The organism is Serratia sp. SM04, from assembly GCF_040280225.1.
Classification (GTDB): Bacteria; Pseudomonadota; Gammaproteobacteria; order Enterobacterales; family Enterobacteriaceae; genus Serratia; species Serratia sarumanii.
The window spans coordinates 1-109812 of the sequence record NZ_JBEOQT010000021.1 but is presented as its reverse complement, the minus strand read 5'-3'; the positions used below and the strand labels follow the sequence as shown (position 1 = coordinate 109812).

The 109812-nt window shown below is 58.9% G+C and carries 117 protein-coding genes, 2 rRNA genes, 1 other RNA gene and 2 pseudogenes (1 of these 122 only partly in view); 53 read left to right on the top strand and 69 right to left on the bottom strand.

Going from position 1 to position 109812, the window contains the following annotated elements; translation table 11 throughout:
* The 3 genes in view from rseB to rpoE are tightly spaced (at most 30 nt apart) and all read right to left on the bottom strand, a layout consistent with a single transcriptional unit that may run on beyond the window.
* Window positions 1-202, bottom strand: partial view of a sigma-E factor regulatory protein RseB gene (rseB, locus tag ABTW55_RS15015; RefSeq protein ID WP_033635628.1) — the beginning only. The gene continues 758 nt to the left of window position 1, outside the view; 202 of the gene's 960 nt are visible here — the first part of the coding sequence; the start codon lies at window positions 200-202; the stop codon falls past the left edge of the window.
* Window positions 202-855, bottom strand: a complete 654-nt coding sequence (gene rseA / locus ABTW55_RS15010) for an anti-sigma-E factor RseA (protein ID WP_016929795.1) — start codon at window positions 853-855, stop codon at window positions 202-204. Before rseA ends, rseB begins: the two co-directional genes overlap by 1 nt.
* A 30-nt stretch (window positions 856-885) precedes the next feature.
* Window positions 886-1461 (bottom strand): RNA polymerase sigma factor RpoE, encoded by a 576-nt coding sequence (gene rpoE, locus ABTW55_RS15005; protein WP_004929136.1) that lies wholly within the window; start codon window positions 1459-1461, stop codon window positions 886-888.
* Window positions 1462-1675: 214 nt separating this feature from the next.
* Here rpoE and nadB point away from each other — a divergent pair, with 214 nt between their 5' ends.
* Window positions 1676-3277 (top strand): L-aspartate oxidase, encoded by a 1602-nt coding sequence (gene nadB, locus ABTW55_RS15000; protein ID WP_181423066.1) that lies wholly within the window; start codon window positions 1676-1678, stop codon window positions 3275-3277.
* A 38-nt stretch (window positions 3278-3315) separates the two neighbouring features.
* Here nadB and ABTW55_RS14995 read toward each other — a convergent pair whose 3' ends face one another.
* Window positions 3316-4095 carry a tRNA1(Val) (adenine(37)-N6)-methyltransferase gene (locus ABTW55_RS14995; protein WP_060423226.1) on the bottom strand — a complete coding sequence of 260 codons (780 nt, stop codon included), beginning with the start codon at window positions 4093-4095 and terminating at the stop codon, window positions 3316-3318.
* Window positions 4096-4194: 99 nt separating this feature from the next.
* On the opposite strand from ABTW55_RS14995, the gene srmB reads away from it, so the two are divergent.
* Window positions 4195-5517: an ATP-dependent RNA helicase SrmB gene (srmB, locus tag ABTW55_RS14990; protein WP_025303951.1), complete on the top strand. Its 1323-nt coding sequence runs from the start codon at window positions 4195-4197 to the stop codon at window positions 5515-5517.
* 52 nt (window positions 5518-5569) lie between these two features.
* On the opposite strand, the gene ABTW55_RS14985 is transcribed toward srmB, so the two are convergent.
* The 3 genes from ABTW55_RS14985 to grcA all read right to left on the bottom strand — a co-directional run bounded on the left by ABTW55_RS14985 (window position 5570) and on the right by grcA (window position 7847).
* Entirely contained in the window at window positions 5570-6325 is a 756-nt protein-coding gene (locus ABTW55_RS14985; protein WP_060423228.1) for an ankyrin repeat domain-containing protein, read from the bottom strand.
* A complete protein-coding gene (locus ABTW55_RS14980) occupies window positions 6318-7280 on the bottom strand; it encodes a DUF2974 domain-containing protein (RefSeq protein WP_033648946.1) in 963 nt (320 codons plus the stop codon). The genes ABTW55_RS14985 and ABTW55_RS14980 overlap by 8 nt, the downstream gene beginning before the upstream one ends.
* A gap of 183 nt (window positions 7281-7463) precedes the next feature.
* Window positions 7464-7847 carry an autonomous glycyl radical cofactor GrcA gene (grcA, locus tag ABTW55_RS14975; protein WP_004929114.1) on the bottom strand — a complete coding sequence of 128 codons (384 nt, stop codon included), beginning with the start codon at window positions 7845-7847 and terminating at the stop codon, window positions 7464-7466.
* A gap of 346 nt (window positions 7848-8193) precedes the next feature.
* Between grcA and ung the strand changes: the two genes are divergently transcribed.
* A complete protein-coding gene (gene ung / locus ABTW55_RS14970; RefSeq protein WP_060423230.1) occupies window positions 8194-8877 on the top strand; it encodes a uracil-DNA glycosylase in 684 nt (227 codons plus the stop codon).
* 56 nt (window positions 8878-8933) lie between these two features.
* On the opposite strand, the gene grpE is transcribed toward ung, so the two are convergent.
* Window positions 8934-9518, bottom strand: a complete 585-nt coding sequence (gene grpE / locus ABTW55_RS14965) for a nucleotide exchange factor GrpE (protein WP_060423233.1) — start codon at window positions 9516-9518, stop codon at window positions 8934-8936.
* 125 nt (window positions 9519-9643) lie between these two features.
* On the opposite strand from grpE, the gene nadK reads away from it, so the two are divergent.
* From nadK to bamE, 3 genes are all read left to right on the top strand, one after another.
* The gene (nadK, locus tag ABTW55_RS14960; RefSeq protein WP_019452304.1) at window positions 9644-10522 is read left to right on the top strand and encodes an NAD(+) kinase; all 879 of its coding nucleotides are present in this window, start codon (window positions 9644-9646) and stop codon (window positions 10520-10522) included.
* 86 nt (window positions 10523-10608) lie between these two features.
* Window positions 10609-12270 carry a DNA repair protein RecN gene (gene recN, locus ABTW55_RS14955; RefSeq protein WP_033635637.1) on the top strand — a complete coding sequence of 554 codons (1662 nt, stop codon included), beginning with the start codon at window positions 10609-10611 and terminating at the stop codon, window positions 12268-12270.
* 240 nt (window positions 12271-12510) lie between these two features.
* Complete coding sequence (gene bamE / locus ABTW55_RS14950) at window positions 12511-12849, top strand: outer membrane protein assembly factor BamE (protein WP_004929101.1); 339 nt, start codon at window positions 12511-12513, stop codon at window positions 12847-12849.
* A 117-nt stretch (window positions 12850-12966) separates the two neighbouring features.
* Here bamE and ABTW55_RS14945 read toward each other — a convergent pair whose 3' ends face one another.
* Window positions 12967-13251, bottom strand: coding sequence for an RnfH family protein (locus ABTW55_RS14945; protein ID WP_004929098.1), 285 nt, complete (start codon window positions 13249-13251; stop codon window positions 12967-12969).
* Complete coding sequence (locus ABTW55_RS14940) at window positions 13244-13678, bottom strand: type II toxin-antitoxin system RatA family toxin (protein ID WP_033648948.1); 435 nt, start codon at window positions 13676-13678, stop codon at window positions 13244-13246. The genes ABTW55_RS14945 and ABTW55_RS14940 overlap by 8 nt, the downstream gene beginning before the upstream one ends.
* Window positions 13679-13839: 161 nt before the next feature.
* Between ABTW55_RS14940 and smpB the strand changes: the two genes are divergently transcribed.
* The 4 genes from smpB to ABTW55_RS14920 all read left to right on the top strand — a co-directional run bounded on the left by smpB (window position 13840) and on the right by ABTW55_RS14920 (window position 16312).
* Window positions 13840-14322: an SsrA-binding protein SmpB gene (gene smpB / locus ABTW55_RS14935; protein ID WP_033654311.1), complete on the top strand. Its 483-nt coding sequence runs from the start codon at window positions 13840-13842 to the stop codon at window positions 14320-14322.
* Between the two features lie 49 nt (window positions 14323-14371).
* Window positions 14372-14735, top strand: a transfer-messenger RNA (tmRNA) gene (ssrA, locus tag ABTW55_RS14930).
* Window positions 14736-14827: 92 nt separating this feature from the next.
* Window positions 14828-15655 carry an abortive infection family protein gene (locus ABTW55_RS14925; protein ID WP_072265055.1) on the top strand — a complete coding sequence of 276 codons (828 nt, stop codon included), beginning with the start codon at window positions 14828-14830 and terminating at the stop codon, window positions 15653-15655.
* 12 nt (window positions 15656-15667) lie between these two features.
* A complete protein-coding gene (locus ABTW55_RS14920) occupies window positions 15668-16312 on the top strand; it encodes a hypothetical protein (RefSeq protein WP_060423239.1) in 645 nt (214 codons plus the stop codon).
* 639 nt (window positions 16313-16951) lie between these two features.
* Here the strand turns inward: ABTW55_RS14920 and ABTW55_RS14915 are convergent.
* The 24 genes and pseudogenes from ABTW55_RS14915 to ABTW55_RS14805 form a co-directional block, all read right to left on the bottom strand.
* A complete protein-coding gene (locus tag ABTW55_RS14915) occupies window positions 16952-17998 on the bottom strand; it encodes a DUF2971 domain-containing protein (RefSeq protein WP_072265052.1) in 1047 nt (348 codons plus the stop codon).
* A gap of 164 nt (window positions 17999-18162) precedes the next feature.
* Window positions 18163-19839: a hypothetical protein gene (locus ABTW55_RS14910; protein ID WP_060423242.1), complete on the bottom strand. Its 1677-nt coding sequence runs from the start codon at window positions 19837-19839 to the stop codon at window positions 18163-18165.
* A complete protein-coding gene (locus ABTW55_RS14905) occupies window positions 19836-20396 on the bottom strand; it encodes a hypothetical protein (protein ID WP_060423245.1) in 561 nt (186 codons plus the stop codon). Before ABTW55_RS14905 ends, ABTW55_RS14910 begins: the two co-directional genes overlap by 4 nt.
* Window positions 20371-21069, bottom strand: a complete 699-nt coding sequence (locus ABTW55_RS14900; RefSeq protein ID WP_230199961.1) for a hypothetical protein — start codon at window positions 21067-21069, stop codon at window positions 20371-20373. The genes ABTW55_RS14905 and ABTW55_RS14900 overlap by 26 nt, the downstream gene beginning before the upstream one ends.
* A gap of 13 nt (window positions 21070-21082) precedes the next feature.
* On the bottom strand, window positions 21083-21511 hold the full coding sequence (locus ABTW55_RS14895) for a tail fiber assembly protein (protein WP_060423251.1): 429 nt from the start codon (window positions 21509-21511) through the stop codon (window positions 21083-21085).
* A 2-nt stretch (window positions 21512-21513) separates the two neighbouring features.
* Window positions 21514-23688 (bottom strand): tail fiber protein, encoded by a 2175-nt coding sequence (locus ABTW55_RS14890; RefSeq protein WP_230199963.1) that lies wholly within the window; start codon window positions 23686-23688, stop codon window positions 21514-21516.
* 57 nt (window positions 23689-23745) lie between these two features.
* Window positions 23746-24702, bottom strand: a pseudogene (locus ABTW55_RS14885) (phage tail protein); the annotation flags it as partial.
* A 5-nt stretch (window positions 24703-24707) separates the two neighbouring features.
* Window positions 24708-25313 (bottom strand): phage tail protein, encoded by a 606-nt coding sequence (locus ABTW55_RS14880; protein WP_060423254.1) that lies wholly within the window; start codon window positions 25311-25313, stop codon window positions 24708-24710.
* Complete coding sequence (locus ABTW55_RS14875; RefSeq protein WP_060423256.1) at window positions 25306-26490, bottom strand: baseplate J/gp47 family protein; 1185 nt, start codon at window positions 26488-26490, stop codon at window positions 25306-25308. The genes ABTW55_RS14880 and ABTW55_RS14875 overlap by 8 nt, the downstream gene beginning before the upstream one ends.
* Window positions 26468-26815, bottom strand: a complete 348-nt coding sequence (locus ABTW55_RS14870; RefSeq protein WP_060423259.1) for a DUF2590 family protein — start codon at window positions 26813-26815, stop codon at window positions 26468-26470. The genes ABTW55_RS14875 and ABTW55_RS14870 overlap by 23 nt, the downstream gene beginning before the upstream one ends.
* On the bottom strand, window positions 26815-29346 hold the full coding sequence (locus ABTW55_RS14865) for a phage tail tape measure protein (RefSeq protein WP_060423262.1): 2532 nt from the start codon (window positions 29344-29346) through the stop codon (window positions 26815-26817). The genes ABTW55_RS14870 and ABTW55_RS14865 overlap by 1 nt, the downstream gene beginning before the upstream one ends.
* Window positions 29346-29483: a DUF6890 family protein gene (locus ABTW55_RS25190; RefSeq protein WP_370878274.1), complete on the bottom strand. Its 138-nt coding sequence runs from the start codon at window positions 29481-29483 to the stop codon at window positions 29346-29348. The genes ABTW55_RS14865 and ABTW55_RS25190 overlap by 1 nt, the downstream gene beginning before the upstream one ends.
* A 50-nt stretch (window positions 29484-29533) precedes the next feature.
* Window positions 29534-29803: a putative phage tail assembly chaperone gene (locus ABTW55_RS14860; protein WP_047730043.1), complete on the bottom strand. Its 270-nt coding sequence runs from the start codon at window positions 29801-29803 to the stop codon at window positions 29534-29536.
* A 147-nt stretch (window positions 29804-29950) separates the two neighbouring features.
* On the bottom strand, window positions 29951-30295 hold the full coding sequence (locus ABTW55_RS14855) for a hypothetical protein (RefSeq protein ID WP_047730041.1): 345 nt from the start codon (window positions 30293-30295) through the stop codon (window positions 29951-29953).
* Window positions 30295-30636, bottom strand: coding sequence for a M15 family metallopeptidase (locus ABTW55_RS14850; RefSeq protein WP_060423265.1), 342 nt, complete (start codon window positions 30634-30636; stop codon window positions 30295-30297). Before ABTW55_RS14850 ends, ABTW55_RS14855 begins: the two co-directional genes overlap by 1 nt.
* On the bottom strand, window positions 30623-30925 hold the full coding sequence (locus tag ABTW55_RS14845) for a phage holin family protein (protein WP_047730039.1): 303 nt from the start codon (window positions 30923-30925) through the stop codon (window positions 30623-30625). Before ABTW55_RS14845 ends, ABTW55_RS14850 begins: the two co-directional genes overlap by 14 nt.
* Window positions 30926-30934: 9 nt before the next feature.
* On the bottom strand, window positions 30935-31390 hold the full coding sequence (locus ABTW55_RS14840) for a DUF2597 family protein (protein ID WP_047730038.1): 456 nt from the start codon (window positions 31388-31390) through the stop codon (window positions 30935-30937).
* Entirely contained in the window at window positions 31387-32511 is a 1125-nt protein-coding gene (locus tag ABTW55_RS14835) for a DUF2586 domain-containing protein (RefSeq protein WP_060423268.1), read from the bottom strand. Before ABTW55_RS14835 ends, ABTW55_RS14840 begins: the two co-directional genes overlap by 4 nt.
* Entirely contained in the window at window positions 32508-33218 is a 711-nt protein-coding gene (locus ABTW55_RS14830; protein ID WP_047730036.1) for a hypothetical protein, read from the bottom strand. The genes ABTW55_RS14835 and ABTW55_RS14830 overlap by 4 nt, the downstream gene beginning before the upstream one ends.
* Complete coding sequence (locus ABTW55_RS14825) at window positions 33215-33718, bottom strand: phage tail protein (protein ID WP_060423271.1); 504 nt, start codon at window positions 33716-33718, stop codon at window positions 33215-33217. Before ABTW55_RS14825 ends, ABTW55_RS14830 begins: the two co-directional genes overlap by 4 nt.
* Entirely contained in the window at window positions 33715-34167 is a 453-nt protein-coding gene (locus ABTW55_RS14820; protein WP_060423275.1) for a head completion/stabilization protein, read from the bottom strand. The genes ABTW55_RS14825 and ABTW55_RS14820 overlap by 4 nt, the downstream gene beginning before the upstream one ends.
* 96 nt (window positions 34168-34263) lie before the next feature.
* Window positions 34264-34965, bottom strand: a complete 702-nt coding sequence (gpM, locus tag ABTW55_RS14815) for a phage terminase small subunit (protein WP_060423277.1) — start codon at window positions 34963-34965, stop codon at window positions 34264-34266.
* Window positions 34966-34968: 3 nt separating this feature from the next.
* Window positions 34969-35991, bottom strand: coding sequence for a phage major capsid protein, P2 family (locus ABTW55_RS14810; protein ID WP_047730032.1), 1023 nt, complete (start codon window positions 35989-35991; stop codon window positions 34969-34971).
* A gap of 55 nt (window positions 35992-36046) precedes the next feature.
* Window positions 36047-36844 carry a GPO family capsid scaffolding protein gene (locus ABTW55_RS14805; RefSeq protein ID WP_060423280.1) on the bottom strand — a complete coding sequence of 266 codons (798 nt, stop codon included), beginning with the start codon at window positions 36842-36844 and terminating at the stop codon, window positions 36047-36049.
* A 159-nt stretch (window positions 36845-37003) separates the two neighbouring features.
* Here ABTW55_RS14805 and ABTW55_RS14800 point away from each other — a divergent pair, with 159 nt between their 5' ends.
* Genes ABTW55_RS14800 through ABTW55_RS14790 form a run of 3 tightly spaced genes read left to right on the top strand, consistent with a single transcriptional unit; the run spans window position 37004 to window position 40148 of the window.
* Complete coding sequence (locus tag ABTW55_RS14800) at window positions 37004-38776, top strand: terminase large subunit domain-containing protein (RefSeq protein WP_060423283.1); 1773 nt, start codon at window positions 37004-37006, stop codon at window positions 38774-38776.
* The gene (locus ABTW55_RS14795) at window positions 38773-39825 is read left to right on the top strand and encodes a phage portal protein (protein ID WP_060423286.1); all 1053 of its coding nucleotides are present in this window, start codon (window positions 38773-38775) and stop codon (window positions 39823-39825) included. Before ABTW55_RS14800 ends, ABTW55_RS14795 begins: the two co-directional genes overlap by 4 nt.
* The gene (locus tag ABTW55_RS14790; RefSeq protein ID WP_060437276.1) at window positions 39822-40148 is read left to right on the top strand and encodes an ogr/Delta-like zinc finger family protein; all 327 of its coding nucleotides are present in this window, start codon (window positions 39822-39824) and stop codon (window positions 40146-40148) included. The genes ABTW55_RS14795 and ABTW55_RS14790 overlap by 4 nt, the downstream gene beginning before the upstream one ends.
* Before the next feature lie 279 nt (window positions 40149-40427).
* On the opposite strand, the gene ABTW55_RS14785 is transcribed toward ABTW55_RS14790, so the two are convergent.
* The 7 genes from ABTW55_RS14785 to ABTW55_RS14755 all read right to left on the bottom strand — a co-directional run bounded on the left by ABTW55_RS14785 (window position 40428) and on the right by ABTW55_RS14755 (window position 44688).
* The gene (locus ABTW55_RS14785) at window positions 40428-42452 is read right to left on the bottom strand and encodes a replication endonuclease (protein ID WP_060423289.1); all 2025 of its coding nucleotides are present in this window, start codon (window positions 42450-42452) and stop codon (window positions 40428-40430) included.
* A gap of 97 nt (window positions 42453-42549) precedes the next feature.
* On the bottom strand, window positions 42550-42789 hold the full coding sequence (locus tag ABTW55_RS14780) for a DUF2732 family protein (protein WP_060423292.1): 240 nt from the start codon (window positions 42787-42789) through the stop codon (window positions 42550-42552).
* A 75-nt stretch (window positions 42790-42864) separates the two neighbouring features.
* On the bottom strand, window positions 42865-43272 hold the full coding sequence (locus ABTW55_RS14775; RefSeq protein ID WP_060423295.1) for a hypothetical protein: 408 nt from the start codon (window positions 43270-43272) through the stop codon (window positions 42865-42867).
* A gap of 8 nt (window positions 43273-43280) precedes the next feature.
* On the bottom strand, window positions 43281-43544 hold the full coding sequence (locus tag ABTW55_RS14770) for a hypothetical protein (protein WP_060431774.1): 264 nt from the start codon (window positions 43542-43544) through the stop codon (window positions 43281-43283).
* A 128-nt stretch (window positions 43545-43672) separates the two neighbouring features.
* Window positions 43673-43876, bottom strand: coding sequence for a phage filamentation protein Fil family protein (locus tag ABTW55_RS14765; protein WP_072265053.1), 204 nt, complete (start codon window positions 43874-43876; stop codon window positions 43673-43675).
* Window positions 43877-43885: 9 nt separating this feature from the next.
* A complete protein-coding gene (locus ABTW55_RS14760; protein WP_047730023.1) occupies window positions 43886-44395 on the bottom strand; it encodes a phage regulatory CII family protein in 510 nt (169 codons plus the stop codon).
* A gap of 32 nt (window positions 44396-44427) precedes the next feature.
* Complete coding sequence (locus ABTW55_RS14755) at window positions 44428-44688, bottom strand: hypothetical protein (protein WP_047730856.1); 261 nt, start codon at window positions 44686-44688, stop codon at window positions 44428-44430.
* A 156-nt stretch (window positions 44689-44844) separates the two neighbouring features.
* Here ABTW55_RS14755 and ABTW55_RS14750 point away from each other — a divergent pair, with 156 nt between their 5' ends.
* Window positions 44845-45408: a phage repressor protein CI gene (locus ABTW55_RS14750; protein ID WP_047730022.1), complete on the top strand. Its 564-nt coding sequence runs from the start codon at window positions 44845-44847 to the stop codon at window positions 45406-45408.
* Window positions 45409-45411: 3 nt separating this feature from the next.
* Entirely contained in the window at window positions 45412-46479 is a 1068-nt protein-coding gene (locus ABTW55_RS14745; protein WP_060423300.1) for a site-specific integrase, read from the top strand.
* 648 nt (window positions 46480-47127) lie between these two features.
* Here ABTW55_RS14745 and ABTW55_RS14740 read toward each other — a convergent pair.
* Entirely contained in the window at window positions 47128-47775 is a 648-nt protein-coding gene (locus ABTW55_RS14740) for a TetR family transcriptional regulator (protein WP_060423303.1), read from the bottom strand.
* A 504-nt stretch (window positions 47776-48279) separates the two neighbouring features.
* On the opposite strand from ABTW55_RS14740, the gene ABTW55_RS14735 reads away from it, so the two are divergent.
* The 6 genes and pseudogenes from ABTW55_RS14735 to ABTW55_RS14710 all read left to right on the top strand — a co-directional run.
* A complete protein-coding gene (locus tag ABTW55_RS14735; RefSeq protein ID WP_049232537.1) occupies window positions 48280-48939 on the top strand; it encodes an O-methyltransferase in 660 nt (219 codons plus the stop codon).
* Window positions 48940-48967: 28 nt separating this feature from the next.
* A complete protein-coding gene (locus ABTW55_RS14730; protein WP_060423306.1) occupies window positions 48968-49834 on the top strand; it encodes an SDR family oxidoreductase in 867 nt (288 codons plus the stop codon).
* A gap of 29 nt (window positions 49835-49863) precedes the next feature.
* On the top strand, window positions 49864-52206 hold the full coding sequence (locus ABTW55_RS14725) for an arabinose transporter (RefSeq protein ID WP_200761775.1): 2343 nt from the start codon (window positions 49864-49866) through the stop codon (window positions 52204-52206).
* Window positions 52203-55292, top strand: a complete 3090-nt coding sequence (locus tag ABTW55_RS14720; protein ID WP_060423308.1) for an efflux RND transporter permease subunit — start codon at window positions 52203-52205, stop codon at window positions 55290-55292. The genes ABTW55_RS14725 and ABTW55_RS14720 overlap by 4 nt, the downstream gene beginning before the upstream one ends.
* Entirely contained in the window at window positions 55282-56706 is a 1425-nt protein-coding gene (locus ABTW55_RS14715; protein WP_060423311.1) for an efflux transporter outer membrane subunit, read from the top strand. Before ABTW55_RS14720 ends, ABTW55_RS14715 begins: the two co-directional genes overlap by 11 nt.
* An 84-nt stretch (window positions 56707-56790) precedes the next feature.
* Window positions 56791-56919: pseudogene (locus tag ABTW55_RS14710) on the top strand (LysR family transcriptional regulator); the annotation flags it as partial.
* 11 nt (window positions 56920-56930) lie between these two features.
* Here ABTW55_RS14710 and ABTW55_RS14705 read toward each other — a convergent pair.
* From ABTW55_RS14705 to ABTW55_RS14695, 3 genes are read right to left on the bottom strand one after another with little or no spacing between them, the layout of a single operon-like run.
* Window positions 56931-58067 (bottom strand): HlyD family secretion protein, encoded by a 1137-nt coding sequence (locus tag ABTW55_RS14705; protein ID WP_060425384.1) that lies wholly within the window; start codon window positions 58065-58067, stop codon window positions 56931-56933.
* A 9-nt stretch (window positions 58068-58076) separates the two neighbouring features.
* Window positions 58077-58421, bottom strand: coding sequence for a DUF3302 domain-containing protein (locus ABTW55_RS14700; RefSeq protein ID WP_060423316.1), 345 nt, complete (start codon window positions 58419-58421; stop codon window positions 58077-58079).
* Window positions 58422-58459: 38 nt separating this feature from the next.
* Complete coding sequence (locus ABTW55_RS14695) at window positions 58460-59113, bottom strand: DUF3313 domain-containing protein (protein ID WP_041036393.1); 654 nt, start codon at window positions 59111-59113, stop codon at window positions 58460-58462.
* Between the two features lie 135 nt (window positions 59114-59248).
* Here ABTW55_RS14695 and ABTW55_RS14690 point away from each other — a divergent pair, with 135 nt between their 5' ends.
* Complete coding sequence (locus tag ABTW55_RS14690) at window positions 59249-60184, top strand: LysR family transcriptional regulator (RefSeq protein ID WP_060423319.1); 936 nt, start codon at window positions 59249-59251, stop codon at window positions 60182-60184.
* A 54-nt stretch (window positions 60185-60238) separates the two neighbouring features.
* On the opposite strand, the gene ABTW55_RS14685 is transcribed toward ABTW55_RS14690, so the two are convergent.
* From ABTW55_RS14685 to ABTW55_RS14675, 3 genes are all read right to left on the bottom strand, one after another.
* Complete coding sequence (locus ABTW55_RS14685; protein ID WP_060423321.1) at window positions 60239-61900, bottom strand: DUF2534 family protein; 1662 nt, start codon at window positions 61898-61900, stop codon at window positions 60239-60241.
* A 71-nt stretch (window positions 61901-61971) separates the two neighbouring features.
* A complete protein-coding gene (locus tag ABTW55_RS14680; protein ID WP_208496108.1) occupies window positions 61972-62388 on the bottom strand; it encodes a DUF2946 domain-containing protein in 417 nt (138 codons plus the stop codon).
* A gap of 117 nt (window positions 62389-62505) precedes the next feature.
* Window positions 62506-62958: a GNAT family N-acetyltransferase gene (locus ABTW55_RS14675; RefSeq protein ID WP_080431166.1), complete on the bottom strand. Its 453-nt coding sequence runs from the start codon at window positions 62956-62958 to the stop codon at window positions 62506-62508.
* A 98-nt stretch (window positions 62959-63056) separates the two neighbouring features.
* Here ABTW55_RS14675 and ABTW55_RS14670 point away from each other — a divergent pair, with 98 nt between their 5' ends.
* Window positions 63057-63791 carry a bifunctional 2-polyprenyl-6-hydroxyphenol methylase/3-demethylubiquinol 3-O-methyltransferase UbiG gene (locus ABTW55_RS14670; RefSeq protein ID WP_033654321.1) on the top strand — a complete coding sequence of 245 codons (735 nt, stop codon included), beginning with the start codon at window positions 63057-63059 and terminating at the stop codon, window positions 63789-63791.
* A gap of 62 nt (window positions 63792-63853) precedes the next feature.
* On the opposite strand, the gene ABTW55_RS14665 is transcribed toward ABTW55_RS14670, so the two are convergent.
* Entirely contained in the window at window positions 63854-64351 is a 498-nt protein-coding gene (locus ABTW55_RS14665) for a GNAT family N-acetyltransferase (protein WP_060423329.1), read from the bottom strand.
* Window positions 64352-64436: 85 nt separating this feature from the next.
* On the opposite strand from ABTW55_RS14665, the gene ABTW55_RS14660 reads away from it, so the two are divergent.
* Entirely contained in the window at window positions 64437-65363 is a 927-nt protein-coding gene (locus tag ABTW55_RS14660; RefSeq protein ID WP_033635666.1) for a LysR substrate-binding domain-containing protein, read from the top strand.
* On the opposite strand, the gene ABTW55_RS14655 is transcribed toward ABTW55_RS14660, so the two are convergent.
* On the bottom strand, window positions 65358-65873 hold the full coding sequence (locus ABTW55_RS14655; RefSeq protein ID WP_033649790.1) for a DUF1543 domain-containing protein: 516 nt from the start codon (window positions 65871-65873) through the stop codon (window positions 65358-65360). The two genes, ABTW55_RS14660 and ABTW55_RS14655, sit on opposite strands and share 6 nt — an antisense overlap.
* Window positions 65874-65993: 120 nt before the next feature.
* Here ABTW55_RS14655 and ABTW55_RS14650 point away from each other — a divergent pair, with 120 nt between their 5' ends.
* Entirely contained in the window at window positions 65994-66176 is a 183-nt protein-coding gene (locus tag ABTW55_RS14650; RefSeq protein WP_025303973.1) for a YodC family protein, read from the top strand.
* Window positions 66177-66208: 32 nt separating this feature from the next.
* Here ABTW55_RS14650 and ABTW55_RS14645 read toward each other — a convergent pair whose 3' ends face one another.
* Window positions 66209-66487 (bottom strand): GNAT family N-acetyltransferase, encoded by a 279-nt coding sequence (locus ABTW55_RS14645; protein ID WP_025303974.1) that lies wholly within the window; start codon window positions 66485-66487, stop codon window positions 66209-66211.
* A gap of 1 nt (window position 66488) precedes the next feature.
* Complete coding sequence (locus tag ABTW55_RS14640; RefSeq protein WP_039568635.1) at window positions 66489-66719, bottom strand: (4Fe-4S)-binding protein; 231 nt, start codon at window positions 66717-66719, stop codon at window positions 66489-66491.
* A gap of 192 nt (window positions 66720-66911) precedes the next feature.
* On the opposite strand from ABTW55_RS14640, the gene ABTW55_RS14635 reads away from it, so the two are divergent.
* Window positions 66912-67325 (top strand): DoxX family protein, encoded by a 414-nt coding sequence (locus tag ABTW55_RS14635; RefSeq protein ID WP_033635670.1) that lies wholly within the window; start codon window positions 66912-66914, stop codon window positions 67323-67325.
* A 50-nt stretch (window positions 67326-67375) separates the two neighbouring features.
* On the opposite strand, the gene smrA is transcribed toward ABTW55_RS14635, so the two are convergent.
* Entirely contained in the window at window positions 67376-67948 is a 573-nt protein-coding gene (gene smrA, locus ABTW55_RS14630; protein WP_033654327.1) for a DNA endonuclease SmrA, read from the bottom strand.
* Window positions 67949-68132: 184 nt separating this feature from the next.
* On the opposite strand from smrA, the gene ABTW55_RS14625 reads away from it, so the two are divergent.
* Both ABTW55_RS14625 and ABTW55_RS14620 read left to right on the top strand, forming a co-directional pair.
* Window positions 68133-68468, top strand: a complete 336-nt coding sequence (locus ABTW55_RS14625; protein WP_033635672.1) for an MbeD/MobD family mobilization/exclusion protein — start codon at window positions 68133-68135, stop codon at window positions 68466-68468.
* A 67-nt stretch (window positions 68469-68535) separates the two neighbouring features.
* Window positions 68536-68982 (top strand): DUF1198 family protein, encoded by a 447-nt coding sequence (locus tag ABTW55_RS14620; RefSeq protein ID WP_060423332.1) that lies wholly within the window; start codon window positions 68536-68538, stop codon window positions 68980-68982.
* A 25-nt stretch (window positions 68983-69007) separates the two neighbouring features.
* On the opposite strand, the gene ABTW55_RS14615 is transcribed toward ABTW55_RS14620, so the two are convergent.
* The 3 genes from ABTW55_RS14615 to ABTW55_RS14605 form a co-directional block, all read right to left on the bottom strand.
* Complete coding sequence (locus ABTW55_RS14615; RefSeq protein ID WP_016929830.1) at window positions 69008-69346, bottom strand: DUF2002 family protein; 339 nt, start codon at window positions 69344-69346, stop codon at window positions 69008-69010.
* Window positions 69347-69437: 91 nt separating this feature from the next.
* Window positions 69438-70619 carry an MFS transporter gene (locus tag ABTW55_RS14610; RefSeq protein ID WP_033635673.1) on the bottom strand — a complete coding sequence of 394 codons (1182 nt, stop codon included), beginning with the start codon at window positions 70617-70619 and terminating at the stop codon, window positions 69438-69440.
* Window positions 70620-70718: 99 nt separating this feature from the next.
* The gene (locus tag ABTW55_RS14605; protein ID WP_033654328.1) at window positions 70719-71615 is read right to left on the bottom strand and encodes a LysR family transcriptional regulator; all 897 of its coding nucleotides are present in this window, start codon (window positions 71613-71615) and stop codon (window positions 70719-70721) included.
* Window positions 71616-71720: 105 nt separating this feature from the next.
* Between ABTW55_RS14605 and ABTW55_RS14600 the strand changes: the two genes are divergently transcribed.
* Both ABTW55_RS14600 and ABTW55_RS14595 read left to right on the top strand, forming a co-directional pair.
* Window positions 71721-73103: an MFS transporter gene (locus tag ABTW55_RS14600; protein WP_060423335.1), complete on the top strand. Its 1383-nt coding sequence runs from the start codon at window positions 71721-71723 to the stop codon at window positions 73101-73103.
* Complete coding sequence (locus tag ABTW55_RS14595; protein ID WP_060423337.1) at window positions 73100-73480, top strand: DUF4440 domain-containing protein; 381 nt, start codon at window positions 73100-73102, stop codon at window positions 73478-73480. The genes ABTW55_RS14600 and ABTW55_RS14595 overlap by 4 nt, the downstream gene beginning before the upstream one ends.
* 195 nt (window positions 73481-73675) lie before the next feature.
* Here ABTW55_RS14595 and asr read toward each other — a convergent pair whose 3' ends face one another.
* The gene (asr, locus tag ABTW55_RS14590; protein ID WP_060423340.1) at window positions 73676-74026 is read right to left on the bottom strand and encodes an acid resistance repetitive basic protein Asr; all 351 of its coding nucleotides are present in this window, start codon (window positions 74024-74026) and stop codon (window positions 73676-73678) included.
* Window positions 74027-74256: 230 nt separating this feature from the next.
* Here asr and ABTW55_RS14585 point away from each other — a divergent pair, with 230 nt between their 5' ends.
* Window positions 74257-74565 (top strand): YqjD family protein, encoded by a 309-nt coding sequence (locus ABTW55_RS14585; protein WP_004928950.1) that lies wholly within the window; start codon window positions 74257-74259, stop codon window positions 74563-74565.
* Window positions 74566-74626: 61 nt separating this feature from the next.
* On the opposite strand, the gene ABTW55_RS14580 is transcribed toward ABTW55_RS14585, so the two are convergent.
* The gene (locus ABTW55_RS14580; protein ID WP_060423343.1) at window positions 74627-76060 is read right to left on the bottom strand and encodes a PLP-dependent aminotransferase family protein; all 1434 of its coding nucleotides are present in this window, start codon (window positions 76058-76060) and stop codon (window positions 74627-74629) included.
* Window positions 76061-76155: 95 nt separating this feature from the next.
* On the opposite strand from ABTW55_RS14580, the gene ABTW55_RS14575 reads away from it, so the two are divergent.
* The 5 genes from ABTW55_RS14575 (at window position 76156) to nrdF (ending at window position 80611) form a co-directional block, all read left to right on the top strand.
* Window positions 76156-76587 (top strand): carboxymuconolactone decarboxylase family protein, encoded by a 432-nt coding sequence (locus ABTW55_RS14575; protein WP_041036428.1) that lies wholly within the window; start codon window positions 76156-76158, stop codon window positions 76585-76587.
* 273 nt (window positions 76588-76860) lie between these two features.
* Window positions 76861-77091 carry a glutaredoxin-like protein NrdH gene (nrdH, locus tag ABTW55_RS14570; RefSeq protein ID WP_033635681.1) on the top strand — a complete coding sequence of 77 codons (231 nt, stop codon included), beginning with the start codon at window positions 76861-76863 and terminating at the stop codon, window positions 77089-77091.
* Window positions 77092-77100: 9 nt separating this feature from the next.
* Entirely contained in the window at window positions 77101-77505 is a 405-nt protein-coding gene (nrdI, locus tag ABTW55_RS14565; RefSeq protein ID WP_060423345.1) for a class Ib ribonucleoside-diphosphate reductase assembly flavoprotein NrdI, read from the top strand.
* Window positions 77487-79631, top strand: a complete 2145-nt coding sequence (nrdE, locus tag ABTW55_RS14560) for a class 1b ribonucleoside-diphosphate reductase subunit alpha (protein WP_049232496.1) — start codon at window positions 77487-77489, stop codon at window positions 79629-79631. Before nrdI ends, nrdE begins: the two co-directional genes overlap by 19 nt.
* A gap of 8 nt (window positions 79632-79639) precedes the next feature.
* Window positions 79640-80611 (top strand): class 1b ribonucleoside-diphosphate reductase subunit beta, encoded by a 972-nt coding sequence (gene nrdF / locus ABTW55_RS14555; protein WP_060423348.1) that lies wholly within the window; start codon window positions 79640-79642, stop codon window positions 80609-80611.
* A gap of 43 nt (window positions 80612-80654) precedes the next feature.
* Here the strand turns inward: nrdF and ABTW55_RS14550 are convergent, their stop codons facing one another.
* The 5 genes from ABTW55_RS14550 to ABTW55_RS14530 form a co-directional block, all read right to left on the bottom strand.
* Window positions 80655-80942: a type II toxin-antitoxin system RelE/ParE family toxin gene (locus tag ABTW55_RS14550; protein ID WP_033639548.1), complete on the bottom strand. Its 288-nt coding sequence runs from the start codon at window positions 80940-80942 to the stop codon at window positions 80655-80657.
* Window positions 80942-81229 carry a ribbon-helix-helix protein, CopG family gene (locus ABTW55_RS14545; RefSeq protein WP_039568721.1) on the bottom strand — a complete coding sequence of 96 codons (288 nt, stop codon included), beginning with the start codon at window positions 81227-81229 and terminating at the stop codon, window positions 80942-80944. Before ABTW55_RS14545 ends, ABTW55_RS14550 begins: the two co-directional genes overlap by 1 nt.
* A gap of 77 nt (window positions 81230-81306) precedes the next feature.
* Window positions 81307-81501 (bottom strand): DUF1289 domain-containing protein, encoded by a 195-nt coding sequence (locus ABTW55_RS14540; protein ID WP_060423351.1) that lies wholly within the window; start codon window positions 81499-81501, stop codon window positions 81307-81309.
* 64 nt (window positions 81502-81565) lie between these two features.
* Window positions 81566-82306 (bottom strand): SDR family oxidoreductase, encoded by a 741-nt coding sequence (locus ABTW55_RS14535; RefSeq protein ID WP_041036432.1) that lies wholly within the window; start codon window positions 82304-82306, stop codon window positions 81566-81568.
* A 151-nt stretch (window positions 82307-82457) separates the two neighbouring features.
* The gene (locus ABTW55_RS14530; protein WP_060423354.1) at window positions 82458-83402 is read right to left on the bottom strand and encodes an MBL fold metallo-hydrolase; all 945 of its coding nucleotides are present in this window, start codon (window positions 83400-83402) and stop codon (window positions 82458-82460) included.
* Between the two features lie 206 nt (window positions 83403-83608).
* On the opposite strand from ABTW55_RS14530, the gene ABTW55_RS14525 reads away from it, so the two are divergent.
* Window positions 83609-84580, top strand: coding sequence for a patatin-like phospholipase family protein (locus tag ABTW55_RS14525; RefSeq protein WP_033649775.1), 972 nt, complete (start codon window positions 83609-83611; stop codon window positions 84578-84580).
* Window positions 84581-84680: 100 nt separating this feature from the next.
* On the opposite strand, the gene ABTW55_RS14520 is transcribed toward ABTW55_RS14525, so the two are convergent.
* The gene (locus tag ABTW55_RS14520) at window positions 84681-86036 is read right to left on the bottom strand and encodes a 2-hydroxycarboxylate transporter family protein (RefSeq protein WP_033635692.1); all 1356 of its coding nucleotides are present in this window, start codon (window positions 86034-86036) and stop codon (window positions 84681-84683) included.
* A gap of 326 nt (window positions 86037-86362) precedes the next feature.
* Here ABTW55_RS14520 and ABTW55_RS14515 point away from each other — a divergent pair, with 326 nt between their 5' ends.
* From ABTW55_RS14515 to proX, 5 genes are all read left to right on the top strand, one after another.
* Window positions 86363-87955 carry a sensor histidine kinase gene (locus ABTW55_RS14515; RefSeq protein ID WP_041036439.1) on the top strand — a complete coding sequence of 531 codons (1593 nt, stop codon included), beginning with the start codon at window positions 86363-86365 and terminating at the stop codon, window positions 87953-87955.
* Window positions 87956-87987: 32 nt separating this feature from the next.
* On the top strand, window positions 87988-88674 hold the full coding sequence (locus ABTW55_RS14510; protein WP_033635694.1) for a response regulator: 687 nt from the start codon (window positions 87988-87990) through the stop codon (window positions 88672-88674).
* A gap of 407 nt (window positions 88675-89081) precedes the next feature.
* Window positions 89082-90284 carry a glycine betaine/L-proline ABC transporter ATP-binding protein ProV gene (gene proV / locus ABTW55_RS14505; protein ID WP_033635695.1) on the top strand — a complete coding sequence of 401 codons (1203 nt, stop codon included), beginning with the start codon at window positions 89082-89084 and terminating at the stop codon, window positions 90282-90284.
* On the top strand, window positions 90277-91383 hold the full coding sequence (gene proW / locus ABTW55_RS14500; protein ID WP_033649771.1) for a glycine betaine/L-proline ABC transporter permease ProW: 1107 nt from the start codon (window positions 90277-90279) through the stop codon (window positions 91381-91383). Before proV ends, proW begins: the two co-directional genes overlap by 8 nt.
* Window positions 91384-91453: 70 nt before the next feature.
* Window positions 91454-92455 carry a glycine betaine/L-proline ABC transporter substrate-binding protein ProX gene (gene proX, locus ABTW55_RS14495; protein ID WP_033635697.1) on the top strand — a complete coding sequence of 334 codons (1002 nt, stop codon included), beginning with the start codon at window positions 91454-91456 and terminating at the stop codon, window positions 92453-92455.
* A gap of 29 nt (window positions 92456-92484) precedes the next feature.
* Here proX and ABTW55_RS14490 read toward each other — a convergent pair whose 3' ends face one another.
* On the bottom strand, window positions 92485-93363 hold the full coding sequence (locus ABTW55_RS14490; protein ID WP_033649770.1) for a LysR family transcriptional regulator: 879 nt from the start codon (window positions 93361-93363) through the stop codon (window positions 92485-92487).
* A 105-nt stretch (window positions 93364-93468) separates the two neighbouring features.
* Here ABTW55_RS14490 and ABTW55_RS14485 point away from each other — a divergent pair, with 105 nt between their 5' ends.
* From ABTW55_RS14485 to emrB, 7 genes are all read left to right on the top strand, one after another.
* Window positions 93469-94668 (top strand): MFS transporter, encoded by a 1200-nt coding sequence (locus tag ABTW55_RS14485; RefSeq protein WP_033635700.1) that lies wholly within the window; start codon window positions 93469-93471, stop codon window positions 94666-94668.
* A 121-nt stretch (window positions 94669-94789) separates the two neighbouring features.
* The gene (locus ABTW55_RS14480; protein ID WP_060423357.1) at window positions 94790-95536 is read left to right on the top strand and encodes an AzlC family ABC transporter permease; all 747 of its coding nucleotides are present in this window, start codon (window positions 94790-94792) and stop codon (window positions 95534-95536) included.
* Complete coding sequence (gene ygaH / locus ABTW55_RS14475; RefSeq protein WP_033649768.1) at window positions 95526-95873, top strand: L-valine transporter subunit YgaH; 348 nt, start codon at window positions 95526-95528, stop codon at window positions 95871-95873. The genes ABTW55_RS14480 and ygaH overlap by 11 nt, the downstream gene beginning before the upstream one ends.
* A gap of 161 nt (window positions 95874-96034) precedes the next feature.
* Entirely contained in the window at window positions 96035-96553 is a 519-nt protein-coding gene (gene mprA / locus ABTW55_RS14470) for a transcriptional repressor MprA (RefSeq protein ID WP_004928879.1), read from the top strand.
* A gap of 27 nt (window positions 96554-96580) precedes the next feature.
* Entirely contained in the window at window positions 96581-98032 is a 1452-nt protein-coding gene (locus tag ABTW55_RS14465; protein ID WP_060423359.1) for an efflux transporter outer membrane subunit, read from the top strand.
* A 23-nt stretch (window positions 98033-98055) separates the two neighbouring features.
* Complete coding sequence (emrA, locus tag ABTW55_RS14460; protein ID WP_033649764.1) at window positions 98056-99228, top strand: multidrug efflux MFS transporter periplasmic adaptor subunit EmrA; 1173 nt, start codon at window positions 98056-98058, stop codon at window positions 99226-99228.
* A gap of 17 nt (window positions 99229-99245) precedes the next feature.
* On the top strand, window positions 99246-100784 hold the full coding sequence (gene emrB, locus ABTW55_RS14455; RefSeq protein ID WP_033654339.1) for a multidrug efflux MFS transporter permease subunit EmrB: 1539 nt from the start codon (window positions 99246-99248) through the stop codon (window positions 100782-100784).
* 58 nt (window positions 100785-100842) lie between these two features.
* Here the strand turns inward: emrB and ABTW55_RS14450 are convergent, their stop codons facing one another.
* Window positions 100843-101931: a tRNA/rRNA methyltransferase gene (locus ABTW55_RS14450; RefSeq protein ID WP_004928870.1), complete on the bottom strand. Its 1089-nt coding sequence runs from the start codon at window positions 101929-101931 to the stop codon at window positions 100843-100845.
* 207 nt (window positions 101932-102138) lie between these two features.
* Between ABTW55_RS14450 and trxC the strand changes: the two genes are divergently transcribed.
* The 4 genes from trxC (at window position 102139) to pssA (ending at window position 107568) form a co-directional block, all read left to right on the top strand.
* Window positions 102139-102558: a thioredoxin TrxC gene (gene trxC, locus ABTW55_RS14445; RefSeq protein ID WP_004928868.1), complete on the top strand. Its 420-nt coding sequence runs from the start codon at window positions 102139-102141 to the stop codon at window positions 102556-102558.
* A 115-nt stretch (window positions 102559-102673) separates the two neighbouring features.
* Window positions 102674-103363 carry a tRNA-uridine aminocarboxypropyltransferase gene (locus tag ABTW55_RS14440; RefSeq protein WP_033635710.1) on the top strand — a complete coding sequence of 230 codons (690 nt, stop codon included), beginning with the start codon at window positions 102674-102676 and terminating at the stop codon, window positions 103361-103363.
* A 48-nt stretch (window positions 103364-103411) separates the two neighbouring features.
* Window positions 103412-106060, top strand: coding sequence for a bifunctional acetate--CoA ligase family protein/GNAT family N-acetyltransferase (locus ABTW55_RS14435; RefSeq protein ID WP_350429268.1), 2649 nt, complete (start codon window positions 103412-103414; stop codon window positions 106058-106060).
* Between the two features lie 152 nt (window positions 106061-106212).
* Complete coding sequence (pssA, locus tag ABTW55_RS14430; RefSeq protein ID WP_060423367.1) at window positions 106213-107568, top strand: CDP-diacylglycerol--serine O-phosphatidyltransferase; 1356 nt, start codon at window positions 106213-106215, stop codon at window positions 107566-107568.
* A 36-nt stretch (window positions 107569-107604) separates the two neighbouring features.
* Here the strand turns inward: pssA and ABTW55_RS14425 are convergent, their stop codons facing one another.
* The 3 genes from ABTW55_RS14425 to ABTW55_RS14415 all read right to left on the bottom strand — a co-directional run.
* On the bottom strand, window positions 107605-108915 hold the full coding sequence (locus tag ABTW55_RS14425) for an MFS family transporter (RefSeq protein WP_033654343.1): 1311 nt from the start codon (window positions 108913-108915) through the stop codon (window positions 107605-107607).
* Between the two features lie 439 nt (window positions 108916-109354).
* Window positions 109355-109470, bottom strand: a 5S ribosomal RNA gene (gene rrf, locus ABTW55_RS14420).
* Between the two features lie 104 nt (window positions 109471-109574).
* A 23S ribosomal RNA gene (locus ABTW55_RS14415) occupies window positions 109575-109812 on the bottom strand; the annotation flags it as partial.

The window sequence follows — 109812 nt, the reverse complement described above, 5'->3', positions numbered from 1 at the left end:
TGCCGATCACCGCATGGCGATAGCGCAACGACTCGATTCCCTGCTTGCTGATGCTGATGTAGGCGAGCTCGTAATTGAGAGAACGGCTGGCGCTGCTCATCTGTTGCAATAACGCCCCGGACGCAGTTGGCTGCGCCGGGGCGATGCTGGAATAGAGCAGGCTGCCCGTCAATAAACAAACGGAGAACCAGATTTGCTTCATTACTGCTGTTGCATTCCTAAAGACTGAGTTCCGGGAACCTGAATGGCGGCCTGTTGCGGGTTGCCTTGCTCAAGCTGCAGCTGATCCGAATGCAGGCGACGTTGCAGTTCATAGTCCTGCAGCATGGCGTTGATACGCTTGCGCTGTTCCTGCACCTGCTGCTGTTGGCCGCTGCCGGTGGAGAAACTGTCGGCCGGGACGCCCAGGCTGACCGGCGAGGCCTGGCCCATGATCGGTAGCGTGGTGAAGGCCGGCGATTCGGACGCGTTCGAGGGCGCAGAAGGCTGGTTGTACTGCTGCACGCCGACGATCACCGCCAGCGACACGCAGGCCGCCATACCGATTTGCGTAATCTGGCTCGCCCAGGGACGCACTTTGTCCCAGAACGGCATTTTCTGCCAGGTGTGAGGCTGCGGCTGAGATTCCTGAACGGCGGAAGGCACCAGCCGGGCGGGTTCTTTCTCAAGTGCAGCGGCTACGCGATCGGCGATGTCGAGATGCATCACTTGCCCGACATCACCTCGCAGTGTGTCACGTATCAGGTGATAGCTCTGCCAGCTTTGTTGAAGCGTTCGATCTTGCGACAGAGAACTCAACAGCTCGCTGTCGAACGATTCACCATCCATCAGAGCGGAAAGCTTTTCTTTCTGCATGCCTAAGTACCCTTCCTGTGCCCGCCATTGCTAACGCTGGATCAGCGGTTGAACTTTATTATCGATAGCTTCCCGGGCGCGGAAAATACGCGAACGTACGGTTCCGACCGGGCAATCCATGATGGCGGCTATCTCTTCGTAGCTTAGACCATCCAACTCCCGCAGGGTAATCGCCATGCGAAGATCCTCAGGGAGCGACTCAATGGTACGGAAAACTATCTGTCTCAGCTCTTCTGACAACATTAAGTTCTCAGGGTTCGAAATTTCTTTCAGTGCGCCCGCACTTTCGTAATTTTCCGCATCGTTGGCGTCCACATCACTGGATGGCGGACGGCGCCCCTGAGCAACCAGATAATTCTTTGCCGTGTTCACGGCGATTCGATACAACCAGGTATAAAAAGCGCTGTCGCCACGGAACGATTCCAGTGCGCGATAGGCCTTGATAAACGACTCCTGCACCACATCGGGCACATCGCCCTGCGGCACATAGCGGGAAACGAGACTCGCCACCTTATGCTGATAGCGCACTACCAGTAGGTTAAACGATTTCTGATCGCCCTTTTGGACCCGCTCGACCAGAACTTGATCCGTTAACTGCTCGCTCATCCGAGGTAAACTCTCCCCAAATCCGTCTCCACGCGTAAAATTGTACTGCCAGCCATACATTATTTTCCTGAGCAAGCACTCGCTTGGAGTTCATATAGAACACGAAGTTCCATATCGCCATTGTTTTTTCTGTTGATGTCACCCTATCCGTGGCTTTTGCCCGGACAGTTAGGCTAACATGAAATTCACTCTTCTTCTGCACACATCATACGTTATGCAACCATCATCTGAACATGTAAGCGATGTACTGATCGTCGGCAGCGGCGCTGCGGGCCTGTCACTGGCGCTGCGCCTGGCGCAGCATTGCAAGGTTACCGTTCTCAGCAAGGGGCCGCTCAGCGAGGGGGCCACCTTTTACGCCCAGGGCGGGATCGCCGCGGTGTTCGATGAGACGGACAGCATTGCCTCACACGTTGATGACACTTTGATTGCCGGCGCCGGCCTGTGCGACAAAGAGGCCGTCGAATTCATCGCCGGCAACGCGCGCCATTGCGTGCAGTGGCTGATCGATCAGGGCGTGCTGTTCGACACCGAGGTCAACGCGCAGGGCGAGGAGCATTATCACCTCACGCGCGAAGGCGGCCACAGCCATCGCCGCATCCTGCACGCCGCGGACGCGACCGGTAAGGAAGTAGAGACCACGCTGGTGGGGAAAGCAAGCGCTCACCCCAATATTTGCGTGATGGAGCGCCGCAACGCGGTTGACCTTATCACCTCGAACAAAATCGGCCTGCCGGGCACCCGCCGAGTGGTGGGCGCGTACGTCTGGAACCGCGAGCTGGAGCGGGTGGAAACCTACCGCGCCAAAACGGTGGTGCTGGCGACCGGCGGCGCGGCCAAGGTATACCAATACACCACCAACCCGGACATCTCCTCCGGCGACGGCATCGCCATGGCCTGGCGCGCCGGCTGCCGGGTCGCCAACCTGGAGTTCAACCAGTTCCACCCGACCTGCCTGTTCCATCCGCAGGCGCGCAACTTCCTGCTAACCGAAGCGCTGCGCGGCGAAGGGGCTTACCTGAAGCGCCCGGACGGCAGCCGCTTTATGCCGGATTTCGACCCGCGCGGCGAACTGGCTCCGCGCGATATCGTCGCCCGCGCCATCGACCATGAAATGAAGCGTCTGGGCGCCGACTGCATGTACCTGGACATCAGCCACAAGCCGGCGGAGTTCATCACCCAGCACTTCCCGATGATCCACGAGAAGCTGCTGACGCTGGGCTTCGATCTGACCCGGCAGCCGATCCCGATCGTCCCGGCGGCTCACTACACCTGCGGCGGCGTGATGGTCGATCAGCACGGCCGCACCGATCTCGACGGGCTGTACGCCATCGGCGAGGTCAGCTATACCGGCCTGCACGGCGCCAACCGCATGGCGTCGAATTCGCTGCTGGAGTGCCTGGTGTACGGTTGGTCGGCGGCGGAAGACATTCTGCAGCGCCTGCCGTTCATTCAGCAGGCCAAACAGTTGCCGCAATGGGATGAAAGCCGGGTGGACGATGCGGACGAACGGGTGGTGATTCAGCACAACTGGCACGAGCTGCGGCTGTTCATGTGGGATTACGTCGGCATCGTGCGCACCACCAAGCGGTTGGAGCGCGCCCTGCGCCGCATCAACACCCTGCAGGCGGAAATCGACGAGTACTACGCTCACTTCCGCATCTCCAACAACCTGCTGGAGCTGCGCAATCTGGTGCAGGTGGCAGAGCTTATCGTGCGCAGCGCCATGGCGCGTAAAGAGAGCCGCGGCCTGCACTACACGCTGGACTACCCGGATTTGCTGCCGGAAGCGCTGCCGACCATATTGCAGCCTTAAACTCTGCGACAGGGCGCCTAATCGGCGCCCTTTTCTTTTTAGTAGAAAAGATAGAAGTCAGCGATCAAATGGCGGAAATCGTCGGTGTAGCTGCCGTCGGCCTGCTTGATCGCCAGCGCCTGCTCCCGCAGCGGCGTTTCCCGCCGCGTCAGCGCCAGCAGCACCCGGTGCAGCGGCGTATCGGCCCGATCGCTGACGTTCACTTTCACCGCCGTGTGCCAGCCGCTTTGCTGCGCCAGGCGTTCGAATTCGGCGCCGATATCGTGCGGCAGCACCACGCAGAACGTCCCCTGCGCCGCCAGCAGCTGTGCCGCACAGGCCAACAGCGCCTCGTGCGTCAGGGTTTCGGTGTAGCGCGCGTTGTGGCGCGCCTGGTCGCGGCAGGCCACCGCCGGCTCGAAATACGGCGGATTGCTGACGATCAGATCATACTCAGCAGCATGCCGCTGCGCATAATGGTGAATATCCTGCGCATGCACGCGGATGCGCTGCGGCCACGGCGATGCCGCCGCGTTTTCGCGCGCCTGGCCGGCGGCGGCTTCGTCCAGCTCCACCGCGTCAATGGTCACTTCGTCGCCGCTGCGCTGCGCCAGCATCAGCGCGATCAGCCCGCTGCCGCTGCCAATGTCCAGCACCCGGCGCGCCTGCCCCAGCGGCGCCCAGGCGCCGAGCAACACCCCGTCGGTGCCCACTTTCATGGCGCAACGATCGTGGGCGACAAAGAATTGTTTAAAGGTAAAACCCCCGCGGCGCGGGGTAAAATCGGCTTTCGATCGCTTGCTCACACTCACCACCTGGCTATAAAACTGGCGTAGCATAAGGCAATCTGATCGGCGGGAAAAGAGCGGCTTTCCGCTTAAATAGGTGAAGATCGCGGCCAACCCGTCTATAATCGGCGCCCCAAGTAGAGGTAGACCATGACAGCAACCACTTTTTCCGAACTCGAACTCGATGATCGCCTGATCGACGCGCTGCGCGACAAAGGCTACGATCGCCCCACCGCCATTCAGGCCGCTGCGATCCCGCCGGCGATGGACGGGCGCGACGTCTTAGGTTCGGCTCCGACCGGCACCGGCAAAACCGCCGCCTTCCTGCTGCCCGTTTTGCAGCACCTGCTGGACTTCCCGCGCAAGAAATCCGGCCCGCCGCGCGTATTGATCCTGACGCCAACGCGTGAACTGGCGATGCAGGTCGCCGATCAGGCGCGTGAATTGGCTGCTCATACCTCGCTGGATATCGCCACCATCACCGGCGGCGTCGCTTACATGAACCACGCGGAAGTGTTCAGCGAAAATCAGGACGTGGTGGTCGCCACCACCGGCCGTTTGCTGCAATACATTAAAGAAGAGAACTTCGACTGCCGCGCGGTGGAAACCCTGATCCTCGACGAAGCCGACCGCATGCTCGATATGGGCTTCGCGCAGGACATCGAAACCATCTCCGCCGAAACCCGCTGGCGCAACCAGACGCTGCTGTTCTCCGCCACGCTGGAAGGCGAAGCTATCCGCGAATTCGCCGAGCGCATCCTGAAAGAGCCGGTGGAAGTGGAAGCCGATCCGTCGCGCCGCGAACGCAAAAAGATCCTGCAGTGGTACTACCGCGCCGATGACGTGCAGCACAAAACCGCGCTGCTGATCCACCTGCTGCAACAGCCGGACGTGCAGAAATCGGTGATCTTCGTGCGCAAACGCGAGCGCGTGCACGAGCTGGCCACCTGGCTGCGCGAAGCGGGCATCAACACCTGCTATCTCGAAGGCGAAATGGTGCAGGCCAAACGCAACGAAGCGGTCAAACGCATGATGGATGGCCGGGTTAACGTGCTGGTCGCCACCGACGTTGCCGCACGCGGTCTGGATATCCTCGATATCACCCATGTGTTCAACTTCGACATGCCGCGCACGGCGGACACCTACCTACACCGCATCGGCCGTACCGGCCGCGCCGGGCGTAAAGGCACCGCCATTTCGTTGGTGGAAGCGCACGACCATCTGCTGCTGGGCAAAGTGGGCCGTTACCTGAACGAGCCGCTGAAAGCACGCGTGATCGACGAACTGCGGCCGAAAACCAAGGTGCCGAACGAGAAGAGCAACGGCAAGCCATCGAAGAAAGTACTGGCCAAACGCGCGGAAGATAAAGCGAAGAACAAAGAAAAGGCCAAGGTGAAAGTGCGCCACCGCGACGCCAAAAACGTCGGCAAACGCCGTCAGGCGAAGGCCAAACCGGCCGGCGACGCGGAATAACCCCCGCTGCCTAAGAAAAAACCGCCTTTACAGGCGGTTTTTTTATGGGCGTTTACGGCTGCCCGTAGTGCGTGGCCAGGCGGTGCCCCTGCAGCCATTTATCCAGTTCGCGGAACTGCGCCTTCAGCTCGTCATTCTGCAAATGCACCGGCGTTTGCGAGAAATAAAACTGGAACGCAAAGCCCTGCTGGTTGCGCGCCCGGGCATCGGCCCCGGCCTGCAACAACAGCAGCGCCAGGTGCGGCGCGTTAATCTTCGCCGCCAGATGCAGCGGGGTATCCCCCAGCCGATCGCTCAAGGTGGTGTCCGCCCCGGCCGCCAGCAACAGCCGCAGCTGCTCTTCGCGCCCGGCCAGCACCGCCGCCGCGAGCGGCGTGGCGCCGGTAACGGCATTGCGCACGTTCACCGGTGCCCCTTCGGTCAGCAGCAACCGCAGGTACTGCGCGTCTTGCAACATCGCCGCGGTGTGCAGCGCGCTGTTGCCGTCCAGCCCCGCCGCCGCCGGGTCGGCCCCGAGATCCAGCAACGCCTGCACGCTACCCGGCTGCTGCGAAAGCACCGCCCACTGCAACAGCGTGACCTGCCGATCGCCCCGCTCGCGCAAACGATCCTGCGTGGCCTGCGCACGGATGCCCTGCGTATCGCCGCGCGCCACCGCCTGAGCCAGCGCCAGATTGCTGTGGCCGTCAAACGGCGAAATCTCCTGCCCCATCTGTTGCTCCTTAGCCATCATCAGTAAACCGGTCACCGCGACCAGCGCCAGTAAGGCTATCGCCAGCGCCCACCGCAAGCGACGCCCTTCAGGCATTGGCCTTCGCCTCCCACGGCTTTTGTTCCGCCATCGAGCTTATCACCTTGTCGATGCCGTGCGCCGTCAGGCTGCGATCCAGATGCTTGCTCGGCCGCCAGTCATCGATGCCGGTCAGGGTATCGTTGTTGGCCAGGGTGATGTTGTGGCCGATGGCGTCCGGGATCAGCGAGGTCGATTCCTGGGTGCTGGTCAGCATGTCATATTGCTCGCTGTAGCGGCGAATGCTGCCGGCTTCGGCATCTTTCTTCGCCGCCGCCGGATCGATACCCAGGCGATTCAGGGTGTAATCCGAGACCCCGGCCGCGTTGAAGGTGACCGCGACGGTGCCGGTCGCCAGCGCGGCCGTGGCCGCCAGGCCGCCGCCAAGCGAATGGCCGGCGATCACCAGCGCATCGCCGAAGGCCGCCTTGGCGCTTTTGGCAGCGGCAACCGCCTGATTGTACTGCACATCGTCATAGCCCGTCGCCTGCCGCACGTTGCTCAGCCAGTCGCGCCAGTCGTTGGTACCGGCGAACGCCAACACATACTGCTTGTCGTTGCTGTAAATCCCGGCCTGGAAACCGCTGCCCGCGTCGTGCAGGCTGGCGGGATCGATGCCGAAACCGAGCAGCGCGCTGTCGCTCAGGCGGTTGAACCCGGCGGCACCCTGGCCATTGAGTGAATAAACGTCCTTGGCCAACAGCGCCAATGCATAATCCCCCTCCTGCGATTGCTGCCCCCGCGTCACGCCCGGCGCTGCCGCCGCCGTCGGCGCCGCCGCTGAGATATCGCCGACCAGCGTATTCAACAGATTCTGCGCATTGAGCGTGTTCTGAGAGGGAGAGGCCACCGGCGCCGGATTTGCCGGCGTTGCCGCGGGCAGCGCCGCCGTCGCCGTCTCGGCAGCGGCGCGAGGTGTAGGGATCGCGGCCACCGGGGATACTGCAGAGGTAAAACTTAAAGGCATACTCATGCCGACTCCTTGTCGATAGACTTTTTATTGAGCACCTGAATAGGTGCTGATTTAGCTATCGGCAGGTCGGATGAGTTCTGTATTAGAAATGCTTATCTTTGTGCAGAATGTGATCCGCGTTCGATTTTCGGCCGTCAAACGCAGAAAAGGGAGCCGAAGCTCCCTGATTGACTGCGCCGCAAATTACAGGCTTTCGGTAAAGGTGCGGGCGATAACGTCGCGCTGCTGTTCCGGCGTCAGGGAGTTGAAGCGCACCGCATAGCCGGACACGCGGATGGTCAGCTGCGGGTATTTTTCCGGGTGCTTGACCGCGTCTTCCAGGGTTTCGCGACGCAGCACGTTGACGTTCAGGTGCTGGCCGCCTTCCACGCGCACGGTCGGCTGCATTTCCAGCGGCACTTCACGGTATTCGATCTGGCCCAGGTCGCTCACCGCGACAACCTGATCTTCCGCGTAGTTGGCCTTGGCGCACACGCAGCGAGCTTCCGCTTTTTCATCGTCCAGCAGCCAGAAAGAATTCACCAGCGCCTGGTCGTTCGCTTTGGTAATTTGAATACCGGTAATCATTATGTTGCCTCCGTACAAGGGCGTAAAAATTCACGTCGTGAGAAAACCCAATTCTGGTTTCGGCCATTTGGTAAAACCATTGTTGTCTTGTTGTTCTGTATACCAGCCTGACCAAGCCAGTTCCTTGATTAAAGTCAATTTTTACCGGGTAGGCACAAGGCGTGAAGGGGCAAATTTATGTTTTATATCAATTTTCCCACTGCGGCAAAAACCAATTATTTTTGTAAATTTTCAAAATTAATTGCATAAGACGCAGCGGCAAGAAATGAAAAGCGGGTTTCGCTGCGCGAGCCGACACGGTAAGCTATAGCCCATGAATTGCTAAAGAAAACAAAGGAGAGCGTTTATGGCCACCTCCCTCACCTGGCATGACGTGATCGGCAAAGAGAAAGAGCAACCCTATTTTGTTGAAACGCTCGCCTTTGTTGCCGCTGAACGCCAGGCCGGTAAGACCATTTATCCACCGCAGAAGGACGTGTTCAACGCTTTCCGCTATACCGAGCTGGCGGACGTCAAAGTCGTCATCCTCGGCCAGGATCCCTACCACGGCCCCAATCAGGCGCACGGCCTCTCTTTCTCGGTGCGCCCCGGCGTGCCGGCGCCGCCGTCGCTGGTGAACATGTATAAAGAGCTGGCGACTGATATTCCCGGTTTCGAACGCCCGGATCATGGCTATCTGCAAAGCTGGGCCGAACAGGGGGTGCTGCTGCTCAACACCGTGCTGACGGTGGAAGGCGGCCGCGCGCACTCGCACGCCAACCTGGGCTGGGAAACCTTTACCGATAAAGTGATCGCCGCCCTGAACGAGAACCGCCAAGGCGTGGTGTTCCTGCTGTGGGGCTCGCACGCGCAGAAGAAAGGCAACTTTATCGACCGCAACCGCCACCATGTGCTGAAGGCACCGCACCCGTCGCCGCTCTCCGCCCACCGCGGCTTCCTCGGCTGCCGCCACTTCTCGCAGGCCAATCAGCTGCTGGAGCAGCAAGGGCTCACGCCGATCGACTGGATGCCGCGCCTGCCGCAGGCGTAGTCCAGAGACAAAAAAGGCACCCTCGGGTGCCTTTCTTTATGCCGTTGCCGGGGCGATTACTCCTTGGCTTTGGAGACCGCAACCATCGCAGGGCGCAGCAGGCGGCCGTTCAGCGTATAGCCTTTCTGCATCACCATCATCACGTGGTTCGGCTGATGATCGGCGGATTCCATCATGCTCATCGCCTGATGCACTTCCGGGTTGAACGGCACGTTGACGTCGCCGACGATCTCGATGCCGTACTTACGCACCACGTCCAGCAGCGATTTCAGCGTCAGCTCGATGCCTTCGATCATCGCGGCCAGTTCCGGATTGTTTTTATCCGCCAGATCCAGCGCGCGCTCCAGGTTGTCGATCACCGGCAGCAGATCGCCGGAGAATTTCTCCAGGGCGAACTTGTGCGCTTTCTCGACGTCCAGTTCGGCGCGGCGGCGGATGTTCTCCGCTTCGGCTTTGGCGCGCAGCAGGCTGTCGCGCTCGTGCTGCTGAGCTTCCGCCAGTTGGGCTTCCAGTTCGGCGATACGCGCATCGCGCAGATCGACGCCTTCCGCCGCTTCCGGCAGCGTATCCTCGTGGTGAGCGTGTTGTTCCATTTCTTCCGAGACTTGCTCGTTTGGCGTCTTCTGTTCTTTACTACTCATGAATATCTCCGCGTTTTAGCATTAATCTCGCAACTTGGCTTATTATGGGGATCAAAACCGGGGTTTCAAGTCAACCGGTCACAATGTGGGGCATAAACGGCTCCCGGTGAGGAAAATCACAACAAATGAATAAAAAATTCGCCTGTATTGGCATTGTTGGCCACCCGCGTCACCCTTCAGCGCTGGCAACCCACGAGATGCTGTTCCACTGGCTGGTCGCCCGCGGCTATTCGGTGATGGTCGAACGCCAGATCGCCCATGATTTAGGGCTGAAAGACGCCGTGACCGGCAGCCTGGCGGATATCGGCCAGCGCGCCGACCTGGCGGTGGTGGTCGGCGGCGACGGCAACATGCTCGGCGCCGCGCGCGTGCTGGCGCGCTACGACATCAAGGTGATCGGGGTCAACCGCGGCAACCTCGGCTTCCTCACCGATCTCGATCCCGACAACGCCCTGCAGCAGCTGGCGGACGTGCTGGAAGGCGAGTACATCGACGAACAGCGTTTCCTGCTGGAAACCATCGTGCATAAAGAGCACCAGCAGTGCCGCATCAGCACCGCCATCAACGAAGTGGTGCTACACCCCGGCAAAGTGGCGCACATGATCGAATTCGAGGTGTACATCGACGATCGCTTCGCCTTCTCGCAGCGTTCCGACGGCCTGATCATCGCCACGCCGACCGGCTCCACCGCCTACTCGCTCTCCGCCGGCGGGCCGATCCTCACCCCGTCGCTGGAGGCGATCGCGCTGGTGCCGATGTTCCCGCATACCCTCTCCGCCCGGCCGCTGGTGATCAACGGCGACAGCACCATCCGCCTGAAGTTTTCGCAGATCGGCAGCGATCTGGAGATCAGCTGCGACAGCCAGATCGCGCTGCCGATCCAGGAAGGCGAAGAAGTGCTGATCCGCCGCAGCGATTTCCACCTGAACCTGATTCACCCAAAGGACTACAGCTATTTCAACACGTTAAGCACCAAACTGGGCTGGTCGAAAAAATTGTTCTAAAATCTGCGCCGGCCACTTTACTGTATATAAAACCAGTTTATACTGTATGAAACTACAGTTATGTGTTTATACACAGGAAGGTTCCCATGCTGGCGCAATTAACCATCAGCAACTTTGCTATCGTTCGTGAGTTGGAAATCGATTTTCAACCGGGTATGACGGCGATCACCGGTGAAACCGGCGCCGGCAAATCCATCGCCATCGATGCGCTGGGGCTGTGCCTCGGCAACCGCGCCGACGGCAACGTGGTGCGCCTGGGAGCCGCCCGCGCCGACATCTGCGCCCGTTTCTCGCTGGCGGACACCCCGTCCGCGCGCGAGTGGCTGGAACAGAACCAGCTGGACGACAGCAACGAATGCCTGCTGCGCCGGGTGATCAACGCCGACGGCCGTTCGCGCGGCTTTATCAACGGCACCGCCGTGCCGCTGTCGCAGCTGCGCGAGCTGGGGCAGCGCCTGATCCAAATCCACGGCCAACACGCCCATCAGCTGCTGCTAAAACCGGAGCACCAAAAAGCGCTGCTCGACGCCTACGCCGACGAACCCGCCCTGCTGGCGGCGATGAGCCAGGCCTACCAACGCTGGCACCAGAGCTGTCGCGAGCTGGCGCATCATCAGCAGCAGTCCATCGAGCGCGAAGCGCGCAAGCAGCTGCTGCAATACCAATTGAAAGAGCTGAACGAATTCGCGCCGCAGGCCGGCGAGTTCGAACAGACCGACGCCGAGTACAAGCGCCTGGCCAACAGCGGCCAGCTGCTGACCCTCAGCCAGCAGGCGCTGCAGCTGCTGGCCGACAGCGACGAGAACAACATGCTCAGCCAGCTATACAGCGCCAAGCACCTGCTGCTCGAGCTGGCCGGGCTGGACGACAAACTCAGCGGCCTGCTGGACATGCTGGAAGAGGCCTCTATCCAGATCAGCGAAGCCAGCGACGAGCTGCGCCACTACGCCGATCGCATGGATCTCGATCCCAACCGCCTGCACGAGCTGGAACAGCGCCTGTCGCGCCAAATCAGCCTGGCGCGCAAACACCAGGTTGCGCCGGAAGAGCTGCCGCAGCTGCATCAGCAGTTGCTGGATGAACAGCAGCTGCTGTCGCAGCAGGAAAGCGACCATGAGCACCTGAACGAGGCGGTCACCCTGCATCACCAGCAGGCGCTGGCGCTGGCGGAACAGCTGCACCAGAAACGCCTGCATTACGCCGCCGAGCTAACCACGCTCATCACCGACAGCATGCAGGCGCTCTCCATGCCGCACGGCAAGTTCAACATCGACGTGCGTTTCGAGCCGCAGCATCTGAGCGCTGAAGGAGCCAGCCGCACCGAGTTCTGCGTCTCCACCAACCCGGGGCAGCCGCTGCAGCCACTGGCGAAAGTCGCCTCCGGCGGTGAGCTGTCACGCATCGCGCTGGCGATTCAGGTGATCACCGCCCGCAAGATGGAAACCCCGGCGCTGATCTTCGATGAGGTGGACGTGGGTATCAGCGGCCCGACCGCCGCCATCGTCGGCCGCCTGCTGCGCCAGCTCGGCGAATCCACCCAGGTGATGTGCGTGACCCACCTGCCGCAGGTGGCCGGATGCGGGCATCAACACCTGTTCGTCAGCAAGCAGACCGACGGCACGGTCACCGAAACCCAGATGGCGCCGCTGGATAAACGCGCCCGGCTGCAGGAGCTGGCGCGCCTGCTCGGCGGCAGTGAAGTCACCCGCAATACGTTGGCGAACGCCAAAGAACTGCTGGCGGCATAAAAAAGCTCAACTTTTTCACTTTCCTGCGGTCTGACAGTGACGCTGTTGACCCGAAAGATATCTAAAGTGCGGCGCGGCGGCGATCCTAAGCCTCCTCAACGGCCTGAAACAGGCCAAGCGCTTGAGGTGCTGAAAGAAAGCCAACGCGTCGCAACTTGAAAGATGAAGGGTATAAAGGTTTCCAACTGCCGCAAGGTCTATTATCATCGGCATCCTATGCCCTAAAGGAATGTGATTACTATGCGCTGTAAAACGCTGACTGCCGCCGCTGTAGTTCTTGTGATGCTGACTGCAGGCTGTTCTACTTTTGAAAAGGTGGTTTATCGTCCTGACATCAACCAGGGGAACTACCTGACGTCGACCGACGTGGCGAAAATTCAGAAAGGGATGACCCAGCAACAGGTCGCTTACACATTGGGCACCCCAATGCTGCAAGACCCGTTCGGGACTCAGACGTGGTTCTATGTGTTCCGCCAGCAGCCTGGCCATGAAGACATCACCCAGCAGACGCTGACGCTGACCTTCGACAGCGCAGGCGTGTTGACCGACATCCAGAACAAACCGGCGCTGACCAAGTAATCGTCGCCGCCCGCTCTTCCGGCCCATGAGGGGGCATGGTGTTCCTCATGACAGTCACAGGCTGCAACGCGGAAGAGAAAATCAGTTTCAGATAAAAAATAAGGCGCTTATAGCGCCTTATTTTTTTGCCTTTTCTGCCCGTTGCCGGCGCAGCTCTTTCGGATCGGCTATCAGCGGCCGGTAGATCTCCACCCGGTCGCCGTCGTTCAGCGTATCGCCCAGCTTGGCCGGGCGGCTGTAGATGCCGATTTTGTTGCTCTTGAGATCGATATCCTGGCGCAGCTCCAGCAGGCCCGAAGCCTGGATCGCTTGCTCAACGCTGCTGCCCTCGGCCAGCTTCACTTTGCGCAGGTACTGGCGCTCCGGCAAGGCGTACACCACCTCGACCTGGATGTCAGACACTGTAGACCTCTTTCGCCCGCTGGGTGAATGCCTGCACCATGTTGCCCGCCAGCTCTTTGAACACCTTGCCGAACGCCAGCTCAATCAGTTTGTTGGTGAACTCGAAGTCCAGGTGCAGCTCCACCTTGCAGGCCTCTTCGCTCAGCGGCGTGAACTGCCAACCGCCCATCAGCTTGCGGAACGGGCCATCGACCAGCTGCATATTGATGCTCTGGTTATCCAGCAGCGTATTGCGCGTGGTGAAGGTCTTGCTGATACCGGCCTTGGCGACGTCCACCGCGGCGGTCATTTCGTTAGAGGTAGCGTTAAGCACCCGGCTGCCGGTGCAACCTGGCAGAAAATCGGGATAAGAATGAACATCGTTAACCAACTGATACATCTGCTCGGCGCTGAAGGGCACTAATGCAGACCGACTGATCTGGGGCATATCATTTCCTGTGAGACATAAAACGTACAGATAATACCATTTATCTGGCGGCAAACAAAAAATCTGCTAAGGGATGGGGGCGCCAAAAATGCGAAAAATTGCGCAGGTGCTGAACGGGAAAGGATTTCTTTCGCTGAAGCATCCAGTATAATGAACACACTATGACAAAGAAAAAAGCACACAAACCCGGTTCCGCCACCATTGCTCAAAACAAGCGCGCACGTTTCGAATACTTCATTGAAGAAGAGTTCGAGGCGGGCCTGTCGCTGCAAGGGTGGGAAGTTAAATCGCTGCGTGCAGGCAAAGCCAACCTCAGCGACAGCTACGTGACGTTCCGTGACGGTGAAGCCTATCTGTTTGGCGCCACCATCACCCCGCTCAACGTGGCTTCGTCGCATGTGGTGTGCGATCCGACGCGTACCCGTAAACTGCTGCTGAAACGACGCGAGCTGGATACCCTGCTCGGCCGCGTCAACCGCGACGGTTACACGGTGGTGGCCTTGTCCCTGTATTGGAAAAATGCCTGGAGCAAGATCAAGATCGGCGTAGCCAAAGGCAAGAAAGAGCACGACAAACGCGATGACATCAAAGATCGCGAATGGCAGACGGCGAAAGCCCGTATCATGAAGCACGCCAATCGTTAAGCCGCTGGCTTATCGAAGTAAACTTCTGGTATACTGCACAAAGTTACTTGGGGCTGATTCTGGATTCGACGGGATTTGCGAAGCCCTAGGAGCATGCCGAGGGGCGGTTGGCCTCGTAAAAAGCCGCAAAAAAATAGTCGCAAACGACGAAAACTACGCTTTAGCAGCTTAATACCCTGCTTAGAGCCCTCTCTCCCTAGCCTCCGCTCTTAGGACGGGGATCAAGAGAGGTCAAACCCAAAAGAGATCGCGTGGATGTCCTGCCTGGGGCTGAAGCGTTAAACTCAATCAGGCTAGTCTGTCAGTAGCGTGTCCATCCGCAGCTGGCCGGCGAATGTAAAGATTGGACTAAGCATGTAGTGCCGACGGTGTAGTAATTTCGGACGGGGGTTCAAATCCCCCCAGCTCCACCAAATAAAACAAGGGGTTACGTGAAAGCGTGGCCCCTTTTTTTTACAAGTGGCGGCAAAATGGCGACAAACAGTTAAACCTGATGGGGGGTCATATGGAAAAGCAAATTCCTCAGCCAATCATTTCTGTAGTAGCTGAGTACATTTCTGATAAAGAAACTCATGCGACTTTGGACAGTCTATTTGCTTACGCTGACGCTCCAGGTGAACCACCTGATGGCTCGAAAGCAGCCAAATCACTCGCATGGCTAAGACGTATCAATAAAGAGAGTGACAAGCCTTTGCAGATTTTAGGAAAGCTTCTTGAAGGTTATATGGAGGCTGAATTAAAACCCAATCCTTATTATGATTGGGATAAGGCTCCGGCAATTTTTGTAGAAAAGATGAATACTTTATTAGGGAAATATGGCCTCAGGTATTTAACTGGTGGGCATATTACTGATGGATCATCTATTACATCCATTTCCCTGCAAGAAGCTATTAAGAAGAGAAATCTTCCTGCTGTAGAAATGGAGTTTTCAAGAGCACTAGAAAACTTACATTCCAATCCGCGCGAGGCCGTTTCTGCTGCTTGTAACATAATTGAATCCACTTTTAAAATTTATATTGCGGACGAAGGTTTAAATCCACCGGCTAAACAAGATTTGCAAGGGTTATGGAAGGTTGTCCGTGACTCATTAGGTATGGATGCAAAATCAATAGAAGATGAAGATCTAAAGAGAATATTAAGTGGCCTGTACTCAATAACTGATGGCATAGGAGCGTTAAGAACACATGCAAGCTCGGCGCATGGCGCAGGTCGTAAAATTTACACTTTGAAACCGCGACATGCTAGATTAGCGATAAACTCTGCTCATACATTGACTATGTTTATAATTGAGTCATGGGAAGAAAAGAAATCCACATGTCATAAACCTGAATAAGAACGAAAAGTGATGAAAGAGAAAGCAAAAATTATTATCAAAGTAATAATAATAATATTAATCTCATCTATTATTTTCCTGAGTGGTTATGCAGCTTATAAAGATACTAATGCTAGCAACATAGCCACACTAATTGGTGCACTAGTTGCTCTGCTAACCCACGAAAAGTGGCCATTTTTTAACAGACCAAAGACGGCAGAAAAATTTATTAGTAGTCGAGAGGAAGTTCACGACAAGAAAATAATATTAGAGATAATGCAAATGCTCCCGTTAGAGGACACAAAATATTGCCTTGAGTACGCACATACTAATGGCGCTCCTCTCGAATTTCTAAGAAAACTTGATAGAATTGAAAGCGCATACCTTTCTGTGGAAAAGAAAATATACAACCCGGCAGTTGAAGAAAAAAAGAAAATTTTCATCTCTGCGGTGAAGGATTTTAATATTCAAGCTGCACATTTTCTAGGGTTGCAGGAAAATCCTGGCGGTAACGTATGTTTGCCTCCTTACCATTGGAAGAATTACAAAGGCGAATCAGAGGATCGTTACTACTCTTTGCAAGAAAAAGTACGTGACTCTGCTTATAACGCCGTTGATAGATATACGGAATTTTTAGATTCTGTACATACCTCAAAAATTCTGCTCGCGACAGATTGAGCATTTCAGTTTCAGCAAAGCGGTTGTATAGCCACCAAACCCTTGCCGGGCCTGGCCCGGCACGTTCTTGCGACTTTTCCGCGCGATCCATTCCAAACGATCCGCGATCCACGTAATTCATATTTATTTCATATTTTTCAATGCATTGCACTTTACACCCATAGCGCAGCGTGATCCGAAAACTGAAAAACACTGAAATTCTTTTCAATCTTTTCAGTTTGGGATTGCTCATAAAGCCCCAGGCGTGGCGCGGCCCGGCGGGGTGTTTTGTAGAAAATCAGAACTGAAAAAATTTCCTGATCCAAATTGCGCAGGCGGGTGCGGTGTAGTGCCCTTTTCGTGGGCAAGATGTTTATTTCGTGGGGTTTCTGCCGCACTGGCGGCACGCTGCTGCGGTGATCGAATTTATTCGCGTGGGATTGTCGCCGGGCTGGAAAGCGGCTCAGAATGGCGCACAGGCGGCCAGATTGCGGGCATGAAAAAGCCCGCGTGGGCGGGCTGGTATTTCCTGGTGTTGGCTTTCTTGTTTGTTTAGTTTCTACACGATTACGTGTTCAAATGATAATTGGTTGTGTAGATCAATTATCTGCTTTTGATCGAGTGGAGCGATCAATAAATAATATTGTCCAAATATCAAATTTAAGCTAAGTCTGTAACCTCAACCATTCCATAAATATTGTGTTTGGCTACGCGAATTTTCAAGTGAGATAAGCCAGGATTTTTCCCAACCAACTCCAAAACAGTAGCCTTGTCATTCTCGCTTATAGCATACCCTAACACTATAGATTCAAATGCATCAAATGGTATCCTTTTTAAATTCACCTCAAAATAACTTCCGAAAACATTTGATTGTTCATCAGGCAATTCAGATGCAAACTCCGGTTGAATTAGCGGCCCACGACTCTCTTCACAAAAAATTAAAGGACAGAGAATTCTAGCTTCATCTTCATAGTCCCATTTTTCATCTTTAGAGTATAATAGTCGCTCTGTAAAATCCTCAATATCAATACCATTCCCATTGAGGGTTTGCATCAAACCAATTGGATCATTAAAATTTTCTGCATAGAATTTTTTTAGTGGGGCACCATTCATCCTCATCATACCTTTGTAATATGTAAGAGATGCCCTTTTATCTTTAGAATAGCTAACTTCTTTGGCTGGAAACTGCTTAAAAAAATGATGTTCTTCATTAAAAGTTACTGCTAGTCCCTGCCCATTCGAAGCATAATGTGTCCACATAAGCTCATTTACATCAGACTTTGATAAAGATAGAACCCCTAGATGACAGCTCAATGCCTCAACCAGAAACGCATTAACTTTTTCTGCAACCATAGTCAATTGAGCAAGGTCATATTCATCCATTGATTTGAAGCCTTCTAGATGTAACATATGCGGAAAAGTTTCACCATATCTTAAGCCGCATGGTTTCAAGAAGATATTTTCCAACTCTTCAATTGACGGGACATAGGAAGGATTAATTTGAACTTTATCATGTTCTTTCTTTGCCCATGCATAATCAGCTGGTGAAAACCTATTAAAATATGGCCATAACCTAGCCTCGCTCCCTTGGTCATTTAGGTATTTAGGCTGAGTTATTCTAAATAAACCATTTGATATAAAATCAACTCTTGGTGAAAAACGCTGCATTTTTTCATTAAAAAACAAGCCATAATACTTTACCAGCATCGCCCCTCCAAAAGATGAACATAGACACAACCAATTAAATCCCTTACTATTTTCACATAACTATAAATTAAAAAATCGTTATGCATGAAAACTTTAGTTTTCGCCATTAAGTTTAGCTTACCCCCGAAAGAATGATAGGCCAAGAGGAGTTCAGTTAAGCTAAGCTAAGCTATTTTGTGTTTAGTTAGTCCAATCACGGGCGCGTATTTGTCTTTCAGCTGGCTAGACTTCGTGCCGGCGGCGCTGATTGCCTGCGCGTTCTGCGGTGCCCCGGTGTTGCTGTGGGTATGGGCGGCAGTCTGCTGCGCCAGCTCCTGCACCACCTCTAGCGTTTCCAGCATCAAGGCCATCACGTTGATTTGCTGGCTCCCCACCCATACCACCGGGGCGATCACTTCCTGGCGCGCTGCCGCTATGCTGCTGCGGATTTTGCCGATTTTCTCCATCAGGCTTCCGGCCACCGCCGTGGTGGCATCGCCGCCCACGCTGGCCACTGCGTTGGCCTGCGTCGCTACGCTGTAATCGCCCTCTGCGATGTGCTGCACCGCACCGGCCAACAAGGTGGATGTGCCTAGCACCGTGGTTTTATCGTTAGCCTGCACGGTTGTGCCCCTGGCCACCACGGTGCGCGTTTCCTCATCGGCCTGGATTTCCCTGGTCATGGAATTTTCACGGATCGCCTGGTCGGTTTTCCGCTCCCAATCCCCCGCCTGGGTAACCCGTTGGGAAACTTCCTCCCGCTGCTGCTGTAGCTGCTCGCCGGGCTTCACATCCGGCAGCGTGTTGCCCTGGGCCAGCGTCTGCCGGATAAACGGCTTATCAGGCCGCCCATCAGTAAAAGCCACCTCAACCAGCGTTCCCACCGGCGGAAACTGGAACATCCCCGAATCCTGGCCCGCCATAGGCACCGGCAGCGGCACCGCCGGATAAATAGGCGTGTTTTTTGCCGGCTGGCCGTCGGCGTCCAACAGCTGCAAATCCACGGCGTAGCGGGGCCGGAACGGATCGGCCAGGTCACCACTGGTCACCGCCTCCGCGTGGGCTTCTACCCTGGCGAATTTTGGCAGATGCAGCCCCGCCGACAACTCCGGGTAAGCCGCATCAATCTGGCGCTGCGCCGGCGTCATGGCCACGGCCTTGCCCGTCAGCGGGTTTACCGCCAGCCAGGTGATCGTGGTGTCGTCGTTTTCCAGGCGAACACTCGACAGCCGGCGGCCATTGACGACCACACCAGGGCGCAGCGCCTGCACCATTGGCAATGTCATGCTGTTGCCGCCGGCGCGCGCCTGGCTAAACTCGGCGGGAATATCCACCGGCTTGCCGGCAAACATGGAATGCGCCCAGCTCCCCAGAAACACGCCGCCATCCGGCAACGGTTGCCAAACGTAATCAGGCACGCCAAACGCGGCCCCCAGATTGGCCAACAGCTGATAACCTGTCCCGCTATGGGTGAAATGGGGGATCGGCGTGTCCAGGTAATCCGCCTGCGTCGGCAGCGCGATCGTAATTCCGCTGTTTTCCTCCAACCAGCTGGCCACCTGGCGCAACGTCGGGTGCTGGAACGAACACGGCCACAACCTTTCGAACACGCCCGCCAGCTCTCGCACAAACAACCGCTGAAAACCGTTCTCTGCCGGCTGCGCGCGCTCCACATACCCGGTGAACCAACGCAAAATGCTATCCGTATAGCCGGCATCTAGGCGCACCAGCTTGCCTGTATAGTCCGTTTCGGTCTGCGCGGTGATAAACCCGCGCCCGCAGCCGTTCAACTCCAGCACCAGGTTAAGATCAACCAGCGGCACCGCATCCCCGGACAACATCAGACGCTTAATCGGTTTCATTCGCCCCCCACCACGCCGGCCAACGCATCATCCGCCGGCTTCAAAACGCGGCGCTCAAACCAACTCAATTTCTGTTCGTCCTCTGCCGCTGCGCCCTTCCCGTTTACCTGGCCATTCGCGCCAGGCGCCTGTTTTTTGGCGGCGGTTTTGCTGCCCTCCCGCGCGTCTTTCTTTTCCGGCACGCTCAAATGCTCGCGCATCGTGAATGTCACCAGCCAGGCTTGCTTGCCGTCCTGTTTCGGCGCGTCAATCGAACCGGTGAACGTCGCCAGCCTAAAGTTAATGGCCTGGGCGGTATGGTTGGCCACACGGTAGCGTTTCAACTTGCCGCCCTCCGTGGCCTCCGCCAGGGCAAACAGGCGCGTTAACACCTTGGCTTCACTGAACGGGATCATGCCGGAAATGCGCAGTTCCTTGGGCTTTATGCCCTGCTCGGCGTTCGCCGTGCTCGAGGTCTGCCCGGATTGGTCTTTATCCTGAAACTGCATCATCGGCGTCACCATGATCCCTTTAAGCGGGATAGCTTCACCATTAAGCGCCAGCGTGACTATCGTCATGGATCATCGCCTCCAACTGCTCTAAATCCTTGCCTACGAACAACACCGCCAGGGTAAAAACTGCATCCTGGCGAGGAACATCCTTTTTCATCGCCGCGCCTACGCTGGCGGCGGCCCCCTTCGCCGTAAACACCCACGCCGGCGCGCTTTTTCCCTGTAATGCCGTCATGGCATCGCTCACCATCGCCAGGGCGGATTGGCGAGCCTCGGCAAAGCCGGCCAAAGCCGACTTCAAACCGCCAATACTCGCCCCAAGCGCCGCGCCCGCCTTGGCTTCTGCGATACGCTGCGCATTCAGCGCCAGGCGGTGCGCACTGGTCGAAAGCACCGCCGCCGCCGGCAAGCCGCCGCCCATATTCCCAGGCAGTTGCATTCGGGTAACGGCCTGCGTGGCCGCCGTCTGCGCCATGCGCTGTACCTGGTTTAACGCCGGCAGCGGCAGCACCCCCGACAACGACGCAACCAACGGCATAAACTCGGCGTGTGAGTTGGCGCAGATCATAAACACGGTGGCGGTGATTTCGGCCCCCTGGCCGGCCAGCTTGCCCGCCAGGTAATCCACGGCATTGGTCGGGCTGAGGTAACTACCAGATGCCTCTTGCCGCCCTACGCCATAAACCCACGGATGCGCCGGCACCATCGAGCACGTCAGCGCCTGCATATCACCAGGCATCCGCAAAACAGCCTTACGCCACACTCGGCACCTCCGGCCAGGTGATTTTGTCCGCGTGTTCCACATCGATGCGATTGAGCAAAACCCGATATTTCTTCCAGGCCAGCAACGCCGCTTTCTCTGCTTCTGACGCAATCCCCAAATCATCCGCATCCTGTAAGGGGGCGATCGCCTTGCCTGCCTTTTCCAGTAGCAGCCCTTTTTTCCAGTTGGCTGCTGCGGTCTGCGTTTCCTTTGCTGGAGCGGGAATATCAACCCAGCACGGCAAGCCGCGCTTATTTGCGCCGCGCTCTTTTCCTTCCGGGCCTTGCATACAATATTTTTCCCACACCTGATCGCTAACGGGCTTTACATCCTCCGGCCAATTACCGTTTGCCTCATAGCTTTCTTTATCTTCGTAAACATAGAAAGCCTTGGTCGTTGCGCTAAATCCATAGCTCATCGTTACACCCCCACCGATTGCCAAAACACGACCTGTTCTTGACCATCCATCATTGCATTAAACCCGTTGTTATCCAGATCCCGCCCCTGGATATTGACCCGACTATCGCCGAACCAATTCCCGTTGGAACTGGCCAACGTCAGTTGCACACCGAAGCACTCCCGCGCATAAGCGCGTGGGAAACCGACACGGTTTACATAGTCCACTCGGTTAACCACCCCGCCTTGAATAATGAACCCCGTCACCTCATCCTTGTACCACCAGGCATTGCGGCCGCCGGCAACAGCTGAACGGCTGTTTACATAGTCAATAGTTGCCCTGGCCCCAACATCACGGTTGTACGTCCCCCAATCAACGCGGCCGTTAAAGTTCTGGTTCAACCAGTTGCTGAGATAACCGCCCCAGATAGAGCCACTGATATTGCCATCAACCTGATAGGCGGCTCCGCCTGCATACAAATTACCGGGGGCCACAAACTGCTTAGTGTTCGGATCAAACCGCCAGATAGCCTCTGCGTTGTTATCCCCCCGCACATGAATGCAGGGCTTAGCAAAGCTGCCTGCCCCATCCATCAGATAGCCAAAACTTACAGCTGTTGGGTAACCCTGCCCCTTTCGGGTGCTTTTGCCTTTGACCAACGGGACATAGCGGCCACCCTCGACAACATCCCAATTGTAATTTTCCTGATAGAAAGGGGCTTTGGTGTCGAGTTGCGAGGAAAACGCGCCGCTCCCTTCTGGAGGTGCGCCCGTTGGCGTTGACAGATATTTCGCCGTAATTTCGGCACTGCTCGTCAACGTTCCCGAAAGCTGGCCGCCTTTCCTGGTTAGATAGCTTTCCCAGCCGGTGAATCCGCCGTTCACATCCGTTGCAACATAGAACTTGTTCGCGCTGCCGTGGGCGATAAACAGATAGTGGATAAATTTCCCGTTACCGGAGGCCGTGCTTAAATTGGTGCCGTTGGTAGTCACATACAGCGTTCCCCACGCAACAGGCGTCCACGAGCTATTTTCCACGCTCCATACGCCTGGAGACGTCGGCTTTTCTGCCCCGGTAAGCACACGGGCAACCCCCATCCGCGCAGCAAAGTTATTGCTGTGGTCGGCGGCCTTCACATCGCTAATGGTCGGTTTGTAGTCCGTGGTGTACACCCGCGCCCACTCAGTAGAGCCAGGGCTATCTTTCCGCATGGATCGCAGGTAGAAAGAGCGGTCACCCGACCCCACCAAAAATTGCACGTTGCGAAACTCGTTTGCCTTGCCGGTAAACAAAACTCCCATGCCACCCGGCACCGGATACCCCTTATGGGTGGACTCGGCCAACGATTCAACGGTGAACCCGTTTGCGCGATTCACATCGCCATCCGCATTCCCCGTAGACCCATCGGGAAACACAATGCGCGGCACCGTCAGCGGCCCGATCATGGTGTCGCCGGCCTGTTTCACAAAACGCCCGTCTGCCTCGGTCTTGTTCCAGGCGTTCACATCCGACGCCAACAAGTTAACGTCACCGGTCAGCGGCTTACCGTTCACACGGATAGAGCGCAGGGCATATTTCTGCGCCGCCTGGGCATCGGTCAGCGCGCCAACATCCGCCGCCGTGGGCTTATTCGCCGGCGAGTAAACGCGGGCGTTACCATCCCACACGGATGCGCCAGTGATCCGCCCCTTGGCCGAGAATGACCCAGTGCGCACGTTCAAAAACGCCGTGCGCCCCTGGATCCCTTCCCCTTTGCAGGCGTTGAAAAAGCCCAGGCCATACCAACTTTTCACATCCACATTGCAGGTTTCATAGCTGGCCCCATCCCCGTTCCCAGGGAAAAGCCCGCCCGGCTTAGAACTCCAGCTATTTGCCACCGTCACGCCGCCGGATGCCTGGATTTCCTTCTTGAACTCGCCGCCCTGCGTGGCCGATACCGCGTCCACATCCTGCGCTTTGGGCTTAAATTTCGTGGTGTAAACCTGATACCAATCAACCCCGTTAGCCGGGATGTTTGAACTACCAAAAAAAGCGTTACCGTTATTTTGCACAGCCAGGTAACCCCCTGACGGGCCACCGTCGCACGGCAGACTCAAGACGCCATAAACCTGATTACCGGGGGCGTTTTTCGAGGCGTTGTTTAGCCGGTAGATTTCGCCCTGGTTACAGTAAGCATCATCACGATGCCGGGCGCCCATACCCAGACCAAACGCCCCGACCTCCATCACATTGCCACCCTCCACGCCCACGTTGCGCGTGGCAGCGGTGCCCAGGCCCAAACTCCCCCGGCTTTTCGCCTTATCCTTGAGGGAGGCCAAGTTATCATCCTTGCGCAAGTAGGCATCATTGCCGGCCTGGTCTGACAGGGAACCTTGCGGGCGTAGGTCGGTAATGTTGCCGGCGGCGTCGATACTGGCCACCGCAAACACATAGTGCTTAAAGCCGGCGTTATCCGTGTAATCCGCCGCAGTCGCCGCAACGGTAAATTTCACCGCCGCCGCCCACTGGCTTACCACGTTGCCCTGTAAACTCACATCGGCCCACACCTTGATAGGCTTGGCCGTCACGGTAATATTTTGGTTGGCCGCCAGCACCGCGCGCAACCCGCCCACATAGCCGGTGCCCGCCGTCACGAAATACTGCGCGCCGGCCTTGGCCACCAGGAACCCATTGCCAAAGAACGCGCCGGCACCGTAGTGATCGCGGTTAATCAGGCGCTGCATCTCATCGATACCGCCCAGGCGCGCGGTAAAGTCGATCTGCCAGGTTTCCGCCGGCGTAGTGATCGCCGTCTCGCTGGCCGCGCCGTCATACTCCATCACAAAGGAGCGGGTGATCGCGTTGCCCTGCTGGCCGGCATGGTTGGCCACCTTGCGTTGCGTCGGCGCATGAACAATCATCGCCACCGTATTGCTGGCTTTGTTCACCAGGCCAATCCAGTTGAAGTCAAAATCGCCAGATTCGGGTACATCGGTGCCCAGGGTGACCGAATACACCACGGCGTTGTTGTTCACGACGCCGGTTTTGTTCACTGCCTGGCGGTGCACAATCTGGCCCGCCGGCGGCATCCCTTCTTTACGGTCGATCGGCTTGCCAGCATCAAGGCCCGGCACGTTGGCGAAAACGAACTCGTCCAGCACCACGCGGGAACCGTTCACGGCTTCTTTTGCTTTCCATTGCTCAAAGGCAAAGGTGATCGCGGATTGTGACATGTTGATTATCCTTTCAGTGTTGCGCTCGCCACGGTGGCGGAATGTTGGTTATTGATACTGGCCACCGCGCTGGCGGCGCTGTAAGTCACGTATTCACATCCCGCCCAGCCAGCGCGTAATTGCAGGACAGAATTGTTAATCACTTCAAATCGATAGCGGCGACAGGTGCGGCCATACTGCCGAATAACCTGCATCAGCAGATCGGGATTACTGGCCACCTGGCCATCAGTCACGCGGACGCTGATCACGTCCCAATCTATGCCCGGCTGGCGCTCCAGGATTTCCACATAACCCACGCCCAGGCGCTCAAAAATGGCGATAAAGCCAGCCACCGATCCCGCATCGCGGGCGTTGATAAAGGCGTACTGCACGCGCTTGCGGAACAGCTCCAGCGGTTCCCCGTTGAAGCGGGTAATGTCGCGCTGGTACGCCAGCACCTGGAGCAACGGCACCGCACAGGTGGCCGCATCCAGCTGTTTCAGCGGCCAGGTCAGCCAGCCATACACCCACAACCAGAAATGGCGGCTGGCGCGCAGCAGCTTGGCCGGCTCCCCGCGATTCATCCAAGACGGCAACAGCATCCCCGCCAGGCGTTCTTTAAAATCAGGCATCGGCAACCTCCAGTTTCAAGGTTTTCAAACGCGGCACGTTCAGCTCGCTAACAATATCGCCCAGGGAAAACGCGATAGATTCCAGCTCGGGGAAAGCGCGGTGTAACTCCCTGGCCAGGTTCGAAAACGAGAAGCGCGCATAAGGCCAGGTTTTCTTTACGTCGTACTCGGCGTTTTGCCGGAACGCGCAGCGGATCAGGGTTTCGCTGTTTCGCGTCAGCGCGGCCAACGCATCCGCCGTAAAGTTGGCTTTGTTCTCCACAAACAGCGTCACTGCCAGATTGTGTTGGGTTTCAGGCATGGCGAAACACTGCATATCATCGCCGTGGCCGTGATTCCCCTTGTTGGTGATGTAGTCATTGACCGCGTTAATAAACGGCTGCGAGGCCACGCCGGAATCCAGCAGCAGATAGGCATTTGCCGTTCCTGGCCCGCGCGGGGCGTCGTGCTGGAAAAAAATTCGGTCGATACTCAGCCCGGCGACGCTGGCGATCATGCTGCGGTAAACCGCATCCGTGTGATAGTTGCCCGCCAGGTTGTATTGGTTGCGCGCCCTGTCCCGTAAATCGTCGTCGGATTCCTGGTCAGCGCCGGGGGCCAGTAACCAACCCTCCTCATTTTCCACCCGCACAATGCCCGGCACCGCCTGGGGCAAAATCCGGTAGTAACCGGGGGCCAGGTTATGCGCGCCGCCTGGCTCGGTCGCTTTCACCGGCACCAGCCCGCCGGCGGTGCCGGCGGCCAACGTGGTTTCCTTCACCACCGCCACGCTGTAAACATGGCCATTAAGCCGCTCGGTTTGCACCACCGTGCCGGCGGGGATCGTGACCATGACACTGGCGTTTTCCTTGTCGAACCGAAAAACGCCCTCGGCTGCCGTCGCCGGCTTGCGCTTCACGTTGACGCCCCAGGCGAACATTTCCAGCCAGGTGCCGCCGGCGGTGGCCAAATACATGTTGGCCATGACGACCGACACCAGAACATCCTTTAACCAAATCACCGGGGCGGTAATAATCGCCTGGATAAGTCGCCAAAACGGTGACATTTTGGACGTATTGGTAATTAACCCTTCGGCGGTCACCAGCTCGTTAAATTTGGAATTAACTTGCTCCGTGGTAATGGGCATTCCGCTTTCTGTTAAGGCTTTCTCGTAATCAACCTGCGGTTTCATTGTCATAATTAACGCTGGCCTCCACTTTGCCGAAATCATAAGTTTCTGCGGTCACCCAAAGCCGTTTTAACGTTTCCTCGTTAATCACGACCGTGCCCGGAATAATTCGTGTATCGTCTTCCAGCAACAACACCATTTGCATAATGACGTCAGCGCGAAGCGTTGGACTTCTTTCCGCCACTAATTGCGTGACCAATCCACTTTCTAAAATGGCATGGACACAATCTTGCCCAATGCTTACCCGGTTATGACATAACACCGGCTCCCGGCCTGTATTTAGCGAGAAATCGCCATTTTCAATTAGCAGGTCTATATAAAGGGGTTCGCTCATTAACTTAATTCCTGCCATTCCATTAGCTGCTCGGGCGTCATACCCTGCTTAACGTTAATATGGACATTCTCAATATTTTTGCGGTTGTCGGTAATGGTTCGGGAATTATTGTTAATTTCCTTATTAATCCCACCGGGGCCAATTCCTTTTAACCTGCCGCCGCTTAGCAACTTATCCGACGCGGGCGGTGGCGGCGCGCTTTTCTCGGTCTGCACCTGGGCCAGCACCTGCACCTGCTGCGCCGGGGGCTGCGGCACCTTCACCACCGGCACCGCCGGCGCGGGCGTCGCCGCCGTTCCCTGCATCGCCCTGGGCACCACGATAGGATCGCTCACATCCTCAATCAGCGTTTTGCGTGCCCCCGCCGCCGGCATCAGCGCCGGCGCAGGTTGTGGCACAGCCACCGGGGCCACTGCCGCAGCCTGGGCCGCTGCCGGCAATGCGCTGCTACCCTCCAACGTAGCCAGGCCAGTGGGCAACGCGCCCGCATCAATCGCCGGCACCGTCACCGGCGGCATGTTTACCATTCCCTGGGGTTCAGTCACCGTCGGCACCACATCCACATGCATGGGGTCAATACTGACGCCCGGCAACATGTTGATTTTGTCGATGATCCAGTTGTAGGTGTCGGCAAACGCAGACCGGAACACGCCCCACAGCTTGGTAAATACGCCCGATACCACACGGCCAATCGTCATAAATGATTCAATCGGCGAGGACGGATCAAACGCGGCCACCACGTCCAGCCAGCCTTGCTTAACGATGCCGAACGCATCGAACAAGTGCCCGACCGTCTTGATCACCAGCTCAATCGGCGACAGCAGCAAGCCGATCGCGCCGGCAACGATCTGGCCACACAGCTGGCCGGCCGTGGTGACGGCTTGCAGCTCCGCCGCCGTGCTCTGGACAGGGGTTAGCAGGTTAACGAACCAGCCAAACAGCGTCTTAATCGCATCCCATACCCCAGCCGCCGCCCGCTTCACCAGGTCAAACGCGCCGGCAAAGGGTGACAGCGCGCCGGCGGCCTCTTTAAAGCCGGCAATAAACCCGGACACAAACGCCTTAATCGGCTTCCAGAACATCCACACCGCCGCCACCACGGCACCGATAGCGGCCACCAACAGCGCGATCGGCCAGCTCATCAGCAGGAACGACACCGCACCGGTGCGGGCGGCAATCGACGCCGCCAGCAGGCCCGCACGCAGCATCACCAGACCACGGTTAAACACCGCCGTGGCCGCGCCGCCGGCCAGCATGGCCAGGCGATTGAGGCCCAGCAATTTGGCCACCGGCCCCAGCAGGTTGCGTAACCCCAGCATCAGGAACATGTGGACGCCGATCGCCAGGTTAGCTATCGCCCCCGCCGCCGCCAGGCTCAGGAACGCCAGCACCGCCAGGCCAATGGCCCGCGCCAGGTTGGGGAACAGCTTCAACCAGCGCACCAGGGTTTGCCCCGCGTCCGCCATTTTGTTAATCAGCGGATAGAGCACCGGCAACAGCGTTAACCCCATCGCCGCCCGGATGGAATACCAGATCGCGGTAAGCCGTTCCCACGGATTGGCCATGCGCTCCGCCATTTCCGTGGCGCGCTTCATCCCGTCATTGCTGCCCAGCTCGGTAATGTGCCGTTTCAGCAGATCCACATTGCCGTAAAGCTGCTTAATCAGTACCGACGAATCGCCAAAAGCATCATCCAGCGCGGCTTGCGCCTTGAGGTTCCCCTCTATGCTTTTGCCGTAGCGCGCCTGTAATTTCTCCAGCATTTCCGGCAAGCTGGCCATGCCGCCCGCCGCGTTAACAAAGCTCATCCCCAGCTTTTTGGCCCCGTCCTGGGCCGTCTGGTAAAACGACTCGTAAACGCTGCTGGCTTCCGATCCTAACGTGCGCTCAAGTTGCCCCATCACGGCTAACTGCTCATCAATGCCGACGCCGTAATTTGCCCCCACGCCCCTGGCGCCCTCCATCAGGTCAGAGATCGCCCCCATGTTGGTGCCAAAGGCTTTGACCATGTAGGCCGTTTTGCCGGCGAGTTGCTCGGCGAAATTCACGCGGCCCATCTTCTCGGCGTAGCTGCTGAATTTGTTGTACATGCTGCCCATGTACTCCGCCGCCTCTGCGCCGCTGGCTTTCGTGGCCGCTGCCAGGGTGTTGGTTGCCACGGCAAACGCCGGCAACTCCTGGTTGGTCAGCAATCCCACCTGGCTGCGGATCGCTTCGGTAGACGTGATAAAGTCCACCGACGACTTGCCATATTTGGCGGCAAAGGCCAGCGCATCGCCCGCCACCTTCTGCAAGGTGCTCTCATCAATCCCTTTCGTGGCCGCCGCGTTCAGCGCGTCGGTGATCTCGATAGCTGGGCCTAACGCGCCCTTAATCGACAACCCAACGCCGACCAACCCGGCACCACCCACGGCAATCTTGCCAAAGGCCGCTTGCGATTTTTCCGCGAAACCGGTAACCGATGCCTGGGCCTGTTTCAGGGGCCGCGTCAGTTTGTCGATCAGGCTCAGGGTAAAATCTAGCTGTTTCATTATTCGCCTTTAAATGCCAAAGAAATGCCGTTTGCGGTGGCCACGCGCATATTTTCCCAATGCCGGTTATCCAGCCAAATGGCGCGGGCTAAGTTCTCAGAGCTATCATTTTCAGCCGGCAAGTAATAACGCCGCAGCGTTAGCGCTTGTTCAATGAAATTGTTATCAATAGCCCGCAGCCGGTTGGTTAGTTTTTTACTTCAATTTCCAGTTTCGGCGCATATTTCGCATTCACCGCTTCCGCGATTTGCAATGGTGCACCCGGCAGTTTAAGCAGATCGTCCAGGTCGGTTTTACTTTCCGCCGCAACGATACGGCGCAAATAGGTCACATGCGGGGCGACTTTATTATCCATCGCCATATCGTTAATCAGGCTGTTATAGGCCGTGGTGTTTGGCTCAAAAGCCACGTCTTTGCCCTGGATAGTCAAAGTAATTTTATTTTCTGCTTTGCTCATTGCTGTAATTCCTTACGTTGATTTATTTCGTCTACTAATTGGTTATGCCGCGCGGCGCACAGCGGATAAATATCTAAATAGGTTAATAACGGCTCGCTAACGTCTTTACCGGTTACCCCGTTTATCCTGGGTAATTGCTCCGGGCATTTAACGAGCAAACTTTCCTGAAATGGCACGTTCGGCTTTATCTGCGGCCTCGTTGTACATCCTGACAAGCTCATCAGACACACAAACGCGGGTAAATACCGGCTTAACCACTTCGGTGCGGATCTCTTTCGGTTGAGCATCGCGCAACGCCTCCAGCTTGCTTTCCAACTGCCGGGCCGAACGGCTGGCCACGTCCTCCGATGCCTGGCGGGATTCCTCCCCAGCCCGCTGCGCGGCCCGGTTTACGGCCAACTCCAGGCTATCCCGATGCCAGCCATTGGCCTGCCAGCCGCCGGCAAAGCTGGCCACCAGGGCCAGCAGGCCCAACCATGCCCCCTTGGCCATCAGCGCCGCCCATCGTGCGCCAGGCTAAAATGGTTGCCGTCCGGACGGTCTTTGAAGCGGCCACCCCAGGCACCGCCCAGGCTTTCCCAATACTCGCCGAGCGGTGTATATGCCTCGGTTTGGGTCTGGTACACGCCGTTAATAAACAGGTTAAAATCCACCGCCAGGCGCTGCGTATGCAGACTATTGGCGATGCCTGCGCCGGTCTTGGTGTTACGCGCGGCCTGCTCAGACGTGCGGTAGGCTTCGCCGAACGTCAGCCGGTAGCCATGATCGCCAGCCCAGGTGATCAGCTGGCCGATCAAGGCGGTAAACAGCTGCTGTTTTTCACTCAGAGTCATATTTTCCTTTCCCTTTCAAAAGATTACTTCCCTTACGGCGCAACCACAGCTCAACAGCCTGGTGGCCGGCGATGCCCAGCGCGGCCCCTAATCCCACTATCGCCAGCGGCGACAGCCCCGGCACCCAGATAAGCGCGGCTCCTGCCGCCATCGAGGTGGCCGATCCCAACACGATGCGCCCGACAAACAACCGCAGGGTAATGGGTTCCTCGCTGCTCAGGACTTGCCCCACGGCGATCACCGCCCCCAACATCAACAACCAGAGAATATTTTTCTCATGCTCCTGCATCTCTATCCCTTACCCGATCAGGTTCTGCGTCACTTCCGCTTCCAGGTAAGGAATGCCGCCCAGGCGCACAAAATCCGCGTCCGTCACCACAAACTTAATCTTGTGCGTCATAATGCTGCCGCCCTTCGGATCAACATCCAGAATGTCACTCAAAATCAGCTTGCAGCCGAACGCCTCCACTTTCAGCTCCTCCCCGCCGGCCTTGGCGTACCACATCAGATCAATCGGCGGGATGCCGCGCCAGCTGCCGGCGGCACGCGCCTTGGCGGTCACTTGCGCCAGGGATTTGGTGCTTAGCTCCATTTCTCCCTCGGCGGCCACGTCGCCGGAAACCCAGCCATCGGGCACGCCGCCCGTTTGGGCTGCGGCGGTGTTGTCGGTAATGCTCAGGCTCACTTTTTCCGCATGGACTAAATCACCGTCCATGTTGAAATCAACCGACTGGCCAGAAATTCGTTTTGTCATGCCGCGCCCTCCAGCGAGTTATCCAACATCAGGCTAACCGTGATGCCTTTCGGGCATTCGTAGGTACGGATCACCAGGTAAATTTCCACCTTGGTGGAGGTGCGCCAGGTAATTTGCACATCTCCCTCCAGCGGCGCTTTGACTTCGCCGGGGAACGTCACGCCGTTAATCTGCGTACTGCGCGCCATTTCTCGCAACGTCTTGGCAAAATACTGTTGGTGCGCCGCAATGCTGGTTGGCGTGCTGTTCAGTGACCGATCGGCAATCTTAGGAATTGCCAGCAGTCGCACACGGCGCGCCGCCTTATCCACTACGCGCAGGCTTTCCACTGCCTGGAAATCTCCGCCCTCCACATCCAGGGTGCGCCCGTCAGACCAGTAAAGGCCGTCGTAATCGGGATACCACATCGGCACGCTAAAGCGGTTTGCCTCCAACGCCTGGAGCGTCGCCAGCTCCAACACTTCCCCGGAACCGTCCACCGGTGTGGACGTGCTGCCCATTTCGACCAGCGTCCCAGTAGCCACACGGGCCGGGCTATCGGCGATCGTCACAGCGCGGTTACACAGTCGGCCCGCCAAAACGCCCGGCTCATTGCCCCACAGACGCGGCGCCAACTGGATCGCCGGCTCGGCAACGCCTTTTTGCAGGTCGTTGATGCGGCCCACATACTCGGCCCAACCTTCGCCCTTTTGCAGCGATTCCACCGACAGAATGAACCACTGCCAGCGGCCAAACTTGGCGATAATCTCCGCCCGCAGGCTCTGCGCCTGCTTCACTACATCGAGCGTTGCCGGCACCAGGTTAACGATGCCCTCCACACTCGCCACACGCTGCGCGCTCAGTACCGCCGCCGGCCAGTTCTTGGCGGCGTCGGCTTCCGCCAGCACATGCACATACGCGAACCAGTTTTGCCCGGCGTTCAGCTTGGCGGCCTGGAGGTTGCTTTTCAGCACCGAATCCCCCACGCCCAACAGCACATCCAGATCGGTTTGCGTGTTCACCGGCAGCGTTTTGCCGATATTGGTTTTACCGGCCCCGACAAACAGCAATACCCGCTCGATCTCTTTGGTTTCGCCCTGGTGCCGGTTTACCTGGTTAACCTGAATCGTTGGCCAACTCATTGTTTCCCCTTAATGTCTTGCGCTTTCACATTCCAGCCAAACCCAATTGCCTGGAGTTGACGCGCTAACGCTTTGTTAAAATCCGCGTCACTCATGCCCAGGAACGGGCGGGACGGTAAATCGACCGTCCAGGCCGTTTTGGCCGCCTTGCCGCTCAACTTACGGATCAGCAAGCCGGCCTGCGCGAATGACATATTTCCCACAATTTCCTTGAGCGGCGGCTTTCGCCAGCGCTTCCCGCGCCTCACCTGATAACCCAGCTGGCGCAGCTTCTTAGCCTGGCGCAGCGTGGCTTGCCGCTCGGTGTCGGCTTTCCTGCCGGCTACCTGTTCCCGCTTAATGGAAACTCGCATACCTGCCGATTGCGAAAACCCCACCACGCCCGCCGGCACGGCCTTATTGCCGTTGCGGTATCCACCGCCCTGGAGGTAAAGCCTTACGGCCTCCCGCTCTGGCATGTCGCGGATATGCAGCAAATTGGGCATGTTGCGCAGCATCTTGCCGCGTCGCCGGGTCTTCCTCCCTTCCCAGGGCGTGCCGTCCGGTTGCTGCTGGTTGCGCACGTTGCGCTTAGCCGCGGCTATCACCCCGTATTTGGCCATGCGCCATAGCAGGCGCTGGCGTTTGGCCTGGGGCATTTCCAGCTTGGCCAATTCTTTGCGCAGCTCCCGCAGCTGCGGGCGGCTCAGCTCACCGTTGATAATCACGGCGTTTCACCGATCGGCGCGCCGGTGCTGCCCACGCCATACACGCGCCCTTCCAAGGCCCACCAAATTTCCGGATCGGCCAATCGCCATCGCTTCCCGTCGAAAGGGATTAGCCCTTCTTCGTCCTGGGTCAGCGTCAGCGGCTCGGCCATCTTGAGCGCGATTTCCACCAACGCGGTTTTATCGTCCGTGACCACGATCGCCAGCTCCGGCAACACCGGTTCAAACCCTTGCTCAATCAGCCCCTGATCGGCGTTCTCAATCAGCCAGGCCAGCAACAGCGCGCACAGGTTGCGCGGGTCAAATTGGCGATACGGGAAGCGCCCCCAGGACAAAACCGCCTCGTACTCCATCACCGCCATTTGGTATTGGTTAAGCCCCAAATCCTTCTGCGCGTTGATAAAACTCACTTCTTCCATGTCGCTGTTAAATTCCAGGTTGGCCACGCGCGCCGGCAAATTGGCCTGGAGGAACGCGGTTAGCGTCTCTAACTTGCTCATACCTTTTTCACCGTTGCCCGCTTCAACCCTTTCATGCGGCGGATCACTACAGACGCCTCCGCCAACAATCCCGCGCGGGTTTCCGTGCTTTCCTGCCCAGGGTGGCTATCACGACGCCCAATCGTGGCGAACTCCCCCAACAGATCGGCTTTCGCCCTGGCGAATACTGCTTTTAGGTACTGCGCGCACAGGCCGTTAAGGTCGCCCAGGCTTACCCCTGGAACATCAGCCGCCGCCAGATAACCTTTCACCCTCCATCGCGCCTCTACAGTTTCCAGCTCCGCGTTAACTTCCGTCACTGCCGCCAGCAGCGCTTGCGCGATAGTGTTGGCGTCAATATCGGGCGGTAATGACCGCTGCGCCTGGAAATCTTTCAGGTTCAAGTCCGGCCAAAATCCGGCGTTTTTGAGCGGCTCATCCTGGTAATCAATCGGCTTTCCGCTAAACATAAATTCCCCGTAAAAGGGCGGGCTGACCGGTTTCCACGGCGCAGATTCACTTTCGTGGCCTGCCCTCCACCGCGCCCGCCTGGCTTGCGGTAGTCTTTAACCCTGCGTCAGTTTTCGCATCCGCGCCGCAATGTTCTGCCGCGCAGTCCTGACGCCGATTTTGTAGTAATGCGATTCAGCGGTAGCCAGCAGCTGATCGGCTTTTTCCAGCGTTTGAACATCATCCACACCCGACGCCGTTTTTTGCCCGCCGTCACCACGCAGCATTTCCAGCCCCGCGAACTTGTACCATTTCGCCGTTACTTGCTCATGCAAGCGCCAGGTGTTCGCCACGCGCTCAAACGTTCGAGAGAAATACGGCTCAACACTTTCCCCGCGCCCCGCCGACTCTTGCGCCCATGCCAGCATGGTGTCCGCCACAAACGTGGGGAAATTGCTACGCAACTGCTCCGGCGTGGCCTGGTGCTGCCCGATCGCAATGTCAGCCAGATCCAACGCCTTATCCAGCTCGCCCACATCGAATAACCAGATCACGCACCACGCCAAAACAGGGTTTGCATAAACCTGGCCACTGGCCAAATAGGCTTCCACCGTTGGCATCCAACGCGGCAACAGCACGTCGCGCTTGAACTCAACACGATCGGCAATCAAAGGCAGGCTTCGAACATGCTCAACATCGGCTTCCAACGCCCTGATCATCAGGTGCAGGCTTTCCGTGCTTTCAAGCGCCTGGCTCTGCTTTAGCTTTTGCTCCATCTCAATGCGCTGGTTATGGCGCTGGGCGGGAGAAAGTGCCATTTATCAGCCCTCCAGAGGTTCGTTAACCTTGCCGATCGTTACAGCGGATTCATCGATAGCCGCGTACAGCTCCGGCACTTCCACCGCATAACCTTCATTACGCAAGTATTTGCTTTCGAACTGTTTACGGTCTTCCACAAACTCCGCTTTGCGCATACGGGTGTTGCGCTGGGTATAGATATGCAGGTTTTTCAGCGGCGTAACGACCATGCGCTTACCCGGCATAAATGGCGGAATAATGGCCGTGCGTCCGGCGATGGTTGAACCCAGCATCTGAGCGGCGATTTTTTCGGTTGGGCGATCGGCGGCCTGGTACAGGCGGTACTGTTCAGCAGCGACCAAATCGGCACCGACAAGCACAACTAAGCGCGGGTCATTGCGGTATTGCTCCGGGATCTTGGCGTTAATCAAATCTTGCGCCATTGAATCCAAGGACTTGTAATCGCCGGCCGCATCCAGCACCACTGGATCAGTCATGATTTGTCTACCGCCCAGCATCGATTTCATGCGCTCATGCCAACCGATGTTTACGTCTTCCCCGTTCGGGTTCTTTTCCGGGTCGGTAGTCTTGGCGCGGGTTTTACCGTTAAAACCAATGCGCAGCATATCCAGCGCGAAAGCCTGGGTAGAAAACGTCTGTACGAGGTTAAAGAACTCGTTTTCTTCCTGGCCGGCGTTGGCCCAAACAGAGAGCAGATCCCAGCGCAGATCCGCGCTGCTGTCGGTTTCAACCAGATCGTAGGTATTACCGTCTACGCCAACACGCTTGTGAAAACGCCCGTTCTCACTGCGGCCCGTATGCAACCCGGAAGCACCCACTGAAATCACTTGGCCACTCAGTTGGTCAACGTCCATGCAGCTAAGCATGTTCAGGAATTCGACAGACTCCAGCATCGCCAGGCGTAGCGCAATTTCCTGCGGGTTATTCATGGAGAAATAACGGGAGGTATCGCGGGCACCATAATGCGCCGCCATACCAGCCGAATATTTATCCAGTAAATCCCGTGCTTCATTATTAAGATACATAAAACTCCCTCGCAGCAATGCGATTAATTAATAGCTCGTTATATGTTTGCGAGAATTACAGGTAATTGAACTTGCCAGCTTTAGACGGAAGTTTACGGCCTGGATTACGTTTACCGCCATTACCCAGGGAATTGAAACGGTTAACAATTTCTTTCGCGTTATCGCGAATAGCTGAAAACTCTTCCGTGTCTACCACTTCTGTAATGGTGTCCACGTCTTCCTTCACGGAATTAAGCTGATTTTCAATGGTGGCTACACGCGCCTCCAGATCGTTTAACGCATTTGCCAACGCCTGCAATTTATCGTCGTTTTGCGCCGAATCGTCTTGTGGGGTTTCTTCCTCAAACTTCGGTTTAATACCAAACAGCTTTTGCCAATTCTTCATCTTTCCTTCCTGCTTAATTTTGCCATCATGGGAAATTACATAACTGTAATATCCCTTCTTAGTTAAATTGCGCCGACTAAAACGCAGGCGTGTGGTGCCAATACTGGCTGGGGTATCCGTTACAGCCAGCCCCTTGAGGTAAGTACGTTCCCCACCGCGCCAGTTAAGTTCTGGCTCAATAGAGAAATAAAGTAATTGCCCTTCCTCATTCGCATAAAGCAAACGTCTATTTGGGCAGATACTGACAAATAGCCGGGCTAAACCATCATCCCCATCCTGCCAAAACGCATCCAGGACTTCGCCAAAATTACCGGCGTCACACTCATGCTCAGGCCAGATCAGTGCGGCATAGTGGTTTATGTCGTAGGTTTCCCCCATATCGACAATCCATTGTCTTTCTAATATCCGCCCATCAACGGTATCCCCTTCGGTAGCAACACACAGCCAGTCAGTTTTTAAATGAGACATATCCCTCCTGATTCCCCCCTGACGCTGCAAATCAATTATTGCCAATTAAACACACCGGCGCACCCTGCATTATTCTGGATAATTCGGTTATAGCCCTTTATCGAACATTCACGAATCTGCGCCGTCATTTTTTATTACAGCCACGGCATAATTAACCGCATGGCTAAATACTCTGAAGAATTAAAAGGCGTTGCGCGCGCTCTTTACCTGCGCCGCTATACGCCTAAGGAAATTGCATCCGAATTAAATCTGCCTAATGGGCGGATCGTTTACTATTGGGCTGAAAAATATGGCTGGCCGGATCTGCTGAGTGTTGAGAGCACAGAAGACGCGATCGAAAGGCGCTATCAGCTACTTGCCGGGCGTGATAATAAAAGCGATCTCGACCTGAAAGAAATGGACTTGCTTATCGCCCATGCCACAAAGCTACGGGCACAGCGCAATAAGCATAAAGAGAAGATGGCAGGCAGCCAGGGCGGAGAACCGGCAGGCGAACACGCAAACGACGAGGAAGGACGCAAAGGCAAACGGAAATATAAGAAAAATGATATTTCTACGCTGACGCAGGAAGATTTCGATACCTGGGCAGAAGAACACCTTTTCGCCTACCAAAAGCACCTGCGCCAGAATATTGGCCAGCAGGTGCGAAACATCCTTAAAAGCCGGCAGATCGGGGCAACCTGGTATTTCGCGTATGAGGCGTTTGAAAATGCAGTAATGACGGGCGATCCGCAAATATTCCTTTCCGCGTCAAAGGCGCAGGCGGAGGTATTTCGGTCTTATATCGTCAACATTGCAGAGCAATATTTCGGCATCACCCTGACCGGGAACCCTATCCGACTGAGCAACGGCGCAGAGCTGCGTTTCCTCTCAACAAACAAGAACACGGCGCAGTCATACAGCGGGCACCTGTATTGCGACGAGTATTTTTGGGTGCCGAACTTCACCCACCTTAACGAGGTGGCCAGCGCAATGGCCACCCATGACAAATGGCGCACAACCTACTTTTCTACACCATCGGCCAAAACGCACCAGGCATACCCATTTTGGATGGGGGACGAATGGAAACAGGGCAGCAAAAAGCGCACGGCGGTTAAATTCCCTGATTTCGATGAACTGCGCGACGGTGGCCGGGTGTGCCCTGATGGCCAATGGCGCTACATCATTACGATGGAAGACGCGATCGCCGGCGGCTTCAACCTGGCCAATATTGAAAAACTGCGCAACCGCTACAACACGGCCACATTCAACATGCTCTATATGTGCGTCTTTGTTGATAGCAAGGACTCCGTTTTTAGCTTCGCCGACCTGGAAGCCTGCGGCGTTGAGGTGGACACCTGGCAAGATCACAACCCGGACGCCTTGCGCCCATTTGGCGATCGCCCCGTTTGGGGAGGTTTTGACCCCGCCCGCAGCGGTGATTTGTCGTGCTTTGTGATTGTCGCTCCCCCCATGTTTGCCGTGGAGAAATTCCGCGTATTGAAGGTGATTTACTGGAAGGGCATCAATTTCCGTTACCAGGCAAGGCAGATTGAGCAGCTGTTTAAAAAATACAACTTCACCTACCTGGGGGTAGACGTTACCGGCATTGGGAGCGGTGTATTCGACAACATCCAGCACTTTGCCATGCGTGTGGCGGTGCCTATCCGTTATGACGTGAACACGAAAAATCAGCTGGTTTTAAAAGCGGCTGACGTGGTGGAAAGCCAGCGCATCGAATGGGACAAAAACCTGAAAGAGATCGCCGCCAGCTTTATGGCGGTGCGCCGTACAACCACCCAAAGCGGTAATGCAATGACGTTTGTTGCTGACCGTAGCCAAGACACTGGCCACGCCGAGGCGTTTTGGGCGATCACGCACGCCCTACATAACGAACCCCTTAACTACGAGAACAAACCCAAATCCCGATGGGGAGTGAAAAAAGCAGCATGACGAAAAAGAAAAAGTATGTGAAACGCGAGCACCGCGGCCCACAGTCAAAAAAAATGAGCATCATCTCATTTGATAAGCCCGAACCAGTTTTAACCACGGGGACGGATTACCGGAATATCTGGTATGACAAAGCCGCCGATCACTACACGCAGCCAATCGACCGGTTGGCCCTGGCGCAACTTATCAATCTCAACGGCCAGCATGGCGGCATTATTCACGCCCGCAAAAACATGGTGTTGTCTGATTACCAGGGCGGCGGCCTTACCTATGACCAGATGGAGGCGGCAATTTTTGATTATTTGACCTTCGGCGATATTGCGTTAGCCAAAGTGCGCAACGGATGGGGGGATGTAATTGGGCTTGAACCCCTGCCCGGCCTCTACTTGCGCCGGCGCAGAACTCAGGAGGATGGGCACGATATTCCTGGCGATTATGTCGTACTGCAAGAAGGGGAACCGCAGGTGTACCCCGAGGAAGATATTATCTTCATCAAGATGTATGACCCGCAGCAGCATATTTACGGATTGCCCGATTACATCGGTGGTGTTCACTCGGCGTTGCTTAACAGTGAAGCGGTCATTTTTCGCCGCCGTTATTACCATAATGGGGCGCATACCGGTGGCATTCTTTACACCCGAGATCCCAGCATGACGGATGAAATGGAGGAAGAAATCGAACGGCAGTTGCGCGACAGCAAAGGCATCGGCAACTTCTCCACGATCCTGGTGAACATTCCAGGCGGTGACGGCGACGCCATCAAATTTATTGAGATGGGCGATATATCCGCAAAGGATGAATTCGCCAGCGTCAAGAACATCAGCGCCCAGGACATTTTAAACGCGCATCGCTTCCCTGCCGGATTGGCAGGCATCGTTCCGCAGAACACAGCGGGATTAGGCGACCCCGAAAAGGTGGATCGAACGTATAAAAAAAGCGAGGTGTACCCAATCGGGCGCCGAATGGCAATGGCCATCAAGAACGATCCTGAAATCCCTCCGCACCTGTATCTAACTTTTGCTTCTGAAACAACAGATAAGGATGCAGCATGAGGCAAAAAAGGCTAAAATCCCGGCATGTTTTAACAGCTGGAGAGCGGAATATGAGAGTCCTGAAAATTGAATGCCCGGAGTGCGGCTCAAAGGCTGTGATTCGCAAGACCAACCGGAAACACCGGCAGATTGCAGATATTTATTGCGCCTGCGCTGATGTGGAGTGTGGGCATACTTTTGTCATGAATTTAACCTTTTCCCACACGATTAGCCCCAGCGCGAAAACAGGGGATAAATTGCTGAAAACCGTTGTTGAAGGCATGAGCCAACAACAACGGCAAATGATGCTCGATTTATTGCAGGGTGCCGCCTCCGCCGCCTGAATTAACGCCTCCACCCTGGGGGCGTTTTTGAATCTGCCGCTCAACGTCTGCCGCCAGTGTAGTAGTCATCTCAGAAATCCATGATAAAGCCAACTCCCGATCGTCGCTGCTGCAACGTCCGTTAGAGACTAAGCGCGCCACAAGTTCAATGCGCTGTATAGCCAGTGATTCAAAGAAAAAATCCCTCACGGCTTCCTCCATCTTATTCTAGGTTTAGCAATTTGATACTGTATATCTGTACAGTATACATATTATTTAGCAAAATGAATAATTCTGTAACTACCCATTCCAGCCCGGCCACAACTCACACGCCGGATCGCTGGCCAACTCCTCCAGGCGTCCATTACGCATTTTTAACACCCGGTCGCCGTATATCCGCAGGGCGCTGCCCCTGGTGAGTATGTCTATCTCATACTGATCGCCGGCAAAACCACGTCGCTGTAACTCCCTCGATAATCGCCGCCATTCCTCTGGCGTACAGTTATTGACAGAACTCCTAGGCGACGCGTTCGCGTCGCTAACCCCAGCCGCCTGATCGGCGGCCAACTTCGGCACAATCTTCCACTGCGTCACACGGGTTAAAATCGGCGTATCCATGCCCACGGATGGAGAAAACACCCCTTTCACCCTGATCACCTCCTCCCCAAATGGGTTAACGTCCTGGCTTACCTCGTACCAGGTACGGGCAACCAACTCATCGCGGCGAACGAACGGCCCGCCCTGAGCATTGATATAACCGGCCCAATCGCCAACGTCTGCCGCATCGTGTACCGCTGCAAACTCAACGCTTAGGCCCATTGCCGTATCATGATCGGACATGCGGCGCAGTTCGCGGTAAACGGTCACCGGCGCGCCGCCAACAAATTGAAACTGACGGATACGCCAGCGCGCCGACCAGGCAGCGGCAGCGGCGGCCGCTTCTTTCATCGGCTTGCCGCTTTCGTCGTCCAGCTCGTCGTCCAGGGCGTATCCGTCGATATTTTTGGAAATGTATTTGGCCACATAGCCGGTGGCGGAGCCCTTTTCCGGGTCGATGGTTTCCGCATGGAAACGGGCCTTGCGGGCTTTGGCGGTAATAAGCTCCACGCCATCCTCCTCAAAGGCGTAATCCCGCAGGATTTGCCGCACCTGGTCGGCCTCGTCTGGACGCATGAAAAACAGCATGTGCCAGTGGGGGGTGCCATCGTGGTGCGGTTCGGCTACGCGGATGCCGAAAATACGCAGATCTTCGCGGTGCAGCTTGGCGCGCGCTTTCTCCCACACGCGGCGCAAATAGCGCTGGGTGTCCGCCGGGCTGCTGCCGTTCCACTTGCGGTTGCGGTGTCCGTGGATCGTGGTTGCGTGGAATTTTGACGGGGCCGTTAGCGTGTAAAACTCCGCCATGTAGCCCAGGCTGTTGCAGATATTTTCAAAGCCGCGGATGCGTACCATCATTTCAGTACGGCGAATGGCCGGGTTGGCCACGCTGCCCCAATATTTGTCGATCAGGCTGATGCGGTTGCCGTCTTCATCTTCCAGCTCCATCGACTTGAGGAATTCGCGCGTTCGGCGCTTTTGTTCCTTCCATTCGTGAATGGTCATTTTGCTGGCGTAGGTGCTGGCGCGCTTGCTGACGTTGTTCAGCGCAATCTGTAGGTGTTCGCGCCATTCGCCCGCATGGCGGCGCAGACGGCCCAGCCACCACTTATCAGACATCATGCGAGACACGGCGGAAACCGCCTCATCTTCGCAGAAAAAGCGGTTAATCATTTTTTCCCAGTGGGGCACATTCTGGCGAAATGCCTGGGTGATAGTGCCAGCGCGAACAAACAGCGCGTGCGCTACCTTGAGATCGCCACAATCCGCCATTTCCTGGTTGATTGTGCCCAGCTCAAGGCAGATAAAGCCGGCAATGTCCTGGGCAAGTAGCTCAATATCGGCCCGCGCCATATCCGGCAAGTTGTTGAACCGCCACATTAGCTGGGCAGTGTCGGCGGTCATTTCCGGTATGTGGTAGCAGGCTGAAACCAGGTTAACGCGCGGCAAGATGCGCTCAACAAAAGTTTTTGCCAAGAACGCATTGGCCCGCTGAATGCCCTGTTCTTTCTCAAGCTGATTGGCGCGGCGCGTCACATCCAGGCGAACAAGCGCCGTCTGCTTTTGCAACAACGCCTGGGCACGCGCCAACGCTTCGTTTTCTTTTTCTCTTTGGTGAATTTCGTCATAAGTCGGAAAGGGACTAGCGATCGCCGGGCGTGGGGCGTTCCACGGGAACGCCCAAGTGATTGATGGTTGGCCCAATACCGGAGCCGTTTGAAGATCCATGTGTTTTCTCAATCGTAATTTTGCATTTCAGGGCACTTTGCTGCGGCTTTGTCAGCTGCGCGGCCCAGCCATACCCAGGCGGCACAAATGCCGCCGATCAGCAGCACCCAGAACATGAAAGCCCCTCGTTTTTCCAGTTCTCAGCGTCCTGGCGCAGCAGCTCCACGATCTCCACGGCGGATAACTCTTGGTTGGCCATCGCGGTGGCCATACGGTCTAAGTGACTGGAAAACTTCACGGCGGCATCCGCCTGGGCTTCGCGACGCGCCAGGTCGAGCGCATGTTTAAGGGAGGCGCGCGCGGCGCGGTTGCTAATGTCTTGGCCGATAGTTGGCATGGCTTTTTCTCCGATTTGGGCAAAAAGAATCCTCGGCCACCGAGTGGAGGCCATAAGAATTCGATGTAGTTTTAATTAATTGAGGTGATGAGAGATCATCATTGAAAGCTGCGCCTGATTTGGGGCCGGTAAACCATGCAAATCATACGTATCACACCACCAACGGCGGATTAGAACGGTAATAGCCCCTTGGCCTAACATACCCGCAACAAAGAAAATGGCGCGGATTGATGCCAGCACTTCCGCTTGTTCTTTACTGCTTTCGGCTTCACGGTATGCCCGACACCAAAATGCAGTATTCGCCGCAAGCCATTGGTGTGGATTGGTCAGATGCACTGAGTCATTAAAAACAAATGGCTCCAATGCGATCTGGCCATCAACCTCTTGGCACTTGGCCAGGAAGAAACGAGCATAATTTGGAGCAACACCCCACGCAGCAAAATCGTCCAGAAGCCCAAGCTTTTCTACCATGATGATTTTCATAACTTTCCTCAGTGTTTTACATGTAATGCGGTAATGCGCTGCAGCAGATCCGCACGGGATTGCAGGCGCGCGGCGGCATCCTGTTGCCTTGTCTTTTCAGCTTTTGGCTTGCGCTGCTCCGGCATACCCGGCACCGCTACGCGGAAATCCAAATCGTTGAAGCCGGCGAACATATCCAGCATCACGCGCAAGCGCTGGATGCCGCGCTTGAGTTGGCGCAATTCGCGCTGGCTGAAATCGTCCCAGGCGTAATTACAAAACAGTGACTTCATGCCGGCAGCGTGGAGCAATACGCCACGGCGTGACGGGCTAAGGCTGTTCCATACCTTGCGGGTTTTGCTGTGGTGGCCGTGTAAAGTGGAGCGACATACCGCTAACCAATGCTCATGATTCGCCATCGTTACCCCCTCATACCCATCAAGCGGAACCACCAGGGGCGGCGCTTGGCCTGCTTATCTGGTGCAACGGAATCCCCTGAAAACACCACTCTGCTGGCGCATGGCTGCCAGCGCTGGCCGTTCGGCAGCTCAATCCAACCGTGGCCAAAGTTGGCCAGCTGCGGGGCCGGTGATTGTCGTTTCAGGTATTGCGCAAAAGCTTTCATGTAGTTACCTCAGCTCATGCCGAACGCCGGCGCGCAGGTGTTGAACACATCAACAGCGGCGGCCAGCACTGGCGTAGATTGGAAACGCGCTTCTACCGACACGACGATCAGCGACAGATCACGAATTGCCTGGTTGGCACGGTCGAGAATGGCGTTTTTACGGGATTGCGTCATAGGCGCGTTGGATGCGGTTTCGCCGGCGATAGCGCCGATCGCCGCAGTGGCGCTTAACGTGTGAGTAGGCAAGCTGTTGGGCTTTGCCTCGTTGGTTGGCACCGCCGGCAAGCAATTAAGTTGCGCCAACAGGCCGTCAAGAATTGCCGCGTCGTCAGTGATCGCGGTGAGTGTAACCAGCTGGGAAAGCGTCAGCTCGTGCGGCTGCTCCGGGTTCAGCTTATTGCGCAGCACCTGCGGCGAGACATTCAGCGCCGGGGCCAGCTCCGCTAGATTGTGCTCCAGGGCAAACCGGCGGCAAGCACTATCAAGGTGCTTATGTATGGAGCTTTCAAAATCAAACATGTTCACATCCCCAAAAAGTTCGCAATATGGAACTAATGAACGCCAACAACGTTAATTGAGAAGTTTGAATGCCCAAGAATTTCACGGGCTTGCTGGGCTTTGTACTTTGCGTACTTGATGCGAATGCGCCCGCCAGCTTTCTTTTTACCTGGTGCGATTTTTTGCGGGAGGATCTCCAGCTTGCTTTGCTCTTTCCATTTGTAGACGGTGTGGATCGACATACCTTCCAGCTTGGCGAACTCTTCCGGGTATACCCAATCGCGAGGAATGTTGATTGAAATGGTTGCAGCCATAAGGCAAAATCTCCGGTTTATCTCGTGTTTGTTAGTATCTGTTCGTATCTGTTTGCATTTCTTCGCAGGAAATCGCATTTGCTCGTATTTGAGAGCAATCACTTTATATGCACTCAAATGCGAAATGTCAACGATTTTATTCTCAGGTGAGAGCATATGAAAATGGCAACTGATGGCGCGGCCTCCATAGATAGACTGATGGAGGCTTACGGATTTAGGTTTAAAAACGACCTGTGCCGCCACTTCGAAATTTCGTCCAGCACCCTGGCTACCTGGATTAAACGAGATACGTTCCCGGCAGAGTTGATTATTCAATGCGCCCTGGAAACCAATGCATCATTGCAATGGCTGGCAACGGGAAAAGGTCGCATTTTCGAGCATTCTCAAAGTGATATTGCGACACTGAATAGCTACCTTCTCAAAGATGGTTCTTTGAAAAACTCTGGTAGCTTGATGTTTGATAAGGTTTTTCTACCTAACAACCTGAAAGAGCCGTATGTAATCCGCACGGAAAACGAGGCGTTTTTTGTTGATAAAGGCTTTACGGATCTGGTTGATGGTCGCTGGCTAGTTGAAGTTGAGGGGAAGCACAACATTAGAGAATTAGCTTTCATCCCAATTAAGAGAGTTAAGGTTATCGGCGGCGGTGTACCTTTTGACTGCGGCATCGATGAGATAAAAATCATTGCGCGGGTGGTCGGTGTATTCAGGAAGGAATGATTCGTGACGATCAGGAAGTTAGCTACCGGCAAGTGGTTGTGTGAGTGTTACCCCAATGGGCGAACAGGCAAAAGGGTACGCAAACAATTTGCCACCAAAGGCGAAGCAGTCGCCTTTGAAAACTTCACGATGGAGGAAGTGGACAACAAGCCTTGGCTTGGCGAAAAAGTAGACCGCCGCCGTCTTTCTGAACTGATAAGCCTTTGGCACTCGCTCTATGGCCAAACATTGGCTGATCCGCGTCGCATGTCTGCCAAACTTAAAATTATCTGCGACGGGCTTGGCGATCCTGTTGCTGGTGAGTTTAGCGCCGCTGATTTCACGTCATATCGGGAAAGGCGGTTAAATGGCCTGGTGAAACTAACAGACGGCACCTTGCTACCAAAGGTAAAGCCCAGAACGGTTAATCTAGAACAAAGCAACCTTTCAGCGGTGTTTGGAACCTTGAAAAAAATGGGGCACTGGAATGCTCCAAATCCATTAGCCGGCCTACCTGCGTTCAAGATTGCTGAAAGCGAACTTTCGTTCTTAGCCCCAATCGAGATCAAGCGCTTGCTGGACGCCTGCGAGGAATCATTGAATCCTGACCTGATCACAGTTGCGAGAATTTGCCTGGCAACTGGTGCACGCTGGAGCGAAGCCGAGGGATTGAGCGGCCACCAGGTAACCAAATATCGAATCACTTATACGAAAACCAAAGGCAAGAAGAATAGAACCGTTCCAATTTCACAGGCGCTATATGAAGAAATACCAAAAAAGCGTGGCCGGTTATTCAGCCCATGCCGTAAAGCGTTCGAAAGAGCATTGAAAAGGGCAGGTATTGAATTACCAGAGGGGCAATGCACCCATGTGTTACGCCATACCTTTGCCAGTCACTTTATGATGAACGGCGGAAACATCCTGGTATTGAGAAATATCCTCGGACATGCCGATATAAAGATGACGATGGTATACGCACATTTCGCTCCAGATCACCTTGAAGATGCCGCAACTAAAAACCCACTGGCCGGCCTTAATTGGCACCCTAAAGGTGGCGGCAAAGTGGCGGCAGAGAATACAAACAGATACTAACCGATACTAATAAATACAAACTAAACATTTGAATAACATAGCAAATCATTGATAACCAACCCCCTGAAATGCTATGTAGTAATTTCGGACGCGGGTTCAACTCCCGCCAGCTCCACCAAATACGTCGCCAGTGAACCAGATAGACCCGGCGATAATAGCGAAAAAGCCCACGACTTCGGTTGTGGGCTTTTTTGTATCCGTAACCATCCGAGCGTATCCGGCTCAATCCAGTGATTTTCGGTATACGATTAGGTATACGCTAAAACGTATGCCAATGGCGTATACCAATAAACGGACGCCCCCTTGCATGGCGCGGACGACACGCCCCCTCACCAATAAAGGCCTGGCCGAACGGCGCGTGCAGCGAGTGATCCTGGTGCGCAACCTGCTGGCTGGGCACGCTGTGCAACCGATAGTTGGCGCAGGCAGCGAAGGATATTGCCGCCACGGGCCTGGCGCAGTGGCCAGGGCAGCAGCTTGCCGCGACGGTACGCGGTAGCGCGGCGTCATGGGAAATTGCCCGGTCATGTCACCCCAGTCTTAGTTGAAGCTCCGCAATACATGATTGGCGGATTGCGCCACGAACCTCCCTCGGGTCACATGGAGACGTGCAACCGTTCAGTTCCAGTTGTGACCGACATCTCTACATCAAGATCGCGACCGGCCATCCTGCTGAAGTGTCTGAAGGTAGGCGCTGAACATCCCGGTCATTGCATCAGCATAAGCTTTGATTTCAGCCTTGGATCGCCGGGTTTGGGAAAAGCTGTTGCCCAAGGTACTGAGCGTGGCGAAGATGAGATCGCCGGCCAATTCGCGGGAGGCGGTAGACGCTTCTGGCAAGACCTCCATCATGAAGGCGTCGATCATCCGGTCGCCTTCGGCCCTGGCCTGGCGCGCCTCGGGGTTGTCGCGATAGAGCGGAGCCACGTCATTGAGCGCGCCGCGAATCTCTGCTTCTTCGCACTCGGTGCGAAGGAATGCATGCACAAGGGTTCGCAGTCGCTCCAAGGGCGGTGTACCGGAATCTTCGAGGATGTTTTGCAGCATCCGGGTCGTCTGCATCCATTCATCGACCTGGAGACGGAACAGGATCGACTCCTTGTTGGGGAAATACTGATAGATCGACCCGACGCTAACGCCGGCTTTCTCAGCAACGCGTGCTGTGGTGAACCGAGTAACGCCTTCCTCGGCCAAAACCTGTGTGGCGGCTTCCAGAATGGCTGCCACCAGCTCGGTCGAACGCGCCTGTTGGGGTTGCTTGCGCGAGGTAATCTGTGGACGACGGCGGGTGATCATGGTGGTGTAGTGATTCCAAGCTTAGCGGACAGAAACGCGGTCAATCTTCCCAATCCATTAATGCGATGGATTGTTCGCATATTAGCATAGCACAGGGCGTCACCTCAATCCTGAGTGAATGGCCTGCGTGGTCAATATTGCCGCCGTAGCACGCACACATCGCCCTCTCCCCTCACGCATCCTGGGAAGGCATATCTTCTCGATGCGCATCGTTTGAAAGACCGCTCTACATCTCAACCATGTTCCCGTTTTAGTGACGAAAAACCTGAGCATTTGGCGACTCTTCGATCTTCGAGGATGCAACTGGATAGGCGCAACCGCCGTGTTTTCAAGGCAACCACGATGATTCGCTTGTCGGTTTTGGAAGGCAGAAAACGCGAACCTCAATGCGAATTTCTAACATGATGGATTCGTCATATTATTTCATCAACGCGAATGATTATTCGCATTTAAGGCGCCTCAACACAGAGGCTCTGTCTATCCAACCTCGAACCGGACAACTTTATGACCTCAACACTGACCAATCTACCGCTGGCACCATTGCTAGATCGCCTGTTCAAACAGGCCGACCGGGCCACCAGTCCGGCAATGGCGGGCATCTCGCGCGAAGATCGTGAGCGCCTGATGAGCAGCAAAACCGAGTACCTCGACTTCTACAGTCGCGCCAAGGACTTGTGGCTGCCGGTGTCGCGCGAGACCGGCGTGCTGCTGTACCAACTGGCACGCAGCACGGGCGCGCGCAGCATTGTCGAGTTCGGCACCTCGTTCGGACTCTCGACCCTGTATCTGGCGGCTGCGCTGCGCGACAACGGTGGCGGCCACCTGATCGGCAGCGAGTTCGAGCCTTCGAAGGTTGCCAAGGCTCGCCAGCATCTTGTTGAAGGCGGCGTGGATGACTTGGTCGAAATCCGTGAAGGCGACGCCCTGAAAACGCTGGCCACGAACCTCCCCGACTCCATCGACCTGCTACTGCTCGATGGCGCCAAGTCGATCTACTGCGAAGTCCTCGACTTAGTCGAACACCGCCTGCGCCCCGGCGCACTAATCGTCGCCGACAATGCCGACTACAGCCCTGACTACCTCGCGCGCGTACGCTCTCCGAACAAGGGCTATCTGTCCGTACCGTTTGGCGAAGACGTGGAACTGTCGATCCGGCTGGCCTGAATCAACCATACAATCAGGAGATTTTACAATGCACGTATTTGTTACTGGCGCCACAGGCTGGGTCGGCTCTGCCGTGGTCGAAGATCTGATCGCTGCCGGCCACTCGGTCACTGGCCTGGTCCGTTCTACCGATAAGGCGACCCAACTCGCTGGAACGGGCGCGAAAGTCATTCAGGCCACGCTCGATGATCTGAATACTTTGCGTTCTGTCGCATCGACGGCGGACGCCGTGATCCACACCGCGTTCAACCATGACTTCTCCAAGTTCATCGAGAATGCGGAGCAAGACCGCCGCGTGATCGAGGCGCTTGGCCGCGTATTGGAAGGATCGAACCGGCCGCTGCTCGTCACTTCCGGCCTGTCTGGGCTGCCGCGTGGCGCCACCGAGGCCGACCTGCCCAATCCGGCCGCACCTCGCAAGTCGGAGGAAGCCGCGCGGGCTGCGGCGACGCGCGGGGTGCGCGCAGCAACGGTGCGCCTTGCGCCGTCGGTTCATGGGGTGGGCGACCACGGTTTTGTGCCCTTCCTCATTCGCCTGGCGCAGCAGAAAGGCGTATCGGCCTACCTGGGTGACGGCCAGAACTGCTGGGCAGGTGTGTATCGGCGAGATGCCGCGCGCGTCTATCGCCTTGCCTTGGAGCAAGGCGTCACCGAATCGGTTTATCACGCGATCGCGGACGAAGCCGTGCCGTTCAAGGCGATTGCCGAAGCGATCGGCAACCGCCTGGGTCTGCCGATCGAGTCGCGCGACCGCGAGCACTTCGGCTGGTTCGCCAACATGGCTGGCGCCGATATGTCGGCGTCCAGCACCCGCACGCGTGAACTGCTCGGCTGGAAACCCCAAGGCCCGAACCTGATCGCCGACCTGGATCAGCCTGGCTACTACGCCGGCTGATCCGTCGTACTCAATTCCTGAGTGTACCTATGTCACAAGAACAATCTCTTTCCTCGCCGACACCGGCGATGGCGTCACCGCCTGGTGCCAATGTCTTCCTGACGCTGCTGCCCATCACGCTGGCAGTCTTCATCGGGTTCCTCACCATTGGAATGCAGATGCCGGTCCTACCGCTCCATCTGCATGAAACGCTCGGCATGGGTACGCTCGTGATCGGCTTGGTCATCGGCCAGCAATTCGTCGTGGCACTGCTGTCCCGTCCCTGGGCCGGCAACCTCGCGGACCTGCGCGGCGCCAAGCGAGCGGTGGTCATTGGCTGCTTGCTCGCAGCCAGTTCCGGCCTGGTCTACCTGGCATCTCTGGCCTTCGTCACCACACCGACCACCTCGGTATGGATCGTGGTGCTGGGCCGCATCCTGCTGGCCCTGGGTGAAAGTCTGATCGCCACGGGGGCGCTGGGCTGGTCACTCGGGTTGGTCGGGCCGCGGAACGCAGGCAAGGTCATGGTCTGGGTCGGCATCGCCATCTACGGTGCCTATGCGCTGGGTGCGCCCCTCGGCGTCGCGGTGAACGCCCAGTGGGGATTCGCCGGCATCGCCGCCGCTGTGGTAGTCATTCCCTTCGTGGCCTTGGCCGTGGTTTGGGGCGTGCGCGCCGTCGCCCCTTCGGCAACCAGGCGCACGCCGTTTTACAAGGTGCTCGGTGCCGTGCTATGGCCCGGCATGGGCCTGGCACTGTCCAGCGTCGGCTTCGGACTGATCACGGCCTTCATCGCGCTGCTGTTCGCCGCCAAACAGTGGGGCAACGCTTCGCTGGCGTTCACCGCGTTCGGCCTGGCCTTCATCGGCGCACGCATCTTCTTCGGCCACTTGCCGGACAAGCTGGGCGGCGCGAAGGTGGCGCTGGTGAGTGTTGCCATCGAGGCGTTCGGGCAGCTGTTCATCTGGCGTGCCGACTCCGCGTCGCTCGCCTACGCAGGCGCGGCCCTGACGGGCTTCGGCTACTCGCTGGCCTATCCAGGGTTCGGTGTGGAAGCCGTGCGGCGCGCTCCGCCGCAGACTCGCGGCTTGGTGATGGGCGCCTACGTGGCATTCATGGACATCGCGCTGGGCCTGACCAGCCCCTTGGCCGGCGCGCTGGCTGGCGCTCAGGGGATTCGCTCGGTCTATCTGGCCGGCGCCATCACCGTCGCGCTGGCGCTGGTCATTGCCTTGCGCCTGCTTTCCGACGATTCGGCAGCGACCGTGCAGGCTGACAACGCAAGCGCAGGCAGTCCCGCCGCCAGGAATGCCGGAGCAATCGCCATCAGTCTGGTGGGTCTACTCGTCATCTTCGGCGGGTTATACGCATGGCGCGCAGCTCGGGCCGGCGGCGCTGCGCCTCCCGCGCGAGCACCGGCACTGGTATCGACCGTGCACGTGCAGCCGCGCACCGTCGCCGGGGTACTGCAAGCGGTCGGCAGCCTGCAAGCCGTGCGCGAAGTCGTACTGGCCCCGGACACGGCCGGTCGGGTGACGGCCCTCAGCTTTACCGCCGGCCAGATCGTTAAGGAAGGCACCACGCTGGTTCAGCTCTACGATGCCCCGGAACAGGCCGATCGCAGTGCCGCTGAGGCGAGGGCCAATTTCGCGCAGTTGCAGTTGCGGCGCTCGCAGGCGCTGGCATCCAGCGGTGCCGAGCCACGCGAACTGCTGGAGCAGCGCAAGACAGAAGCCGACCAGGCCGCCGCCGCCGTCCGGCAACTGGATGCACGCATCCAGCAGAAGAACATCCGGGCGCCGTTCTCCGGCCAACTCGGTATCCGGCGCATCAACCTTGGGCAGTACCTCAACGCAGGCGAAGCTATCGCCACGCTGACGCAGCTCGACCTGATGTACGTCAATTTCACCCTGCCGCAGCAGGAACTTTCCAGGTTGGCGCTCGGCGCGCGGGTGCAGGTCACTGTGGATGCCGTTCCGGGCAAGATCTTCGACGCCGAGGTCAGCACCATTGAGCCGCGCATCGACGGGGAAACCCGCAACGTCGCCGTCCAGGCCATCCTGTCGAACACCGATAACCTGCTGAAGTCTGGCATGTACGCGGTGGCCAAGCTGGAACTTCCGGCGACGGAGCATGCCATCGCTCTGCCGCTTACGGCGATCCAGACATCCGCTTCGGGTGACAGCGTGGTGCTCGTTCAGGAGGCCGACGCGCAAGGGATCGGCAAAGCCGTGGCCGTTCCCGTCATCACTGGCCGCAGGCTGGGCGACGACGTGCTGGTGACGCAGGGCGTGAAGTCCGGCGACATCGTGGTGGTCGCCGGTCAGAACCGGCTGCTGCCGGGCGGCAAAGTAAAGATCAATGCCGCATCGTCTGAGGGGACTCCGCGATGAACTTCACCGACCTTTTCATCCGGCGGCCCATTATGGCCCTGGTCGTGAGCCTGCTGATCCTGCTGGCAGGCCTGGCTTCGGTCTTATCCCTGCCGGTGCGCCAGTATCCGTACCTCGAAAACGCCACCATCAATATCACGACCTCGCTGCCGGGGGCGACTCAGGAGGTGATGCAGGGCTTTGTCACGACGCCCATCTCACAGTCCATCGCCACGGCCAGCGGCATCGAATACCTGAGTTCGACGACAACCCCCGGCCGCAGCGAAATCAAGGCCCGGCTGGTGCTCAATGCCAATGCCGACCGGGCCATGACCGAGATCCTGGCCAAGGTGCAGCAGGTCAAGTACCAGCTTCCAGCGGGCGTCGCCGATCCGGTTATCAGCAAGTCCACCGAAGGCGGTACCGCCGTCCAGTATGTCGCGTTCTACAGCGACACCCTGACCATCCCACAGGTCACGGACTTCGTGAACCGCGTGGCGCTGCCGCTGTTCGCTGGGATACCGGGTGTGGGGCAAGTCGATACCAACGGCGGGCAGACGCTGGCGCTGCGCATCTGGATCGACCCCGTGAAGCTGGCCGCGCGCGGCCTGTCGGCGAGTGAGATCGCGGCGGCCCTGCGCGCCAACAGCGTGCAGTCGGCGCCGGGCCAGCTCAAGAGTTCGCTGACCGTCACCAACATCAGCGCAGCCACCGACCTGCGCAGCGTAGAGGACTTCCGCCAAATGGTGATCAAGTCCAGCGCCGGCGGCGGCGTGGTACGACTGGCCGACGTGGCGACGGTCGAGATCGGCGGCCAGAACTACAACAATGCGTCCTTCGCCAGCGGCATCCCGGCGGTGTTCGCGGCGCTCTTCCCGACACCGGACGGCAACCCGCTGGACATTGCTCGGCAGGCACAGGAACTGTTGCCCCGCATCCGGGCGACTTCGCCGCCAGGGTTGCAGGTCGTGCCAAACTATGACGTGGCGAAGTTTGTCAATGCGTCGATTGCGGAGGTTCAACACACGTTGATCGAAGCCATCGCGATCGTCATCGCCGTGATCTTCCTGTTCCTGGGAACCTTCCGCGCAGTCATCATCCCCGTCGTCACCATTCCGCTGTCGCTGGTCGGAACGGCGGCGCTGATGCTGGCGTTCGGCTTCTCGATAAACCTGCTGACGCTGTTGGCGATGGTGCTGGCGATCGGGCTGGTCGTGGATGACGCCATCGTGGTGGTGGAAAACATACACCGGCATATCGAGGAAGGCGCATCGCCTGTGCGGGCGGCCCTGCTCGGCGCCCGCGAGATCGTCGGCCCTGTGATCGCCATGACCATCACGCTGGCGGCGGTCTATGCGCCGATCGGCCTGATGGGCGGATTGACCGGGGCGCTATTCAAGGAGTTCGCCTTCACGCTGGCCGGTTCGGTCATCGTCTCCGGCGTGGTCGCGCTCACGCTGTCGCCGGTGATGAGTTCGATGCTGCTCAGTTCCAAGCAGAGCGAGGCGAAACTCGCCAGGCAGGTCGAACACTATATAGAAGGACTGACCTCATTCTACCGGCGCCTGCTGGCCCGCACGCTGGCCGCGCGCAGCGCGGTGCTGCTGGTCGGGGTCGCCGTGCTGGGCGCCATCGTGGTGCTGTTTATGGGCATCCGCCACGAGCTGGCCCCGGTCGAGGATCAGGGTGCGGTCATCGTCATCGCCAAGGCACCGCAATATGCGGGCGTCAATTACACCGCTCGCTATGCCCAGAAAATCGAGAAGATTTTTGAATCGCTGCCGGAGTTTGACAACAGCTTCATGCACATCGGCGGTTCCGGGCGCGGCCAGAACCAGATGCTGGCCGGTGCGATCTTCAAGGATTGGTCGCAGCGTTCCCGCTCCTCAATCCAGATACAGGGGCAGCTCCAGGCGGCCGGCGCCAGCATCGACGGCGAGACGCTGACAGCGGTTCAGGTGCCGCCGCTGCCCGGTTCCAGTGGCGGCCTGCCGGTGCAGATGGTGTTGCGTTCGCCCGACGACTTCTCGACGCTGTTCGAGACGGCCGAGCAGATCAAGGACGCGGCCTACAAGAGCGGGCTCTTTCTGTACGTGCAGAACGATCTGGCATTCGACAGCCCGCAGGCCCATGTCGCCATCGACAGCAGCAAGGCGCGCGAGATGGGCGTGACCATGCAGGCCATCGCCGACACGCTGGCCGTGCTGGTCGGTGAGAACTACGTCAATCGCTTCAACTTCCACGACCGCTCCTACGACGTCATCCCGCAGGTTCGGGACAGCGATCGTATGACCCCAGACGATCTGGGCCGCTTCTACGTCAAGGCCAGTTCCGGTGCGCTGGTGCCGCTGTCCACGGTGGTCCATGTGGAAACGCGGCCCCAGGTCAACGCTCTGACCCAGTTCGGCCAGATGAACTCTGCCACGATCGAGCTGCTGCCGCGCCCAGGCGTCAGCATGGGCGAAGCGGTGGCACTCCTGCAATCGCAGCCCTTGCCGGCCGGCACCAGCGTCGATTGGCTCAGCGACAGTCGCCAGTTCGTGCAGGAGGGCAACCGCCTGCTGGTTTCCTTCGGTTTCGCGCTCGTCGTCATCTTTCTGGTGCTGGCGGCGCAATTTGAGAGCCTGCGCGACCCGCTGGTGATTTTGGTGACGGTGCCGCTGGCGGTGTGCGGCGCACTAGTGCCGCTCTGGCTGGGCTACGCCACGCTGAACATCTACACGCAGATTGGGCTTGTCACGCTGATCGGCCTGATCTCCAAGCACGGTATTCTGATGGTCACGTTCGCCAACTACATCCAACAGCACGAGAACCTGAGCCGGCTCGAAGCCATCGAGAAGGCGGCTGCGGTACGTATGCGCCCGGTGCTGATGACGACGGCGGCGATGGTCGCGGGCCTGGTGCCGCTGGTGTTCGCGGAAGGCGCCGGCTCGGCCAGCCGATTCTCGATTGGCATCGTGGTCGTGATGGGCATGTTGATCGGCACGCTCTTCACGCTGTTCGTGCTGCCAACCATCTACAGCTTTATCGCCAAGGACCACCGGGCTACGGAGCAGAGCCTGCGCGCCCGCGAACTCGCATCGGCGGAGGTATCCCATGCGTCTTGAACGAAAGAAGGCTCTGCCGCGCGCCCTGATTCTGGCCGTCGCCCTTACCATGACGGGCTGCGCCAGCGGGCCGGACTACCACGCCCCGGCCTTGCCAGAAACCACATCGGGTTCGTTCATCAGTCAATCGCCGCAGGTGGACGCCGGTTCGCCGCCGCCTGCGGACTGGTGGAAACTGTATGACGTTCCTGCGTTGAGCGCCATCGTGCAGGAGGCGCTGGCCGCCAATACCGATCTGCGTGTGGCACTGGCCAATCTGGATCGGGCGCGCGCGATCTACCGGGAAACACGCGGGGAACGCTTGCCATCGACCAATGTGACTGCGGGCGCCCGTCACGGTCGCGACCAGACCGCTGGCGGGGCCGGCCAGGCGCCGGTGCAGTGGAACTACACCGGCGGACTGGATATTTCCTACGAACTAGACCTTTTTGGACGAGTGCGGCGCGACATCGAAGCGGCGCGCGGCGATACCGAGGCGGCCGCTGCGGCTCATGATGCGGCCCAGATGCTCGTGGCCGCGGAGACGACGCGCTCGTATGTGGATGCCTGCGCCTACGCAGAGTCCGTTGACGTGGCACGTTCGTCCGTCGAGCTGGCACAGAGAACGCTGGATCTCGTGACCCGCCAGGAGCACGCCGGCTCCGCCTCGCGCCTTGATGTGGAACGATCCGGTACGGCACTGGCCCAGGCCGAGGCAGCTGTTCCCCGGCTGCAGGCCCAGCAGAACGCGGCGCTGTTCGAGCTGGCGGCATTGATGGGGCGTCCCCCTACGCAAGTCCCCGAGCCGGCACGCGCCTGTAACAAGGCGCCGGAAGTTGCAGGCGCCATTCCGATTGGCGATGGCACGACCATGCTGCGCCGGCGTCCCGACATCCGCCAGGCCGAACGCCAGTTGGCCGCCGACACGGCGCGCATCGGAGTTGCGGTCGCCGATCTTTATCCCAGGGTCACGATCGGCGCCTCGGCAAGCTACCTGCGCAATGACGACCTGCGCGGCGACCGTACCTGGTCGTTCGGTTTCGGGCCGCTGATTTCATGGACGTTCCCGAACATGACGGCGGCACGAAGCCGGATTGCGCAAGCCAAGGCTCAAGGCGCGGCCTCACTGGCGCGCTTCGATGGCGCGGTCCTCATGGCATTGAAGGAGTCCGAACAGTCCTTGAGCACGTATGTGGGAGCCATGCAGCAGCGCGACGCCCTGGTTCAAGCGCAGAACCATGCCGAGAGTGCATTCCGCCTCGCTGAACAACGCTACCGGGCTGGATCCATCAGCTATCTGGATGTGATCGTGGCCCAAAACAGCCTGATCAGCGCGAGGTCGCAGGTTGCGACCGCGGACCAACAGGCCGGCTCGGCTCGCGTCGATGTTTTCAAGGCGCTGGGCGGCGGATGGCAAGAGCGTTCGCAGGACTGATATCGCGCCAAGCGCGTCCGCCACGAAGCGAAAGCCAGAACGGCGCGAGTTAGCGAGCTTGGTTAGATAGGACGAGAGTAAATCGTGGAACATGGGCGCCGCGTATTCATCGCCTTAGAGCAAGTACGCGATAGCATGAAGGCGGCGGCCAATGGCTTTCATGGTCAGTTGCGGGTGGCCTTATCTGGTAGAATCACACCGTCTCGTCTTCCGGCTTTTGCAGGCTAGTGATCCAGATAAAGATAATGCAGCCAGCTGGTCATGCGCAGCAGCACTTTGCGCATCACGGAGACGTGCTCGAAGTGCCCGGTATAGACCGCCGCCTGAGCGCTCACGCCGTCGGGCAAGTGAGCCAGTTCCGGGTTGGCCGCCAGGTCAATCATCACGTACACCCCTTCCCGGCCCGGCGTGGCGCTCAGGCCCTGCAGTGCGCCGCTGGCCTGGTAGCTGCCGTCCGGTATCGCCGGCAACACTCGGCTTACGGTGCCGCCGTAAACCTGCCCCGGCAAGCCGTTGAACACCACCTCGGCCTGGTCCCCCTGCGCCAAACGCAGGATGGCGTTCTGGCGGAACACCGCCACCACCTGGCGCTTTTGCTGCGGGATAAAGATCATCACCGGTTTGAACGGCAGGCGAACCGCCGCCGTGCCCGGCCGCGCCAGCACCTGCGTGACATACCCGTCGCTCGGCGCACGCACCACCGTTTGTTCCAGGTTGTAACGCGCTTCGGCAATCTGCGATTTCAGGCTGGCTATCATGGCGTCTTCGCCGTCATAGCGCCCGGACAACCGCGCCTGTTCCTGTTGGAACTGAGCTTTCGCCGCCTGCAGCGCCGCGGATTGCGCCTGGTACTGCTGCTGCGCATGGCTGACGTCCTGCTCCGAGAACGGGTTGACCGGCATCGCCGCCCCTTTCGCATAGCGCTGGTAGTCCTTACGGGCACGCTCATACTCTGCGTTCGCCCGTTGCACGTTGGCGGCGGACTCGCTGAGCGCAGCCCGGCGCGTTCTGATCTCCGCCTCTGCCCCGGCCAGATCCGCCTCCAGCCTGGTGAGCCGCGCACGGTAGCGGCTGTCGTCAAGACGGAACAGCACCTCGCCTTTGCGCAGCAACACGTTGGTTTTCTCCGTTACCTCAACGATCATGCCCGAGACCTGCGGCACCATCGGCACAGAAACGGCAATTTTCTGCGCCCGATCGCTGTACGGATGGTTGTAGTTCATCGTCAGAATCAACGCGCCGACGATAACGATCCCGCCAAGCACGGCGGTCGGCACGGTCCATTTGTTGACCGGAATGCGAAACAGTTTAAATACGCCGTAGCTCAGCGCCACGTAGCTGAGAATAATGAGCAAATCCATAGGCTACGCTCAACTTGCCGTGGGGCCGGGAACCGCCGTCGGCTTTTCCTGCAGGCGTTGCAATTCGGCTTCGAGCAGCGCGATGCGCGCCTGCAGATCCGTTGAAGGTTCTGCCTTCTCACTCATGCCCCAGCCGCGTTCCGGCCGATAGAGCGTTGCCCAGATCCACAGCAGCGGCCAAATGGCGTGCAGCGTAAACAGGCTGACCCAACCGGCAACGTGAATCGCATCTTGATGCGGGTGCCGGCGTTTTTTTGCCAGCAAATACGGAATGTCATGAATAATAATGACGCCGTAGAATAAAATCAGGAATACCGCAATCAGTACGCCTAAAGCGAAATAGTTAAGAAACATGTAAATTCCTGGCTGAGAATAACGGAAATAAACGAGGTTTATAGCGTGTTATATTGTCTGATATCGTTGGCGATGGTATCGATGGCATTCTTCACGTCGGTGACTTTAAGCTGCGCTTTCTCGTTATTGAGATTTTCCCCCGAAGCCTTGCGCACCACTTTAATGACCGGCTGATTAGTCGCCGCATCGATAAACTCGCCTTCCATATAGACCGCGCTCTCCATGGTGCGGTGCCCGGTCACGCTTTGCGTCGCGGCAATCAGCAGGGTGATCGGCAAGACTTCATAGATCTGCAGCCCCTTCTTCTGCGTGTCTATCGCCGTGATGGCGCCGCGGAAAATCAGGGTATGCTCGCGCGGCATGTCCACCAGCGTAAAGTGGGTGCCCATCGCCTGCTTAAACTGCTGGTTGGTATAGTTCAGAATATTGTCGAGTGCGCGCTGGCTCACCATCTCGCTCGGTTTCGGCCGCGGGAAATAGATCATCGGTTGATAAACCAAATATTGATAACGGGAAAAATCGACGTTCTTATCCTTCCAATATAAAACGTCTTTGCCGGACGCGGATTGACCTTTATTGATATCGTTATAATTGGTCAGAAAGGTCGAGTATTTTTCTTTTTCGGTCACGGCGGAAGAGCACGCGGCCAGTAATAACAGCGCAGGCAAAATAACCGCTCTTGTCACTTTCATTGACGGATTTCTCTTTATTTTGGTGGATAGCAAATAATCAAATCAAATGATACCCACCCGCCCGTGATAAGTCATATGACAATGCCGCCAAAGGTGTATATCATTTTTGATATACAAACTCACAAGAGCCGGCCAGTGAAAGAGAAAGACTTCCGCATTGAAGAACTCAGGATTGTCCGCGTCATTGCCGAAACGGCGAGCGTCAGCAAAGCGGCGCAGCTGTTGGATATGCCGCAGTCTAACGTGTCGCGCGCCCTCACCGCGCTGGAACGGCGGCTCGGGTTGGAACTGTTCCTGCGCGGCCCGCGTACCCTGGCGCTGACTGAATTCGGCGAGCAATTCTTGCGGCGCGCCTCGCAGTTGCTGGACGAACACAGCGATCTGCTTGATATGTCCGGCACCTATAAACGCAGCCTGAACGGCATGGTCACGCTCGGCGCGCCGATAGGCATCCACGCTTTCCTGGCCCGTTATTTACTGCCGCCGCTGCTGCACGCTGCACCGGCGCTGGCTGTCGATCTGGTGACCCGCAACCCCGACGAACGCGAGAAAAAGTACGGCGCAGTGTTCGACAGCGACTGCGATTTGCTGATCAGCTTTTTCCAGCCGCAAAACGAAAGCCTGATCGCCAGGCCCTTCACCCGTTTTCGCGTCGGGCTGTTCGCCGCACCGGATTACATCGCCCGCTCGCCTCTGACAGCGCTGGATGAACTGCCGCAGCATCGCTGCATTACCTTGCGCATGCTGGGCGGCATTCGCAATACCTGGAGCGGCTACAGTGCGCAGGGGGAGTTGGTGCAGGTCGAGATCAACGGCGCCAGCGTTTGCGATAACATTCTGCCGGCGATCGAGCTGGCCAAACAGGGCCTGGGCATCGTCTACGCCCCGTACTATTCCGTCGCCGCCGAGCTGGATGCCGGCACACTGCTGCCCTGCCTGGCGCGCGAGCGCGGCATCGATATGCAGGCCTACCTGATCTACCGCCGGCGCGGCGTGTTGCCGCACCGCGTGCAGGTGACGATGGACAGCATCATGGAGAGCGTTAAGCTGCACGCGCACCGCCTGATGTAACAAGAAAAACCCCGCCGCAGCGGGGTTGAATGCTTTGCGTCGGCGCAAAATGCCTCACCGCCCCTCTTTCTCCCCCAGGAAGAAATACCACAGCGGAATGGAAAGCAGCAGGGTGAACACCAGCGTATACAGCAGCACCATCAGGCTCTGCATGATCACCATCTGGGCGCTCCAGGCGCCGATCGGCAGTTGGAATTGCTCGACGGTGCCGCCGAGGATCGCTCGGCCCATCACGCAGCCGACCGCCACCGCCACCGTCGCCACCGCCGTGCGGAACTTACGCACCTCGGCGCGGCGGGCGGCCGCTTCCGGCGTTTCGTCCCGGTGGCCTTGCCGTTGGCCGCGCCAGCGCCACACGTCCACCAGCAGCAACGCCGCGAGGCTCACGCCCATCACCGGCAGGCAATAACCCAGCGCCGCTGCCACCAGCAGCGTGCAGGCACGCGCCGGCAGGGAAAGCGCCAGCCAGGCGGCAACCAGCGTATGCACCGGATGCTGCGCCCCCGCCGCCGGGCGGCGACTCCACCACATGCGGTAACCCAGCGCAATCATCAAGCACAGCCCAAGGCCGAACGCCGCCAGCAGCAGCTGATTCGGCACACCGAACAGAATGCCCATGTGGGCGTCGATGCCCCAGCGGGTCAGCTTGGCGATGAGTGGGAAGGTGTCGAACCGCACCTGGTCGACGACGGCGAAGCTTTGCGGTGCGATGGCAACCGCGTCCACCTGCGTTGGCCAGCTGCGATCCACTTCGGTTACCGTCCAGGCTTTGCCCTCGCCTTTCGGCTGGCGCAGCTCGACCTTGGCGGCATCTATTCCGGCGGCGCGCGCGGCGTACAGCGCCCGATCCCAGTCGCCGTTCAGCGCATTGCTCTGCGCGGCTGGGGCCATCTTCATGCCCGCCATCATCCCGCGATGCTCGGCGTGCGGATCGGCCGGCGTCTGCGGCGTATCGGCCTGCAGGCTGGTATTGACCTGCGGCGTCAGCCAGCCCAGGTTGGCCCGCAGCGCGTCGATGTTGCCGCCGGCCCACTGCGACCAGGTCAGCCCGGTAGCCGAGAAGAACAGCAGCCCGGCCAGCAGCGCTACACCCAGCGTGATATGCCAATGGCGGCTGGCGGCGAAGCCCCCTTTCGCCCTTTTCAGCTTGCGTTTCGGCCGCGTCGCCAGCCACAGCGCTACGCCGCCCAGCGCGGCCACCCACAGCCAGGAGGCCGCCAGCTCGCTGTAGTTGCGCCCCAGATCGCCGAGCAGCAGGCTGCTGTGCAGCTTATCCAGCCAGGTGCGCAGCGGCAGCACGCCGGAGGTGCCGTACACCGTCATATCACCCTTGATCGCCAGGGTATAAGGATCGACAAACAGCGCGCGCGACTCGGAAGCGCCCAGATCGGCACTCGCGAACTGTACGCGCGTGGTGTCCATTGCGCCGGGTGCCGGGCGCACGGCGTAAATGCGCGCCTCGTCACCCACCGCGCGGCGGGCGGCGGCGATCTGGTCAGCCAGCGCTCTCGCCTGCCCGTGCGGTTCGGTGAAAAGCGCATCGCGATACAGCGCCTCTTCAAGCTGCGGCGTCAACACATACAGCGTGCCGGTCAGTGCAGCGACCAGAATAAAAGGAGCGACCAGCAGGCCGATATAAAAATGCAGCCGTCTGATCAGGTTCAGCATCGCGCCACGCGGCGATGCGGCAGGTGGAGTTTTGGTTATTGAAGACATGGCCTTTCTCGTTTTTCAAACTGTGCGCGCAGGCAAACCGTCCGCAGCGATACGGACGGCGTTACCCATGATCAAGCAATAGGGAAAAACGGTTGGCCGGGCGGCCCGCGCGGGCTCGGCCGCAGAGTAAGGCGCCGAATGGGTGGAGAAACGATGCGCGGCGCGCAAGGCAGGCGCGCGATGCGCGCCATCAGCCACAGCAGCGGGACGAATGTCCACAGCAGCAGCGGCACGTGGATCAGCAGCTCGCAATAGCCGCAGAAAATCATTTCCGCAGGATCCATGCCGTGGTGGCCGGCATGCTCGGCGGCGGGCATCGTCATCGCGTGCATGTCGTGCGGCATAGCGGCGTCCGTCTGCGCCATGCCGCCCATCATCGGGTGGTGCGTCAGCGATTTCGACACCACCGGCGCCACAAACAGCAACAGCACCGCCATAATGGCGATGCAGGCGGTAAAGCGTTGCTGTAACTGGCGTGGCACTCTCATCGCGGCGGCGAATTAACCCGGTCGGTGGCGAACAAGCGGCCAGTGTAACCCGCGATGCGCGATGAGGTGAACGAAAAGAAAAGTCAGGTTTGTCTTACGCGCCCTCGGCGGCGGCGATCACAGCACCCGCGAATAGACCCGCGAGGCTTCGCCCCAGGGGTGATACCCGAGCCCGTTATAAACGAAGCCGTGGCGCTCGTAGTAGCCTTCCAGATCGGTGCACAGGTGCAGCTGCGGGAAGCCCAGCCGGCGGGTTTCCGCCGCCACATGCTCAATCAGTTTGGCGCCGTGGCCCCGGCCGCGCTGCGCTTCCTCTACGTAGAGCGCACACAGCCAGGGATACAGTTCCCCGCGGCTGATAAAGTCGTTGGTGATAAGCCCCGCGCAGCCGAGGATCCGGTCATTTTCCATCAGCAGGTACCACTGCGGCAGCGGGTTGGCGGCGCCGAGGCTGCGGTTGATGGCGTCTTCATACATCATCAGCGTCTCTGCCGTGGCCCAGTGCCGCTGAAAATACGCAATGGCGCGCGGCGCCAGCTCGGGCGCTTGCCGCACCGAAATCATGTCCATCGTCATTCCTGTTATCCATGTTGTCAGCGTAGAATTATGCAGCAATATGCACGGTATGGCAGCGGCATTCCGCCGCCGTCATTCACTAAGGAGTCATCATGACGCAAAACATCTATGACAATCAGGCCTTTTTCGACGGCTATGCGCAGCTCAGCCGCTCGCAGCACGGCCTGGACGGCGCGCCGGAATGGCCCGCCATCCGCCGCATCCTGCCGGATTTGCAGGGCAAAAGCGTGGTCGATCTCGGCTGCGGCTACGGCTGGTTCTGCCGCAGCGCGCGCGAACAGGGCGCAGCCAGCGTGCTGGGGCTGGACGTCTCGGAAAAAATGCTGGCCAAAGCGCGGGAGATGACCGCCGACGCGGGCATCGCGTATCGTCGGCAGGATTTGGCGCAGCTGCAGCTGCCGCCGGAAAGTTACGATCTGGTCTACAGCTCGTTGACGCTGCACTACCTCGAGGATTTGCCCGCGCTGTTCGCCACGGTTTACGCCGCGCTGAAACCCGGCGGGCAGTTCATCTTCACCGCCGAGCACCCGATCTACACCGCCCCGGCGCAGCAGGGCTGGCTGACCGACGGCAACGGACAGAAATCCTGGCCGGTGAACGGCTACCAGCGAGAAGGCCAGCGCGTTTCCAACTGGCTGGCGGAAGGTGTCATCAAGCAGCACCGCACGCTCGGCGGCTATATCAACCCGCTGGCGCAGCAAGGCTTTATCATCCAGCATTTGAACGAATGGGGCCCCAGCGCGCAGCAAATTGCCGCTAATCCGGCGCTGGACGAAGAGCAGGAGCGCCCGATGATCTTCATTCTCGCCGCCCGCAAACCCGCCTGATTGATCCGCAGTAAACCGTTCACATCACCACAGTTGGGGAGGCCGCCTCCCCCCAACGGCTATTATGCCGGCAGCGCCGCCCCGTGCGCCGCGAAGTGCGTCAGCGCCTCGCCTTCCATACGATAGCGCACCCACTCGCCCTGCGGCTGCGCGCCGATGCTGAGGTAGAAATCGATGGCCGGTTGGTTCCAGTCCAGCACGCTCCACTCCAGGCGGCCGCACTGCCGTTCGCACGCCAGCTGGGCGATGTACCGCAGCAGCTTTTTACCGGCGCCCGCGCCGCGATGCTTCGGCGCCACGTAAAGGTCTTCCAGATAGATGCCGTTTTTACCCAGCCAGGTGGAGTAACTCATAAAGAACACCGCATAACCCGCCGGCTCGCCGTTTACCGTACAAATCAGCGCTTCGGAACAGGCGCCCGACCCAAACAGGCTGCGTTCGATATCTTCCACGCTGGCCAGCACCTGCTCGCGCGCCTTTTCGTACACCGCCAGCTCGATAATCATATCCAGAATCAGTTTGGCGTCGCTTTTTTGCGCCGGGTAAATCTCAATGGTCATGGCAAATCCTGAGTGTGTTGATGGCTGTGCTTGCCAGCATATCGCGCCTCAAATACTGTATGAACTGCATTTTCATCAACAGGTAATGAATATCATGCATCTGGATTTGAAACGCCTCGATCTCAATCTGCTGCTGGTGTTCGAAGCGGTGTATCGGCTGCGGTCTGTAACGCGCGCCGCGGCGGAGCTGGCTCTCAGCGCGTCGGCGCTGAGCCACGCGCTGATCCGGCTGCGCAAGGCGCTGGCGGACGAGCTGTTTTACCGGGTCGGCAACGACATGCACCCGACGGTGTATGCCGACAGCCTGGCCCCAACCGTCAGCGAAAGTCTGGCGCTGCTGGCCAAAGGGCTGCATCCGCGCCCGCGCTTCGTTCCCGCCGAAAGCCGGGAGAGCTTCACCTTCGCCATTACCGATTACACCGCCTTCGCGGTATTTCCCGCGCTGATGGCGCAGATGCAGCGCCTGGCGCCAGGGCTGTCGTTCCAGCTGCGCTATTCCGAGCGCAAAGTGGCGCTGAACGATCTGCTGGCGGGGCGCATCGACTTCGCGCTGGGCTTTACCGAAACCGACGGCGAAAGCTACCCGGAGATCGACGAAGTGAGCTGGCTGGAGGATGAGTATGTGGCGATTTGTTCACCCGCCTTCAGCGTCAAATACGGCGAACTGACGCTGGAAAACTACCTGCGGGCGCGCCATCTGGTGGTGACGCCGTGGAACGAACAGCGCGGCGTCATTGACTATCAGCTCGATAAGCTGGGGCTGCAGCGCGATATCGCCATCCGCACGCCTTCGCTGCTGGGAGCGCCGTTCATCGTCGCCGACAGCGAACTGGTGATGAGCATGCCGCGCTACGCCGCGCAAAAATTGCGGCAGGCGGCGGCGCTGGCTATCCATCCCCTGCCGTTTCCGGTGCCGCCGTATCAGATCAAAATCTACCTGCACCGCAAAAACGGCCGGCCGGAGGCCTGCCGCTGGTTGCGGCAACAGCTGCAGGCGCTGGCGGCGCTATAGCGCGGGTTCGCCGATCGGCAGATACCCCTGCCACAGCGGCCGGGCCGGTTTGCCGTGCGGGTTGGCCCGCAGATGCACGTGGTAGCCCTGCAGCGCCTGCAGCAGCAGGCAGTCGTCCACCTCAGCCAGGTCATCCTTGTGCTGCTGCGCGCTGTCCGTCAGCAGCACCCGTTTGGCTTTGTCCTTCGCCTCGTCGGCAGAGCGCGCCACAAACAGGCCGAACTGGTGCAATTCCGCCAGCTCATCGCTGCGGTAGCCGCCCACGTTGACGAAAAACAGCTTCTCTTCACCGGCGAACGGCGCAGGCTCCAGGCTCACGTCGTAACCGTCCGCCCAGTCGATGCGCGCATAGCCGTCGACATGCACCTTGCGCTTATCGCCGAACCACTTTTCACGCAGCAGCGGATACGCCTCTTCCGGCCGATCCGCCGCCGCGAACTGCACGTCGTGCAGCTCAATATTGGCGCCCGGCGCCGTACCGCCCACATAAAACATCAATAATCCCGGCATGTTAGTCTGCTCTCCTTGGTGATAATCGCTATATAAAATAATACATAGCGAAACATCTGCCAACGGCGGCGCCATTCTGTGTTATCAATAGGTGAGGTTTAATCTGTTGTGGAGGAACGCATGGCATTCAATATCGGTGATTTTGTTCAACGCACCACCGGCGGCCCAAAGATGACCGTGGTGGCGATCGACGGCGAAACCCTGGTTTGCAGCTGGAATGAACTGGGCAAAGAGCAGCGCACGGAGGTGCAGGCCAGCGACGTGGCGCTGTACCACGAAGACGGCGATTTCGGCGTCTGCTGAACGCTCGGGGCGCGCCGCGCCCCGTTATCGCGTCAGGCGCGAATGTCCTGATAGGCCGGCGTGGTATCGAACTCGTGTTTGGCGAACGGGCACAGCGGAATGATTTTACGCTGCTCCGCGCGCATTTTCTCCACCACCAGCGCCACCAGCTTTTTACCGACGCCCTGCCCCTTCAATGACTCATCCACCCAGGTGTGATCGATAATGGTCAGCTTGTCGCCGCTCGGCACGAAAGAGATCTCGGCGATCAGCTTGCCTTGTTCATCATTGATATAAAAACGCTTCTCGTCTGCCAGTATTTTATGATCCATATTATTTCTCCCTATATTTCAGTGCGCCGCTGGGGCAGGTGTCGATGACGCGTTTCACCTCCGCCGCGTCGGCATTGTCCGGCATAATCCACGGGCGGCGGTTCAGGGTAAAAATAGCCGCGTTGCCACGCACGCAGTTGGCGGAATGGCGGCAAACTGCACGGTTAAAATAAACGTCAATCTTATCACCGGAATAACGGCGGTAACCGGCGGCGGTCAATTCCTCGTCCATCTTGGCCTCACATTGCCTGTTTTATTGTTTTTGCTCCGGGTTCAAGTATAGGCAATGCCGCCGGCTTCACCACGCGTCTCGCACACCGAAAAAAGTGGCGCAACCGCCCGTCGCCGCTAGAAAAAAACGTAAATTGTTCTAATCTTTATTCAGTAAGACAACATAATTCCGACAGTGGCTAAGGAGTTCGAAATGGGTGATAGCTCAAAAGACGGCGTCATTCTGCTGTCCCGCATATTACTGATGATTCTGTTTATCATTTTCGGCTGGATGAAATTGGTCAACTTCGGTGCGACCGTTACGGCAATGGAAGGCTATGGCACACCGATGCCTTATTTGGCGGCGATCGTTGCCGTGCTGGTGGAGTTTATTTTCGGCATCGCGCTTATTCTCGGTCTGTTTACTCGCCCTATCGCGGTCATTTTCGCCCTGTATGTTTTGGGCACCGCGTTTATCGGCCATCCGTTCTGGAAAATGACCGGCATGGAAATGATGGGCAACGAAATCAACTTCTTTAAAAACATCAGCATCATTGGCGGCTTGCTGTTGCTGGCGGTGACCGGCGCCGGCCGTTATTCGCTGGACTATAAAATATTTAATAAATAATTCATCGATGGCCGGCGACTCTCGCCGGCCATTTTATTTCCGCTATCCTTTCAACGGCTGCGCTTGGCGTGGCGCTCAAAGTTTTCCGCCCTGGCCTGCGCCGATTTACGCAGCGTGACATAGCAGGCGCCCTCGCCGCCGTCGCGCGGTAAGGCGCGGCAAAACGCCTGTACCTGTTCAAACTGCGCAAGCCATTTGGCGACGTAACTGCGCACGATATTCGGATGGCTTTCGTTCTGCCGCCCGCGGCCGTGCACGATCAGCAGCGAACGCAGGTTTTGCGCCTCCGCCTGCAAGATGAAGCGAAACAGCGCCTGCCGGCTGGCCTCGACCGGCTGGCGCAACAGGTTCAGCGACGCCTGCGGCGGGTAACGCCCGTTGCGCAGCTTGTCCAGCACGCCCTGCTGAATGCCTTCCCCTTTGAACTCCAGCGGCTGTTCACAGGGGATCACCTCGAGGAAATCGGTGCTGAGGAAGTTTTCCTGCCGCAGCCGCTGCGCTTCGCGCCGCGCGCTTTTGTCCAGCGTCTCCTGCGGCTTGAGGTACAGCGTCTGCCGCCCGCTCGCCAGCGGCACCACGTCCGCCATCGCCTGTTCAAAAAAGTCTTTTTCCTGCTCGCTCATCTTCCACCTCTCTTGAACGGCAGCCTTTACGGCCGGGAATGGGGTTGATTGTAAGACGCCTTGCCACGGTTGCAAGCCGGGAATTGTCAGCGGTATTTGTCTCATTTGTCGTCAACGGGTGAGCTTGCGAACAGTTTTCGCTATACTGCTAAGCCATCATTGAGTGCCGCAAAGGATCGAGCCCATGACAATGCGCGAGCTGGAAATCCAGTTTCAAAATGCGATGAATGAGTTGCAGAGCAGCTTCGAACGGCAACACCGCGAATGGCAGCAGAGCTACCAGGCGCTGCAGCAACTGCTGGAAGAAGCCAAACAGCGCGAAGCCGCGCTGCGGGCGCAGAATGAACAACTGGCGCGCAAACTGAGCACCGCCAGTTCGGTGCCGGAGCAGCATGCGCTGGTGAAGCAGATCAAAATGCTCGGCGCCCATCTGGATGCGCTGGCCAAAGACGCGGCCACCTTCAATCACCACCTGCGCCAACAGGGCGCGGTCGGTAATTTCAGCGGCGAACAGCATTGATAGCGGGCGCTGTCGCACAGCGCCTCCCGCCCCTCTTCTGGCGTATTGAGAGTGTAATAAAGCCTAAATGACCTGGATCATCCTCGCCGCCCTGATCGTCGTATTTATCATCGGTTACCGCATCCTGACGTCCGACACCCGCAAAGCCATCGATTCGCTGGCCCATCTGCTGAGGGTCAAGCCGATGCTGATTGAATCGATGATCCAGGAGATGGGCAGCCGCCAAAGCCAGACCCTTATCCGCATGCTGAACAACGGCTACACCGAAGAGATGCACCAGGCGGCTTACCTGCTGTTCATCTACCTGACGTTCATCAAACAGGCGGACGACGAGCAGATTGCCCTGTGGCGCGACGTGCTGCTGCGCGCCGGCCTGTCGCCGGAGCTGCACGCCGAGCACACCGAAGCGGCGCTGTTTTACTTCGCCGAGCTGGATATCGATGCGTTTGAACTGGCGCAGTTCCGCCGCGCCTACAATGAGCGTTTCAACCGCGAAGCGTTGGCCCACGGCTGATCGCGTCCCCCGGGCGGGGGACCGATTACAGGAACATGCTGTAGAGGTAGCGCGACAGCGCTTCGCGCGAGCTGAAGCCGTGTGCGATGCCGTAACGCTGGTTCGGGGCGTCGCTGCTTAAATCCAGGGGAAACTCCAGATACTGCTCGCTGGTGCGCACCGGAGAGGTCGGCGTGGCGAAATGCACGCTTCTCTCTTTCAGCGCCGGGTGGATCACCAATGCGGTTCTGCCCATCCGCGCTTCGCGATTCACATACACGTAGTGTGTACCCTTGCGGTAGCCATAGGCCTGGTCGGTGACATAATCACGCTCAAAGCCGGTATTCTCCAACACTTTAGCCACTTCATCCGGCCGTAAATACATCGATTCCTCCTCTCATTCTGGACCGCTGAGCGACCTTACCGTAATCATTCACCGAAACAATGATTTTCTGGGGAGGAATCCGGGTTTCAGACTATTCCTGAATGGCTCGGCTGCGCTGCAGCAGACGCAGGGTGAGCAGCACCCCGAGCGCCACCAGCAGCGCCGCCGCCAGATAGATCGACGGCACGCCCGCTTGCCCAATCAGCAGCCCGGCCAACGGCCCGGTGATGCCCAGCGCCAGATCGAGGAATGCCGAATAGGTGCCGAGCGCCGTGCCCTGGTTCTGCGGCGGCACCTGTTTCACCGCCTCGACGCCCAGCGCCGGGAACACCAGCGAGAAACCGGCGCCGGCCAGCAACGCGCCGGTTTGCACCATCCAGGGTTCGCCGGCCTGCCAGATCAACAGCAACCCGACGATCTCGACCAGAAACGACGCCAGCGTCACCTTCAGACCGCCGTGGCGGTTGATGACGTTGCTGAAGATCAGGCGGATGCCGACGAAGGCGCAGCTGAACAGCGTCAGCGAAAACGCCGCGCCGCTCCAACCTTTGTCGGCGTAGTAAAGGGTGATGAACGTGGCGATCACGCCAAAGCCGACGGTGCCCATCGCCAGCCCGAGACCATAGGCCCAAATGCGGCCGAACACCGCGCGAAAGGCGATGCGCTGCCCGGCGGCGATCGAAACGTCCGGCTTGCCGCTCGCCAACAGCAGCGCCACCGCGACCGCCAGCACGATCAGCGCCGCCACCCCGGCCAATCCCCACTGCTGATTCAGGTACACGCCGAGCGGTGCCCCGGCCGCCATCGCCCCGTAGGTGGCGACGCCGTTCCAGGAAATCACCCGCGCGGTGTGCATCGCTCCGACCCGGCCGATGCCCCACAGCGTGGAACCGGTGCTGGCGAAGCTTTCGCCGACGCCGAGAAACACCCGCCCCACGCACAGCAACAGCAGGCTGAGCCACGGGTAACCGTCAACGCCGAACGCCAGCGCATAAAACAGGCCGCTGGCGCCGCAGCACGCCAGGCCGAACAGCACCACCTTTTTCGGCCCCAGCTGATCGGCATAGCGCCCGGCGTGCGGGCGGCTGAACAGCGTGGCGAAGTACTGCGCGCTGATGATAAGGCCCGCCAGCACCGAATTGTAACCCAGGTGGTCATGCACAAATCCCGGCAGCACCGCCAGCGGCAGGCCGATGGTCAGGTAGCAGACGAAGGTGAACATCACCACGGACAGAATGCGTCGGTTCAGCTGGAGGTTATTTTCTGCGGTCATCGAAGGTGGGCTCGCATCGGACGGGGTAGACAGAGATTGCCAGCATACCCCGATGGGATCTGATGATAAATGAGAGAGTTATAACGAATTATTATTTCGCTAACGGTTGGCCGCCACCCGCGCTCGCAGAAAATCGATAAACGCCCGAACCTTTTCCGGCACGTGGCGGGTATTCGGGTAGAGCGCGTAGATGCTCTGCTCGGGGAAACGGTGATCCGGTAGCAACCGCTGCAGCCGGCCGGCGTCGATTTCGGGCTGTGCCAGCCACGCCGGCAGCAGCGCCACCCCGGCGCCATGCAGGGCGAACGCCAGCAATGCCGCAGCGCTGTCACCGGTGAGCGTGGCAGCGTCCGCGACCTTGAACAGCACCGCTTCGCGCTGCGGCGTGGCCACCTGCCAGCTGAGCGGTGAACTGAGCCGGCTGTGGGCGATCCACTGCGCCTGCGCCAGATCCGTCAGTGAATGAATCGGTCGGTCGGCCAGATAACCCGGCGACGCCACCGGAAAAATGGCGAAGCTGTCAATCAGCGCCGCGCGGTGGCTGGAATCCGCCAGCTGGCCCAGGCGGATCGCCACGTCAAAGCGCTCCGAGATCAGATCGGCGTGATAAGAAGAAGAGACATGCTGGATGCGCAGCCGCGGATGCTGCCGCGAAAACGCCGCCAGCGCCGGCACCACCACCTGCGCGCCGTACTCCGGCGTACTGGTGATGCGCAGCACGCCGCTCAGCCCGTGGTGATCGCGGCGCACGTCGTCCAGCACATTTTCCGCCTCCTGCAGCAGCTGCAGGCTGCGCTGGTAAAAGCGCTCGCCGGCGTCGGTCAGCGACAGCCGCCGGGTGCTGCGCGCCAGCAGTGACACCCCCAGCTCGTTCTCCAGCTGCTTGATGTTAAAGCTCACCACCGCCTTGGTTTGCCCCAGCGCCGCCGCCGCCGCGGTAAAGCTGCCCGCTTCCACTACCGCCGCGAAGATCGCCAGGCGCTGCAAATTCAGCATTTCGCCGCCCTTATTGTCAAAATCATTTTGACAGTGTAATCGCCCGCCGCCGATTTATCCGCACTTTTCCCCCCGATACACTGCTCGCCTTCAACCGGAGGCACCATGTCTTATCGCAGCAAAGTGGCAATCGTCTATCTGCTCGGCTTTTTCGTCGATCTGATCAATATGTTTATCGCCAACGTCGCCTACCCCGCCATCGGCCAGGCGATGCGGGCGTCGGTCAGCCAACTGGCGTGGGTCAGCAACGGCTATATTCTCGGCCTGACGCTGGTGATCCCGCTCAGCGCCTGGCTGGCGCAGCGCATCGGTGGGCGGCGGGTGTTCCTGCTGTCGCTGGCGCTGTTCATGCTGGCCACCTTCGGCGCCGGCAACGCCGACAGCATCGGCGCGCTGATCGGCTGGCGCACCCTGCAGGGCATGGGCGGCGGCTTGCTGATCCCCATCGGCCAAACGCTGACCTATCAGCTGTACCGCAGCCATGAACGCGCCGGGCTGTCGGCGGCCATCATGCTGGTGGGGCTGCTGGCGCCGGCGCTGTCACCGGCGCTGGGCGGCTGGCTCGTCGATCGGCTGGACTGGCGCTGGGTGTTTTTCGCTAACCTGCCGCTGGCGGCCCTGGCCCTGGCGCTGGCGGCGCTGTGGCTGCGCGCGGAAACGTCGACGGCGGCGCGTAAACCGCTCGACGGCAAAGGGTTGCTGAGCGCCTGCGCGGCGTTGACGCTGCTGCTGCTCGGCCTGACCCGGCTGAGCGAGGCCGGTCATCAAGTTTCCGGCGCGGCGCTGCTGGCCGCCGGCCTGCTGGTGCTGGCTTACTACCTGCGCCATAGCCTGCGCGTCCCGCAGCCGCTGCTGAACCTGCGGCTGGTCGGCGATCCGCTGCTGCGCAACGCCATGGCGGTTTATTTGTGCATTCCCGGCCTGTTCATCGGCGTCAGCCTGGTGGCGATGCTGTATCTGCAAAACCAGCTGGGGATGCCCGCCGCACAGGTCGGCGGCCTGATGCTGCCCTGGGCGCTGGCGTCGTTCCTGGCCATCACGCTGACCGGCAAAACCTTTAACCGCCTCGGCCCGCGGCCGCTGCTGATTACCGGCTGCCTGTTGCAAGGCGCCGGCATGCTGACGCTGGCGCAGATCGATCAGGCCGGGCAGCACGCATTGCAGATCGCCGCCTTCGCCCTGATGGGGTTTGGCGGCAGCCTGTGCAGCAGCACCGCGCAGAGCAGCGCGTTCCTGCAGATCCCCGACGCTCAGTTGGCGGACGCCAGTGCGCTGTGGAACATCAACCGCCAACTCAGTTTTTGCCTCGGCGTGGCGCTGCTCAGCCTGTTGCTGAATCTGCTGCTGACCGGGCTGCCGCCCGCAGCGGCCTACCGAACCTGCTTCATTCTGGCGGGCGCCAGCGTATTTATCCCGCTGCTGCTGTGCCTGCGCCTCGCCAACCGCGCCATCGTGCGCCAACTCAACGCTCAACAGGATGCTTTATGAACCCGTATTTTACCGAAGTGATCGACGCCCACATCGCCATTGAACGCTGGCTGGGCAAAGGGGCTGGAGAAGAGCAGGCGCTGCTGGCGCGCTTTACGCCGGATTTCAGCATGATCGCGCTGAGCGGCGCTCCGCTGGATTTTGCCGCGCTGTGCGCCTTTTTCCGCGCGCATCGCGCCGCCAAACCGGGATTGGAAATCGAGATAGAAGAGATGAAGCTGGTGGCCGAATGGCCGACGGGCGCGGTAGTCAGCTACCGGGAAAAGCAGAGCCTGCCGGGGCAAAGCGCCACGCTGCGCTATTCCACGGTGGTCTTTGAACGTCAGCCCAACGCGCTCGGCTGGCGGCATTTGCACGAAACCACCGCGGCGCAATAATTACAGAAAGCTGCCGGCCAAAAACAGTTCCCAACCGACGATCGCTCCGCACAGGGTTACCGCGCTGAAAATGACTTCAAACAGATAGCGATTGATCATCGTTCGTCGCCTCAAAAGAAGACACCCGGGATAACCGGGTGTCTGGAGTACGGGCTGGAGAGTGCGGAACCTTTCGGTTCCGCAAACATCACTTAATTAAGCTTTTTTACCGGCTTTTTTGTGGTGTTTTTTAGCGGCCTGAGCTTTCTGCACTGGCGCTTTTTTGTGGTGTTTTTTAGCTGCCTGGGCTTTCTGAGCCGGCGCTTTTTTGTGGTGCTTTTTAGCGGCCTGCGCTTTCTGGGCTGGCGCTTTTTTGTGATGCTTGGCTTTCTTGTGGTGCGTTGCTTTAGCCGGCGCTTTTTCAGCAGCAGCCGTTGGCGCAGCGGTAGTGGTGGTCGCAGCTGGCGCGGTGGTGGTAGCCGGAGCAGTAGCTGCAGTATCAGCAGCGAAAGCAACAGAAGACAGACCCATAGTGGCAGCAACGATCAGCGCTAATACTTTTTTCATCTTTACATCCTCAGAGTGTTGTTTCGGTAAGCTCCGGTGGAGCCGTTGAAACAGATACTAGTGGAATCAAACTGCCGCTTCCGTGAGTGATTGGTTTCGCCGAGTAACCAAATGTACAAAGCCCAGGCGCCGGCAAACACCTGCGTGACGGCGGTTTTTTTTCCGTGATCGGCCACGCAAATCGCGCCATGGTCTACACTTAAGAGACATGTGTCGAAATGGAGAGCTGAATGTTTAAGAAAGCGGAAAGAACAGAACGCGATATCGATCAGGACGTCACTCTGTTGGCCGATACGCTGGATGAAGTGTTGCGCGAGTCCGGTGACAAGACCAAAGAGGAACTGAAAGAGCTGCACAGCAAGGCGAAAGGCGTGCTGCGCGACGCGCGAGCGCGGTTCAATGGCTCCACCAGTCTGACACAGCATGCGCGCGATGCGGTTGATCAAGCCGATAGCTATGTGCGTGACAAACCTTGGCAGGGCGTAGGGATCGGTGCCGCCGTCGGCATCGTGCTCGGCGTGCTGCTGGCCCGGCGTTAACACCCCTGCAGTCATAAAGATAAAACAGATGTGCGTCTGGCCCGCGGAAATCGCGGGCCGTTTAATTTAGGCGTTTGAACAGCTGCGCCAGCCCCTGCACCGCCCGCTCCGTCTCCTCTTGCCGAGTGAAATTGGCGAACCCCAGCAGTAACCCCTGCCCCGCCGGATGATCGATTCGCCAGTCCGACAACGCCTGCGCCGCCAACCCCAGTTGCCAGGCTTGCGCCGCCAACGGCGTATCCGCCACCCCGTCACGTAGCCGGGCCAACAGCTGAATGCCGCCCTGCTGCGGCACCACCCTCAGCCACGCCCCCAGCTGCCGCTCCAACGCCTGCGTCAGCCACTCGCGCCGCTGGCGGTACAACGGCCGCATGCGTTTCAGGTGGCGGTAGAAATGCCCTTGCCGGATAAAATCCGCCACGCCGGCCTGCAGCAGCGGCGGGCAACCGCAGCCACGCAGCCGACTGCTGCGCGCGAATGTCTCCGTCAGACCGACGGGCACCACCAGATAAGCCATGCGCAGCGCCGGGAACAGCGTTTTGCTGAAGGTGCCGGCGTACAGCACCCGCCCCTGAACGTCGAGGCTCTTCAGCGGCGGCAGTGGCCGCCCGTGATAGCGAAACTCGCTGTCGTAGTCATCTTCCAGGATCCAGGCCCCGCGCTGCTGCGCCCAGTCGAGCAGTGCCATGCGCCGCGCCAGGCTGAGCGAGACGCCGAGCGGGCTTTGATGGGTCGGCGTCACCACCGCCAGCCGCGCCTCAGGCGCCGTCAGCATACCGGCGGCCACGTCCATGCCTTGTTCATCCACCGGCACGGCGAGCGGCCTGACGCCGGCGGCCCGCAGCAGCGGGCGCGTGACCGGATAGCCGGGATCTTCTATCCATACCGCGTCGCCGGCGTGCAACAGCGTCTCCACCACCCAGTCCAACAGTGCCGGATAACCGGCGCAGAGGAAAATCTGCTCCGGCCGACAGCTGATGCCGCGCGACAAATGCAGATAATGGGCGATCGCCTCACGCAGTTCAGGCAGGCCGCCGGCCGGCGGCAGCGCCAGGGAAGCCACCGTGGAAGCGCGCAGCCGGCGGGCGACAATGCGCTGCCACAGCGCCCGCGGAAACGCATCCAGCGCCGGCACGCCCAGCTGGAAAGGCTGCAGCATGCCCTGCGGCTGCAGCGGATCCGGCGCTATCGCCGCCAGCGGCGGCGCGGCGGATACCGCGCCCGGCGGCACGTGCGGCAGCTGCGGTGAAACATAGGTGCCCGCCTGCCCGCGGCTCTGCAAGAAACCTTCGGCAATAAGTTGCGCGTAGGCGCTTTCCACCGTGGCGCGCGCCACGCCCAGATCGCTCGCCAACCCGCGCACCGAGGGCAACCGGCTGCCCGCCGCCAGGCTGCCCTGGGCGATGGCGTCTTTAATCCGCAGGTAAATCTGCCGGTACAGCGGTTCGGCGAGCCGGCTGTCCAGCCGCAGCGAAGTCAGGAAAGATGGCATTATGGCCCGGTTAAATAATCATTTTATGGCCCTATAGCATAGACCATAAGGCCGCTAAAGTAGCGCCATGATTTCGTTACTACCGATTGAGGTTGACCATGATTAAGCAACGTTTGAACTATGCCGAATTGGCGCCCGCCCCGTACAAAAATATGGTGAGCGCGCTGATGGCGCTGGAGAAAGGCGCCCTGGACAAGGCGACCATCGAGTTGATGTTTATGCGCGTTTCGCAGATCAACGGCTGCGCCTACTGCTTGGATATGCACGGCAAAGCGCTGCGCGAAAGCGGCTTCAGCCATGCCAAGCTGGATACGCTGGCGGGCTGGCGCGTCAGCCATGAGTTCAACGAGCGCGAGCGCGCCGCGCTGGAATGGGCCGAGTCGGTGACGCTGATCGCCGCCACCGGCGCGCCGGACAGCGCTTTCGAGGCGCTGAAGGCGCACTTCAGCGATGCCGAGATCGCCGATCTGACCTTCGCCATCAGCATCATGAACGCCTTCAACCGGCTGGCCGTCAGCATGCGCCAGTAATGCGTTCTCTTCCCCCCTCTGCACTGAGAGGGGGAATTTCTCACCCGCAAAAATTTTTTCCCTCGCCTTTTCCAGCCCCGGCGCGGTCTGCGCCTTCATCCTTACAAAACACCATATATGGCGTGGTTGATAAAATAAATATCAACATATAGTATTTTATAGGTCAGCCGCAGGGAATGTCGTTCGGTTGATAACGCCGTCAGAAACGCCAGGAACAATGCTCCGTTATCTGACTTGTCCGCCTTTCCTTCAGTCTAAAGGTAAATGCGAATCATGAGCATTATTATTTACAGTAAGCCGGACTGTGTCCAGTGCAACGCCACCTATCGCGCATTTGATAAACAGGGGATTGATTATCAGGTGGTCGATCTCACCCAGGATCAGCAGGCGCTGAACCACGTTAAATCCTTAGGTTATCAGCAAGTTCCGGTAATTATCGCCGGAGACGATCACTGGTCCGGTTTCCGGCCGGACAAGATCGGCGCGCTGGCGCTCACCTGCTGAGGCCCGCCGATGAATCCGCTGGTTTATTTCTCCAGCAGCTCGGAGAACACCCATCGGTTCGTTGAGAAACTGGGCCTGCCGGCGATCCGCATTCCGATCGCCGGCGCCCGCAGCAAATTGCTGATGGAACACCCCTTTATCTTGATCGTACCCAGCTATGGCGGCGGCAGCGCCGTCGGCGCGGTGCCGATCCAGGTGATCCGCTTTCTCAACGTTCCGCAAAACCGTTCATACCTGCGCGGCGTCATCGCCGCCGGGAACACCAACTTCGGCGCGGCGTACGGCATCGCCGGCGACATCATCGCCAAAAAATGCCAGGTGCCTTTTTTATACCGCTTTGAGCTGCTCGGCACTACGCAAGACATTGAAAACGTTAGACAGGGAGTAACCGCATTTTGGCAACGACAGAACTGACCAGGCCCGAAACGGGCGCGCTGGATTACCATTCGCTCAACGCGATGCTCAATCTTTACGATGCGGAAGGCCGGATCCAGTTCGATAAAGATCGGCTGGCGGCGCGGCACTACTTCCTGCAGCACGTCAACCAAAACACCGTGTTTTTCCACAACCTGGAGGAAAAGCTGCGCTATCTGGTGGAGGAAGGCTACTACGAGACGCAGGTGCTGGCGCAGTACGAATTCCCGTTTATCAAGCAGCTGTTTCAGCAGGCCTACGCCAAAAAATTCCGCTTCGAGACCTTCCTCGGCGCCTTCAAGTACTACACCAGCTATACGCTGAAAACCTTCGACGGCAAACGCTATCTGGAGCGCTACGAAGATCGGGTGTGCATGGTGGCGTTGACGCTGGCGGCGGGCGACACCGGACTGGCGCAGGATTTGGTGGAGGAGATGATTTCCGGCCGCTTCCAGCCGGCCACCCCAACCTTCCTCAACTGCGGCAAACGCCAGCGCGGCGAGCTGGTCTCCTGCTTCCTGCTGCGCATCGAAGACAATATGGAATCGATCGGGCGGGCGGTGAACTCCGCGCTGCAGCTGTCGAAACGCGGCGGCGGCGTGGCCTTCCTGCTGAGCAATATTCGCGAGGTGGGCGCGCCGATCAAGCGCATCGAGAACCAGTCCTCCGGCGTCATTCCGATCATGAAAATGCTCGAAGACGCCTTCTCCTACGCCAACCAGCTCGGCGCGCGCCAAGGAGCCGGCGCGGTGTATCTCAACGCCCACCACCCGGACATTCTGCGTTTTCTCGACACCAAGCGCGAAAACGCCGACGAGAAGATCCGCATCAAAACGCTGTCGCTGGGGGTGGTGATCCCGGATATCACCTTCGAGCTGGCGAAGAACAACGAAGAGATGTACCTGTTTTCGCCCTACGACGTCGAACGGGTGTATGGCGTGCCGTTTTCGGAGATTGCCGTCAGCGAAAAGTACCGCGAGATGGTGGACGACAAGCGCATCCGCAAGTCGCGCATCAACGCGCGCGAGTTCTTCCAGGTGCTGGCGGAGATCCAGTTCGAATCCGGCTACCCCTATGTGATGTTCGAGGACACGGTTAACCGGGAGAACCCGATCGCCGGGCGGATCAACATGAGCAACCTGTGTTCGGAGATCCTGCAGGTCAACCGCGCCAGCACGTATCACGAGGATCTGAGCTACGATCGCATCGGCAAGGACATCTCCTGCAACCTCGGCTCACTGAACATCGCCAAAACCATGGACGCCCCAGACTTCGGTAAGGCGATCGAGACCGCGATCCGCGCGCTGACCGCGGTGGCCGACATGAGCGATATCCGCTCGGTGCCGTCGATCGCCGAAGGCAACCGCAGCGCCCGCGCCATCGGTTTGGGCCAGATGAACCTGCACGGTTACCTGGCGCGCGAGCGCATCTTCTACGGCTCGGAAGAAGGCATCGACTTCACCAACCTCTATTTCTATACCGTGGCCTATCACGCCATCCGCGCCTCTAACCGGCTGGCAATCGAGCGCGGCGGCGCCTTCGACGGCTTTGAGCATTCCCGCTATGCCAGCGGCGAGTACTTCGATAAGTACACCGAGCGCGACTGGCTGCCGCAGACCGAGCGGGTGCGCGAGCTGTTCGCCGCCGCCGGCATCGCCATTCCGAACCGCGACGACTGGCGCGCGCTGCGCCAGTCGGTGATGCTGCACGGACTGTACAATCAGAACCTGCAGGCGGTGCCGCCGACCGGTTCCATCTCGTACATCAATAACGCCACCTCCAGCATCCACCCGATCGTTTCGCGCATCGAGATCCGCAAGGAAGGCAAGATCGGCCGCGTTTACTACCCGGCGCCCTACATGACCAACGACAACCTGGCGTATTACCAGGATGCCTATGAGATTGGCCCGGAAAAGATCATCGATACCTACGCCGCCGCCACGCAACACGTCGATCAGGGGCTGTCGCTGACGCTGTTCTTCCGCGATACCGCCACCACCCGCGATATCAACCGCGCGCAGATCTACGCCTGGCGCAAAGGCATCAAGACCATTTACTACATCCGCCTGCGCCAAATGGCGCTGGAAGGCACCGAGGTGCAGGGCTGCGTGTCCTGCGCGCTGTGAGGCAACTTATGACGACCGTAACATCGGCGCCGCTGGTGCGCGCCATCAACTGGAACATCATCGAAGACGACAAGGATCTGGAGGTGTGGAACCGCCTGACCTCCAACTTCTGGCTGCCGGAGAAGGTGCCGCTGTCCAACGATATCCCCTCCTGGGCCACGCTGATGCCGAAGGAGCAGCAGCTGACCATTCGGGTGTTCACCGGGCTGACGCTGCTGGACACCATCCAGAACACCGTCGGCGCGCCGGCCCTGATCGCCGATGCGCTGACGCCGCACGAAGAGGCGGTGTACTCCAACATCAGCTTTATGGAGGCGGTGCACGCCCGCTCGTACAGCTCAATCTTCTCCACCCTGTGCCAAACGCCGGACGTGGACGACGCCTACCGCTGGAGCGAGGAAAACCGCGCGCTGCAGAAGAAGGCCGGCATCATTCTGGCGCACTATCGCAGCGACGATCCGCTGCTGAAGAAGGTTGCCAGCGTGTTCCTCGAGTCGTTCCTGTTCTATTCGGGCTTTTACCTGCCGATGTACTGGTCAAGCCGCGCCAAGCTGACCAACACCGCCGATCTGATCCGCCTGATCATCCGCGACGAGGCGGTGCATGGCTACTATATCGGCTATAAATTCCAGAAAGGGCTGGAGAAAGTGGACGCCGCACGGCGCCGGCAGGTGAAAAACTTCGCCTTCGATCTACTGCAGGATCTGTACGACAACGAGGTGCGCTACACCGAGGAGCTGTACGACGGCGTCGGCTGGACGGAAGACGTGAAAACCTTCCTGCACTACAACGCCAACAAGGCGCTGATGAACCTCGGGTATGAGGCGCTGTTCCCGCCGGCGATGGCGGAGGTCAACCCGGCTATCCTGTCGGCATTGTCGCCAAACGCCGATGAAAACCACGACTTCTTCTCCGGCTCCGGTTCGTCTTACGTCATCGGCAAGGCGGTCAACACCGAAGATGAGGACTGGGATTTCTGAGGACATGACAACGATACCGGTCTTTCAGGCCGGTATCGTGCATTCAATACCCTTGTTCTTTCTGACTACGGATCGCCAGAACAAACGCCGTATCGATATCAGGGATATATTTGTAGAGCGCCAAATAACCGCGAGCTTGCTGCCCAATAATCAATTCACGCAGCCCTGCGCCAAGGGATCGTCCGATCAATGGATTATGTTCCAATACCGCAATCGCCTGGATGATTTCCTGAATGCGCCGCCCTGAATCCGCAGCGCCATACTGAGCCAAATGAGCGAGAATACGTTCGATATCATCCCTGACCTCTGGCGCCAACTCGACGTTTGCCATCAGCGCCCCAATTTTTTAACCGGAGGTTTAACAACGTCAGTGTTACCCGCTGCGTAATTTTCCAAATAACCGCGCATCTCTTTCCAAGAGACCGTCTCTCCCGTCGCAATTATCTTGGCATAGCGTTTTTCCGCTTCATTCTCAAAGTCGCGGCGCAACTCTTCTTGCTGCGTTTTCTCCGCTATTGCCTGCAAAATAAAGCTGTGAGTCGTCACGCCAGCCTGCTCGGCGACGGCGGTGACGCGGGCTTTAAGCTCATCTGGAATACGGATGGTCGTCGTCGACATAATCGCTCCCAACGTCGGTCAATCACATGTAGCTCAATTGTGCTACATGAAATCTGGCAGCGCAATGATGCTGGGGATTATTTCACCGATTGACGCAGCTCAAGCCGCTGCCAAATAGCGCGTTTCTCCGCGTCGCCGGCGGTCGGCCAGGCGGCGATCTCCGCCCGCGTGCGCCGGCATCCCCGGCACTGCTGGGTTTCGTCGTCGATGCGGCACAGGCTGACGCAGGGCGATCTTACGCCGTGCTGGGATTGCTGATTGTCGCCCGCCATAAACCGCCCTTGATGTGATGTGTGCCGCCACAGGATACCCGATCCGGCGGCGGCGCGTCGTCAATCAGATGATGCCGCCGTTGGCGCGCAGGGTTTGGCCGTTGATCCAGCCGCCGTCGGCGCCGGCCAGGAAGGCCACCGCCGCAGCGATATCTTCCGGCGTGCCCAGCCGCTCCAGCGGCGCCATCTTCGCCAGCCGATCGATAAGCTCCGGCGTTTTGCCGTCGAGGAACAAACCGGTGGCGGTCGGCCCCGGCGCGACGGCGTTTACCGTGATATTGCGGCCGCGCAGCTCTTTCGCCAGCACGCTGGTCAACGCCTCGATCGCCGCCTTGCTGGCGGCATACATGCCGTACCCCGGCTGCAGCAGCCCCACCACGCTGGAGGAGAAGTTGATGATACGGCCGTTGTCACGCAGGCGCTTCGCCGCTTCACGCATCGTGTTGAAGCTGCCTTTCAGGTTGATGTCGATCAGGCGATCCGCGTCTTCATCGCGCATGTCCGCCACCGGCGCCAACGCAATTACCCCCGCGTTATTGACCAGCACGTCGATGCCGCCAAATGCCTGTTCGGCGCTGTCGAACAGCCGGGCGACCGCGGCCGCATCGCTGACGTCGGCTTTGGCGCCGAGCGCGCGGCCGCCGCGCTGTTCTATCTTGCGCACCAGCTCATCGGCCGGCGCCGGGTTGCCTGAATAGTTAATGATGACGGTAAAGCCGTCGGCGGCCAGACGCTCGGCGATGGCGGCGCCGATGCCGCGCGATGCGCCGGTGACGATAGCGACGGGGGGAGTTTTCTGGTTCATCGGAGATCCTTAAAGAAAACGACGAGGGTAACGTTAATCATGCACTCTTTATCGCGGCGAATAAGCCTCGATTCTCTGGCATCATCATCCCAAATTATCGAACAATGCGTCTGGACTCGTTCGATGGCCGCCCAACGGGCGGCCATCCCCGTTACAGCGCGCCGTAATTCAGCGGCACCCAGCCGTACCCTTCTCCCTGGCGGTTCAGGTAGCCCAATCCCGGGAACGACAGGTGCGCGCCGCCCACCAGCTCGTTCTGCCGTGCGCTGTCGCTGAACACCCGCAGCCGTTGAGCGACCGCCGCCTTGGCGTCGCTGTCAAAGCTGATAGCCACCTTCGGATGCGGCATCTGCACCGCCGCCACGTGGATCAGATCCCCCAGCAACAGCAGCTTTTTGCCCTGGCTGGTCACCTGATAGACACTGTGGCCCGGCGTATGGCCGTGAGCGGCAAAGGCGGCGATGCCCGGCGAAAGCTCACCGTCGCCGTTGAACGGTTTAAAGTGCCCCGCCGCCTGGTAAGGCTTGATCGCCGCCATGGCCTTTTCGAAATTGCCTTTGTTCTGCGCCTTGGCCTGTTTCAACCGGTCGGCGCTCAGCCAGAAGTCCGCATCCTGGCTGGCGGCGCGCACCACCGCATTGGGGAATACCGCCTTGCCGTCGTGCGTCAGGCCGCCGAGGTGATCCGGGTGCATATGAGTCAGGTAGATCTCATCCACCTGCTCAGGCTGATAGCCCGCCGCGCGCAGATTATCCACCAGCTTGCCCAGGCCGTCGCCCAGCAGCTGGCCGGCGCCGCTGTCGATCATCACCAGCTTGTCGCCGGTATTGATCAGATAGGCATTGACCGAGGTGACCACCGGCAGGCTTTGATGCCGCTCGGCCAACCCGGCGGCGATCTGCTGCGGCGTGGTGTTCAGCAGCAGTTTGTCCGCCGGCAGGCGAATGACGCCGTCGGACAACGCGGTCACTTCAAAACTGCCCAGCATGATGCGGTAAACTCCCGGCGTCGGGGTTTTGGCCTGCGGCGCGGCGGCGCCGGCCTGTAATGACATAACGGCCAGCGCCGCGCCCAGCAGACAACGTTTCCAGAACATGATGACTCCTTGCGAGAATTGAACAGCGCTAAGTATTGACGCAAAAATCCCGATGCGCCTGTTTAATAAATGCCTTTAATAAATATATAAATAATATATTTATTATGAATAGTTTTGTTTGCCGACTCACACAACCCCAATCAATATTTTCTCGCTCGCCACTTGGTTATTTTTCTTACTCCCTAAACCAAGAGTGAGGAAATATCATGAACTATCAATTCGAAAATCTGGTCTTTGAAGGCGGCGGCGTAAAAGGCATCGCCTATGGCGGTGCGCTGGAATTGCTGGAAGCCAAAGGCATCATGCCACAGATCAAGCAAACCTCCGGCGCCTCGGCGGGCGCTATCGCCGCGCTGCTGGTCGGCTTGGGCTGCAGCTCGGCGGACGTAACCAAAATTCTGTCGGCGATGGATTTTAAAAAATTCCTCGATTATAACGGCGGCTTTTTCGGTACGCTCCACGATGCCTATCGCCTGTTCAATCAATACGGCATCGCGCCCGGCGATTATTTCTATCAATGGTCGCGCGATATTATCAAGCAATATACCGGCAAGCCGGATATTACCTTCGAGCAGTTCGAAGCGATGAAAGCGGCGAAAGGGTTCAAATCGATTTACTTTATCGGCGCCAACCTCAACAGCGGCCAGCGCGAGGTCTATTCGCATCGCACTACGCCGCGCATGAAAGTGGCGGACGGCCTGCGCATTTCGATGTCATTCCCATTCGCCTTCGTGGCGAAGAACAACACCCTGGGCGACCTGTGCATCGACGGCGGCATGATCGACAACTACCCGGTGCGGCTGTTCGACTATGACTTCTCCGCCACGCCGCCTTACATCGACGCTTCAAGCCAGCGCATCAACACCCGCACGCTGGGCCTTCGCCTGGACTCCGCCGGCGAAATCGCCCAGGCAGCCGGGCAGGCAGGTCCGCGCACGCAGGTCAACAACCTGTTTGATTTCACCCTGGCGGTGGCCAACGTGATGCTGGACATCCAAACCAAGGTGCACCTGGACAGCGACGACTGGAAACGCACCGTGTATGTCGACACGCTTGACGTCGGCACGCTGGAGTTCGGCATCAGCGAGGAGAAGAAACGCGCGCTGATCGAATCCGGCCGCCGCGGCGTAGAGCGCTACTTCGCCTGGTACGACGCCGCCATGAAACAGGCGGCATAACCCCCATCCACCCCGCCCGCGCGTACGGCCGGCGCGCGGGCAAAAAAAAAATCCCCGCGGGGGCGGGGAAAGGCAAAGTAACGCTAAGGATTTATAGGAGTTATACGAAGAACTTGGCCAACACCAGCAGCGACAGCGAGACGTTGATAGCGCCCCCGATTCGGGTGGCGATCTGCGCGAACGGCATCAGCGACATGCGGTTGCCGGCGGTGAGGATCGCGACGTCGCCGGTGCCGCCCTGCCCGCTCTGGCAACAGGAGACAATCGCCACATCGATAGGATGCATGCCGATTTTCTTGCCGACGAAGAAACCGGTCGCCACCAGCGCGCTGACGGTCGTGACGATCACGATCAGATTCTGTACGGTGAACGCGTCCACCAGCTCCTGCCACGGCGTGATGGCCACCCCGACCGCGAACAGGATCGGATAGGTCACGGCGGTGCGGAAGAATTTGTACACCACCTGCGAGCCTTCCTGAATGCGCGGCGACACCCCGTGCGCCAGCTTCACCGCCACGGCGGCGAACAGCATGCCCACCGGCGCTGGCAGGCCGATCAGACGGTGCAGCAACATGCCCACCATATACAGCAGGATGGCCAGCAGCGCGCCGCAGGCGATGGTGCTGACGTCCACCTTGCCGCTGATTTTTTCCACCGCGTTCATGTCGCTGTCGCCCTGCTTGCTCGGCATCAGGCTGCCTTCGCCGGTCAGGTGCGGATAACGCTTGCCCAACTGGTTGAGCAGGCCGGCGATGACGATGGCGGTCAGGCTGCCGAGCATCACGATCGGCAGAATACGCCCCAACGCCACGCCCTGCTCCATGTGCAGGATCGCCGCGTAGCCCATCGACAGCGGGATCGCCCCTTCACCCACGCCGCCGGCCATGATCGGCAGGATCAGGAAGAAGAAGATCTGGAACGGCTCCAGGCCCAGCGCCATGCCGACGCCCATCCCCACCAGCATGCCGACGATCTCGCCGCACAGCATCGGAATGAAGATGCGCAGGAAGCCCTGGATCAGCACCTGCCGGTTCATGCTCATGATGCTGCCGACGATGATGCAGCAGATGTAGAGATAAAGAATGTTGGTCGATTTGTAGAACTTGGTGGTCGACTCCACCACCACGTCCGGCAGCAGGCCGTAGTGCACCAGTGCGGAAGGAATGAAGGTGGCGCAGATCGCCGCCGCACCCATTTTGCCGATCAGCGGCAGGCGCTTACCGAATTCGCCGCAGGCGAAACCGAAGAACGCCAGGGTAGCCACCATCACCACGATATCGCTCGGCAATTTGCCTTCCAGGCAGTCGAGCAGAATCAATACGCCGGCCAGAATAAAGAACGGTAACGGAATAATCCCTACTTTATAATTGTCCAGTATCCGCCACCATTTCTCGCGCAGAGGAATATCGGCGGCCTTGTCTTTGGCTACGAGGTAAGAATCATCTGTTGTGCTCATAATCTGGCCTCTTATTAGTTTGTTCAGCCATCATAGAGAAGCGCACGGATTATCTGCTGTGATTATGTTCAAAGTTAAAAAGGGTTTTTAATGGTGGTTATGGTTTCTATGGGGTTAATTAAGATTATGTAAAAACCGGCGTGGTTTTAATGGTGTTAATGCCGTTTTTATTTTAAAGCTTATCAACTTTATCGCAGACGAACAATTCTCGTCCGGTTCACTCTAATCCCGTGTGAGGGATCACAAGTTGATCGGGCACAATATTACAGACCCCGCTTCTCGTGATAGGGTAAGGCTTCAGGATCTCTTTACGGTGAAGCACCGCCATGCGGCTCAAACTCTCATTTCAAATCAAGCTGTTTCTGTGCCTGGTGGCCTTCTCCTGCCTGCTGCTGACCTGCATCGGCGCCTACACCTATTACCAGCTGGATGCGCAGCTGCACCGCGATCTCGGCGCCCGCGCGCAGGTGCAGGCACGGGAAATCGCCCTCATTCCTTCGCTGGTCAACGCGGTGGAAAACAACGACGCCGCCCGAATCACTGCGCTGATGAAAAAAATCCGCGCCAGCAGCGACGCCAGTTATATCGTCATCGGCGATAATCACGCCCGCCATCTTTATCATTCCGAATATGAAGGCCGTCTGGGCACGCCGATGATCGGCGGCGATAATAAAGAGGTGCTGGAAGGGAAAAGCATTATTTCCATTCGCAAGGGCGGCATCGGCGTTTCATTGCGCAGCAAGGCGCCGATCCTAGATGAAAATAATCGCGTCATTGGCATCGTTTCAGTCGGCTATTTGAAATCGCACATCGATAATTTAAATGCCAGGACGCTGACGCAAATTATCGGCTCCATCGTCCTGCTGCTGATCGCCCTGTTCGTCTTTTCCTGGCTGCTGTCGAAAAACCTCAAGCGCCAGATGTTCTGGCTGGAGCCGAAAGAGATCGCGCTGCTGGTGCGCCAGCAAAAAGCGCTGCTGGAAGCCATCTATGAAGGGGTGATCGCCATCGATCCAGAGCTGCGGATCATCACCATCAACCATGCGGCGCGCGAGCTATTGGATCTGCACCAACCCGCCGCCGGCTTGCTGGGCCGGCCGATCGGCGACGTGATCCAGGCACAGCCGAACTTCTTCGCCGCCGCGCAGCTGGGCCAAGATACGCATGATGAGGTGTGCCGCTTCAACCACGTGCGGGTGATCGCCAGCCGGGTGCGCATCATGCAGGAACAGGAGCTGCAAGGCTGGGTGATCAGCTTCCGCGACAAGAACGATATCAATACCCTGAGCAGCCAGCTCAGCCAGGTGAAACGCTATGCCGACAATCTGCGTATCATGCGCCACGAGCAGCTGAACTGGACCGCCACGCTGGCCGGGCTGTTGCATATGCAGCGCTACGACGAGGCCATTCGCTATGTGGAAGCCCAGTCGGAGGGGGCGCAGGAAATCCTCGATTTCATCTCGCAGCGCTTCAGTTCGGCGGCGCTGTGCGGCCTGCTGCTGGGCAAATACTCCAGCGCCAGAGAAAAAGGCATCGAGCTGCGCTTCGATCCGGCCTGCCAGCTGCGGCAGATCCCGGCGGCGCTGAATGAGACCGAACTGATGTCGATTGTCGGCAACCTGCTGGATAATGCGGTGGAGGCGACGCTGCACTGCCCGGCCCCGCACGACGCGATCGAGCTTTATATCAGCGACGGCAGCGACGAGCTGGTGATCGAGGTGGCGGATCGCGGCACCGGCATCGCCGAGGAGATTCGTGATACGCTGTTTGAACAGGGCGTCACCACCAAAGCGGATAAAAGCGACCACGGCATCGGCCTGCATCTGGTCGCCAGCCACGTGGCGCAGGCGCACGGCAGCATAGAAGTGTCGGACAACGAGCCGCACGGCGCGATATTCTCTATATTTATCCCTAAATAAAACCCATAACCCGATTTTTTGAGCACCCGATTATGTCACACCAAGCACTGGACGTTCTGATCGTGGAAGACGAGCCGCAACTGGCGACGCTGCACGCGGAGTTCATCGAGAAAAATTTCAACCTGCGGGTGGTGGCTTACGCCGCCACGCTGGCCGAAGCGCGGGCCAAAGCCAATGCGCATCAGCCGCGGCTGATCCTGCTGGATAACTTTCTGCCGGACGGCCAGGGCATCGAGCTGATGGAAGAGCCGGCGGTGAAGAACCCCGCCTGTTCGGTGATCTTCATCACCGCCGCCAGCGACATGCACACCTGCAGCCAGGCGATCCGCAACGGCGCCTTCGACTACATCATCAAGCCGGTATCCTACAAGCGGCTGCGCAATTCGCTCGAACGCTTCATGCAGTTCGTGCAAACCCAGCGCACCTTCAAGATCATCGATCAGGACAACGTCGATGCGCTGTACAACCTGCAGTCGAAGCAGTTCTCCAGCGAGCCAAGCGCCAAAGGCATCGAAACCAATACCCTCGAGCTGGTGCAGGCGCTGTTTATCGCCCAGCCGGCGGTGGCGCATGCGGTGGAAGACGTGGTGGAGCAGGTCGGCATCAGCAAGACTACCGCCCGCCGTTATCTGGAATATTGCGTCGCCACCCAGTTCGTGCGGGTGGAGATGCTGTACGGCAATATCGGCCACCCGCGGCGGCTGTATCGCAAGGCCTGAGGCTGCCATCTGGCTGTCATATTACGGCGATAACATAGCGCCCGACGATATCCCCCTCGATATCGGCACCTGTCGTTAAAACTGATGAAATACTGATGACTTTTACCCGGCCTCTGGTCGGGTTTTTTATTATCCGAAACGGCAGACGCAGAAGCGAAATATCCCATTGCTTCACGCCGCGTTATTTCCCTAAAAACCAAACCATTATGGCGAATAGCGGCCGTCAATTTCGAGTCATGGGCAAAATTACCATAACTAATTAAAACCTTGATGTAAACCACCAATATCCCATTTAAATGACATTGAGGGTTGTCTCAGATATTCACTGTGTTAGGGTAAAAAGCTCTTTTATTTTGCTAAGGACAGCCCATAACGCGTTAATTAAACCAGAGGAAACAGCAAATTGCATGGCAATTAAACTCGAAGTAAAGAACCTGTATAAGATATTTGGCGAACACCCGGAACGTGCATTCAAACTGCTGGATAAAGGTCTGACAAAAGATCGGCTATTTGAAAAAACCGGCTTATCGCTCGGCGTAAAAGACGCCACTCTGGCCATTGAAGAAGGCGAGATATTTGTCATCATGGGGCTCTCCGGTTCCGGCAAGTCCACCCTGGTACGCCTTCTCAATCGTCTGATAGAACCCACCCGCGGCCAGGTGCTGATCGACGGTGAGGACATCGCCAAAATATCCGACGCCGCGCTGCGCACCGTGCGGCGAAATAAGATCAGCATGGTATTTCAGTCATTCGCGCTGATGCCGCACATGAATGTCCTGAATAATACCGCATTCGGTATGGAATTAGCCGGCATACCGCTGCAGGAACGCCAGGAAAAAGCGCTGGATGCCCTGCGCCAGGTCGGGCTGGAGAATTATGCGCTGTCTTATCCAGATGAATTATCCGGCGGCATGCGCCAGCGCGTGGGATTAGCCCGCGCCCTGGCCAATAACCCGGATATATTATTGATGGACGAAGCCTTCTCGGCGCTCGATCCGTTAATTCGTACCGAAATGCAGGATGAGCTGGTGAAATTACAGGCCCAACATCAGCGCACCATCGTGTTTATTTCCCACGATCTGGATGAAGCGATGCGCATCGGCGATCGCATCGCCATCATGCAGGGCGGTGAGGTGATCCAGGTCGGCACGCCGGACGAGATCCTGAACAACCCGGCCAACGACTATGTGCGCACCTTCTTCCGCGGCGTGGACATCAGTCATGTATTCAGCGCCAAGGATATCGCCCAACGGCGCCCGGTGACGCTGATCCGCAAAACCCCCGGTTTTGGCCCCCGATCGGCGCTGCAGCTGCTGCGCGATGAGGACCGTGATTATGGTTATGTTGTTGAACGCGGAAAGAAATTTATCGGCGTGGTGTCGATAGAGTCGCTGAAAAAGGCGCTGTCCGCCAATCAAACGCTGGACGATGCCCTGCTCGAGGCCCCTGCCGCCGTGCCGGCCGACACGCCGCTCAGCGATCTGATTTCCCTGGTCGCCCAGGCACCGTGCGCGGTGCCGGTAGTGTGCGAAGAACATAACTATCTCGGCATCATCTCCAAGGCCATGCTGCTGCAGGCGTTGGACAAGGAGGGCTCCGCCAATGAGTGATACTACGCAAACCCAAGATCCCTGGGCTACCGCACCGGCCGATACCGGCGCCGCACCCGCAAACGATGCCGCCGCCAACGCCGGCGACGCCTGGTCCAGCGCGCCGCCGCCGGCCACCCATGATGCCGCCGCGTCAGGTGCCGATTGGCTCAGCAGCGCCCCGGCGCAGCCGGAACACTTCAGCCTGCTCGATCCGTTCCACAAGGCCTGGGTGCCGTTCGATACCTGGGTCACGCAGGGCATCGACTGGCTGGTGCTGCACTTCCGCCCGCTGTTCCAGGGCATCCGCGTGCCGGTCGACATGATCCTGAGCGGCTTCCAGCAACTGCTGCTGGGCATGCCGGCGCCGATCGCCATTCTGGTGTTCTCGCTGCTCGCCTGGCAGGTCTCGGGCCTCGGCATGGGCGCCGCGACGCTGCTCTCCCTGGTCGCCATCGGCGCCATCGGCGCCTGGTCGCAGGCGATGGTCACGCTGGCGCTGGTGCTGACCGCACTGTTCTTCTGCATCCTTATCGGCCTGCCGCTCGGCATCTGGCTGGCGCGCAGCAAGCACGCCGCCAAAGTCATCAGGCCACTGCTCGACGCGATGCAGACCACCCCGGCCTTCGTCTATCTGGTGCCGATCGTCATGCTGTTCGGTATCGGCAACGTGCCGGGCGTGGTGGTGACCATTATCTTCGCGCTGCCGCCGATCGTGCGCCTGACCATTCTCGGCATCAAGCAGGTGCCGGAAGATCTGATCGAGGCCGCCGAGTCCTTCGGCGCCAGCCCGCGCCAGCTGCTGTTCAAGGTACAGCTGCCGCTGGCGATGCCGACCATCATGGCCGGCGTAAACCAGACGCTGATGTTGGCGCTGTCGATGGTGGTCATCGCCTCAATGATCGCCGTCGGCGGGCTGGGCCAGATGGTGCTGCGCGGCATCGGCCGGCTGGACATGGGCCTGGCCGCCGTCGGCGGGGTCGGCATCGTGATCCTGGCGATCATTCTCGATCGCCTCACCCAATCGCTGGGGCGCGATCGCCGCAGCAAAGGCATCGGCCGCTGGTACCGCCGCGGCCCCATCGGGCTGCTGACTCGCCCGTTCATCAAGCAAGCCTGACGCTTTTCCCGCCGGCGGCTGCGGCCCCGGCGGGCTATGACACCACCACATCGAAAAAAGGGGAAACACTATGCGCACTACGGGCATCTGGGCTCTCGCCCTGACGACGCTGATTGGCTCACAGAGCGTGAGCGCGGCAGATTTACCCGGCAAGGGGATCGCGGTACAGCCGGTGCAAAGCACCATTTCCGAAGAGACGTTCCAGACGCTGCTGGTCAGCAAGGCGCTGGAAAAACTGGGTTACGACGTGAAAGAACCGCGTGAAGTGGATTACAACGTCGCCTACACCTCGATCGCCTCCGGCGACGCGACCTTTATCGCGGTCAACTGGGATCCGCTGCACGCCGATCAGTACAAGGCCGCCGGCGGCGACGCCAAGTTCTACCGCGAAGGCGTCTACGTCAACGGCGCCGCGCAGGGCTACCTGATCGACAAGAAGACCGCCGAGCAATATCACATCACCAACGTCGAGCAGCTCAAGGATCCCAAGATCGCCAAGCTGTTCGACACCAACGGCGACGGCAAGGCCGATCTGACCGGCTGCACCCCGGGCTGGGGCTGCGAAGCGGTGATCAACCACCACATCAAGGCCTACGGCCTGAGCAACACCGTCGAGCACAACCAGGGCAACTACGCGGCGATGATCGCCGACACCATCACCCGTTACAAAGAGGGCAAACCGGTGCTGTATTACACTTGGACGCCGTACTGGGTCAGCGATGTGATGGTGCCGGGGCGCGACGTGGTCTGGCTGCAGGTGCCGTTCTCCTCCCTGCCGGGCGAGCAGAAGAACGTCGACACCAAGCTGCCTAACGGCGCCAACTACGGCTTCCCGGTCAACACCATGCGCATCGCCGCCAACAAGCAGTGGGCCGAAGCCAATCCGGCGGCCGCCAAGCTGTTCGCTATCATGAAGCTGCCGATCGCCGACATCAACGCGCAAAACCTGCGTATGCATGAAGGCCAGGCTTCGGAAGCCGACATCCAGAACCACGTCAACGGCTGGATCAAGGCGCACCAGGCGACCTTCGACGGCTGGGTGAAAACCGCCGCCGAGGCGGCGAAGCCGTAACCGCTCGGGGGCGCCGCATCCGCCGCCCCCTACCCCGCCATATCGATGCCGCTGAACTGTAAAAAACGTGCGGCGGCGTTTGACAAGGGCTGCGGCCAGATGCAATACACTTGGCGTCGCGGCCCGTCTTCAATCGGAATCGACACCAGCGTGCTTAGTCGTTGCGCGGTCGAGATCGGTACGATGCCCGCCGCCAATCCGCGCCGCACCAGATTCTCCAACCATTCGATATGATCGATTTCAAAACTGACGTGCCGGCGGATGCCCGCCGCCTGGAAGGCGCGATCGGTTTGGCGCCGCGCGCCGGTGCCGCTGTAGAAATCCACCAGCGGCACTTCCGCCAGCGCCTGCAGATTCACCCGCTCGCGGTTGGCCAGCGGATGCTGCGGCGCCACCAACGCCACCAGCGGCTCATCGGTCAACTGCCGGTGCGACATCGGCAGCAAATCGACGTCGCCGGGCCAGATGCCGACGAACGCCATATCGCACTTCTGCTGACGCACGTCCTCCAGCAGGGCTTCGCTCATGCCGACGTACAGGCGGATGTTCACCGCCGGATAGTGGCGATGAAACTTGTCGAGCTTTTCGGTCAGATCAATCGCGTTTATGGTTGAAATGGTACCGATGGTCAAGGTGCCGGACACCGCATCCCCGGCGGCGGTCACCTCTTCCACCAGCGCCTGCTGTGCCGCCAGCAGCCGCTGCGCCGAGGGAATGAAAGCCTGGCCGGCGGGGGTCAATCGCACCCGACGCGAGGTGCGCTCAAACAGCGTACAGCCCAGCTCTTCTTCCAGTTTGGCGATCTGGTGGCTGAGCGCCGACTGCACCGTATGGCAGCGCTGCGCCGCCCGGGTGAAGCTCTGTTCCTCCGCCACCGCCAGCGCATAGCGGATCTGTTTCAGGTTCATGGCATCTATCTTGAAATGAGATAAATCAAATGAAAATTATACATTGGTTTCCGCAGACGCATTGCCGGATACTGCGCGCTATCTTCTTCCCGTGATGAAAAAATCATGAACCAACAAAACGTCCACCCGGGCCTCAGCCCGGCGCTGACCGTGCTGATCGCCATCGCTACCGGCCTGGCGGTCGCCAGCAACTATTACGCGCAGCCGCTGCTGGAAACCATCGCCACCGGCTTCAATCTGTCGGTCAACCAGGCCGGCTTTATCGTCACCGCCGCGCAGCTCGGTTACGCCACCGGCCTACTGCTGCTGGTGCCGCTCGGCGATATGTTCGAGCGCCGCGGGCTGATCGTTTTCATGACGCTGCTGGCCGCCGGGGGTATGCTGATCACCGCCACCTCCGCCACGCTGCCGATGATGATCCTCGGCACCGCGCTCACCGGGCTGTTCTCTGTGGTGGCGCAGATCCTGGTGCCGCTGGCCGCCACGCTGGCTCACCCGGAAAAGCGCGGCAAGACCGTCGGCATCATCATGAGCGGCCTGCTGCTCGGCATTCTGCTGGCGCGCACCGTCGCGGGCGCACTGGCGTCGTTCGGCGGCTGGCGCACCATCTACTGGGTCGCCAGCGTGCTGATGATCCTGATGGCGCTGATCCTGTGGCGCGCGCTGCCGCGCTATAAGCAGCACTCCGGGCTGAACTACCCGCAGCTGCTGGCCTCGATCTTCAGCCTGTTCTGCCGCACGCCGCTGCTGCGCACCCGCGCCATCCTCGGCGCCCTGTCGTTCGCCAACTTCAGCGTGCTCTGGACCTCCATGGCCTTTCTGCTCGCCGCGCCGCCGTTCAACTACTCCGAGGGGGTGATCGGGCTGTTCGGCCTGGTGGGCGCCGCCGGGGCGCTGGCCGCTTCACGTGCCGGGCATCTGGCGGACAAGGGCAAGGCCGGGCTGACCACCACCGTCGGCCTGGTGCTGCTGCTGCTGTCCTGGATACCCATCGCGTTGGCTAAACAATCGCTGTGGGCGCTGATCGCCGGCATCCTGATCCTCGATCTGGCGGTGCAGGCAGTACACGTCACCAACCAGAGCGTGATGTACCGCATCATGCCGGACGCGCGCAACCGCCTGACCGCCGGCTACATGACCAGCTACTTTATCGGCGGCGCCCTCGGTTCACTGCTCTCCGCCTCGGCGTATCAGCATGCCGGCTGGTACGGCGTGGCCGCCGCCGGCGGGGTGTTATGCCTGCTCAACCTGCTGACTTGGTGGCTCGGCAAGCACCACGATCCGCAGGGGCCGGCGACAATCTGATTATCGTGCAAATAGTAACTTAAGAAATTTATTAGCGGTGCAGGGTATAAACATTACTTACTCTCTGGTAATGTTCTGGCCATAAACTATTGAAGTCCTATCTACCCTGCGACCCACAACCATGCAAAGCCAAGCTGCAGACAGCCTCAATCCGCCCGCCGTCAGCGCCACCTTCGCCAACGGCGTCGTCGACAGTTTGCCGATCGTCATCGGGTATGTCCCGGTGGCGTTCGCCTTCGGCCTCAGCGCCGTCAAACTGGGCTTTTCCCCGCTGGAAAGCATTTTCTTCTCCTGCATCATCTACGCCGGCGCCAGCCAGTTCGTGATCACCGCCCTGCTGAGCGCCGGAATGTCGCTGTGGGTCTCCGCGTTGACGGTGATGGCGATGGACGTGCGCCACCTGCTGTACGGCCCGGCGCTGCGTCACCGCATCGTCTCGCGCATGTCACCCGGCAAAACGGCGATGTGGGCCTTTGGCCTGACCGATGAAGTTTTCGCCGCCGCGACCGCCAGGCTGATGCGCAATAACCGCAGCTGGAGCGAAAACTGGATGCTGGGCATCGCGCTCTGTTCCTGGCTCTCCTGGGTGGCCGGCACCGCGCTCGGCGCGCTGTTCGGCAACGGCCCGCTGGAGCAGTTCCCGGTGATCGAAGCCTCGCTGGCCTTCATGCTGCCGGCGCTGTTTCTCAGCTTCCTGCTGGCCGCCTTCCGCCGCCCGCAGAGCCTGACTATCGCCGCCGCGCTGGCCGGCGCGCTGCTCGGCGTGGTGCTGTTCTCCATTCCGGTTGCCATTTTGGCCGGCATCGGCGCCGGTTGCTTCGCCGCCCTGTTCCAGCCAGCCCCTGCGGAGGCCCCCCATGAACACTGATGTGCTGGCGATCGGTCTGGTGGTGGGCTGCGCCAATTACCTGTTCCGTTATCTGCCGCTGCGGCTGGCGCCGGCGCGCGCCCAGCCCGGCCTCAAACGCGGTAAAGCCGCCCTGCTGCTCGACAGCATCGGCATCGCCTCGATCTGCGCCCTGCTGGTGGTCTCCAGCACGCCGGTGGTGATGCGCGAACCGGACAAGCTGCTGCCGACGTTGGTGGGGTTCGCCGCGCTGGCGCTGTGCTTCTACCGCAGCAAAAGCATCATTCTGTCGACGCTGCTCGGCGCGACGGCCTTTGGCGTCACATTAAAGCTGTTAATGCTTTTCGGTCCGGGCTGACGCCGCTCCGATCGTTTGGCTTCACTTTGGCGTTTTCAGGCGCCACATCTTTACAAACACTGACAAATGACACGAATTGCTAAATTATCCGCACGGCTGAACATTTACATTATTAGTCACCGTCGTTACTATCTCGAACGAAATTAATGAGGCCCTAAATTATGGAAAGCTCGTTTGCCCCCATAGAACAAATGCTGAATTTCCGCGCCACCCGGCAGAAAGATTTCCCTTATCAGGAAATCCTGCTGACCCGCCTGTGCATGCACATGCAAGGCAAGCTGCTGGAAAACCGCAATAAGATGCTCAAGGCGCAGGGGATTAACGAAACACTGTTTATGGCGCTGATTACCTTGGATGCGCAGGAGAGCCACAGCATCCAACCTTCTGAGCTAAGCTCTGCCTTGGGCTCCTCGCGCACCAATGCGACCCGCATCGCCGATGAGCTGGAGAAACGCGGCTGGATCGAGCGCCGGGAAAGCGACAACGATCGCCGCTGCCTGCATCTGCATCTGACACCGCAGGGGGAAGAGTTTCTCAGTCAACTGCTGCCGCCGCAGCACCAATGTCTGCATTTCCTGTGGTCCACGTTGACCGACGATGAGCAAAAACAGCTGGAACAGCTGACGCGCAAATTGCTGGCACGTCTGGATCAAATGGAAATCACAGAACAGTTACCCTAATTCACAATTTCTGTTCAGGTACCTATTATGCGATCCCCATTTAACTGGAGACTCACCCCGCTGTTCGCCGTGTTGCTGCTGGCCGGGTGTGCTTCGACCGATAATATTGCCCCGCAATCCACGCTGATGGATCCGCAGAGCCTGCAGTTGGCTCAGCCGAAAGTCAGTTCGCTGGCCGTCAGCCCGCAGTGGTGGCGCGCCCTCAAGGATCCGCAGTTGGATACCCTGATGACGCAAACGCTGCAAAGCTCGCCGACCCTGCGGCAGGCCGCCGCCCGCGTGCGCGAAGCGCAGAGCGTGGTGGGCGAAGCCAGCGCCGCCAACGGGCCGAACCTGGATCTGAACGCCAGCACCCAGCGCCAGCGCGTGCCGCAAAACGTCAATATGGGGTTGGGGTATCCGCATAAACCGATCTATTCAAGCTCCAACTCGCTGGGGTTGAACCTGGCGTACGAGTTCGACTGGTGGGGCAAATACCGCAACCAGGTGAACGCCGCCAAAGCGCAGGTCAACGCCGCGCGCGCCGAGCAGGAACAGGCGGCGCTGACGCTGACCAGCTCGGTGGCGTCCGCCTACTACCAGCTGCAGAGCAATCTGGCGCTCGAGAAGCTGCTGCAGCAGGAAGTGAACAACAATGAGCGCCTGACCGCATTGCGCCAACAGCGCTATCAGGCCGGTCTGACCGGCGTCGACGTGCCGCAACAAACCCAGGCGCAGTCCGACGTCGCCAAGCAGCAGATCCTGCAGCTGCAGTCGCAGATCGAGCAGCTCCGGCACCAGCTCGCCGCGCTGGCGGGCCAGGGGCCGAACGCCATGCAGCACCTGCGTCAGGTGCCGTTGCCTGCAGACAACCTGATGGCGCCGCAGGGCGAGCTGACGGCGGATCTGCTGGGCAAACGCCCGGACATCGCCGCGCAACGCCAGCTGGTGGAGTCTTACAGCCAGCGCGTCAGCGCCGCACGTAAAGAGTTTTACCCCAGCCTGACCATTTCAGCCTTCGCCGGCCTGATGACCACCAATACCAGTGGCACCAGCCCGAATCTGTTTGAAGCGGCCAGCCAGGCCTGGAACGTGATGCCGGCGATTTCGCTGCCGATCTTCCACGCCGGGGCGCTGCGCAGCAAGCTGGGCGAGGAATCCGCGCTGTATGACGAAGCGGTGGAATCCTACAACCAAACCATCCTGAATGCGGTACAGGAAACCGCCGACGCCATCACCATCCAGCAGAGTTCTGCGCAACAGCAGCTGCAGGCGGCGTCCGCGGCCCAGTCGATGCAACAGGTGTATCAGGTCGCCAACGCCCGTTACCAGGCAGGGATTATCGGGCGCGACGATCTGTTGACCAGCCAGACGCAGCTATTGCAGCAGCAACAGGCGGAGTTGAATGCCAGCAGCAACTTACTGCAGGCGAAGATAGGACTGATCCGTGCGCTGGGCGGTGGCTATCAGGCCCCGGCCGCAGCGGATTCGAAAGCATAATAATATAAGGCTTGGAGAACACCATGAGCGCAAGCGCGGAAATCCAAAACCCGCAGCAGCCGAGCGGCAAAAAGAAGCAGCGTAAATTTTGGCTGCTGTTGCTGACGGTTATTTTCATTGTTATAGGGGTGGCTTACTTAGTGTATTGGTTCCTGGTGCTGCGTCATCACCAGGAAACCGACGACGCCTACGTCTCCGGCAACCAGGTGCAGATCATGGCCCAGGTGTCCGGCAGCGTGAACAGCGTCAATTTCGACAACACCGACTACGTCAAGCAGGGCGACGTGCTGCTGACGCTCGATCCGACCGATGCCGAGCAGGCGTTTGAACGCGCCAAGACCGGCCTGGCCAACAGCGTGCGTCAGACCCACCAGCTGATCATCAACAGCAAGCAGTATCAGGCCAACATCGCCCTGCGCAAGACCGATCTGAGCAAGGCCGAGAACGATCTGAAGCGCCGCGTGGTGCTGGGCAGCGTTGACGCCATCGGCCGCGAAGAGCTGCAACACGCGCGCGATGCGGTCGACAGCGCCAAGGCCGCGCTGGAAGTGGCGGTGCAGCAATACAACGCCAACCAGGCGATGGTGCTGAATACCCCGCTGGAACAGCAGCCGGCGATCCAACAGGCCGCCGCGCAAATGCGCGACGCCTGGCTGGCGCTGCAGCGTACCAAAGTGATTAGCCCCATTACCGGCTATGTCTCGCGCCGCAGCGTGCAGGTCGGCGCGCAGATCGCCGCCGGTTCGCCGCTGATGGCGGTGGTGCCGGCCGATCACATTTGGGTTGACGCCAACTTCAAGGAAACCCAGATCGCCAACATGCGCATCGGCCAGCCGGCGACGGTGGTCAGCGACGTCTACGGCGACGACGTGGTGTATCAGGGCAAAGTGGCCGGTATCGACATGGGCACCGGCAGCGCCTTCTCGCTGCTGCCGGCCCAGAACGCCACCGGCAACTGGATCAAAGTGGTGCAACGTCTGCCGGTGCGTATTGAGCTCGACGCCAAGCAGGTGGCCGATCATCCGCTGCGCATCGGGCTTTCTACGCTGGTGACCGTCGACACCGCCAACCTGGACGGCCGCGTGCTGGCCGACGTGGTGCGCGACAAACCGCTGTACCAGAGCGACGCGCTGGCCTTGAACCTGGCGCCGGTTAATCAGCTGATCGCCGACGTGATCCATGCGAACGCCGGCTAAGCGCGCGGGAGGCCATCTTGCCACAGAAACCGCTTGAAGGCGCCCAGCTCGCCTGGATGACGGTCGCGCTCGCCATGGCGACCTTCATGCAGGTGCTGGACTCCACCATCGCCAACGTGGCGATCCCCACCATTGCCGGTAACCTCGGGTCTTCCAACTCGCAGGGCACCTGGGTGATCACCTCGTTCGGCGTGGCGAACGCCATCTCGATCCCGATCACCGGCTGGCTGGCGAAGCGCATCGGCGAAGTGCGGCTGTTCCTCTGGTCCACCGCGCTGTTCGTCCTCGCCTCCTGGCTGTGCGGCATCTCCAACAGCCTCGGCATGCTGATCTTCTTCCGCGTGATCCAGGGCGTGGTGGCCGGGCCGCTGATCCCGCTGTCGCAGAGCCTGTTGCTGAACAACTACCCGCCCGCCAAGCGGGCGATGGCCCTGGCGCTTTGGTCGATGACCGTTATCGTCGCGCCGATCTTCGGGCCGATCCTCGGCGGTTACATCAGCGACAACTACCATTGGGGCTGGATCTTCTTCATCAACATCCCGATCGGCGCCTTCGTGATCGTGGCGGCGATGGCGACGCTGAAGGGGCGAGAAACCAAAACCGAGATCAAACCGATCGACACCGTCGGCCTGGTGCTGCTGATCGTCGGCATCGGTTCGCTGCAGGTGATGCTCGATCAGGGCAAGGAGCTGGACTGGTTCAACTCGACCGAGATCATCACCCTCACCGTCGTAGCGGTGGTGGCGTTGCTGTTCCTGGTGGTCTGGGAGCTGACGGACGACCATCCGGTGGTGGATCTGTCGCTGTTCAAGTCGCGCAACTTCACCATCGGCTGCCTGTGCATCAGCCTGGCCTACATGCTGTACTTCGGCGCCATCGTGCTGTTGCCGCAGTTGCTGCAAGAGGTATACGGTTATACCGCCACCTGGGCGGGGCTGGCGTCGGCGCCGGTCGGGCTGATCCCGGTGCTGCTGTCGCCGATCATCGGTAAGTTCGGCAACCGGCTCGACATGCGCAAGCTGGTGACCTTCAGCTTCATCATGTATGCCGTGTGCTTCTACTGGCGCGCCTATACGTTTGAACCGGGCATGGACTTCGGCGCGTCCGCCTGGCCGCAGTTCGTTCAGGGCTTCGCCATCGCCTGCTTCTTCATGCCGTTGACCACCATCACGCTGTCCGGCCTGCCGCCGGAACGCATGGCGGCGGCGTCGAGCCTGTCGAACTTCACGCGGACGCTGGCGGGTTCGATCGGCACCTCGATCACCACCACCCTGTGGACGCAGCGCGAATCGCAGCACCATTCGCAGCTGACGGAGTTCGTCAATCCGTACAACCCGCAGTCGCAGGAGATGTACCGGCAGCTGGAGCAGCTCGGCATGAGCAAGCAGCAGGCGTCGGCCTACATCGCCAACGAGATCACCGCGCAAGGCCTGATCATCTCCGCCAACGAGATCTTCTGGCTGTCGGCCGGGGTATTCCTGGTGCTGCTGGCGCTGGTGTGGGTGGCGAAACCGCCGTTCAGCTCCGGCGGCGGTGGGGGCGGCGGCGCCCACTAAGCTTCAATAACGAAACGGGCGCCCTGAGGCGCCCGTTTTTTATCCGACGTAGAACAGATTACGCCTGATTCTGACGCCACCAGTCCGCCAGCAGAATGCCGGTCGCCACGGAAACGTTCAGGCTTTCCACCTTGCCGGTGCCGCCGATCGAGACGTTCATGTCGCCCTGCTGCCAGGCGCTGTCGCTCAGACCGTCACGTTCCTGGCCCAGCACCAGCACCATCTTGGCCGGCAGCTTGGCCTGCGCCAGCGCGGTGCCTTTATGGCTGGAGGTGGTAACGATGGTGTAACCCGCCTTGCGGAAGGTATCCAGCACCGACAGGAAATCATCGGCGTTGATCGCCTTGATGTGCTCAGCGCCGCCTTCTGCGGTACGCACCGCCGCGCCGGACTCCAGCAGCGCCGGATCCTGCAGCAGCACGCCGTTGACGCCGAAATGGGCGCACGAACGAACGATGGCGCCCAGGTTATGCGGGTTGCCTACTTCTTCCAGCGCCAGCACGCAGTCGGTCGCCGGGGCGGTTTTCAGGTAGGTCTGCGCGTCCAGCCCCTGACGTTTTTTGATCAGGAAGCACACGCCGCCGTGGTGCTCGGTGCCGGAAGCCTTGGCCAGCTCTTCCTCATCCACCACGTGGTAAGCCTTGCGGTTGGCCGCCATCCAGCGCAGCGCTTCGCGGAAGCGCGGGGTAACCGACTGCACGAACCAGGCGCGCACGATCGCTTCCGGGCGGCTGGCGAACAGCGCCTGACAGGCGTTTTCACCGTAAACGCGGGTTTCTTCCGCGCGCTGGCGGCGCAGTTGCTCAGGATCGATAAAGCTTTTGCCGCTGATGCCGCCGTGATCGAACGCCGGCTCTTCATTCGGCGCGCGCGAGACGGTTCTCCACGGCGACTCGTTGCCGCCGCGATCTTCAGAGCGCGCCGGACGGCGAGGACGATCGCTTTCACTGCGGCGGGAGTCGGCGCCGCGGCGATCGTTGCCGCCGCGTGCCTTGTCTTGACCGGTGCGGCCCGAGCGCGCACCGTCAGCCGGACGGCCTTTGCCGGCCGGACGTTTATTCTTGTTGCGGTCGTCGCCGTTGTCGTCGTCACTGCGGACGTACATCACTTTGACTTTACCGTTCTTGCCACTAAATGAATCGTTCATTGTCTTCTCCACCAACGCGCAGGGCGCGAAGATTACCTGATGTTGGTGCACGAAGCCACCAACTTGCGCTAAAAGCTCCCAACTATCACATCCATTGAACAAACCTCATTGTTCATGCGCCGGGTTTTGCCGATAATTGTCAGCATTAAAGAAACATCTCCGCAACCGCGTTGCGGGGACCATGCTTTCTCTGTACCCGAGGTCAACATGAATACAGTTTGTGCAGCTTGCAATGCCACCAACCGCGTGCCGGAAGAACGTCTGGCGGACAACGCGAAATGCGGCCGCTGCGGCCATGAGCTCTTCGACGGTGAAGTGATCAACGCCACCGCCGCCACGCTGGACCAGTTGCTGCAGGACGATCTGCCGGTCGTGGTCGATTTCTGGGCGCCGTGGTGCGGCCCGTGCCGCAGCTTTGCGCCGATCTTTGAAGACGTGGCCGAAGAGCGCGCCGGCAAAGTGCGCTTCGTGAAAGTGAACACCGAAGCCGAGCCGGAGCTGAGCGCCCGTTTCCGCATCCGCAGCATCCCGACCATCATGGTGTTCCGTCAGGGCAAAATGGTCGATATGCTCAACGGCGCGATGCCGAAAGCGCCGTTTGACAACTGGCTCAACGAGTTAGTGTGATTCGGCAAGTATAGGCCGTATCCCGCCATCGCGCGCGAACGCGCCCCCGATCGAGCCCGCCCCTCCCGGCGGGCTTTTTTCTGCGTTACAATGGCGGTTTTTCCCCAGGATCGTTATGACCGACAACGCCGTACTTCGCCTGCGCCAATTCCGTTTAGACCGCGCCACCCGCCCTTTTCTGGCGCGCGGTTGCCGGGTGGCGCGTTGTCAGGGTTGCCTGCTACCGCATAAAAACTGCCTGTGCGACACCATTCGCCCGCAGCAGGCCGGCAGCCGTTTCTGCCTGATCATGTTCGGCGCCGAGCCGCTCAAGCCCAGCAACACCGGCCGCCTGATCGCCGATATCCTGCCGGACACCCAGGCGTTTCTCTGGTCACGCACCGAGATCGATCCGGCCCTGCTGGCGGCCATCAACGATCCGGCGCGGCAGCCTTATGTGGTGTTCCCCGCTTCCTACGCCGACGCCGAACGGCCGGTGTTCAGCGAGCTGCCCGCCGGCGGCAAACCGCCGCTGTTCATCATGCTGGACGGCACCTGGGCGGAAGCGCGCAAAATGTTCCGTAAAAGCCCGTACCTCAATCAATTCCCGGTGTTTTCCCTCAACGTCGACGCGGCATCGGACTATCAGCTGCGCGAAGCCAGCCGCGCCGAGCAACACTGCACGGCGGAAGTGGCCGCCGCCCTGCTGCAACAGGCGGGCGATCTGCCGGCCGCCGACGGATTGAATCAGCATTTCCGCTATTTCCGTCAACAGTATCTGGCGGGAAAACCGACCCGGCCGGAGGCACCGGTCACAGCAATGTAGCCAGAAAGCGCCTAAAATCAGGCGTAACGTTGCCAAAAGGAGCCGTGCATGAGCCAGCGAGGGTTAGAAGCGCTACTACGTCCCAAATCGATCGCCGTGCTGGGCGCTTCGCAGCAGCCCGGCCGCGCCGGCAACCTGATGATGAGCAATCTGCTGGCCGGCGGTTTCGGCGGGCCCATCTTGCCGGTCACGCCGCGCTACAAGGCGGTATGCGGCGTGATGGCCTACCCCGACGTCGCCAGCCTGCCGCTGACGCCGGATCTGGCGATCATCTGCACCCACGCCAAACGCAATCTGGCGCTGATTGAAGCGCTGGGCCAACGCGGCTGCAAAACCGCCATCGTGCTCTCTTCGCCGCCGGAACAGTTCGCCGAGCTGAAGGCCTGCGCACAGCGCTACGCCATGCGGCTGTTAGGGCCCAACAGCCTGGGGCTGCTGGCGCCGTGGCAGGGCATCAACGCCAGCTTCTCGCCGGTGCCGATCCAAAAGGGCAAGCTGGCGTTTATCTCGCAGTCCGCCGCCGTGGCCAACACCATTCTCGACTGGGCGCAGCAGCGCGAAGTCGGTTTCTCCTACTTCATCGCGCTGGGCGACAGCCTGGATATCGACGTCGACGACCTGCTCGACTTTTTGGCGCGCGACAGCAAGACCAGCGCCATCCTGCTGTATCTGGAAAACATCAGCGACGCACGGCGCTTTCTCTCCGCCTCGCGCAGCGCCTCACGCAACAAGCCCATTCTGGTGATCAAAAGCGGCCGCAGCCAACAGGCGCAGCTGCTGCTCAACAGCCAGCTGGGGCTGGACACCGCCTATGACGCCGCCATCCAGCGCGCCGGCCTGCTGCGCGTGCAGGATACCCACGAGCTGTTCTCGGCGGTGGAAACCCTCAGCCATATGCATCCGCTGCGCGGCGAGCGGCTGATGATCGTCAGCAACGGGGCAGCGCCGGCGGCGATGGCGCTGGACGAACTGCTCGGACGCAACGGCAAGCTGGCCACGCTGAGCGATGAGAGCCTGGCAAAATTGAGCGACGCGCTGCCGGATTTCATCCGCGCCGGCAATCCGCTCGACCTGCGCGATGACGCCACGCCGCAGCGCTTCCTGGCGGCAATCGAAGCGCTGCTCGACAGCCACGACTATGACGCGCTGCTGTTGATCCACGCGCCGAGCGCGGCGGCGCCGGGCTCCGCCACGGCGGAACGGCTGATCGACGCGCTGCATCGCCATGCACGCGGCAAGCGCATCACGTTGCTGACCAACTGGTGCGGCGAATACTCTTCGCAAGAGGCGCGCCGGCTGTTTACCGAGGCCGCCATTCCCACCTACCGCACCCCGGAAGGCGCGGTGACCGCCTTTATGCATATGGTGGAATATCGCCGCAACCAGAAGCAGCTGAAAGAGACGCCTGCGCTGCCGATCGGCCTGACCGCCAACACCGCCGACGCCCACCGCCTTATCCATCAGGCGCTGGCCGAAGGCGCCACCCAGTTGGATACCCACGAGGTGCAATCCATCCTGCAGGCCTACGATCTGAGCACCCTGCCGACCTGGATTGCCGAGGACAGCGCCGAAGCGGTACACATTGCCGAACAGATCGGCTACCCGGTGGCGCTGAAGCTGCGTTCGCCGGATATCCCGCACAAATCGGAAGTTCAGGGCGTCATGCTCTACCTGCGCACCGCGACCGAAGTGCAGCGCGCGGCGGAGGCGATCCTCGACCGCGTAAAGCGCACCTACCCTCAGGCGCGCATTCACGGCCTGCTGGTGCAGAGCATGGCTAACCGCGCCGGCGCCCAGGAGCTGCGCATCGCGGTGGAGCAGGATGCGATTTTCGGCCCGCTGATCATGCTGGGCGAAGGCGGCGTGGAATGGCGCCAGGAAAATCAGGTGGCGGTCGCGCTGCCGCCGCTGAACATGGCGCTGGCGCGTTATCTGGTGCTGCAGGCGGTGAAAGGCGGCAAGATCCGCGGCCGCAGCGCGCTGCGCCCTTTGGATATCCCCGGGCTGAGCCGCCTGCTGGTGCAGGTCTCCAACCTGATCCTCGACTGCCCGGAGATCGCCCGGCTGGATATTCACCCGGTGCTGGCCTCCGGCAGCGAATTCACCCTGCTGGACGTTTCGATGCAGCTCGCGCCGTTCAGCGGCGATCCGCAGGCGCGGCTGGCGATTCGCCCTTATCCGCATGAGCTGGAAGAAACCATCGCGTTGAAAGACGGCAGCCAATGCCTGTTCCGCCCGATCCTGCCGGAAGACGAGCCGGCGCTGAAGCATTTCATCGACCGGGTGACCAAGGAAGACCTCTATTATCGCTACTTCAGCGAGATCAACGAGTTTACCCATGACGATTTGGCCAACATGACGCAGATCGACTACGATCGAGAAATGGCCTTTGTGGCGGTGCGCGCAGACGAGATCATCGGCGTGACCCGCGCGCTGTCCGATCCGGACAACACCGACGCCGAATTCGCCGTGCTGGTGCGTTCCGACCTGAAAGGCCTGGGTCTGGGCCGCCAACTGCTGGAGAAAATGATCGCCTATGCGCGCGCCCATGGCCTGACCCGTCTGAGCGGCATCACCATGCCGAATAACCGCGGCATGATCGCGTTGGCGCAGCGGCTGGGCTTTGGCATTGAGGTGCAGCTTGAGGACGGCATCGTCAATCTGACGCTGCCGCTGCAGGCCGCCGACGCGCAGTGACCTGCGTCGCAATGCGCTACGAATCCACCACTTAACGCCAAAACATACGCACAATCGAGGCAACTAATGGTATTATCGCCCGATTATTCGGTTTAATGTTTTTATGCCTGTGGCGTTCCGGCCATCAATCATGAGAGAAGAAACGCACTGTGATGTTGTCAAAATTTAAACGTAGCAAACATCAACAACACCTTGCACAACTGCCCAAACTCCCCCAGACGGTTGCTGATGTTCGTACGTTGTACGCGCCGTCCGATTTTCGCACCACGCTGCTGGACGCCATCGCCAACGCTACCCAACGCATCTATCTGGTGGCTCTGTATCTGGAGCATGACGACGCCGGGCGCGAGATCCTCAACGCGCTGTATCAAGCCAAGCAGCGGCGGCCCGAGCTGGAAATCTGCGTGCTGGTCGACTGGCACCGCGCACAGCGCGGCCGCATCGGCGCCGCCGTCGCCAATACCAACGCCGACTGGTACTGCGCCATGGCCGGCCAACATCCCGAGCAGTCGGTGCCTATCTACGGCGTGCCGGTCAATACCCGCGAAGCGTTGGGCGTACTGCACCTGAAGGGCTTTGTGGTCGACGATACCGTGATCTACAGCGGCGCCAGCATCAACGACGTTTATCTGCATCAGCATGAGAAATACCGTTACGATCGCTACCAGCTGATCACCAACGAGGTGTTGGCCGATACCCTGATCGATTACATCAAGCAGCATCTGCTCACCGCCGGCGCCGTACAGCGCCTCGATCGCAGCGATCGGCCGAAAAGCCCGGAGATCAAAAACGAGACCCGCCTGTTCCGTTTCGCCCTGCGCCGCGCCGGCTATCACTTCCGCGGCAAGGCCGGCAACAATGAGTTGGCGGTGACGCCGCTGGTTGGGCTTGGCAAGCAAAGCGTGCTGAATAAAACCATTCATCACCTGATGTCGTGCGCCGACCAGAAACTGACGCTGTGCACCCCTTATTTCAACCTGCCGGCGCTGCTGGTGCGCAATATCATTTATCTGCTGCGCCAGGGCAAACAGGTGGAGATCATCGTCGGCGACAAGACCGCCAACGACTTCTATATTCCGGAAGACCAGCCGTTCAAAATCATCGGCGCGCTGCCCTACCTGTACGAGATCAACCTGCGCCGTTTTCTGAGCCGCTTGCAGCGCTATATCGACACCGGGCAGTTGATCGTGCGTCTGTGGAAGGATGGCGATAACAGCTATCATCTGAAAGGCATGTGGGTTGACGAAGAGTGGCAGCTGATTACCGGCAATAACCTCAACCCGCGCGCCTGGCGGTTGGATCTGGAAAACGCCATTCTGATCCACGATCCCAAGCAGGAAATGCGCGAGCAACGGCAAACAGAACTGGAGTGCATCCGCACTCACACCACCGTGGTCGGCCATTATCAGGAGCTGCAAAGCATTCAGCAGTACCCGATCAAGGTGCGCAAGCTGATTCGCCGTCTACGGCGTATCCGCATCGATCGGTTGATTAGCCGTATCCTGTAAGATCTACTCTGACCCCGGCCAAGGCCGGGGTTTTTATTACAGCTGTATTTCCTTGCCTTTGCGATGCAGCCGGAGTGAGACCAGCAACGCCAGCAGGCACATGCCGGAAACATACCAGAAGAAGGCATTTTCCACGCCGAACGATTTAAGCGACAGCGCGACATATTCCGCCGAACCGCCGAACAGGGCATTCGCTACCGCATAAGACAAGCCTACCCCTAACGCACGCACCTCCGGCGGGAACATCTCGGCTTTAAGCAGCCCGCTGATCGAGGTGTAAAAGCTGACAACGAACAGCGCCAGTACGATCAGGCCGAACGCCATAAAGGGGTTGCTCACCCCTTTCAGGGCGAACAGGATCGGCACCGTCAACAGGGTGGCCAATGCCGAGAAGATCAGCATCGAGCTGCGACGGCCGATTTTGTCCGAGAACGCGCCTGCCGCCGGCTGCAGCAACATGAAGACGAATAGCGCGGCGGTCATGATGGCGCTGGCCAGCTTGGCGTCCATACCGGCGGTGTTCACCAGATATTTCTGCATATAGGTGGTAAAAGTGTAAAAGGTCAGTGAACCGGCGGCGGTAAAGCCCAACACCATCACAAACGCCTTGCGGTTTTTCCATAGCCCCGTCAGCGAACCGGCATCTTGGTGGTTACGTGTTTTCGCATCGGAGGTTTCATTCAGCGAACGGCGCAGGTACAACGCCACCACCGCCAACACGGCCCCCAAGGCAAACGGGATGCGCCATCCCCAGGCCTTCAGCTCTTCGCCGGACAATATCTGCTGCAGGATCACCAATACCAGCAGCGCCAGCAGTTGCCCGCCGATCAGCGTGACATACTGGAACGATGCGTAGAAGCCGCGCCGCCCCTTGATTGCCACCTCGCTCATGTAGGTGGCGCTGGTGCCGTACTCGCCGCCCACAGACAGCCCCTGGAACAATCGCGCGATCAGCAGCAGCGCCGGCGCCCAGCTGCCGATCGACTCATACGTCGGCAGACAGGCGATCACCAGCGATCCGGCGCACATCATGCAGACCGAAAGCAGCATTGAGTTTTTTCGGCCGTGTTTATCGGCAATGTAGCCGAACAGCCAGCCGCCGATCGGCCGCATAAAGAAGCCGGCGGCGAACACACCGGCAGTTTGCAGCAGTTGTGTCGTGCTGTTGCCCGCCGGAAAAAATGAGGCGGCAAAGTAGATTGAGCAGAAGGAGTAAACGTAAAAATCAAACCACTCCACCAGATTGCCTGATGAAGCCCCGACGATGGCAAAAATGCGTTTTTTGTTATCCAGCGCCCCCTGTTCGACGCCGCGTTCATCCTCAAGAACCGAGGTTGTTTCTGTCATGGTATTTTCTCCGAGCCATAGCAATGATGAAATTCGGCGTCCTGCCGCTCTGGTTGTTACTTTATTGTTATTTATAAGTTAACAACCAAACTTAATAGCGGACGAAGAATATCTGGCGTTTGGAGGGACAATGCGCGGAATTTGTGATGAATATTAAACCGCACGCTGAAAGCTGAAGCGGATTGCAACGGGGATTTTCCGTTTTACGCATAGCAAAAAGCCCTGAACTGATGTTCAGGGCTTTCGGCTTTGTTTGATGCCTGGCAGTGTCCTACACAATTCGTCTCATCCTGAGACTCTCCCCTCCGGGGCCGCCGCACGCGGCGTTAAGGCCCGTTCCCGACGGGCCTTTCGCATGGCCATGCTCGAGCAGAACGCCAGATAACAGACAAAACAAAAAGCCCCATGCTTTCGCATGAGGCTTGTTGTTTTATTTGATGCCTGGCAGTGTCCTACTCTCGCATGGGGAGACCCCACACTACCATCGGCGCTACGGCGTTTCACTTCTGAGTTCGGCATGGGGTCAGGTGGGACCACCGCGCTATTGCCGCCAGGCAAATTCTGTTTCATTCCAACCGCTTCACTTTCGTGTCGCCATCAGAACCAATCTCGGAACTTCGCTGAAAATCTCTTCGTCTCTAAAACACCTTCGGTGTTGTAAGGTTAAGCCTCACGGATCATTAGTACTGGTTAGCTCAATGCATCGCTGCACTTACACACCCAGCCTATCAACGTCTTAGTCTTAAACGTTCCTTCAGGGACCTTAAAGGTCCAGGGAAGACTCATCTTGAGGCAAGTTTCGCGCTTAGATGCTTTCAGCGCTTATCTTTTCCGCACTTAGCTACCGGGCAATGCCATTGGCATGACAACCCGAACACCAGTGGTGCGTTCACTCCG

Bases quoted from the DNA above. Each gene is read 5' to 3' on its own strand.
- rseA (WP_016929795.1), bottom strand. From the start codon at position 855: ATGCAGAAAGAAAAGCTTTCCGCTCTGATGGATGGTGAATCGTTCGAC.
- rpoE (WP_004929136.1), bottom strand. From the start codon at position 1,461: ATGAGCGAGCAGTTAACGGATCAAGTTCTGGTCGAGCGGGTCCAAAAG.
- nadB (WP_181423066.1), top strand. From the start codon at position 1,676: ATGCAACCATCATCTGAACATGTAAGCGATGTACTGATCGTCGGCAGC.
- ABTW55_RS14995 (WP_060423226.1), bottom strand. From the start codon at position 4,095: ATGCTACGCCAGTTTTATAGCCAGGTGGTGAGTGTGAGCAAGCGATCG.
- srmB (WP_025303951.1), top strand. From the start codon at position 4,195: ATGACAGCAACCACTTTTTCCGAACTCGAACTCGATGATCGCCTGATC.
- ABTW55_RS14985 (WP_060423228.1), bottom strand. From the start codon at position 6,325: ATGCCTGAAGGGCGTCGCTTGCGGTGGGCGCTGGCGATAGCCTTACTG.
- ABTW55_RS14980 (WP_033648946.1), bottom strand. From the start codon at position 7,280: ATGAGTATGCCTTTAAGTTTTACCTCTGCAGTATCCCCGGTGGCCGCG.
- grcA (WP_004929114.1), bottom strand. From the start codon at position 7,847: ATGATTACCGGTATTCAAATTACCAAAGCGAACGACCAGGCGCTGGTG.
- ung (WP_060423230.1), top strand. From the start codon at position 8,194: ATGGCCACCTCCCTCACCTGGCATGACGTGATCGGCAAAGAGAAAGAG.
- grpE (WP_060423233.1), bottom strand. From the start codon at position 9,518: ATGAGTAGTAAAGAACAGAAGACGCCAAACGAGCAAGTCTCGGAAGAA.
- nadK (WP_019452304.1), top strand. From the start codon at position 9,644: ATGAATAAAAAATTCGCCTGTATTGGCATTGTTGGCCACCCGCGTCAC.
- recN (WP_033635637.1), top strand. From the start codon at position 10,609: ATGCTGGCGCAATTAACCATCAGCAACTTTGCTATCGTTCGTGAGTTG.
- bamE (WP_004929101.1), top strand. From the start codon at position 12,511: ATGCGCTGTAAAACGCTGACTGCCGCCGCTGTAGTTCTTGTGATGCTG.
- ABTW55_RS14940 (WP_033648948.1), bottom strand. From the start codon at position 13,678: ATGCCCCAGATCAGTCGGTCTGCATTAGTGCCCTTCAGCGCCGAGCAG.
- smpB (WP_033654311.1), top strand. From the start codon at position 13,840: ATGACAAAGAAAAAAGCACACAAACCCGGTTCCGCCACCATTGCTCAA.
- ABTW55_RS14925 (WP_072265055.1), top strand. From the start codon at position 14,828: ATGGAAAAGCAAATTCCTCAGCCAATCATTTCTGTAGTAGCTGAGTAC.
- ABTW55_RS14920 (WP_060423239.1), top strand. From the start codon at position 15,668: ATGAAAGAGAAAGCAAAAATTATTATCAAAGTAATAATAATAATATTA.
- ABTW55_RS14915 (WP_072265052.1), bottom strand. From the start codon at position 17,998: ATGCTGGTAAAGTATTATGGCTTGTTTTTTAATGAAAAAATGCAGCGT.
- ABTW55_RS14910 (WP_060423242.1), bottom strand. From the start codon at position 19,839: ATGAAACCGATTAAGCGTCTGATGTTGTCCGGGGATGCGGTGCCGCTG.
- ABTW55_RS14905 (WP_060423245.1), bottom strand. From the start codon at position 20,396: ATGACGATAGTCACGCTGGCGCTTAATGGTGAAGCTATCCCGCTTAAA.
- ABTW55_RS14900 (WP_230199961.1), bottom strand. From the start codon at position 21,069: ATGCCTGGTGATATGCAGGCGCTGACGTGCTCGATGGTGCCGGCGCAT.
- ABTW55_RS14895 (WP_060423251.1), bottom strand. From the start codon at position 21,511: ATGAGCTATGGATTTAGCGCAACGACCAAGGCTTTCTATGTTTACGAA.
- ABTW55_RS14890 (WP_230199963.1), bottom strand. From the start codon at position 23,688: ATGGGCGCCCGGCATCGTGATGATGCTTACTGTAACCAGGGCGAAATC.
- ABTW55_RS14880 (WP_060423254.1), bottom strand. From the start codon at position 25,313: ATGCCTGATTTTAAAGAACGCCTGGCGGGGATGCTGTTGCCGTCTTGG.
- ABTW55_RS14875 (WP_060423256.1), bottom strand. From the start codon at position 26,490: ATGACAATGAAACCGCAGGTTGATTACGAGAAAGCCTTAACAGAAAGC.
- ABTW55_RS14870 (WP_060423259.1), bottom strand. From the start codon at position 26,815: ATGAGCGAACCCCTTTATATAGACCTGCTAATTGAAAATGGCGATTTC.
- ABTW55_RS14865 (WP_060423262.1), bottom strand. From the start codon at position 29,346: ATGAAACAGCTAGATTTTACCCTGAGCCTGATCGACAAACTGACGCGG.
- ABTW55_RS14860 (WP_047730043.1), bottom strand. From the start codon at position 29,803: ATGAGCAAAGCAGAAAATAAAATTACTTTGACTATCCAGGGCAAAGAC.
- ABTW55_RS14855 (WP_047730041.1), bottom strand. From the start codon at position 30,295: ATGGCCAAGGGGGCATGGTTGGGCCTGCTGGCCCTGGTGGCCAGCTTT.
- ABTW55_RS14850 (WP_060423265.1), bottom strand. From the start codon at position 30,636: ATGACTCTGAGTGAAAAACAGCAGCTGTTTACCGCCTTGATCGGCCAG.
- ABTW55_RS14845 (WP_047730039.1), bottom strand. From the start codon at position 30,925: ATGCAGGAGCATGAGAAAAATATTCTCTGGTTGTTGATGTTGGGGGCG.
- ABTW55_RS14840 (WP_047730038.1), bottom strand. From the start codon at position 31,390: ATGACAAAACGAATTTCTGGCCAGTCGGTTGATTTCAACATGGACGGT.
- ABTW55_RS14835 (WP_060423268.1), bottom strand. From the start codon at position 32,511: ATGAGTTGGCCAACGATTCAGGTTAACCAGGTAAACCGGCACCAGGGC.
- ABTW55_RS14825 (WP_060423271.1), bottom strand. From the start codon at position 33,718: ATGAGCAAGTTAGAGACGCTAACCGCGTTCCTCCAGGCCAATTTGCCG.
- ABTW55_RS14820 (WP_060423275.1), bottom strand. From the start codon at position 34,167: ATGTTTAGCGGAAAGCCGATTGATTACCAGGATGAGCCGCTCAAAAAC.
- gpM (WP_060423277.1), bottom strand. From the start codon at position 34,965: ATGGCACTTTCTCCCGCCCAGCGCCATAACCAGCGCATTGAGATGGAG.
- ABTW55_RS14810 (WP_047730032.1), bottom strand. From the start codon at position 35,991: ATGTATCTTAATAATGAAGCACGGGATTTACTGGATAAATATTCGGCT.
- ABTW55_RS14805 (WP_060423280.1), bottom strand. From the start codon at position 36,844: ATGTCTCATTTAAAAACTGACTGGCTGTGTGTTGCTACCGAAGGGGAT.
- ABTW55_RS14800 (WP_060423283.1), top strand. From the start codon at position 37,004: ATGGCTAAATACTCTGAAGAATTAAAAGGCGTTGCGCGCGCTCTTTAC.
- ABTW55_RS14795 (WP_060423286.1), top strand. From the start codon at position 38,773: ATGACGAAAAAGAAAAAGTATGTGAAACGCGAGCACCGCGGCCCACAG.
- ABTW55_RS14790 (WP_060437276.1), top strand. From the start codon at position 39,822: ATGAGGCAAAAAAGGCTAAAATCCCGGCATGTTTTAACAGCTGGAGAG.
- ABTW55_RS14785 (WP_060423289.1), bottom strand. From the start codon at position 42,452: ATGGATCTTCAAACGGCTCCGGTATTGGGCCAACCATCAATCACTTGG.
- ABTW55_RS14780 (WP_060423292.1), bottom strand. From the start codon at position 42,789: ATGCCAACTATCGGCCAAGACATTAGCAACCGCGCCGCGCGCGCCTCC.
- ABTW55_RS14775 (WP_060423295.1), bottom strand. From the start codon at position 43,272: ATGAAAATCATCATGGTAGAAAAGCTTGGGCTTCTGGACGATTTTGCT.
- ABTW55_RS14770 (WP_060431774.1), bottom strand. From the start codon at position 43,544: ATGAAGTCACTGTTTTGTAATTACGCCTGGGACGATTTCAGCCAGCGC.
- ABTW55_RS14765 (WP_072265053.1), bottom strand. From the start codon at position 43,876: ATGAAAGCTTTTGCGCAATACCTGAAACGACAATCACCGGCCCCGCAG.
- ABTW55_RS14760 (WP_047730023.1), bottom strand. From the start codon at position 44,395: ATGTTTGATTTTGAAAGCTCCATACATAAGCACCTTGATAGTGCTTGC.
- ABTW55_RS14755 (WP_047730856.1), bottom strand. From the start codon at position 44,688: ATGGCTGCAACCATTTCAATCAACATTCCTCGCGATTGGGTATACCCG.
- ABTW55_RS14750 (WP_047730022.1), top strand. From the start codon at position 44,845: ATGAAAATGGCAACTGATGGCGCGGCCTCCATAGATAGACTGATGGAG.
- ABTW55_RS14740 (WP_060423303.1), bottom strand. From the start codon at position 47,775: ATGATCACCCGCCGTCGTCCACAGATTACCTCGCGCAAGCAACCCCAA.
- ABTW55_RS14735 (WP_049232537.1), top strand. From the start codon at position 48,280: ATGACCTCAACACTGACCAATCTACCGCTGGCACCATTGCTAGATCGC.
- ABTW55_RS14730 (WP_060423306.1), top strand. From the start codon at position 48,968: ATGCACGTATTTGTTACTGGCGCCACAGGCTGGGTCGGCTCTGCCGTG.
- ABTW55_RS14725 (WP_200761775.1), top strand. From the start codon at position 49,864: ATGTCACAAGAACAATCTCTTTCCTCGCCGACACCGGCGATGGCGTCA.
- ABTW55_RS14720 (WP_060423308.1), top strand. From the start codon at position 52,203: ATGAACTTCACCGACCTTTTCATCCGGCGGCCCATTATGGCCCTGGTC.
- ABTW55_RS14715 (WP_060423311.1), top strand. From the start codon at position 55,282: ATGCGTCTTGAACGAAAGAAGGCTCTGCCGCGCGCCCTGATTCTGGCC.
- ABTW55_RS14705 (WP_060425384.1), bottom strand. From the start codon at position 58,067: ATGGATTTGCTCATTATTCTCAGCTACGTGGCGCTGAGCTACGGCGTA.
- ABTW55_RS14700 (WP_060423316.1), bottom strand. From the start codon at position 58,421: ATGTTTCTTAACTATTTCGCTTTAGGCGTACTGATTGCGGTATTCCTG.
- ABTW55_RS14695 (WP_041036393.1), bottom strand. From the start codon at position 59,113: ATGAAAGTGACAAGAGCGGTTATTTTGCCTGCGCTGTTATTACTGGCC.
- ABTW55_RS14685 (WP_060423321.1), bottom strand. From the start codon at position 61,900: ATGTCTTCAATAACCAAAACTCCACCTGCCGCATCGCCGCGTGGCGCG.
- ABTW55_RS14680 (WP_208496108.1), bottom strand. From the start codon at position 62,388: ATGAGAGTGCCACGCCAGTTACAGCAACGCTTTACCGCCTGCATCGCC.
- ABTW55_RS14675 (WP_080431166.1), bottom strand. From the start codon at position 62,958: ATGGACATGATTTCGGTGCGGCAAGCGCCCGAGCTGGCGCCGCGCGCC.
- ABTW55_RS14670 (WP_033654321.1), top strand. From the start codon at position 63,057: ATGACGCAAAACATCTATGACAATCAGGCCTTTTTCGACGGCTATGCG.
- ABTW55_RS14665 (WP_060423329.1), bottom strand. From the start codon at position 64,351: ATGACCATTGAGATTTACCCGGCGCAAAAAAGCGACGCCAAACTGATT.
- ABTW55_RS14660 (WP_033635666.1), top strand. From the start codon at position 64,437: ATGAATATCATGCATCTGGATTTGAAACGCCTCGATCTCAATCTGCTG.
- ABTW55_RS14655 (WP_033649790.1), bottom strand. From the start codon at position 65,873: ATGCCGGGATTATTGATGTTTTATGTGGGCGGTACGGCGCCGGGCGCC.
- ABTW55_RS14650 (WP_025303973.1), top strand. From the start codon at position 65,994: ATGGCATTCAATATCGGTGATTTTGTTCAACGCACCACCGGCGGCCCA.
- ABTW55_RS14645 (WP_025303974.1), bottom strand. From the start codon at position 66,487: ATGGATCATAAAATACTGGCAGACGAGAAGCGTTTTTATATCAATGAT.
- ABTW55_RS14640 (WP_039568635.1), bottom strand. From the start codon at position 66,719: ATGGACGAGGAATTGACCGCCGCCGGTTACCGCCGTTATTCCGGTGAT.
- ABTW55_RS14635 (WP_033635670.1), top strand. From the start codon at position 66,912: ATGGGTGATAGCTCAAAAGACGGCGTCATTCTGCTGTCCCGCATATTA.
- smrA (WP_033654327.1), bottom strand. From the start codon at position 67,948: ATGAGCGAGCAGGAAAAAGACTTTTTTGAACAGGCGATGGCGGACGTG.
- ABTW55_RS14625 (WP_033635672.1), top strand. From the start codon at position 68,133: ATGACAATGCGCGAGCTGGAAATCCAGTTTCAAAATGCGATGAATGAG.
- ABTW55_RS14620 (WP_060423332.1), top strand. From the start codon at position 68,536: ATGACCTGGATCATCCTCGCCGCCCTGATCGTCGTATTTATCATCGGT.
- ABTW55_RS14615 (WP_016929830.1), bottom strand. From the start codon at position 69,346: ATGTATTTACGGCCGGATGAAGTGGCTAAAGTGTTGGAGAATACCGGC.
- ABTW55_RS14610 (WP_033635673.1), bottom strand. From the start codon at position 70,619: ATGACCGCAGAAAATAACCTCCAGCTGAACCGACGCATTCTGTCCGTG.
- ABTW55_RS14605 (WP_033654328.1), bottom strand. From the start codon at position 71,615: ATGCTGAATTTGCAGCGCCTGGCGATCTTCGCGGCGGTAGTGGAAGCG.
- ABTW55_RS14600 (WP_060423335.1), top strand. From the start codon at position 71,721: ATGTCTTATCGCAGCAAAGTGGCAATCGTCTATCTGCTCGGCTTTTTC.
- ABTW55_RS14595 (WP_060423337.1), top strand. From the start codon at position 73,100: ATGAACCCGTATTTTACCGAAGTGATCGACGCCCACATCGCCATTGAA.
- asr (WP_060423340.1), bottom strand. From the start codon at position 74,026: ATGAAAAAAGTATTAGCGCTGATCGTTGCTGCCACTATGGGTCTGTCT.
- ABTW55_RS14585 (WP_004928950.1), top strand. From the start codon at position 74,257: ATGTTTAAGAAAGCGGAAAGAACAGAACGCGATATCGATCAGGACGTC.
- ABTW55_RS14575 (WP_041036428.1), top strand. From the start codon at position 76,156: ATGATTAAGCAACGTTTGAACTATGCCGAATTGGCGCCCGCCCCGTAC.
- nrdH (WP_033635681.1), top strand. From the start codon at position 76,861: ATGAGCATTATTATTTACAGTAAGCCGGACTGTGTCCAGTGCAACGCC.
- nrdI (WP_060423345.1), top strand. From the start codon at position 77,101: ATGAATCCGCTGGTTTATTTCTCCAGCAGCTCGGAGAACACCCATCGG.
- nrdF (WP_060423348.1), top strand. From the start codon at position 79,640: ATGACGACCGTAACATCGGCGCCGCTGGTGCGCGCCATCAACTGGAAC.
- ABTW55_RS14550 (WP_033639548.1), bottom strand. From the start codon at position 80,942: ATGGCAAACGTCGAGTTGGCGCCAGAGGTCAGGGATGATATCGAACGT.
- ABTW55_RS14545 (WP_039568721.1), bottom strand. From the start codon at position 81,229: ATGTCGACGACGACCATCCGTATTCCAGATGAGCTTAAAGCCCGCGTC.
- ABTW55_RS14540 (WP_060423351.1), bottom strand. From the start codon at position 81,501: ATGGCGGGCGACAATCAGCAATCCCAGCACGGCGTAAGATCGCCCTGC.
- ABTW55_RS14535 (WP_041036432.1), bottom strand. From the start codon at position 82,306: ATGAACCAGAAAACTCCCCCCGTCGCTATCGTCACCGGCGCATCGCGC.
- ABTW55_RS14530 (WP_060423354.1), bottom strand. From the start codon at position 83,402: ATGTTCTGGAAACGTTGTCTGCTGGGCGCGGCGCTGGCCGTTATGTCA.
- ABTW55_RS14525 (WP_033649775.1), top strand. From the start codon at position 83,609: ATGAACTATCAATTCGAAAATCTGGTCTTTGAAGGCGGCGGCGTAAAA.
- ABTW55_RS14520 (WP_033635692.1), bottom strand. From the start codon at position 86,036: ATGAGCACAACAGATGATTCTTACCTCGTAGCCAAAGACAAGGCCGCC.
- ABTW55_RS14515 (WP_041036439.1), top strand. From the start codon at position 86,363: ATGCGGCTCAAACTCTCATTTCAAATCAAGCTGTTTCTGTGCCTGGTG.
- ABTW55_RS14510 (WP_033635694.1), top strand. From the start codon at position 87,988: ATGTCACACCAAGCACTGGACGTTCTGATCGTGGAAGACGAGCCGCAA.
- proV (WP_033635695.1), top strand. From the start codon at position 89,082: ATGGCAATTAAACTCGAAGTAAAGAACCTGTATAAGATATTTGGCGAA.
- proW (WP_033649771.1), top strand. From the start codon at position 90,277: ATGAGTGATACTACGCAAACCCAAGATCCCTGGGCTACCGCACCGGCC.
- proX (WP_033635697.1), top strand. From the start codon at position 91,454: ATGCGCACTACGGGCATCTGGGCTCTCGCCCTGACGACGCTGATTGGC.
- ABTW55_RS14490 (WP_033649770.1), bottom strand. From the start codon at position 93,363: ATGAACCTGAAACAGATCCGCTATGCGCTGGCGGTGGCGGAGGAACAG.
- ABTW55_RS14485 (WP_033635700.1), top strand. From the start codon at position 93,469: ATGAACCAACAAAACGTCCACCCGGGCCTCAGCCCGGCGCTGACCGTG.
- ABTW55_RS14480 (WP_060423357.1), top strand. From the start codon at position 94,790: ATGCAAAGCCAAGCTGCAGACAGCCTCAATCCGCCCGCCGTCAGCGCC.
- ygaH (WP_033649768.1), top strand. From the start codon at position 95,526: ATGAACACTGATGTGCTGGCGATCGGTCTGGTGGTGGGCTGCGCCAAT.
- mprA (WP_004928879.1), top strand. From the start codon at position 96,035: ATGGAAAGCTCGTTTGCCCCCATAGAACAAATGCTGAATTTCCGCGCC.
- ABTW55_RS14465 (WP_060423359.1), top strand. From the start codon at position 96,581: ATGCGATCCCCATTTAACTGGAGACTCACCCCGCTGTTCGCCGTGTTG.
- emrA (WP_033649764.1), top strand. From the start codon at position 98,056: ATGAGCGCAAGCGCGGAAATCCAAAACCCGCAGCAGCCGAGCGGCAAA.
- ABTW55_RS14450 (WP_004928870.1), bottom strand. From the start codon at position 101,931: ATGAACGATTCATTTAGTGGCAAGAACGGTAAAGTCAAAGTGATGTAC.
- trxC (WP_004928868.1), top strand. From the start codon at position 102,139: ATGAATACAGTTTGTGCAGCTTGCAATGCCACCAACCGCGTGCCGGAA.
- ABTW55_RS14440 (WP_033635710.1), top strand. From the start codon at position 102,674: ATGACCGACAACGCCGTACTTCGCCTGCGCCAATTCCGTTTAGACCGC.
- ABTW55_RS14435 (WP_350429268.1), top strand. From the start codon at position 103,412: ATGAGCCAGCGAGGGTTAGAAGCGCTACTACGTCCCAAATCGATCGCC.
- pssA (WP_060423367.1), top strand. From the start codon at position 106,213: ATGTTGTCAAAATTTAAACGTAGCAAACATCAACAACACCTTGCACAA.
- ABTW55_RS14425 (WP_033654343.1), bottom strand. From the start codon at position 108,915: ATGACAGAAACAACCTCGGTTCTTGAGGATGAACGCGGCGTCGAACAG.